Origin of the sequence: Pedobacter yulinensis (assembly GCF_003029735.1) — a bacterium.
Taxonomy (GTDB): domain Bacteria; phylum Bacteroidota; class Bacteroidia; order Sphingobacteriales; family Sphingobacteriaceae; genus Pedobacter; species Pedobacter yulinensis.
This window is the reverse complement of record NZ_KZ686272.1, coordinates 57,672-173,014: the sequence shown is the minus strand read 5'-3', so window position 1 is coordinate 173,014 and position 115,343 is coordinate 57,672. Positions and strand designations below refer to the sequence as shown.

Below are 115,343 nucleotides of genomic sequence, written 5' to 3'. Positions count from 1 at the left end.
GTCACTGTATAGGTGGTACCCGAGCCGCTGACACCTGCAATAATACCGTTGGCGCCCCCGGTCACAGCAAGTGAAAAATCACCTGCGTCTACCCCGGTCACCGGTTCAGAAAAGGTGACGGTATAGGCCAATGAAGCAGCGTTTGTTGGAGTGGCTCCGACGCGAACGATTGAGGTGACAGTTGGCGCGACTGCATCGACCAGCACGCCACTTGTCGAGCCGACGCTGTTCAGCGCCAGGGCGGCGTCAACATTTCCGGCCCCGATGGTGCCTCCGTTGAGTGAGATCGATGATCCAATAGTAATCCCATTTGCATCGACATCACCGGTTGCAACAGTATACCGGAAAACCAGCGCCGAACTGCCGCTTCCCGCAACATAGGCCGCGGCTTTCGTTGTACTGCCAATAACAAGCGGAATGGCAGGCGTACCTGTTACTGTGACGGCTGCCGAATAGTTAACTGTAAAGTCGAGGGACTGTCCGGCGCCATAAACGGCACTGGCAGGCACTGCGACACTGGTCACCACGGGTGCAGGCGCAGCGTTGATGGTTAAGCTGAATGGCAGTACCGCAGAAACGCAGCCTGTAGTTGAATTGCGCACCGTCAAATTGAAATTGTAAGTGCCGGGTACAGGGTTTGCGGGCAAGAGCACGACAATCGGCGATCCCGAAAGCGCAGCATTGGTAACCGCGGTAAAGCCTGGCAGGGCGGCGGCGCCGCTCGTTACAGAATATTGATCGGGCGTGCCCGTGGCCCCGCTGTAAGGTATGGAAAAAGAAGTAGCATTGAAATTAACTGCCTGTACAGCCCCGATAGTTAGCGAAGGCAACGGGTTGACAACGCCGCTTAAGGCCACGGTAGCCGTTGTCGCACCCGCAGAACTGATCTGGATGTTCCCTGCGGCCGGACTGCTCAGTGCGGCGGCCATGCGCACATAAACTGTTGCGCTGGCAGAACCACCGGACTGGGGGATGGTCAGGTTTGCGCCCGAATAGGGGCCTCCCGATACAAGTGAAAGCTGGAATCCGGCGGGCGGTGCAACCGTTACATTCCCTGACAGGTTGCTTCCCGAAACTGTAAAACTTTGTTCACCGGAAGCGGTAGCTGCACATGAGCTGAAAGGATTGACGGTTCCGGTAGTCGTGAGCGTTGCACTCGGCGCTGCCGTAATTGCCAGATCATCTAATCTTAGTCCCTGGGGTACGGTTGTGGTTACCTCAATGGCATCTATCGACGCGAAATCGGCATTTGAGCTGAGGTCAAAGCCGACTGGGGAAATGGGCGTTGTTGGCACATAGTTTCCCGCAACGATAGATCCGACCTGGACGCCATCGCGCATGGCGCGAAGGCTGAAAGTTTGCACTACATTGGCAACAGCTGCGACGTTGATCGCGCTCAATTTGAATTCGGATCCATCCGTACTCCTGATAACAGCCTTCGAAACCGTTCCCGGCGCAATCGCCTGAAACCCGACGTGGATGTCACCGCCAACCGCTATATTGATGATCCGGATCGAACCGCCCGCGCCGTTTCCCTCAACAACAGCAGTCAGCCCGCTTGGTGTGTTATCGGTACTGCTCACGGGAATGGCCCACGAAGCAGTATTTCCGGAGGCAGTCGCCTGCACCGTACCGGCAGCAAAACTGTCAAAATTATAGTTTGCACTCTTGACCTGGGCGAGAGCGGCCTGCGTGAAACACAGGACCACCAGCAGCAACCAGCCGATTTTTCGGTGTAGCGACCCGCCTGGCCTGTTATTTTGTGGATAAGGCCGGCTAAGCCAGCTAGCTATCCGCCTGGAAGATTCCCTGTTCATATGTTTGAGGCGATTTTAGAGAGCGAAAAAACAGATGCAGGTTGTACATGCAGAACATGTGGTGCCAGCATGGCCAGGAGTCGTGCCGTCCCGCCGCAGGCATAAACAGTACTGCTGGGGGCAAAACTTTGCAAGAAAAAGTGTAAGCAAGTCATCAAAGTAAAATTTGGTTCATATATATTGGTTATGTCGTTATACACACAGGTAAGGGTTCTGCCAGCCAGATGTATTCTGATAGGCTGCTTCCAGGATATCCGGCTGCTCCCAGCTCACAGCCGGGCGCTGGTCTACCACCCGGTTTTCCAGTTGCTGTGTTTTTTTCGAGACTTCTGAAATGCGGATGTAAACCGGATGCATGGTAGCGTAAGGCGTTGTTTTGAGCGAAAAATTGCCCCGGGGGCCAAGCGCTGAAACCCCACGCAGCGATTCCGCAAGCGATTCGCGGTTAACTGAACGCTGCCCGAGTGCGGTTGCAGATTGGCTCAGTGCCAGCCCGCATTCATAGGCGAGCATACTGTAAGCATTTGGCCGGTCTGCAAAAGCCGATTCATAACCTGACTTGAAAGCACTGTTTTCTGCCGTGTCAAGGTGGTATGTCCAGGTAGCCGCGCTGTAAAATCCCGCGGCCAGCGGATCTGCAGACTCGAGACACTCGTCTGTGACAAACGGATGTACTGTGAGGGCCGTTCTGGAAGAAATATTTTTCTGGTTGTAATGGTAAAGAAACTCTGTGGCTTCTTTGCCTGAAAGCATGGCATGGGTATGTCCGGGCCTGAGGATCTCCAGCTGGTTGATGAGCGGCAGGGTATCGGGCTGGGTGGTCATGTTGCTGATAAAATTGAGTTTGACGCTTGCGGCGCCTGCAGCATGCAAACCATACCGGTAACATTCATGCATGTTGTATCCCGCCTCGTAGTAAGAAAGGCTAACAGCCGGATCGGCGCCGAAGTGTACCTGCGCCCATTTTCCCATCACCCATTCGCTTTTCCAAAGCTCCAGGCTGGTGTGAAACAGGTAGTCCGAACGAAATTGATAGGTCGGAACAAAACCGCCAAGATTGACTGCGATTACCGGTGTTCGGTGTTTTTCAAAAATGTCGGCGCATTGCAAAATGACCTTCGTTCCTGCTACGCCGATCACGATATCTACGTTATCAAAAAGTAGCAGTTTATTAAGCGCCTGTTCCACAAAAGGCTTGCCGCCGGTTTGAATAAACTCTTCCGCAAACTCGATTTGGTAATTTGCCGGCAAGTTGCGCAGGCCGAGTTGCAGGCCTTGTCTGAAGTCAGCACGCAGGTTTCTGAAAATCCCCGAATACGGGATAAGCAAACCGATCCTTATTTTTCTCATATAGATAAAGCATGCGGGCCATGGCCCGCATGCCAGTTAAAGTGCTAGTTTCGTGAAGGGAAGACGCCTTCTAACGCAATGATGTAGTTAATTGCCAGATAAGGTTGCATGATCGGGAGCGGCATGCTTCCGCCAGCCACGCCGACTGTGATTGCAACGTTCCCGCTAAGCGAGCCGCCGGCCAAGGGCACCAGCGTACCGCCAGCGGCCTGACTGATGTACCCGTTTACGTCTGAAGCCGCATTGGGGTCGTAGGGCGAGGCAAGGACGTTGTTCGCTGTCGAGGGGGTATGCGATTGGGCCTGTGCAGCCGATGCAGCAAGAGAGACGTTCCCGTTCAGCGTGCCTGACGCGACATGGGTATGCATAGGCATCTGTGCCAACGTTATCGTTACGTTTTCTGTTCCCGAAACCTGCCCAAGTGTATAATTCGAAGTGCCGGGACTCTGACCCGCACCGACAGGTACGCGGCCACCAAAATTAGGAAGCATGAAGGTCGTTTGACCATTGCCGCCATAAGTGGTTCCTAAAAGCGAAAAGAGCGCTGTGTTTGAAGAGATCGCCAATGTTTGTCCGAGGCAATATGCCCAGCCACGTGGTGCAAAATTGGGTGCCCACAATACGATGCTTCCTAAATAAGGTTCTGTCATGTCATTAAGTTTTATAGTTTGATATTCGGTTGATTCTTTGCATGATCACCAAACTGCGCCGTTCTAAGCGTAGACAGGCGTTCGCCCGGCATAATGCCCATTGCGGCCAGCTTGAATCCCGAAATGACACCATCACGCGTCGCGATGATATTGATGCGCAGGTACGAGCCTTCCAGGCAGGCTACAAATACGCCCTGATCAGGATGAGACAATACGATTGTTCCGGGAAGGTGCTTGGCCTGACCAGCTGCCGTTGCGGGAGTAACCTCGAGTATCCTGATTTCCTGTCCTTTCAGCACAGTAACAGCCCCTTGATAGTCAGGATTGGCTGCGTTAACCAGGTTGATGATATCGGTAGCGGCATGTTCTTCCCAGTTTATTGCCAGGTCTGTTTCCTGCACCCGCCGCTGCGTACTGCCAGACTGCCCATCCTGGACCCGGGCCGCAACTGTGCCTGCATCAAGGGCTTTGAGCAGTTCATTGACCAAGGGCACCGTTTCGATCGCGAACCTTGCACTACACATCCCCCTGGTTTCGCCGGGAATAATCGCAAGCTCTTTCTGCAGCAGTATGGGGCCGGTATCAAAACTTTCGTCGACCTGGTGAAGCGTTATGCCGCTGCCAAGCCCGCCTGAACGCAACTGCCAGAACAGGGGGTCAGGGCCGCGAAAAGCCGGAAGTAAACTGAAATGAATATTGATGAAACCAAAACGCGGAATGCCAGCCAGCGCCGCGGGTATTTTCCAGCGAAAGCCGAAAACCAGCACAAGATCTGCCCCTGAAGCACTGATCCAGCCGGCCAGCTCGACCGCAAAATCAGGTCGCGCCATTCGCCTGAAGGGTACCCGCAGCGCATCTGCAGCCTGCTCAAGCGGCAGGTTATAGGGTGTAGTTTCGTCTATAGACGCAACACCGGTCAGTACACCCGCTGCACAAAGCTGGTGCAATACAGGTATACCACAAACATGGCTACTCAACAGAATAACTTTCATTGCTGACGTGATGGGAGCGACCGGAAATTACCGGAAGTTCAGTAAACTATCAGATTTGAAAGACGAAACGGGTGCCGGGTAAGCAGGAAAAAAGAAAAAGCAGCGCAGTGTAGCAACAGGGATTGACTTCATGGCGTTAGGTTTGATTTAAGAATAAAGATAATTCCCGGTACGCAAAAAAACAAGCGGAATTTTGGGGCCGGAAAAAAAGATTAACTTCAGATCAGGATTGAGTTCCAGCGGAATGAGCCAATGGCCATCATAAAGTCCTGTGCCTGCTCAGAAAGATGCCGCTGTTCATACGCCGACAAGATGGCTAAATTTTATTGTAACCAAAATACTACACAACCGCGATGATCGTCTCTGCCCGCTTAAACATCAAAGTGCCCATTAATGAGCTGCGCGAAGAAGTTGCCCGGACCCTGGACCAGGCCTGGCAAAATCATTACAAGCCCAGCGACTTTACAGGAAGCTGGACCGTAATTGCCCTTCGCGCTCCGGGCGGCAATGCGGCTATGCCTTATGCAGATGCCGGAAACCTGGGTAGCTTTCAGGATACTCCCCTGCTCGGTAAACTGCCAGCCATGCAGCGGTTTTTAGCGGGCCTGCCTGCCGGCCTGCGTGCCGTACGGCTGCTCAATCTTGCGCCCGGATCGGCAGTCAATACCCATCGCGACTATGAACTCGCTTTTGAGAGAGGCGAAATGCGGCTGCACATTCCGATTTTTACCAATGACCGGGTAAGGTTTACACTGAAAGGATCCCCACTTTTTATGAACACTGGCGAGTGCTGGTACATTAATGCGAATTTGCCGCACAGCGTAAGCAACGAAGGCGATTCAGACCGCGTGCACCTGGTTATCGACTGCGAGGTGAACGAATGGCTGGAGCATTGCATGCAAACAGCGGCTAGTGTCAGCACCGCCCCGGAGTACGACCAGCAAACCCTGGCACACATGATCCAAGCGCTCGACAACCAGGACACCCCAGCGGCCAGGCAGCTGGCTGCAGACCTTCGTTTGCAGCTTCATGACAAGCCCGATTCAGCAAGTCTACTGAAAGAATGGATTCCTTACAGGTTGCTTGGCGCCGGGCGGCCGTCCTGCCAGTGGCTTTATACGGCCAGCGTCCCTTTTACCGATCCATTTTTTTCAGAGACGGTCAGCAAGTGCCTGAAATACCAGCCAGGCACGGGCCTGAAAGTAGAAACGAGCCTTGACGTACTGACAGAATGGGCGCCTGAACTGGATTGCGTCCAGCCGGCTGGCGTCATTTTCCATGTGTCACGCTGTGGCTCAACCTTGTTATCGCAACTGTTGGGGCTCGACCCGGAGAACATTGTACTGGCGGAAGTGCCCTTCCTGGATGCCCTGCTGCGCGCCGGAAAAAGCATGCAGCGTGCTGAAGCGGTAGCCCTGTTGCAGGCTGCCGTGGCTTTTTACGGACAGCGACGTTCAGGCAGGGAAAAACGTGTATTTATAAAAACCGATAGCTGGCACATTCATTTTGCAGCTATCTTTCGCGAAGCCTTTCCCGATGTTCCGTTTTTCCTGGTCTACCGCAGACCTGACGAGGTGCTGCGTTCACACCAGAAACTGCGGGGTATGCAGGCCGTGCCGGGTGTAGTGCCTGACGAGTTGCTTGGCATCGATCCCGGAACGGACAGGACAAGTAACCTGGATCTGCACATGGCCACTGTGCTGGAAGCCTACCACCGGGCATTTCTATCGCTGGTGCACCTGGATAAAAAGGTGACCTTACTCAATTACCATGACGGGCCGGAACTCTTGCTCAATAGCCTCCTGTCTGTAACACGGGTATGCCCCCGAGCCGAATACCTGGAAAAGGTAAGGCAGCGAAGCCGGTACAATGCCAAATTTCCAGACCGTCCTTTTGCAGCAGAACAGCTTATGGAGACCGCATCAGGCCTGCTCGAAAAAGCCTTTAATGGATACCATGAACTGGAACGGCTGCGGGCTGCTGCCGTGCCGCAAGAATAAAAGCTGTGATCTGCTGTGCTGCTTCGGCAATGCTGCAATGGTCCGTGCGGATGTGCAGCGCCGCTTGCCGGGGGTTTTCGTAAAGATCGCCCGGCCCCAGCAGGTCGGCAATGTGCAGGGGGTCGGCCAACGGCAGCAATGCCCGGCGATAAAGCCCCTTTGTATCCCGCTTAATCAGCACAGGCAGGCTGCAGTCGATCCAGATGGTTAATGCGTTATACCTGGCCTCCAGGGCCTGTCTGCCCTGATCAAACGGGTTGATCGCACAGAGAATGGCTACCTGACCGGTCGCCGAAATTTGCGCTGCCAGCTGGCCCAATCGCCTGATGTTCTCTGCGCGGTCGGCAGCAGAAAAACCCAGGTCGTTACACAAGGTTTGCCGGTACACATCACCATCTATGACCTGACAGGCTATCTGCCTTCTTTCAAGCAGCGCACAGACTCGCATGGCCAGCGTTGTTTTTCCTGCACCCGAGCGCCCGGTGAATTGAAGAAACATAACAAGGGGATTTGATTGCACCAATATACTCATTCCCCGGTGCGGAGAAGAATGGGCGCCTGAAATTTAAGTCCTCGGGCACATTGCCCCTAGTTTCTGCGGCTTTCTACCGTGTACACAAAACTATCTGCCTTATAATAGCCCCAGTTCAACTCGATGGGCCGCTCGCCCTGGTCAAAAACAAAACGTTTGCGCACCAGCACGGGACTACCGGGCTCAACCCCGAGTTTTTTGGCGATGTTTTTTTCTGCTCCTCTGGCGCTGATCTCCTCTTTTGACAGGTTGGCAATTACCTTGTGATCTGCCAGGATATCGTACAACGGACGCTTGAAATCTTCTTCGCCGGTAAGGCCAATACGCGGGTGGAAATACGACACAAAATATACGAAAGGTTCTTCGGGCCGGCCGCGCAGCCGCTCCATTTTCAGGATTTTGCGGTCCTTCCCTACTTCAAAGAAATTGGCGATTTCTTCGGTAGGCGTTTCCCAGGTAAGATGCAATTCAAAATTCTTGATCGGTATGCCCCGGGCCTCCATTTCCTGCGAAAAACTAAGCCAGTTATTTGATTTTGAACTCACCGACATCCCCGTCACCTTCGTACCCACACCTTTTTTGCGCGTAACCAGTCCTTCAGAAACCAGCTTATTGATCGCGTAACGAATCGTGGTACGCGAAATGGCGAGTTCTTTGGCAAGGTCCACTTCATTGGGCAGCAGCTTACCTCCAGCATACTCGGGCTGTTTAATCAGCTCGCGCAGCAGCAACTCTGCCTGCACATGCAGGGGGACCGGACTCTTATGGTTCAAACTTAATTTCATAGACAGCTCGTTTCGGCACGATAAAAATATGAAAATAATTTTGGCCGGCTGCATTATGTTACTATGTTTGTACATATAAGATCTAACCGTTGCGCCTGCTGGTCTCCTGCCCGACCAGAAGGTTGATTTTTTTTTCCACCGGGCACAACTACCTTTTAATAATATGGATACCCAGCACACAACTTTACCAGCATTGCGCCGAAGCCGGCAGCCACTCATGCCCCCTCAACTCGACAGCCCCAGACCTGATGGTTATACCATTTATCCCACCCACCAGCTTGCAGGCGGGCTGATTCATACTGGATACGAAGACCTGGCTAACTGGGTCGCAGGGCATAAACTGGTAGCCATTGATGGTTTCCAGGGTGTATTTTTCGCTGAAGTGCGAGACAGCATTGATGCGCAGCTCCGGCAAGCCGGCATAAGCGCCACCTGGGTTGACACAGCCAGTTATCTGAAGCCTGAAGCTGAGGTTACAGCGCTCGTATCGCCTTACCTTGGTCGGCCGGGCTCACCCTGGGGCAAGCGGGCATCGCTGACACTGGCAGACTTTTTCAATATCCCACAGGTAAGTATCGATGCCGCCCGCAACGAGGTGACGATCATTATCGGCCCGGGCGCAGCACTCTTTGCGCCTTCGGCTGCAATTGTATACGTCGACCTGCCAAAAAACGAACTTCAATTGCGCATGCGGGCCGGCGCAGCCGCTAATCTCGGTGCTGCCGCAAACGCAGATTATGCCGAAACGTATAAACGTTTTTACTTTGTAGACTGGGTAGTCCTTAATGCTCACAAAAAGGAAGTGCTGCCCCATGCAGCCATTGTAGCCGATGGGCAGTGGCCGGGCAAGCTGAACTGGATAGGCGGAAATGACCTCAGCCATGCGCTTGCTGATTTAGGTTCATCTGCTTTTCGTGTACGTCCCTGGTTCGAACCCGGGGCCTGGGGCGGGCAGTGGATGAAGAACAACCTCGCCGGACTGAATGCAGAAGAGGTGAACTATGCCTGGTCGTTCGAACTGATCGTTCCTGAAAACGGGCTTGTCTTCGAAAGTTCGGGCCTGCTGCTGGAGGTCTCGTTCGACTGTCTTATGTTTAGTCAGCGAAATGCGGTGCTCGGCAATTTCGCAGAGCGGTTTGGCGACGAATTCCCGATCCGTTTCGACTTTCTTGACACCTGGAACGGCGGCAACCTCTCTATTCAGTGCCACCCTACTCTGCCTTATATCCAGGAGCACTTTGGCGAGCGCCTCACGCAAGACGAGACTTATTACATCATGGACAGTCAGCCCGGAGCCGAAGTCTACCTGGGGTTCCGGGAGGGCATCGATCCGCAACACTTCAGGAATGAACTCGAGGAAAGCCAGGCCACTGGAAAAACAGTAGACATTCCTCAATTTGTACAGACGTTTAAGGCGAACAAACACGATTTGTTCCTGATCCCGAATGGAACGGTGCACAGTGCCGGAAAAGGCAGCCTTGTGCTCGAAATCAGTGCCACGCCCTATATCTTTACTTTTAAAATGTATGACTGGTTGCGGCTTGACCTGAACGGAAAACCGCGGCCCATTAATATTGAGCATGCCTTTAACAACCTCGATTTCAGCCGTCAGGGAAAGCGGGTTACGCAGGAACTGGTCGCCGCGCCGCGACAGCTGGCTGCCGGGGATGACTGGCAGATCATTGATCTGCCTACGCACGAAGCACATTTTTATGGCGTACACCGGCTGGAGTTCAGCAACCGCCTGGAACAGCAGACGAATGGATCGCCGCACGTCTTCATGCTCGTCGAGGGTGAGCGTATCATTGTTGTTCTGCCGGGCGAACGTACGCAGACATACCACTATGCCGAGACCTTCGTCGTTCCGGCTGCCGCAGGAAACTATATCCTGATTAATACCGGCAGCTCGCCAGCAAAGGTTGTCCGGGCCTTTTTAAAGCCAAATTAAACAACGAGATATGAACACAGGTCTTAAACATGTTGTGCTGCGGGCGCTGCTGCTTGCAGGCGTGCTGCTGCAAGCGATTCCCTGGTCGTCTGCAGACGCCCGTGCCCAGGAAAAAGAACCCGCTGATTATGCAGACCCCCTGCTGGGAACCTCTGAATCGCGGTGGATGCTTAACCCCGGCGCGACCCTGCCCTTTGGCATGGTTCAGATCAGTCCCGACAACCAGGGGGGTGTATGGAAATCGGGTTACGAGTACAGCCTGAACAATGTTGGCGGCTTCAGCCACATCCACTCCTGGACCATGGCCGGCCTTTCGGTCATGCCAACAGTTGGCGTATTAAATGTAAGGCGTGGGCCGGCAGACGGCCCCACCACCGGCTGGACAACCGGGTACCGATCGCGGATCGACAAAAACACCGAAAGGGCCAGTCCGGGTTTCTATGGCGTGACGCTGATGAACGGGAATATCCGCACAGAGATTACCAGCACCACGCGCGCCGGGTTTTTCCGCTTCGTGTATCCGGAAGCTGGGGATGCACACATCCTGTTTGATATGGACATCCCTTTTGAAAACACGGCCGAGGTCCTGGAAGCACGCTTTACGCAGGTCAGTCCTTATGAAATAGAAGGATATTCAAAACAGCGCTGGAGCTGGAATGAATATACCGTTCATTTTGTCATCCGCTTTGACCGGCCCATGGAAACGTTTGGCGCCTGGCAGGAAGGCAACATCACCAGGGGTATAAAAACCTTCGCCGGAAAGGGCAAGACAGGGGCGTTCGCCGACTTTAAACCGGCTAAAGGCGATACCATCCGCATGCATACGGCCATTTCCCTGGTCAGCATTCCGCAGGCCAGGCTTAACCTGGAAACAGAGATGACGCCATTTGGCTGGAACTTCGACGCCGTACACAAATCGGCACGCAAGGTCTGGAACGGCTTGCTGGGTAAAATCAGGGTTGAAGGCGGAAGCGAAACCAACCGCCGCAAATTTTACACGAATCTTTACCGTTCTTACGTGGCCCGCACCACCTGGAGCGATGTGAACGGAAAATATATCGACGTCAACGAAAAAGAACGGCAGGTTGATCCCGGCTCGCCCGTATTGGGCTCTGACGCCTTCTGGAATACGTTCTGGAACCTGAACCAGTTATGGACCCTCGTAAATCCTGACATTGCAGGCAAGTGGAGCCGGTCGTTCCTGGAAATTTACAAGACGGGAGGCTGGCTGCCCAAGGGCCCGGCTGGTATCGAATACTCGGGCATCATGGAAGCCTCGCATGAGATCGCATTGCTGGTAAGCAGTTACCAGAAAGGTATCCGGGATTTTGATGTACCGCTCGCCTTTCAGGCCATGGTGCACCAGCAGACTACCCCGGGAGTAAAGACGCCTGAAAACGGCTTTGCGGGCAACAAATTTTTCGACTCGTACATGAAACTGGGGTATGTACCGAATGAGGAAGGCCAGGTTTCAAACACCCTGGAATACGCGTACGATGACTGGTGTGTGGCGCAGATGGCGCGTTCACTGGGGAAAAAGAAGGAATACAACCATTTCCTGAGCCGTGCCGGAAACTACCGCAATGTCTGGGATGCGCAGGTGGGATACGTCCGGATGAAAAACCGGGATGGAAGCTGGGTCAGTGACTGGAGCCCCTACTGCTGCACCAGTTTCAGTGGCCCGGGTTACCTGGAGGGCAATGCCTGGCAATACAGCTTTTTCAACCCGCACGATGTGCAGGGAATTCTGAACCTGATGGGTAAAGATGAGTTCAACAAACGCCTGAATGAGGGTTTCGAAAAATCGGTCCGCTACAATTTCAACGCTGAAGGCGACTTGTACGACCTTGTTCCCATTAACCATGGCAACCAGCCGAACATGCAGGCGGCCTGGCTGTTCAACTATTCCGGGCAACCCTGGCTTACCCAAAAATGGACAAAGGCCATTATGCGGCAATATTACGGCGCTACACCTTACCAGGGATGGCTGGGCGATGAAGATGAGGGGCAGATGGGCGCCTGGTTCGTCATGGCAGCACTTGGTTTATTCGAGACCGATGGCGGCACTTCGGCCAGGCCGTTTTACGAAATCGGGAGTCCCCTCTTTCCGAAGGCTACGATCTCGCTGGACCCGAAATATTACAAGGGAGGTTCTTTCAGTATCGAAGCCAGGAACGTTTCTGATCAGAACATCTACGTGCAGTCGGCCAAACTAAACGGGAAACCTTTAACAAAACCGTGGTTTTATCATGAGGATCTGGTCAAAGGCGGAAGCCTGGTCCTTGAAATGGGCGCTCAGCCCAACAAAAACTGGGGGAGCGCGCCCGCCGACGCACCGCCCTCGATGTCAAAACCCAAATACGCAAAGCGATGAATGCAAAAAAATACAGCATTGGCCTGATCACGCTGGTTGCCTCGCTGGGCGGCTTCCTGTTCGGCTTTGATATGGCCGTTGTATCAGGGGTATTGCCCCTGGTTAAGGCCCAGTACGGATTAAGTGCGGCCTCAGAGGGCTGGTTTGTTTCTTCTGCCCTGGTAGGATGCATTGCCGGTGTTGCACTTTCGGGCGAACTAAGTGACCGCTCGGGGCGGCGTTTTCCGATGCTCTTGTCTGCCGTACTTTTTGTTGGTTCGGCACTGGGCTGTGCCTTGCTGCCCGGATTGTCTGCTGTGATCGTTTCAAGAATACTGGGCGGCATTGGCATCGGTATCGCCTCAAACGTGGTTCCGCTCTATATCTCTGAGATCGCACCCGCAGCGAAACGCGGCCGCCTGGTGACCTATTACCAGCTCGCCCTGACCATGGGTATTCTATGTGCCTATTTGAGTAATGCGGCGCTGGTTGCGCTGGCGCCGGGCATGCATGGAAGGTTATTTCATGACGAACTTTGGCGCGGCATGTTCCTGATTGGGGCATTCCCGGCCGTCATCTTTTTTATCGGCTTGTTCCGCCTGCCCGAAAGTCCGCGCTGGCTGCTGGCCAGAGGCCGCCGGGTCGAAGCCCTGGCCATTCTTTCGCAGACGGGCGAAACAGTACAAGACTTGCCCGGCACCACGCGCCCTGCTTCCTACCAGGACCTCCTCTCGCCAAAGCTTCGCGGTGCACTGATCATTGGCTTGCTGCTTCCGCTGTTCTCCCAGTTCAGTGGAATCAACGCAATTATTTATTACGGGCCCCGCATTCTCAGCAATGCAGGTGTGTCACTGAGCAATTCCCTGCTCAGCCAGGTTATTTTCGGCATGGCCAACATGTTGTTCACGCTGGTGGCGATCTGGAAGGTAGATAGTTGGGGCCGCCGGCCACTATACCTCTATGGCACTGCTGGCGCCACTGTAACGCTGGCCCTGACCGGGCTGTGTTTTTATACGGGTGCAACCGGCAGCATCTGGCTGCTGCTGTGTGTGCTGGCTTTTCTTGCCTGCTTTGCATTTTCTATCGGTCCGCTGAAATTTGTGATCGCATCCGAGATCTTCCCCGGCACCATCCGTGGCCGGGCCATGGCACTCAGCGTCATGGTAATGTGGATAGCCGACACTGTTGTAGGCCAGCTAACGCCCCTGTTACTTAGCTGGATAGGCAGCAGCGGCACATTCTGGTTCTTCGGATCTTTCTGCCTGGTCGCCTTCTTCACTGTTTACCGGCTGCTGCCGGAAACCAAAGGACGCTCGCTCGAACACATTGAAAACAACCTGGAGGCTAAAAACGAAAGCCCCTTAATTATGCATTAATGAAAAAAAGACACCAACTTATTCTGCTGCCCCTGCTTTTTAGCCTTACAACTGCCGCGCAGCAATACACCAAACTGGTCGAACCGCGCATCGGTACAGCCCATTCCCGCTGGTTTTTCTTTACCCCGGGCGCTGCGCCCTTCGGTATGGCAAAACCCGGCCCCTCTACCAACGGAAGCGAGGGAAATGCCCAGGGCTGGGAGGCCGTTGGGTACGACTACCGGCATACTTCGATAGAAGGCTTTGCGAATTTTCATGAGTTCCAAATAGGTGGCGTAGTGTTCGCCCCAAGCACCGGTGAATTGAAAACCACGCCGGGCAAGCTTGATGACGTGGCTGGCGGCTATCGCTCTGATTTTGACCGGCGCGACGAACAGGCCTATGCCGGTTACTACAGCGTCCTGCTGAAAAAATACGGCATCAGGGCCGAGCTGACAGCTACGCCGCGGGTTGCTTTTCACCGCTATACATTTCCGGAAAGCCGGCAGGCGAACATCTTGTTTGACATCGGCAACAAACAAGGCGAAAGTGGTGAGGTAAAAGGTGCGCGGGTGGAAATCATGTCCGACGGCCGGATCGAGGGATATGTCGTGACCCGGCCGGTGTATGTGTCCAAGTATCAGCCCGGGGCCGAGGTCGCCATGTTTTTTTCTGCCGTGGCAGACAAACGCCCCCTGGCCGTGGGAAGCTTCAATGGCCGCGACCTGCACAAAGGCACCCGCAGCGCGAAAGGTAAAGGAGCCGGGGTGTACCTCACATTCAGCACGAAAGCTGGCGAAAAGATCACGATCAAAGCCGGTCTTTCTTACACCTCGATTGAAAACGCCCGTAAAAACCTTCAGGCTGAAGCACACGGGCTCACTTTTGACCAGGCGCTGAAACAGTCGCAGGCAAGCTGGAATGAAGCGCTTGGCCGCATAGCCGTTAAAGGAGGTAAGCAAGCAGACCAGGTTAAGTTCTACACGGCGCTTTACCATGCCCTACTGGGCCGCGGACTGGCCAGCGACGTGAATGGTGCGTATCCGAGGAACGACGGTTCGACCGGTCAGATCCCACTGGCCGCCAATGGAAAGCCCTTGCATAACCACTACAATACAGACGCGATCTGGGGAGGTTTCTGGAACCTTACACAGCTCTGGACCCTCGCCTACCCCGAATATTATTCAGACTTCATCAAAAGTCAGCTGCTCGTTTACAAAGACTCGGGCTGGCTGGCAGACGGCATTGCCAATAGCAGGTATGTTTCCGGTGTAGGCACCAACTTCGTGGGCCTCGTCATGGCGAGCGCATACTGTAACGGAATCCGGGACTTTGATACCGACCTGGCCTGGCAGGCGGCCTATAAAAATGAAGTCGACGGGAAAAACCGCCCCCGCGGCGCAGGTAAACTGGATGTAGCCCGTTTCGTAAAAAAAGGCTACGTAGGCCATATTGATAAGTCTGATGATTTCGCCGAAAGCTGGCAATTTTCGGCATCGCATACGCTCGAGTATGCTTACAGTGCATACGCCATGGCTGAATGGGCCCGGTTGCTCGGGAAAGCGACCGAAGAAAAACAATTTAACCGCCTCGCAGCAGGCTGGAAGGAGCTATTCGATGACAAGCTGAAACTTGTTCGGCCGAAGTACGACAACGGAAAATTTATAGACAACTTCAACCCCTCTGAAGTCTGGCGTGGCTTCCAGGAAGGAAATGCCTGGCAATACACCTTTTATGTACCTCAGGATCCCCAAGGATTGATTACAAGGATTGGCCGCAATGCTTTCAACAAAAGGCTGGACAGCATTTTCGCCGCCTCACAACAAAACGCATTTGGCGGTGGAAAGACTCTCGACGCCTTCTCGGGCCTGCAGGCGCCTTATAACCACGGCAACCAGCCAAACCTGCATATATCCTGGTTATTCAACTATTCAGGCAGGCCAAGCCTGACGCAGAAGTGGGTACGTGCCATTTGCGATGAATTTTATGGCAGCGACGGGATTCACGGGTATGGTTATGGCCAGGACGAAGACCAGGGACAGCTGGGGGCCTGGTATGTGCTTGCGGCAATGGGCCTGTTTGATGTGCAGGGTATGACCAATGCCCACGGAACCATGGGCATCAGCACTCCTTTGTTCAAGGAGGTGCAGATTAAATTGAATAAAAAGTACCACAGCGGCGAAGCCTTTAAAATCAACTGCGAGAATTTTGGTGAAGGGCAGCGCTACATTTCGCAGATTATTGCAAATGGCCGGAAGCTTGAGCAGCCGTTCGTTCCTGTTTCAGACATTCTGAGGGGCGGAACATTACAATTGAGGCTGTCGGCCGAACCCAGGGATCAGTTCTAATCAGGGCCCAACCGGCCGGAACACAGTTCGAGTCCTGCAAAGTTGGTAACTTTCGTAAAGTTACCAACTTTAAGTTAAAAAATTATCCAAAAATTAAATTTTCTTTTTATAATCAGGATTTTTCGCTGCAGGTAGCGGCGCCTGGGTCATTGTAAGCCAGTCGTTCAACTGCTTCAGCATTTTTTGCTTGATCTGCGGTTGCACCTGCGCCAGGTTCTTTCGCTCGGCAGGATCCCGCTCGAGGTCATACAGTTCAACCACCTGGTCTTCGTCATACCTGATCAGTTTCCACTTTCCGCTCCTGACCGCCGAGCCGGGCCTGGTTCGGAACAACGGATCATACCCATCGTCTTTCTGTGGGTCATAGGCCTGCAGGTAGATCGGGAAATGCCAGTACAGGGGCCGTCCGGCCAGCTTTCCGCCCTGCCAGAGCGGCACAAGCGATTGCCCGTCCAGTTCCAACGACTTTTTGAAGCCCGCCACCTCCATCAGGGTTGGATAAAAATCCATATTGGTAACAGGTGTTTCGGTGCGGCTTCCGGCTTTGATGGCGGCCGGCCAGCGAACGAGAAGCGGAACGCGGATGCCGCCCTCGTAATAGGATCCCTTACCCGCCCGAAGCGGCTCCTGAGAGGAAATGGACCGGATACCCCCGTTATCGGAGGTGAAAATTACTATTGTGTTTTCGCGCAGGCCCAGCTCGGCCAGTTTGTCCAGTACGCCGCCAACACTCTGGTCCAGCGCTTCGACCATGGCACCGTAGGTAACATGGTTTTGTGCGCCGGCAGCTTTTTTCGCCGCATACTTCTGTTTCAGACTATCCGGCGCCTGTAGCGGCGTGTGCACAGCATAGTAAGGAAGATACAGGAAAAAGGGCTTGTCTTTGTGTGCCGTAATGTATTTTTCTGCCTCCCGGCCAAGCCGGTAGGTCAGGTATTCGCCGCTTTGGCCGTCAGGTATATCCGGATTCTGATAAGGCACGAAATATTTATTAGACCCCCGGTGGTTTCCGCCAAAATTATAAGAAAAGCCCTGTGTTAGCGGGTCTTTTCCCAAGTGCCACTTTCCGATGATCCCCGTATCGTATCCCGCGTCGCGCAGCATTTCGGCCAGCGTGTAGAACCGGGGGGCCAGGTCATCCGTGTTTTTTACAGGAACAAGTTTACGGTCTGAAGCCGCTCCGCGGGCCGAGGTACCCACCGTATAAATGCCGTGGCGGGGTGTATTGAGTCCCGAAAGCATGCAGGCACGGCTGGGCGCGCAATTGGCGGCTGCGGCATAGGCCTGGTTAAAGACCATGCTTTCGGCTGCCAGCCCGTCCAGACGCGGTGTTTCAAACCAATTACTCCCGGTAAAACCCACATCTTTATAACCAAGATCGTCGGCAACAATCAGTACGATGTTTGGTTTTTGGGCAAAAGCGATCGCCGGCAACAGGGCGGCCATGACGGCGACTATCAGTTTACGCAATCTGTTGAATTTCATCTTTACTGGTTCTTGGCTCGTGCAACAAACGATCTGTCAGACCCGAACATACAAATTTTCGCAGCACAAACTTAATCCGGAGGAAAAAACCCCAAACAGAAAGCCGGCAAACTGTTGTCTGCCGGCCTGAGTAATGGAAAATCGCCGGTTATTTATTGATGAGCAGTTTGCCATTATTTTCACTGACTTTATAAACCACGGCCCGCTCGGTCTGGCTGTTGGGCGCATGGTACGAAATGGTCAGTTGCCCTGAAAAATCAGTGAACAGCATCGCATGGCCGCCATCATCATCATTCAGGGGAACAGCATCATGCTTCCACGGGCCCGCCAGGGTTCCGCTAGCTGAGCGCGACAAACCGATGGCATATTTTCCAGCTTTGGTAAAACTGGACCAGGTCATGAGCAGTTCACCATTTTTTGCCCGGTAAAGAAAAGGTGCGTCAGTTACATAACCCACAGTGCTGCCATGCGTGATGGTGCCGGTCCATGCGGCCTTGCTGGCACTGAACAAAACAATCGGTTCGCCAACTGCGTCTTTGAGGTCACTGCTCAGTCGCTGGGCAACGATCTGACCGTCGGTTACCTCGAGCCATTCGCGGCAGAAAACGATCCAGGGCTGCCCGGCATCATCCACGTACAGCGACCCGTCTAACGACATCCAGCTGCCCGGGGTAACAGCCCGGTTAACAAGCGGCTGGAACGGGCCGCCGGGCTTGTCGGCTACCAGTATCGACGTACCGCGCTTGCCGTTGCTCCCCGAGAACGTGGCGAACAGGTAATATTTGCCCTGATAAGCGTAGGTATCGGGAGCCCAGAAATCGCTCCTGCCCCAGAAGTCGGCTGGTGGCGCGAAAGATATCCCGTCATCCCGCCAGTTTGCAAGGTCCCTGCTCGAGTACGTTTTGAAGCCGCTGCCGGTGCTCACGTTCAGGTAATACGTTTTTGAAGCATCATCTTTAAGAATGTAGGGATCGCGCACCCGGAGATTTTGCACCGGGATGGGATAGTTTTGTCCCGCAGCGGGCGGCGGCGGGGCAGCTTGGGGGTCATGCTTGGTACACGCAACGTACAGCAACACGATCGCAAGCGCCGGAGCAACGAGATAAAGTGCGGCCATACATTTCTTTAAGCGGCCTGCTGTTGCAAATTCTGATAAAACTGACATATGTTTTGGATTAGGTAAGGGGGGTATGCTGATCATTGGATTAATTGTAGCCCGGGTTCTGGACAAGGTTTGGATTCTCGACAATCCGTGCGCGCGGAATCGGGAACAGAAGGTTTGTTTCGCTAAAGTTTGTGGCATTCCGCTTCCCGACTTCCAGGTATTTGCCCATTCTGATCAGATCTTCCCGACGCTTGCCTTCATACCAGAACTCCCAGCCGCGCTCTTTGAGCAGGTGGTCGCGCAGGCTTTCTTTCGATGGAAATCCCGCGAGCTGAAGTTCATTTGCTGATCCTGAGTAGTTGTCAAATGCGCGCCTGCGCACATCATTGATCAGTCCGATCGACGCTGCATTCGGACCATTCAGTTCATTTAAAGCTTCTGCCTTGAACAGCAGGACTTCTGCATAGCGGTCCAACACCTTATCATTGCCCGACCAGATGCCAAAAGCACGCGGATCAATGCCGTATTTAAGGGGAAGCGCGCCGATATCGCCGTTTGTACGCAGGTTAACGGTCTGGCCGGCCTTATTGGTGTACTCGGCCAGCGCCAGGCGGCGGCGCTTGTCTTGCGAATTAAAAGAATCATAAAACGCCCATGGCATGCGGTGGCCGTTCCACCCATCGAGTGCATTCCCCGATGGCGACCGGAAATCGCCGGGAAGGATGTTCACGAAACTGTGGCTGCCAAACCCTTCCAGCGGTTCGCTGACCACCACGAAGATAAGCTCCTTGTTCTTTTCGTTTTGCGCAGAAAAGACGCTCTCATAGGTGCTTTGCAAGCTATAATAGCCCAGGCCGATAATCTGGTTGGCCGTATTAAGCGCATTCTGCCAGTCTTTTTTGTGCATGTAAAACTTAAGCAGGTAATGCAGGGCAGCCCCTTTCGTTACCCGCCCGTATTCGGCCTGCTCCACAGGCAAATTGTCTGCGGCATTTTTCAGCTCGTTGACGATAAACGCTTCCACCTGTTGGCCGGAGGGTCGGGCAGGCTTATAGTCGGGGTCAGGATACAGCGCCTTTTCGCCTTCCACGATCAGCGGAAGCGGCCCGTACAGACGCCACATATCGTATACAAAAAAAGCCCGCAGCGCACGTACCTGTGCCATGTATCCGTTCCTGGCTGCCGGCTCAACCGGCGACTGCTCCATCCTGGCCAGCGCGTAAGTTGCACGCGTTACGGCAGGGTTCAGCCAGTTATAAAATTGAATAGCCATGGCATCGTTCACGTTCCAGTTGCCATTCAGAAAGTTGGTCCAGGCCCAGGTCGTGGTCCATTCACCGGTGGCCACCTCGTCCATCACGAATGAACTGCCATCGCTGAACATATAGGGAGCCCAACCACCAAGGCGAAGCTCATGATAAATGGTCGTCGTTGCCACTTCCAGGTCCTGCCTGGTCTTGTAAAAATTTTCGCTGTTGATGGTTCCCGGCAATTCCGGATCGAGCCCCTTTTCGCAGCTGGCGAGTGCCAGCATGCTAAACAGCAGTGTAGATTTTATGATCGTTTTCATGTGTTTCCTGTTAAAATTTGACATCGAGACCGACAGATAAGGTACGTTGCTGCGGATAGGTAGCCCGGTCATTCTCCGACTCGGGGTCCAGGCCTTTGTAGCCTGTTATGGTAAACAGGTTCTGGCCCCCGGCAAACAACCTGGCACCCTTGAGCCACTTGACGCGCAAGGCTGACGATGCAAAGTTGTAGCCGAGGGTCAGGCTCTTCAACCGCAGGTAAGAAGCTTTTTCCCAGTATGGCGAGCCATAACTGTCGTAGCTGTTCACCTCACCGCTGGGCATGTCGGTATTGGTATTGGTGGATGTCCACCGGTTTTGAACCTCCCGCAGAAAATTGTAGTTGGACCGGAAGAGCTGTGTGCCATAACTGCCGTATACGCTGTGCTCCATGCGCGTCGCGGCCCACTTCAAACCGCCTACGGCAGCATACACAAACACGTTCAGGTCAAACCCTTTATAGGAAAAAGCATTGTTCATGCCCATAGAAAACCTTGGTGCCCGTGTACCGAGAAAAACAACGTCTGCCTGGTTGATCTTTCCATCAGGTACGCCCGTCAGCTTTCCATCCGGCCCCAGACCGTTTACATCGCGGTATTTCTGCTGCCCGGGAAGCAAGCCCGGCATGGCAGGTGTATTTTCGCCCGCCTGTTTAATGCCATCGGCCACCAGGCCAAAAACAGCGGTAAGGGGATCACGATCGCCCTGGTAAGCCTGCAGGATCACCTTGGGGTCGCGTTCTTTCCATCGGTCGGAAAACGAAGTGAAAGTGACGAGCGTGTTCCACTGGAAGCGCCCGGTTAAGTTGGCAGCATTGAGGCTAACTTCGAGGCCCCGGCCGCGCGTAGAGCCGATGTTCCATGGAATGTTGCCAACCACCGAACTTTGCGGAAGCGCCCGGTAACTCAGCAGGTCTGATACATTTTTGTAATACACCTCTACCGTACCACTCAGCCGGTTTCTGAACAGGCCAAAGTCAAGTCCGAGGTTGTAGGCTGTTGTGCTTTCCCATTTCAGGTTCGGATTTCCCAGTTTCGACAAACTCACACCATTACTCAGGTTGCCGTTGAAATAATAATTCATGCCATTAAAGCCATAGAACTCTGAAGCAGCGCTGTTTGAGATATTCTCGTTCCCCACCTTGCCCACACTTATGCGCAGTTTAAGGTCAGACAATGTCTTTGAACTGCGGATAAAGGGCTCTTCGATCAGCCGCCAGGCGAAAGCCCCGGAAGGGAAAAATGCGTACCGGTTGTTCCTGCCAAAACGGTCGCTGCCGTCTACCCGTGCTGAGAAGGTAAAAAGATACCTGCTCTTGAAACCATACTGCAGGCGTGTAAAGTAAGACGCTAAAATGTGCCTGTCGCGGTAGGAACTAACCACAGGCCGCTGCGCACCGGCACCAAGGGCATCATACAGCAGGGCGTCTGAAGCGAAGTTCTGGGCCCGTGCGGCAGAGCCGCTGCCATGATAGGCTTGGTAAGAATAGCCGATCACGCCCTGAAGATTGTGTACACCAGCCAGATCCTTTCTAAAATTCAGCGTCAGATCAGTGACATAGTCGTTTCGCTCTGCGCGGTTAATGTCTGCCTCGCCATTGACCTGGCTGCCGTAGCGGCTGGTCTTGGGATAGTAACTTTGCCGCAGGCTGCTGCGGATATCGCCACCAACATTCAGTTTAAGCCAGATCGCCGGACTGAAATAGACGTTGGTGAATACATTCGCGAGCATCCGTTTAATGTCGGTGTTGTCGGTGATTTCCAGGTATGAGAGGGGATGTCCCAGCAGGGGTTGATTGGGATCTTCGATCCATTTGTTGCTGGCGGGGTCACGCGCCGGCCCAATGGTTGGACTGTAATTCAGTGCAGCCTCGATAATCCCGGCATCTGCGTCGCGGCCATCGCCAAGCTGGGAGTTTTGCGACTTGGTCAGGGCACCCGTTAGTGAGGTCCCGTAATCCCACCACTTCGTAATTTTCTGGTCCAGGTTCAGCCTGAAAGAATACCGGTCCATGCCCGAACCTTTGATGATGCCATCCTGACCAAAATAGTTTGCCGAGAAAAGTGCTTTGGTGGTTTCGTTTCCGCGACTGATCTGCAGGTTGTGCTGATTTATTTTGCCGGTCTGGGTAATCATGTCAAACCAATTGGTGCCCTGGCCTGCGGCCTGGATCACAGCCGGCGAGTTGCGTGCAATAAATCCCGGTATTGCCGATGGGTCTGTGTTGCCATACGGCCTCACCTTGTTTTGGATCAGGTAGAGTTCATAGAGGTATTTGTTCTGCTCAACCATAAACTCAGTTGCATTCAGCAGTTCGGGTGCCCGCGTAATTTCCTGCACCGAGGTATTCAGGTTATATTCGATACTGGATCCCTGCCTGCCACGTTTGGTGGTGATCAGGATCACGCCATTGCTGCCGCGCGCGCCGTAAATTGCTGTTGCCGACGCGTCTTTGAGGATCTCGATCGAAGCAATGTCGTTGGGATTGATATCGTTCAGTGCACCCCGGCTGCCATTGTTGTATTTGTTGCCGCTCCCCGGCTCTACCGGGTCATAAATCACAGGGAAACCATCTATAACGACAAGCGGGCCATTGCCTGCACCGGTCGACGTGGCCCCGCGAATGTTAACGACCGTGCCGCCGCCGGGCTGTGAACTGTTTACGACAGTCAGGCCGGCGGCCTGCCCCTGCAGCATCTGGTCAATGGAAGGCTGTGCTGTTTTGTCGATTATTTCGGGTTTGATGCTCACGATCGACGCATTCACGTCGCTGCGTTTTTGCGTACCATAACCCAGCACCACCACTTCTTCCATGGATTGTGCCTGCGGCTGAAGCGTAACGAGCAGGTTCCCGCTGGCCGGGACGGTTATTTCCTGTGACTGGTAACCGACGAAACTAAATACGAGTGCGCCGCCGGCTGCCGGTATTTCGATGCTGAACGTGCCGTTCTCACCGCTGGTCACCGCACGTTTGCTTTCGCGGTGCAGCACGTTCACGCCGCTCATCGGTTCACCGCGCTCATTTGATACGCGGCCCGTTACACGCAGCTGGCGCGCGGGTTGCGGCGCACGCCTGATTACGATGACCCGGTCTTTAATGGTGTAGCTGAGCTGCTGACCAGCCAGTACCTGCTGCAAGACCGTTTCTAAGTTTTCCTGCCTGAAGTTAACCTGGACCGGTTTGGCACCCTGCAAAAGGGCGGCATCGCAGACCACATCAAATCCGCACTGTTTGTGTATTTCCCTGAACAAACGTTCGAGGGTGACTTCTTTCTGCAGCGTAAGTGTCTGGCTGTAACTCTTTGCACTGACGTGCAGAAAGCTTGCGATCAATAAAACAAAGACAAGTTTCATTATCAGCAACAATTTGAGGAGCGCACGCAGCCTTGCGGCCGGCAAGCCCGGTAAAGAAAATTTCATACATTTGAAATGTTTGGGTTTATATCTGTCTTGGTTAGAAAAGCTTTGGCAAGGGTACCCGAATGTTACCGGGAGTGTTGCAACCACTTCCGGTTTTTTTGTACCCCGTATGCAGGTGTAATTTTATGGCATAACGGTTACCCTCCTTCCTTCTATTTCAAACCGGACGAGCCCCGACATTTCGAGTTTATGAAGCACTTCTGAAATATTGGCCGAACGGGAAACCGTTGCCCAGATTGCACGGTGGGATACGTCACCGCGATAAATGACTTCCACATCGTACCAGCGGCTGATCTGTTCCATGATCTGCCGTATATCCTGGTTTGCGAACAGAAAATAACCGTTTTTCCAGGCAGTGGCCTGTTCTGTATCGGCAGCACCGGTTTCCAGCCTACCGTGTTTACGGTTAAAACTTGCCTGCTCGCCTGGCTTGAGCATTGCCTGGCCTCCAGCCAATACACGCACAGCGCCTTCTACGAGAACCGCAGCCGAGTGGTCTTCATTTTCATAAGCGCTGAGGTTGAACTGTGTACCGAGCACTTCGACCTGCATGTCCCTGGCATTGACGCGGAAAGGCTTGTGTTTGTCTTTACTGACCTCGAAATAAGCTTCGCCGCTAAGTGTGACCTCCCGCCGATTGCCCGAGAAGGCCGTCGGAAAGCGCAAGGTCGAAGCTGAATTAAGCCAAACCTTGGTACCGTCTGCCAGGCTGACCTGGTATTGCCCGCCCCGGGGTGTTCGAATGGTGTTGTATGCAACCGTTTTCCCTGTACCGGCCGCAGACTCGTAGGCCAGCTGGCCACCTGCCACTTTGCGAACGCGCACGTTTCCCTCAGTAGCCAGATACCCATTGTGCTCCTTGTTCAGCACGACCTCTGTTCCATCTGCCAGCACAAGAATGGCCTGGCTGCCGCCCGAAGGAACATCATTTTTGTATCGCTCTGCTTTGATTTTACTGACCGGCAAGCCGGGTGTTGCAGGCTGCCGCAATAAAATAAACAGCGATAGCAAGAGTACTGCCGCCGCAGCGCCAGAAAGATACCAGGCCAGTCGCGGCCGGAAATGCTGACGATGCGCGGTTTTTGCCTGGATGGCACTGAACATGCGCTGCCTGACGGTCTCCGGTGCCTCATCGTCCGGCCATTCGGCCGGAAGGGCAGAGCGCCTCCGGTACCAGTCAAAAAGTTCCTGTTTTTCTGCTTCGGTTATCGAGCCGTCCAGGTAGCGCGCAGCTAGTTTTTCTGCATCGTGTTCAGACATCGTGCTTGTTGGTTTGGTGTATGTACCACAAGCCGGCCTTTTCCCTTAGTCTGGCGTATTTTTTTTATCAGTTAAAAAACGTGAGGAGCGTGAGCAGCCCCGACTGCTTCAGTTTCAGGCGAAGGGTCTTCAATCCTTTGCCCAGGTGGGCTTCGACCGTTTTTTCGGCGATCCCGATCTTCTCCGCAATCTCTTTTGTAGTGAGTCCCTCGTCGCGGCTTAACCGGAACACCAGCCTGCACTTGTCCGGAAGTTCTTCGACAGCATCGTTGATGTACGATTTCAGGAAAAGGGCAAATACCTCCTCTTCGCCCGGGCTATAGTGGTCGGCCGTTACCTGGGTGGTTTCAATCTCCCTGCGGCGCTTGCGTCGCTGTAGAAACCGGAACACCGAAAAACGAATGGCTGTAGCCAGGTAAGGTCCCAGTTCGCGGATCGCCACCTCATTCCGGCGGTTCCAGAGTGCGACAAATACGTCCTGTACGATCTCTTCGGCAGTTTCTTTTTCGCGGGTGTGGTTAAAGGCGATGGCAAGTAGCTGTTTCCAGTACCGCTCGTAAATGGCGGCGAATGCCTTGCGGTCGTTCAGCCGGAGCTGACCGAGCAGCGCAGCGTCGGAAATTGCAGAGGTGGAAGACATTGCTGTTCGCGATAAGATATTTGGCGCTTAAATGTAATAAAAAAACCTGCAACGCTCCCTCTCCCCTGCCAGGACCTGGAAAGAAGCGCCTGCGGGGCCACAGGCCGGAGCAAAACTGCGCTGCAGGCAAAAAACAAACGTTTGCGCATTGTTCAACCTTTTTTTTATACGCGCAAGCGGCTATTCTTGTCTTAACCAACCTAAAACACAAATGAAATTTAACCAGAAAATCACCTTATTTTTTTTGCTGCTGTTCCTGGCCGGCGTACCGGTCAGGGCGCAGCGAATAATCCCGCAGCCCGCCAGCATGACCACGGGCAACGGCAGTTATACCCTGCCTGCCACGGTGGCCATATCGGGCGCTGCAGACCTCGATAACGAGGTCCGGGATCTGAGCACCTACCTGAACAGGCAGTTTGGCCGCCGCAGCAACCGGGTTAAAACAAAGCCGGCAATCCGCCTTGTAAAAAATCCAGCATTAAAGAACCTGGGCAAAGAGGGCTACCGGCTGAACATCGGCAAGGAAGGTGTAAAGATCGAAGGACCTACTGCTGCTGGTATATTTTATGGCCTGCAATCGTTCAAGCAATTGCTGAAACGGGAGGACGGGAAACTAAGCGCCCCGTTTGTAACCATCAGCGATCAGCCCCGCTTCAGCTGGCGCAGTTACATGCTCGACGAGAGCCGGTATTTCCAGGGCAAGGAGGTGGTAAAAAAAGTATTGGACGAGATGGCCATGCTCAAACTGAACATCTTTCACTGGCACCTGACCGACGACCCGGGCTGGCGGATCGAGATTGACCAGTATCCGGAACTGACACGGGTCGGGTCTAAACGGGACTCTACGGTTACCGGTTCTGGAGCCAACCGCCGTGTTGGCAAAGCCCATGGCGGTTTTTACACCAAGGCAGAAATTCGTGATATCCTGGCCTATGCCGCCGCCAGGCATATCCAGGTGATTCCCGAAATAGAGATGCCGGGCCACTCCAGCGCAGCCATCGCTTCTTATCCCTGGCTGGGCGTCACAAAAAAACCGATCCGGGTGCCTACCAGGTTCGGCGTATTTGCAGATGTCTACGATGTGACCGATCCGCGGGTAACTGATTTCCTCCATAACGTGCTCAATGAAGTGATTGACCTTTTCCCTTCAGACATTATTCACATTGGGGGCGACGAGGTGCGGTTCGAGCAATGGGAACAGTCAGACGCAGTGGCGGCCTACAAGAAAAAACACAACCTGGCCTCATCTGCAGACCTGCAGATATTTTTTACCAACAAAATGTCTGATTACCTGGCCGGTAAAGGAAAACGGATGATGGGTTGGAACGAAATTCTGGGCAGCAAAGTGCATGACTACAGCGATACCAAACCCGTTACCGGGAAACTGGCATCAAATACGATCGTCCATTTCTGGAAAGGCGAACTTGATATGGTTACCGATGCAGTAAGCAAGGGTTATGACGTGGTCAACTCTTACCACCTGTTTACCTACCTGGATTACAGTTACCAATCGATTCCGCTTAAAAAGAGTTATGATTTTGATCCGGTTCCTGCCGGTCTGGACCCACGGTATACCTCGAAGATCCTGGGCAGCGGCTGCCAGATGTGGGGCGAAGGCACACCCGACTCAGTAGCCATATACCGCCAGACATTTCCCAGAATTGCAGCCTATGCAGAAGTAAACTGGACACCTGTAGCCAAAAAAGATTTTGAAGCTTTCAGCAAACAGCTTAACTTTTTCCGGGAACGGTGGAAAGCGAGGGGCATCAACCCCGGTATGTAACATACTCCTGGTCTGCATGTCTCCGGGAAGACGTACTCTCCGGAGCATGCAGGCGGCCTGGAACTGTTATTTAGTCAACGTCATCCGTGCCGGCGCTGAGATCGTCTTCCTCATTCTGGGTAGGGTCATCGCCAGAGCCAATACCCAGGGCATATTCTTCATCTTCTTCTGGCAGCGCCTCAGCATCCGAGCGCATGAACTCATCGCGTTCTGCAGCGTCAGCATTCGCCGGGCCGGTTTTGATGCGGCTGTCGTCTGTGCCAGCCAGGATTTCGCGATCGGCTTCTTCGGTTTCACGCCTGACCGGTTCGTCTCCCTCCCCGCTTGTTTTGCTGGCAACCGCCTTTGCCTGGTCAATGTTGCTGTTCAGTGGTGAGGACCCTGGGCTGTCTTCGTGATCGGCAGGGTTGTATGTGTTGTTCTCTATATTTTCCATGATATTTTCAATTAGCGGGCAATGCCTCGTCCAGTCTGTATAACGCAGGGACCCGCCGTTGGTTTGACCCGCCGAATATAAAAAAGCACCAGCTAGTGGTGCTTTCAAAGTCATAACTTCAGAAAAAGCAAAACCTGTTATCTGTAAATATTCTGGTCTGCCCGGTAGCCTGCCGCTGTGTTGATGTACCAGTCTGTGTACTGTGTGCCGCCGGAACGGGCCCAGTTCAAAAAGTACAGGTAGGCGCTGCTGATCGACTTGGTTTCGACCGGGTAACTGAAAGCGTCGGGGAAATTTAAAGCCCAGGGCGAATTATTGACATCGAGGTAATAGCGGCCGGAAGTTGGCAGGCTGTTATCCGCGCCTGTACGGAGCAAGGTCTTATTTGCCTTATCTGTTGGCGCGTAGTTGGGTAGGTGAACCTCATAGCCGCGCCGTCTGTTACTGATCAGAAAGGGATTAAAGGCGCTTGCCGCCAGGCTGCTTTGTGCGACCGGCGTGGCAAACTGGACAACGACTGTGGCCAAGCCTCCCGAGGCCCGCGGTTTAGCAAGATTGGTGTTGACCTGTGGTGAACCATCTGCATTTCTAAGCAGGTTCTCATGGCTGTCAAACGGAATGATCACGGCCCGGCTCTGGCCGGCTTCCACGCCGTTGGCCGCCAGGGCGATATAGCTGTTTTGAAGCAGCTGCCCCGTTACGCTGCTGACCGCCGCCGGGGCTACGGGCAATTGCACGCCAAAGCCGTTCCTGAAATCTGCCCCGGCCGCTACAGGCTGGTAATAACCGGTCAGTTCCACGACATTGTTGCCGGCATTGCTAACATAACGGTACCGGTAATTGACCACCAGGTCGTTGACATCATAATCGCCGGTATTTGGCCAGTTGTCTTCGAATGCCAATGTAGCCCAGCCAGTTGCAGACGGGTAATAGGTCGTATAGGCCCGGGTTGCATCGTCTGGAAACTCATCGACCGCATCATCTACCCCGTCTCCATCGCTGTCGACCCGGGTGTCTATGGCTGCCACATTTGCTTTAGACAGGCCGGTGACCGGGCCGGCAGAGGCATAAACTACCAGGTCATTAAAATCGTTATCTGACGCAGAAGTCCGGTTAATATCCTCAAAGCCAAAAACGAAGAGTTCATGTTCGGCATCGTACAGCTGTACGGAATGCCTGCGCAGCGCCGCTGTAGACTCGGGATTGAAGCGGGCATCTGTGTAGAACTTCGTACCGCCGGTTTCAACACCAGCGCTGGTATTCCAGGCATCCTGGAACAGCACGAAGGCGATGGTTGTGCCAGCACTGAACCTGCCCAGGCTCACTTTATTGCCTGGCTTCAGACCGCCTCCTGAGCCAAATGCCGAAGCATTGGGGAATACCATGGTGATGCGGTCGATCGCGCCCAGCAAACTTGATCCGGTTGCAGATGTAGGCGGCGTTGATGTGGGGTAACTGTACCACCCCAATGTATTTTTGTAATCTGCGCCTTCTGAAACAAAGGTCACGAACACTTCCGTATTGTTCTGGGTAACCACAATGTTCGGCTGGGCAGTGCTGAGCAGGTACTCCGGATGGGTTTCGGTAAGCGGCTGACCTTCAGGCAGGGAGGCGTTGATGTAAGACAGGAGACTTGCGTCGATCACATCGGAAGTGGCCAGCAGGTACCGCGGCCGCCCCAGCCTGAACGGGTATTCGCTGGTGTTGAGCACGGCATTCGAGGCACTGGTGTACGGAGACGGATACCCATAGTCGGTACCAAAGATGCCGCTGGTCGACATGTCATTCTTCCCCGCCGTTGCAGGGGCAGGCGTGCCGGGATCATCGGTATTGATGAGCACATCGCCGCTCAGGCCTTCGGTTCCGCCTATGGTGATATGAAGTGCTGACCGGCCGCCCACGACGGCCTTTACTTCGCTGAGCAGACCAGTATACTTTGGAAAAATAGTTAGGGAATCAAGATAGGATGGCATATCGATAACGCCTTTTACCTCGCCCTGGTCGTTGCTTACCGCCTTGAGCAGCACTTTTTGTGCATCGCTGCCCGCTATGACGGTAAGCAGAGCACCTGCGATCGGCTGGTTGTTGTTGCTCAGCATGCGAATATTCAGGCTAACCCGCTGTGTAGTCAGGTAGTTGAAGTTATAGGGTATCTTCGTGCCGGGCGGATCAACCTGCGGATCTTCCGTTTTTTTGCAACCGGCAAAAATGCCGAAGCCAAGAATAGCGGCCAGTAAGGCCATTTGTTTCAATTTGCCAACCATACGTCTGCACAACAGGGTAAAAGGACTGTGCCTTTTGCACAAGCCTGACTCAACTTACAAAAAAAGCGATTACGATGATCACGCAAAAATCGTGAAACTTTGCATACAAACCCGAAAATACTGGAAATCAGCTGCAAATTTTTACAGCCTCACTGTTTATTGCCTTTGGAACGGCCACCGTACGGGCCATCCAGGCTAGTCCTGCAAGGTCTACAAACTGGTTTTCCGCCTTGGTTCGGGCAACATCCTCGGTTTGACCGGCGTATCCGTCAGCAGTGCCGGCGACGACAGCAGCTTCAGCAACTGATCTTTTTCCAGGGCCTGCAGACCGCCGGCACCGGGCTGTAGCATTTTAGCAGCAATATCGCGCTTGGTATCCTGAAGCTCGAGGATCTTTTCTTCTACCGTATCGCTGCATACGAGCCGCACCGCGACCACATGTTTATTCTGGCCAATCCGGTGCGCGCGGTCTATTGCCTGATTTTCGACGGCAGGGTTCCACCAGGGGTCTACGAGGTAGACATAGTCAGCTTCGGTCAAATTCAGGCCGGTGCCGCCAGCCTTCAGGCTGATCAGGAACACACGGGTATCGGCATCCTGCCTGAAACGGTTTACAACCGCCTCCCGGTTGCGCGTATGGCCGGTCAGCATGCAGCAGCCGACCTGGTTGTGTTCAAGTTCTGCTGCCACGAGGTTCAGCATGCCCACAAATTGTGAAAAAACAAGAATCTTATGCGCCGGGGCCTTGCTGATAATTTGCTCTGTCAGCAGGTCAATCTTGGCAGACTGCGTGCCGGTGAGGGCCTCGGTGCCCAGCAGTTTGGGAGAATTGCATATCTGCCGAAGTTTGGTGAGTCCTTTGAGCACGTTCATCGGGCTGCGCCTTAGTTCTTCACCTGTTACCGCATCTACATATTCCCGGAACTCTTTTTCATACGCGTCATAAATGCGCCGCTGTTCCTCTTCCATGGTGCAGTAGAGTACCATTTCGGTTTTTTCGGGAAGTTCTGCAGCCACTTCCTGTTTGCTGCGCCTGAGCACAAACGGAGAAATGCGTTGCTGCAGTTCCGTCGCCCGCTTGCTTACCTTAAAGGTATCGATCGGCGTGGCATAAATGTCCCTGAAATATTGCTTGCTGCCAAGCAGTCCCGGACAGGCAAAAGAAAGCTGACTGTACAGATCGTAGGTGTTGTTTTCGATCGGGGTGCCGGTAATGGCAATGCGGTTCCTGGCCTGCAGCAACCTGGCAGCCTTATACCGCTGGCTGTCTGGGTTTTTGATGTTCTGTGACTCGTCGAGAAAAACGTAATTGAACCGGTATAATTTCAGGAAAGCGATATCAGACAGCAAGGACCCGTAAGTAGAGATGATCACCTCGTACTGGTCAAAGTTGCTGGTATCACGCCTCCGGTTGCTGCCATGCAGCACCAGCACGCGCAGCGAGGGAGCAAACCGGCTGATTTCCTGCTGCCAGTTAAAAATCAGCGTGGCCGGCACGACCAACAGATTGGTGTTTTGCTGTACCTTTTCGCGCTGCGCCAGAATGAAAGCCAGAACCTGGACCGTTTTGCCAAGGCCCATGTCGTCGGCCAGGCAACCGCCAAAGCCCAAAGCATCGAGCCTGTTCAGCCAGTCAAAACCCGCTTTCTGGTAACCGCGCAACACGCCTGAAAACGCCGCGGGCACCGGCGTCTTCACCGCAGCAGCATCGGGATCAAGCTGCCGGTGCATGTCCCGGATCTCAGCCTCCAGTTTCCGGTCCAGCTCTTCGGCTTCGGCCGCCTGGCTGAGCGCCGCGAAATTTACTTTGGGTATATCGATCTCCTGGTCATCACCAAGCTCGCCCAGGCTGAAAAAATTCTCGAAGCGTTTCAGCCAGTAGTCAGGGAGGATGCCCTGCGTGCCATCATCAAGCTGCACATAATGGTTGCGGTTGCGTACCGCCCGGTAAATGTTCTTTAAAGAAGCTTTTTTGCGGCCGTACCGCACATCGATAACGGCATTGAACCAATTGATCCCGCTCAGCACTTTGATGTCTACCGCAACCTTATTGGGGTTGAGTCTTGAGCCCTCCAGTTTATCAAACCCCAGCACCTCGATGCCGCCGGCCGTCCAGTCCTCAAATGCGCGGAGAAACCAGGCCTGGTCCATAAAGCGCAGGCGGTGCAGGTAGAAATGATCCATTCCGTTCTCCGCCTGTTCGATGAAATACGGATGCTGACGAATGATATCGCCAAGGAACTCCGCCTCTGCGACCTCATCACGTTTTACCTGGAAGCGTTTGCCTTTGTGGTCTGTTCCTTCCACAATGCGCTGGCTCCTGATGGGTATTTCCACATGCTGGTAAGACATGACCGGCACCAGGTCGACATAATTGCCGGAGTCTGAAAGATACAGGATACGCCGCCGCTCATGAAAACCCTGTTCCCTGATCTGCCCCGTTGTTGCCCTTGGAATGTAGCTGTGTTCCATGCTGATTTTTTCCCCGAGGGGATCCAGGAACTCAGTTCTAAAAAAATGGTAACGTGAGGCATGGATCCGTAATGTGCCCCCATGTTGCATCAGCAGGTCAACCAGTCCGAGCGATTCCAGGCGTTCGGGCAGGTACAGGGATCCGGCAAGTTCGATGAAGTAACCAAACTGCATGCTGCAGTCATGCAGTGCAGCCGAAGCCTCTTTGTGCTCGAACCGGCCGCTCACTTCGTAAAAATGTTCAGCACGCGAAATTTTCAGTAAGACTTTGCCCTGGCCCGGGCGGATGTGTAAGGGGCTGATCGATGTTGCAGTGACCTGGTCTGACGCCTCGGAGAGGTGCCGGTAAAAAGCATAACCAGCGGGGTTTGCAACAATTGCCCGCAGGGCGGCCAGATCTTCGGGCATTTTGTTGCCGCCACCCGGCTGCTGAAAACGGTGAATGGCAGTAAAAAAACGAATCCGTTCCTGACTGCCGGTATTCCAGACCATATCCAGCGGTTTAACGGCTGTGAAAGGATTTTTCGGCTTACCTGCCTTGGTCAGTTCGGCACGATACACTTCAGTAACCAAATGCCGGTAAAACCGATGCTGCCTGAAAACAACAAAATTCCGGCCTGATCTGAGCTCGCCCTTTTTGCGTTGAACCGTGCCGCCAACCGCATTTTTGAGCACAGCCATATCGTCGCCTGTTAAGCGGAGCAAGCCCGGCAGTCTGGGTTTGATCTTCAACGCTCCCTCAAAAAACAGGGTGAAAAACTGATCGAGCGCCTGTTCATGTTCCATACCATAAGCAGCAGCGGCCTGCTTTAACCGGCGGCGGCGCCGGTCACTATCGAAAAATACAAGCCAGTCTTCTGTTTGCTGCACAGCCAGCACAGCAGTTGCCATGTGGAGGCAAAGTTTTGCATGGCCGGCACCACAGGAACAGCTGAGTAGAAGTTTATCCGTTGACCGCAGCACCTGAAGCTCGACCGACACGCTGTCGGCAGCAGTCCCTTCAAAAATTCCATGGTCAATGACCAGGTAAGAAGGCCGCACCAACCTGGCTGTGAACACATCAAAAAAATACCTTTCTGCCGTGTGTTCAGCAAGTCGTCGCTGGGTAAAATCCGGCAGATCTGATCCGGGCAGTTCATAAGTATGTGTAGCCATGCAGTTGCAGCAAAGGTACGGCGTAAAGTTGTAAGTTGGGGCGTTAAGTTCTTGATCACGGGTTTCCGAAAGTGTTTCGCATCAGGATTCATTTACAACATTTGCATTTATGTAGTTAACTACGTAGTTTTGATATAAAGTTAATTTTATGCACTCTATCATTCACATCAGGGAATTGAGCGACAGCGATCAGGACGAGGTCATAGGGCTTATCCTTCCCATCCAGCAGCAGGAATTTGGCCTGCCCATTACGCTCCACGATCAGCCCGATCTGTGCAACATTTCGCAATTCTACCTGGAGCCTGGCGGCACCTTCCTGGGCGCTTTTTCGGGTCAAGACCTGGTTGGCAGCATTGCCCTGGTCAAGGCGGCCGGCGAAACCGGTGCCATCAGAAAAATGTTTGTTCATCGGGATTTTCGCGGCAAGCTCTTTGGCATAGCACAGACCCTGATCGAAAAACTTATCGCCCATGCGCAGCAATCGGGCATCAAAAATCTTTATCTTGGCACTGTAGAGCCAATGAAAGCAGCACATCGTTTTTATGAGCGCAACGGCTTCCGCCGGATCCAGGCATCGCAGTTGCCGCCTGAATTTCCACGCGCAAAGACCGATACGCTTTTCTTTCACCGCGGGCTTGATGTCCAGACATGAATATAATAAACGAAGCCGGCCTCCTGGCCCTGGCGACCCGCCTGCAGCGGCTCAGCGAACGCATCCGCAAAGATGGCGCACTGATTTACAAGGAATCGGGCATCGATTTTGAGCCCAAATGGTTCCCGGTTGTATACGCATTGCACGTCAAATCATCGTTGAGTGTGGTCGCTATCGCAGCAGAGATCGGGTACACCCACCCTTCTACCATCGGCCTGCTGAAAGAACTTGAGAAAAATAAGTTGATCGTATCACGCCGCGACAAGCAGGACGAGCGCAAGCGGCTCATTCAATTAAGTAAAAAAGGCAAAGACCTGGTTGACCGGATGCAGCCCGTCTGGAACCTCATTACCGAAGCGACCGCGCAGCTTACGCTGACCCAGCACAACATCATGCAGGCGATTGAAGAGGTGGAAGCCGAGCTGAACAGACAAAGTTTTTTACAGCGGGCACGGCAGCTGAAATCTGAGTGAGCGCATGACCACTTGCCTGTGGCAGCGGTTATTTCTGGCCCGGTTTGGGAAACACCTGATGGCGTTCGGCCCAGGCCTGCCATAATGCTTCCAGCTCATTTTTCTTCTGCGGGTACTGCGCTGACAGATCGGCCTGCTCTGCAGGATCCCGGGCTATGTTGTACAATTTCCAGTTTGCTCCCGGTTTTGCAACCAGTTTCCAGTCTCCCGACCGGGCGTACTTGGCACCAAAGTGCTCATTAAAAAGTGTTTTGTGTCCCGCCGCCTGCAGACCCCGTAATGCGGGAACCAGGCTATGACCAGTTTGGGCTGTGATGCTGCGGCCTTTGTATGCTTCAGGATAGGTTGCGCCCGACAACTCCACGAAGGTTTGCATAAAGTCCATGACATGCGCCCTTTGCGCGCTGAAACTGCCGCGCCTGGCTTTCAGGCCTTTTGGCCAGAAAGCGATCATTGGTGTACGGATCCCCCCTTCATATGATTCGGCCTTCCAGTACGCATAAGGTGTGTTGGCCACGCAGGCCCATTCAGGACCGATCGAGGTATACGTCGTCTGGGCTCCCGGCATGACTTCTTTTTTTGTTGCGTAGACAATTGGCAAGCCGCGGCGTGTGCTGCCCGGACGGTCAAAACCTGGACCATAGCGGGCAGCATTCTCCGGACTGGCGCCATTGTCTGACAAAAATACGATCAGGGTGTTGTCCAGCTTTCCTGTGCTGCGCAGTGCGGCGATGATCTTCCCGATACCCTGGTCCATCCGGTCTACCATTGCCGCGTGCACGGCCATTGCCCGCGCATCCCATTCCTTATCGGGGTTTTCCGGCCAGCCAGACGATCCCTGCCTGGGCATGGGTACGACCTTCGGATCAATCAATCCCAGGCGTACCATTTTTTTATAGCGTGCCTCGCGGATGATATCCCAGCCACCGCTGTACGTATCCTTGTATTTTTCAATGTCTTCAGGCCGGGCCTGGAGGGGCCAGTGTGGTGCGTTGTGTGCCACATATAAAAAGAAAGGCTGGTCGGAAGTTTTCCAACCGTTAATGTAGGCCACGGCAGTATCAGTAATTGCATCGGTATGGTAATAGTTTTCAGGAACGGCGGTGATGGGCCGGGTGCCGCTCACGAGGCTGAACGGATCAAAAAAATCGACCACGCCCCATATGGTACCGAAAAACTGATCAAATCCGCGGTTGGTAGGATATTGGGCTAGCGGCGAGAAATCGCCGAAATCTTTTTGGTGGTTCAGCCAGGCCAACTGGTCTTTCGGGTCCTTTTGAACGATCGTGTTCGAAACATGCCATTTGCCCGTCATCGCTGTATGGTAACCTGCTGTCTTGAGTACTTCGGCCAGGGTTACCGTATTTTCGCCCAGGTACCCGAGGTAACCTGGTGCGTTTTCGGCCTCGGTCATCTTTCCAACACCGGCCTGGTGGTTGTACAACCCCGTCAGCAACGAGGCCCTGGTAGGACAACAGCGGGAGGTATTGTAAAACTGCGTAAAACGGATCCCGTTGGCAGCCAGGTAATCCAAACTGGGCGTCGCGATTTCTCCCCCGTAGCAGCCTGCATCAGAATAACCCATGTCATCGGCCAGAATGAGCACAATATTAGGCCGCTCGGCTTTCCGAAAACGGGGCTGAAACCCCAGTACAGGTAAGCAGCAGAACAGAATAGCCGCCAGTAGGGCCGTAGCACAGAATGTTGAATGCTTCATGGTGTGTTGATCAGGAAACTTAAGTTAAGATTATTTTGGTCCCTGAACAAAGTTCAAATCGATTTAGCAGTAAACAGCGATCAGTCGGCGGGCGCATCGTCTTTGAGCAGGCGGTTCAGGCTTCGCAGGGTAATACCCAGGTAAGCCGCGACGTCTTCTTTTTGCAAGGTTATGTTTTGCCGTCGCTGTAAGTCGCGCAGCCTGGCTAAGCCGTGTTTAACGGTGTATAGCTGTTGAAAGGAAGCCCGGCTGCTGGTGTTCACCAGCCGCTCGGCCAGCTCGCCAAGAACCAGTTTACTGAATTCAGGCTCATCATGCAGCAAGGTATGAAATGCCGGAAGGCTGAGTTGATACACCGATGCAGTAGTGACCGCAGCGACGTTGCATAAACAGCTGGTATTCCGGATCGCTTCGATCTCGCCAAAGATCTCCCCCTCGCCCATAAATTCAAGGATGTAGTCTTTGCCATTTTCTTCGGTAAAAAAACATTTGCAGATGCCTGACTTCAGCACCAGAACTTTGCTGGCGGTGCTTCCCTGCGCCAGGAGCAGCTCGCCTGCACTGTAGGCTTTTAACATGATGTGGTCGCTCTTCGATTGTCCGGCATACAGACCATCTATGTACCTAAGCAGGGATGGATTGGTTCTAAGCATATTTCAGGTTGGGACAAATGTCCTTTGGCTGCGCAGCGATCTTATCGATCTTCGCACGAAATTAATAAATCAAACATGGAGACGCAACAGCACAGCAACAACCGGAAACAGGAGATCGACCTGGATCATTGGGTTCGTAAAGACCATTTTCAATTCTTTTCGCAGTTCTCAGAGCCTTTCTTTGGTGTAACTATCCGCGTGGACTGTACGGCGGCTTATCAGCTGGCAAAAGACCTGAAGCGGTCTTTTTTTGTACATTACCTTTACCAGGCACTGCGCGCCGCCAATGAAACGGAAGCTTTTCGTTACCGTATTTCAGACGGCAAAGTGTACCTGTTCGAAGCGGTCCACGCCTCGCCCACGATTAACCGACCTGACGGCACTTTCGGATTTGCTTATATGGACTACATGACCGATGAGGCCGCATTTCACGAACACGCAGCCAAGGTGATGGCTGAGGTTCGGGCCAGCAAAGGCCTGGTTCCCGCGCTTTCCGGGGCGAACGTGATCCATTGCTCGGCGCTTCCATGGCTCGATTTCACTGCCTTGTCACATGCACGCAGTTTCTCATTTCCCGATAGCTGTCCAAAAATTTCTTTTGGCAAAGTAACCGAAAACGCCGGCCGCAAATCGATGCCAGTTTCCGTTCATGTGCACCATGCACTTGCAGATGGCTTTCATGTAGGTCAGTTTGCCGAACGTTTTGCAGCGTTAATGGCCAGCTAACTCCCAATTGTTCATAAACTCATTTATGCCGAACGTTTAACCGGTTTCCCGCCTGAAGAACTAAGCCAACAACCACGCAGGTAACCGCCTCCCCGTCTGCAACACGCATTGCCGCGTCTGCGGTAATAACCTTTATTGTCAATAATTGGTAACCAGCTGGGCCCCCAATGGCTTGTCGAGGTCGCCTGCGGTATTGAGTCCCGTTACGATGAGCGTATAGGCCTTTCCTGCCCCAAGCGTTTGGTTCGGAACGGTCAGTTTCACAGCCTGCGTTCCTTGTTCTCTTACAACAAACGTATGTGTACCTGCGGCAACAAGTGTAAAACCGCTATGCTGTTTGTATGCCTTATTGGTGGCCAGGCTGGTTTGTCCTTCGCTTAACTGAAGATCGAGCGCAGGTGCATCAGGCGAAAGGTTGACCAACCTGATATACGCTTTTTCAGTGTTTTTTTCGGGATACTGGTCTTCAATCAGCAGAAGTTCACGCTGCTGATCTTTGCCGGTCAAAAACAGTGAGTAGACTTTGTTCATTTCCAGGTTCACGTCTTTCTGAAGAACAGGCGCGTCGGTCCCGCCATTGGTAATCTTCACCGTGCTTTGGCCGGCAGGAAAAGGCTGGTAATTAATAATACCGCCAAAGGGCACTGCACCGCTTGTTGCCCTGGTTCCATTGAGATAAATGTTGTAGGTAGCCAGTGTGGGCGAGACATTCATCACACTCATAAATGGGTTTACCTCGGGATTAGCCGGATCTTTGCTACAGCCGGTTAACAGGACGATTCCTGTAAAAAGAAACAGTTTGTTTAAAATTTTCATGGTTTAATTTTTTATTGACAGCTGGCAACCCCGGCAAACCGGTATCATGCAGGCATGCCAGAGAAACGTGTTATAAAACCCGAAATGCTACGCTCGTCTTAAAGTTTTTTGGCAGGAGATAAATATCTCTCAGTTGGCGCACACGGTCTGCGTGTGTCTGGTTAGAATCGACACGCGCGGGACGCGCGCTAACTAAGCTAACAGCTTAACAAAGTAAAAGCTAACAAGCTCAGCGCGCGCGTGACGCGCGAGCTGATAAAACAAGTCAGCCTCAGTTGGCGCACACGTTCTGCGTATGCGTGGTTAGGCTGATAAAACAAGAAGTTTATAAAAAATCAATATCGAGCAAGCCTTTCCCTCCGGCATAGTCGATCACACTGGAATACCGCTATTGCTCCGCCTCAAACACGAAACCTGCAGCGACGGGATTGTTGTGAATATAATTACCCTTCTTTAACTTTTTGTAGCAATTTGAATTTGCCGTGAAAATTCCGGATTAGGCCTTTTGGTCGGGCAACTCGCTTTCCTATCAAGCGCCTTAGCGCAGCCCGGATTCAATTTTTATCGATAGCGTGCAGCCCCCCCGGGCAAACGGGCATCATGCGGGCATGCGGGAAAAGCCTGACGTAAAACGGGAAATACCGGGCTCATCTTAAATTTTTTTTGCCAGGATGTAATTATCTCTTCAGCACGCGCGGGATGCGCGCTAGTCCAGTGGCTGATTCGCGCCTCGCGTTTGCTTTATCAGCAAGTTAACAGTGCCGCAAAGCCACGATGGCAAACCACTGGCCTAATGACCGTAGTTGTCTGTGTTCTCGCCTAACAATCGCTTCCCTTCCAGTTATTTGAATGCGATGAACATCAAACCGAAATTCAATGTCATTTTATCGAATTGCCTGATCACATCCTGGCCTATATTACCATAAAAATGGTCTTTGCTTTCATTCAGGCTTTCATCAAAAACATGCACGTCGGGCAGTTCAAGCTGCCTGCCGCTCACCAGCGGACGAAATATGATCTTATACCCCTTCTTTGTCAGCATGCCTCCCGCGCCGCCAAACTGCAGGTCTGTCTTTTCGTACGTACCAGTAATTTCTGCCTGGTGCCGGCGCAAGTATTTGCTGTACAACATTGTTCCGGTCGCGCCGGTATCGAATGTAAAATGTTCTCCGCCCAGGTTGATCACCGGCGTCAGGAAATCAAGGGCCATGTTCAGCGCAGCTCCCGCCGATTGTTCTTTGGGCACGATAAAATCATCGTTTCGTGTAAGCTGCACTTCTTTAAGTCCCTCAATAACGGGAAAACCGATAATGCCGTTGATCTGGTACTGGATCTGCGGAAACGCAAGCGATGAGTCAGGAAAAACGAGAAAGACAGCGTTTTTCACCATGATATTACCTATAGAAAAAGCCGGACAAACAGCCAGACCTGATTTCACCTTACCACCTGTTATGGCACCAACTTCGAGGGTTCCGTCAAGCATTTTCATGCCAAGCGCTTTGGCGGTGCTAGCCGAAACGGTAGAGAAGTTGGCTCCTGTATCGAAGATAAAATCGGCGGTTACACCAGCAGCTTTCACCTCCAGGTTGGCTAACTTTGCTTTATCGCGCTTCATCCGGATTGTGGTTGTTTCTTTTACAATCACTTCCTGCCCGGGCATGCCGCTTAGAGCCTTCCAGATCACAGCAGTGTTTCGGTAGTCGTCCAGATCTGCTGCTGATAACAACCTGCTGTACCTCAATTCCAGGACATTGCTTGCCCGCAAAGCGTCTGCATATTCAAAAAGCCTGACATGGTTGAGCATCTTTAAACGCTGCAGGTCCATTTTCAACGAATCTGAAGCGTTACCTGCATGCCGGTCCAGGAAAGCAGTGATGGCTTTGTTGGAAAGCGCAGGCTTGTTGAATGCATTGTGCAGGTAAGCTTCAACAACAAACTTTTCTCCTGCAGTCATCTGCTGCCGGTTTGCCTGAAAAAAATTCCGGGCCTGGAAAAAATCCTTTTCTTTTAAAAGGGCGTTGGTATGTTTATAGGTTGCAGATTGCTGTGCAGCAAGTACTGAGGGGACTGCCAGGGCAAGCAGCATCAGAAAGACATGTTTCATGGTTCATTTTGAAATTAGACGGTTGCAGCATGGATTGTTACAGGACCCGGTGTGTATGCGGCTACCCTTGCCGCGGTAAACGCAGGTTAGGTGGAAATTGTTACGCGGTGCAGCAGGTAAACCGGCAACACCCCGCGTGGCTACAAATCTTATGCTAGTAGAGAAATTCACAGCCTTGAAACAAAAATTAAATTAATTCGAATGAAATAAGTAAATTCAAAGAACTGCCACATCCCGGCATTTTTGCTATGAAAATCATCCTTTTATTGGGTTCAGGACTCGCGGGAAGCGCTTTTGCGCTGATCAATGCGCGTATCCTGGCCAAAGCCATCATTCCAAAACTTTTCTGCAGCATGTGTGCTTTTGTGGTGCTGCTTCTGTTTTTTCTGTTTTTCCTCAGGCAGGAAAAGATAACAGCATTAAGCGGTCTTGTTATTCTGAAAGACAGCTGTTTAGTCATGATCCATTTGTATTCAGGCTATTTCGTGGCCACCAGTCTAAAAGCGATACTGGCGCTGGACGGGTCTGTGGCACCACCTGTGCATGCGGCCGCCAGTTCCGGCCTGGCTGTGCTGGCTGCCGGGAATTTTTTGCTGTTTTCAGCCGGAAAGGCATTGCACCCGGCAGATATGGAGCTGTTTTTTACATCCTCCGGTCTGCCCTTCTGGTTCCATTATGTCGTTATGGCACTGGAGATCTGCGGTGCAGTTGGTTTGTTAGCAGACAAATGGCTGCATACAGGCCCGCCGGCCGCCGTCGGACTGCTGCTTATCATGATCGGCGCCATTGCCGTGCATAGCCGCAACGGTGATCCGCTGAGCGACTCGTACGATGCGATCGTCCAGCTGATCTATCTACTGATTCTGCTGCTCGCGTTTTTGGCGCGAAAGAAAACAGGAAGGCCCGCTTAGATGAAGATCAACCACCGCCCCACCCTGCAGGACTATAAAAATTTCTCCAGGCAACTGATAAATGCGCGCTTCATTTCGGGCGAAATGTCATGCTTGAGGTCCCGAAAGGTAAAAAGTTTTACCCGGTAACCGGCCGATTTCAGCAACCGGACATGGCCGTAAACCGCCTCAACCGGCACAATGGCGTCTGCCGTGCCGTGGTAGATATACATCTGCGCCGGCCGCTTACCAGCCGGCCCGATCAGCTGATGATCAATGGTTGCCAGCAAGGGTAAAGCTGCGCGAATCAACTGCGGGTAACGTATGGCCATCAGATAACTCAGATCCCCGCCCTGCGAAGCTCCGATTATGACGGGTTTCTTTGCCAGCGGATACTTTGCGGAAATAGCCCGGACGAACCTGCTTAATTTTTCCCCTTCGGCTAAAAAATGAGCAATCTTCTCCTGGCGCGCCAGCTGGTAATAATCATGCGGTTTTCTGCTGAAGAATGAGAATCCTGATTTATGCGGATAGGGCGCCCGGACAACAATTAACCGGGCAGCAACTTTTAAATCGTCCAGGTAGGCAGCAAAGGCTTCAGGCGTGGAGCCGCTCCAGTGCAAACCGATAATCAAGGGCAAATCAGCGGCCGGCTGCGGCGCATGGAGTATGCGCTCCTCGTACCTATAGCCGGAGAGGGTGTCAGTAACTTTTTGAGCACCAGCCCGCTGCAAAATGAACAGCAGCAGAATCAGAAAAATGGATTTGGCGGTAAAGCGGATCGACGACATAGATGAACGGGCAGGCTGTTGTTCAAGATACCATTAATCTGCCATTATCCTGCTGCCCTGCCCGGAATCAGGCATATGAAATCTTTGCAGGTCGTAAAAATACCAGGCGATTTGCGTAAATTAATAGACCAATTCTACCGCAATCATGGTTCGCACACGTTATTCATTCCTGTTGCTCCTGGTCCTGCTGTGTTCAGGATCCTGTAAATCTGTCGTTTCTGTCCCCGACGACGACACAAACCAGCCTCAAACAGAACCCGGGACATTTCTTTATGGTTCAAACATGGGCTATTATCCGGGCTGGTCAGATGAGCAGCTTGCCGAAATTCTGATCGGGAACCCGGCCAAAAACATTGCCGGCTCGGGCGTAAACAGCCTCCGGGCAGCCATGTACGACCATTTTGTGCAGCAATGGGGATACGACATCAGGCGAACTGCCTTTCAAACTTACGCACAGCTGGGCGGGCGGGACCACACCATCTTTTTGAACGGTCCTGCAGATCAGCACAGGGAACAAACCAGCTATTGTAAGGGTGTGCAATCTCAAACCTTTGCCAACCTGTATGAGCCGATATGGACATCGCCGGGAAATATCAATACCAAAAACTACTACGCAAACTACGTTTATAATGTGGTGAAAACCTATGGCCCATACGTGAAATATTGGGAAGTCTGGAATGAGCCCGACTATACGACAAACTGGGCGGCCAGCCAGACCTGGGACCGCTCAGATCCGAACCCCTGCGATCTTTCAAATTTTTCGGCGCCGGTTCAGTCGTACGTGCGGATGCTCAGGATTACAAGCGAGATCGTCAGTCAACTGGATAAAGACGCACTTGTTTGTGTCGGCGGGCTTGGCTACCCGGGGTTCCTTGATGCCATTCTGCGAAACACTGATAACCCCGATGGCGGACGCGTAACCGCCGATTACCCAAAGAAGGGTGGCGACTGGTTTCGGTGCCTGAGCTACCATGTTTACCCCATGTACGACCTGGGCAGCAACCGCAATTCAGATGCCGCGGCAAGGGCGATCGTGAACCATAAAACTGAATTCGAAGCGGTTCTGAATAAGTACGGTTATGGCGCATCGCCTGGCAGGAAAACGTTTATTGTCACAGAAACGAATATCCCGCGGAAAGCGGTCGGTAACTACGTTGGTGGTGAGGAGGTACAACGTAACTTTATGATCAAAGCTGCCGTTGCGGCGCAAAAAGCAGGCATCAACAGCCTTTACATTTATGGCGCAGCCGAAAGTGAGCTTTCAGAAGAGGTTACGGAACCTTTCCAGGCAATGGGGCTTTATAAAAAGATAACGGAGGGACCCTATACCACGGGCATAACACCCGGAGGAACCGCCTGGCGCACGGTGAGCCGGCTGCTGGGTGGCCGAAAATACGATGCTGCGGCGACAGCGGCGCTCCAGCTGCCAGACAATGCAGACGGTGCGGCATTTTACTCGGCTACACAACAAAACCACCTGTATGTGCTGTGGGCACGGACGAGCGGCAGTTCAGAGCATGCAACGGTCAGCTACAGATTTCCTGCCGCAATGAACGTCAGATCAGCCAAACAGATAAATTGGGAGCAGGCAAAGACAGAGTTTACCGGTACATTGACGCTGACCGGTGCACCTGTTTTTATTCAGCCCTGAGCAAGCCGGGCAAGCTTTTAAACGGTCTTCTGCTTTGATCACCACAGGCATATTGCGTACTTTGCGTAACCATAAATAAAATGGTAACATGTCATGGAGAAGCTGCATCAATTTAAGGAATCGCTAAAGCATGAAGTCCCCGAAGCAGGACTGCCCGTGCAACTGAAGGCACTCTGGTATGACGGCAAGGGCGACTGGAACCGCGCCCATGAGCAGGTCGATCACCTGGACGATCGCGATTCGGCACATGTGCATGCCTATCTGCACAGGAAAGAAGGCGATCTCTGGAATGCCGATTACTGGTACCGTAAAGCACAGCACCTCAGGCCTGATGTGCCCCTGCAGGAGGAATGGGAAGATCTGGTTTTGCGTTTTTTATAGTTTTAGAGGTCGGCTCATCAGCCTTGGGCTCCGCATCGGCTTTCCCGGTTGCGCACGATTTCGATATAAAAGTTATTCTGGCATAACAAATTATGCGGCAAAAAACCGGATATTGATAGCACCATGTATTTTAAGCTTGTACAGCCTCCGCCCCATCTTGCTGATTATGTGCGTTTTTTCTGGTTCGCCGAAGGCGATGTTGGTGCTGAGCGGCCCTATGTACACCATGCATTTGCGTACACTTGTCCGGAATTCAGTTTTTGTTATAAAGGGCAGTTCCAGTACCGTGCCGGTAGCGGTCAGGAAAAGCTCCTGGCTCCGGGTGTTTATGGCCAAACCCAGCATTTCAGTACGGTAGCTACCACGGGGACGTTCGGGATTTTTGCTTTTTACCTCTACCCTCACGCCTTGCCGCAACTTTTCAACCTACCTGCTACCCTGCTGACCGACTGTTCGGCAGATATGAAGACCCTTTTTGGCAGGGAGGGAGAAATCCTCGAAGAGCAAATGATGCTGGCCCGGGACAACGACGAAAGGATCAGACATGCATGCACCTTTCTGGAGCAACGGCTTGGATATGCGAAACCTGAAAATCTGCGGCTCATCTCGTTCATCAGGGCAATGGGTGACCAACCGGTTCACTTCAACCGCCTGTCTGCAGCGGAGTACTTATCTGTGCGACAGTTTGAAAGGCGGTTTAAACACCTTACCGGCTTTCGTCCGAAATTATTTTTCCGCATCAGCAGGTTTAATGCGCTGCTGAACAGGCCCGCTCAGGGAAAACTGCTCACGCAGCTGGCGCACGAACATGGTTATTACGACCAGGCGCATTTTATTCATGACTTTAAAATTTTCTCCGGCCATAGCCCAAAAGCCTATTTTAATCCCGATACGATGGCTGCAACAGACCGCGGTACGGTTACCTATTAGATGCCGCTTTTTTACAATTTCCGGCTTTCCAAGCGCCTTAACTTGCCTGAAAAAACTCATTAGAAAATATATGGCTATTTCCCCTCGTCTGTTTTTCGCCGCCGTACTGCTGTTGTCTGTATGGCTGACGTTTTCCACAGCTGCAAATGCAGCGCTGACCGGTCAGGCTTCTGACAGCCAGCTCCCGAAGCCAGAAAATGCCCCGGTAACAGGCCTTACTGCCGGACGGTCAAAATCGATCGCGGCCGGGTTACTTGCCGTGGTTAGTGTAGTTGGAGGCGGCATGGCAAAAATAAGGCGCAGGCGCACCCTGGCTAAAATTGGCCTGACAACGGGCCTTGTAGCTGTTCTGATCAGCCTTATCCATCTCAGCACAAGTGCCGGCGCAGCATTGGGCTCGGGCAGCGGAAAGGCCGGTGCATTCATTGCGCTCGTACTGGGCCTAATTGGCAGCTCCCTGAGTGGCCTGGTCTTGCGGCAAAAGGCAGGGTCCTGAATGCCTGCACAGACAACCTGACTGGTCAATCTGACCGGCTACCTGGTATAATGCAGCGCCACACAACCCGACTTGAATTTCACCACTTCGTTAAGCTTCAGTTTAAGTTTGTCCTGCAATGTGGCGGCGTCGAGCAGGCGCCGGCCTTTGCCCACCATTACCGGATGGACCACCAGGTTGAATTCATCTATAAGGTCTGCTGCGACCAATTCGGGCAGCATGCTTACACTATCGACCGAAATAAGGCCTCCAGGCTGGTGTTTCAGTTTCAAAAGTGCTTCTGCAGGATTGCTCCGCACCAGGACGATATCCGCAGTTTTTTCACTTAGCGTTGTCGAGACAACGACCTTTTTTGCGGCGGTTAAAGCAACTGCAAAACGGTTTTCAGCAGCAGTACCCGATTGTTCCCGGGCCACATCAGCCCAATACGGAAACATCAGCTGATACATGATACGGCCAAAGAAAAACACATCCACGCCCCGCACCTGTTCGGCGAAGTAGCTCATCACCTCTTCATCGGGCTCGCCAATCGTGTGGTCGCAATAGCCATCCAGGCTGATGTTCATAGTGAAGGTTACCTTTCTCATATGTTCACGGTATTTACAGACAGCCAAAGTTAACGGATGGTTCGAAGCTGCATGGGGGCAATTGGGGACAAAAAAGGGGTCGTTTAGGCCAGGTTGCGGTAACCTGATCAGCATGGCCATGTCAAAAGGGCGCCAGTTGTTTCCTGAGCTCTCTGTACACTTTGCGCGGAAGCGTCTTTTTGAGCTGAATGATGACGACACCATGTGCGGCCCTGGAACCATAAATGGCTGTCGCCTCTGGCCCTGTCTCGAGCCTGACTTTCTCAATCCTTTCCTGCATGGCCAGGCTGTCTACCTGCGATTTTTTAAGTGTAAATGTTTTTTTTCCGATATGGACCAACCATAACAGCTCAGGCTTTGTAACGGTAGAAAAACTGGGACGAAGTCCGGTCTTTTCCTGCGCAAACAGCTGGTTTGAAAAAACGGGCAACAAACAGAACAGGAGCAAAAATTGAAGTGGTTTCATGGGGTTTTTCTTGATGATGCATAGGCCGCCTCAATTCCACAGGGTAAAGCCAAAATACTTTATAGGCCATAAGGCCGTCTAAATTGATTCACTCGCTCGCAACGATAGCTATCGTCCCTTGCCATCAACGGCCTTGCCGGCAAACAGCGCTTGCAGAGCGGGCAGCACAATCCGGTCCCAGCCGGCAGCGATGTGCGCTGTGCGCTGCTCATTGCCGTTGAAGTTCTCAATTTGCGTAACAAGCATCGTTTCCTCGCCTTCGGAATGAAGGGTATAGGTAATATGCAGGTGGTTTTCGGGTACATCAGGAAAGCCAAAGTTCGGGTCGAAAGACGAATACCGCAGCAACCTGCCCGGTTCGCAGGCAAGGATCACACCACGCTCGCCGCTTTCATAACCTTCATAATTCCCGCTCCAGCGAATGGGATGACCGACCTCCCAGTCGGACGCGACGGAACAGTTAAACATAAACAACCTTGTTTTTTCGGGATTTGTTAAAGCGTCCCATACCTGGCTGGGGGTAGCTGACAACCGCAGCGTTCTGACAATGGTTTGTGGTTCGAACATGGTCTATCAATTAAAGATTTTTTTAACATAGAGCGATTTTTTAGCCCCTTGCTGCATCAAAAGTACATCGGCGGCCCCTTAAAAAATTGAATAAAACCGTCATTCCCTGGTAGAACAAACAGCGCTTCCCTTAACTTGCCCGGATGTTGAAGGCATATGTACAGTTTCAGCGAACCGGGTTGCTGGGATTGATCCGTTCACAAGCCACATGCCATTGAGCTGCTATTTCTTAATCCAGGTCAATTGATCAAGCCTCAGCGACAAGACCTTTCCCCCGGCTGCTAAAAACTGGTAAGTAACATCATGACCGTTATGCCCTCTTGCCTTGAGGGCGTTGCTGCCCGAAAACACCAGGGGTTCTTGCGGCAGCAGATCTTCGAGGTAAGTCGAGAACAGCCTGCCGTCCTGTTTGTATATCCTGAGCGTTTCATTGCTGCCCTCCAGGTAGTAGGTCCCGGCATAAGCATCAATGTTTGTTACGGGTTGCTCGGCAAACAGGGGCAAAAGCAATCCGGCAATATATTCATTGAGCCTGCCAAACTCGAAATCGGTCGCGTTTGTTAACACCACCCAACCCAATTTTGCTTTGGGATGAATAACTATTTCGGTTCTGGCGCCCAGCATTGCGCCTTCGTGTTTTACAAAGGGATAGGACCGCTGCCAGCCTATCCCAAGCGCATGCATCATCCGGATCGTCTTTGGCGATAACACTGCTTTGTCTTCTGAGAATTGTGCACTGATAAACCTGGCCATATCCCTGCCGGTAGAAAACATGCCGCCGGCCGGCGCACTCGCATTGACCTTAAATCCGGGTGTCCGGACAAACGATTGCGTTTCCTCCCGGTAAGAATAACCTGTAGCGATCGTATTCATAGCATGGCTCATGGTCCCGAAACCGGTAGCCGGCATGCCAAGCGGCTGGCAGATCCCCTTTATAACGGCAGCCTCAAATGTGGTTTTTGCTGCTCGGCCAAGCCCGATGCCGAGTAAGGTATAACCCATATTCGAATATTGCCTGCTGTCTGGCGGCAGCAAGTCAAATTCCGGATGTTCCCTGGAAGCTGTACCCAGCGACTTCAGGAACGCAGCCAAAGTAGCTGCCTGTACGGGGCCGTTCAATTTCCCGTTGAGCTGCCATTGCTGAATTTGCCGGGCAAAAGTCACATCGGCAGCCGCATTTCTGGGCAAGCCCGACGAATGTGTCAGCAATTCGATCATCATTGTTCCGCTGGCTGGCCGGCCGCGGTTTTGCCCTCTGAACTCCGGCACCAGTTTCCGGATGTCGGTATCCAGGCCTATCACACCTCGCTCCCAGAGTTTCATGGCCAGCGTCGCGGTAAAAAGCTTGCTCAACGACTGAAGCTGGAATTTTGAATCAATGGTTGCAGGGGTTTTACTTTCCAGGTCGGTATAACCCGAAGCGCCAGCGAACAAGACGTTGTCTTTATAAACAATCACCAGAACCAAACCGGGTGCATGGTAACGGTTTTGAAATCCTGCTACAGCCTCGTTTAATTTTGCAGTGGTTGAATCGGCCAGAACGGTCTGGGCAGAGGCGGTTGTACCGCAAAGCAGGAAACCGAGGAGTACCGCTATCAAATATTTACCTGACATATTTTTTTTCGGTAAAACTACAGCAACCGCCTTCTTTCCGCTGCAGCAAGGAGGGCGTCAATTATATGACAATGTTATGCCAGGTCGGCCTGTCCTGCTCAAAAAAAGTTAGGAAAGGCTTTACTCACCGCCTTTTTCTGATTCAGTTTCCAAGCAAGGTATAGCGTCGAAAAAATGTGCCCGATCAGCAGGATGAGGTAAAGCCACAGAAATAAAGGAACGTCCAGGATTTCACCGATATTCCAGATCAGATGGTCGAGCAAGGGTGTCATAACCAGACAAACCGCGGTAACGAGACTCCAGATGATCTGGAAGCTGATGATCCGCAGTGCATCTTCCCGGGCGGCCGGGGCATTGATCTTCCGGTGAAAGACCCCGTATAGGACGGGCACGACGACCAGATTCAAAAAGGGAAAAAGAAGTACCGAAAGCGCGCCTAAATTAATGATCTTGACGTGCCTGTTCTTTGCCAATGAGACAGGAGTCCGGGCATCGGTCGCCGCCGCGTTCTCCGCCCATTCCGCCTGGTGATCGACAGGTTCGGCTGCTTTCGGGGTAAACAGTTCATGAGGCGAGATCTGAAGTGCTGTACAAAGGCTTCGGATGACATATGGGCTGCCTGACGACTGGTTCTTTTCCATGCGTTGTATGGTTCGAAGAGAGATACCCGAGAGGCCTGCAAGCTCCTGCTGAGATAATTGTTTTGCCAGTCTGAGCTGTTTCAGCGTCTTCATCTGCTTTGTGCACCAATAGCTGGTTAAAGCTACTACTTTCCGGTAAAAGATGTGATCCGAATTTCACTGGCAGTGAAATTTTGACAATTAACCATGGCAGATATTGTCGCGCGGGCAACAACTATTGCCCCAGATCCGTGTTTAATTCAGGAAGCATTTCTCTTCCTGACGCCGACGGTGAGCCGGTCGTGCAGCCGAAGAATAGAACAATGCGCAAGAAACCATATGCCTGAAGGACCATCCATTGTTATATTGCAGGAAGCCGTCGAAGAACTTCACCTGGAAGGAAAAAAGATTCTTGCCGTTGAAGGCAACAGTAAAGTAGACCAAAGTTTGCTGGAAGGCCAGCAGGTAGAAAGCTTCCGGTCATGGGGAAAACACTTCCTGGTATGTTTCAAAAACTTAACCCTCCGCATTCATTTCCTGTTGTTCGGAACATACCGCATCAATGAACGAAAGGAATCGCCTGTACGGTTAAGCCTGCAATTCGAAAAGGACGAACTCAATTTTTATGCATGTTCGGTCAAAATCTTCGACAGCCATGTAGACACACTATATGACTGGTCGGGCGATGTCATGGCCGATGAATGGAAAGCTTCAAAAGCGATCAGGAAGTTGAAAGGACTGCCAGAAATGCTTGCCTGCGATGCGCTGCTGAACCAGGATATTTTTGCTGGCAGCGGCAACATCATCAAGAACGAGGTCCTGTTCCGCATCAAAGTGCATCCTTTGTCTGCAGTCGGCGCACTTCCAGAGGCCAAATTAAAGGAAATGGTCAGGGAAACGAGAATGTATGCCTTTCAGTTCCTGGAATGGAAAAAAGAATTTACACTGAAAAAGCATTGGCTGGCGCATACCAAAAAAACTTGCCCGCGCTGCAAGATCCCGTTTACAAAAGCCCATACCGGCAAAACCAACCGCAGAAGTTTCTACTGTGAAAATTGCCAGGTGCTTTATGGCTAATGAGTGTTTGATAAAGAAGGTGGCCGGATCAGGCGCGTGAAGATTGAGGATGCTGATTTCACAAAAGATTGAATCGTATCATGCCCCCCTTCTGTCTGATTCAGCCCTTCAAACTGGAGTTGCGATCCGTCGCGATGAGTTGTGCCTGGGTTAAACTTTAAGCGTTTAAAAAAAGTTGCGTCTGCCAAGGATTGTCAAAAGCCCTTTGCGGACCGGTTGCTCAATTCCTATCTTTCGTCAACAAACCGCTTTACATGAAATTTCTTTTTGTATTACTCAGTACTTGCTGGTTGGCGATTTGTTTGCTCAATCGACCTTACAGCAGGTTAGGGCTGTAGACAGCATCTTCAGCCGGTACAATGCCCCTGAGACCAGCGGGATCAGTGTCATGATTATCCGGGATGGCCGGAAACTTTACAGGCGATCATTCGGGTATGCTGATATCGCCAGAAAAATGAGGGCTACGAACAAAACCAATTACCGGATCGCTTCAGTAACCAAACCTTTTACCGCAATGGCGATCCTCATGCTCCGCGACCAGGGTAAGCTTGGCCTCGATGACCGGCTGGCTCGTTTCTTTCCCGGGCTGCCACCATCAACCAGAGAAATTACGGTCAACAAATGATCAACCATACGTCGGGGCTGCAGAGCTATGGCAGCGTTCCGACGACCCGCCCGTTAAAAGATATCGATGTGCTGCGCATCGTGGCCAGACAGGACAGCACAAATTTTAAACCCGGCACAAAGTTCTCGTACAGCAATACAGCATATGTGCTGTTGGGATTGATCGTGGAAAAAGCATCCGGCTTACGTTTTGACGAATTTGTTCGCCGCCATATATTCAAACCTTTGAGAATGTACAACTCGACGTTCAACAACCTGGAGGGCCGGATATCGAACCGTGCCTATGGCTACAATCCGAAAAATGGCAAGCTTGTGGTGGACGATCAGAGTTCCGCCCGTTACCTGCAGGGCGATGGCGGGATCTATTCGTCAATTGACGATTTCTATCATTGGGACCAGGCGCTTTATGCGGAAAAGCTGTCAGAAAGCAAACCCTGAACGAAATATTCAGCCCGAGTTCAAACGAAACGCCCGACGTTGCCTACGGTTATGGCTGGTACATTAAACACCGCTATCATACCACACGGATCTCGCATAGTGGCGGAACAACAGGGTTCTCATCTTATTATGTACGTTATCCCGAGAAAAAATTCTCTATTGTTGTGTTCGGAAACCAGGATGAGGGGCTGGCACTTGACCCAATCATCAGGGCAATAGAACGGATTTATTTGGAACGCTGACGGGCAGGCCTGCTCATTTGGGGATAGCCCCTAAGATCGGACATGCGTCTGATAGGTACCGGGTACGGGAAATTCTGTCGAACACTTGTCCGATTTCTCAACGTAATATCGGACGTTCCCGAACCGGCGGATATACGATTGCCCCGGCATGGCACATCTTTAATGCAAACTGCAAGGAAAATTGTGAAAAAACAAAAGCCTTGTAACTTAGCAGTTAACAAGGCTTTATCATGTTTGAATGTACCCAGCGCCGGAGTCGAACCGGCACGGTTTCCCACTGGTGTTTGAGACCAGCGCGTCTACCAATTCCGCCAGCTGGGCAGATCCGTTCATTGCTGAACGGGCTGCAAACATAGATATTCGTTCGCTTATTCGCAAATATATATTTAAGTTCTAAGTACAAATGGTAAGTGCTAACGACCATGTACCAAGTACAACTGAGTGTTATTCGTCTTTCAGCTTCTTATCCACCCAGAACGGTGCAAAGGGCAATAACGATGACACAAAAAACAACGCCGCTTTGCCAAACGACCACCGCTTCTCGCTCCAGGCCATGACCAGCAAGGCTGCATACAACACAAACAGCAGCCCGTGTGCCCAGCCGGTATATTTTACTGCTGCGGGCAGGTCTGCAAAGTATTTCAGCGGCATGGCTACAAACAGCAGCAGCAAATAAGAGATGCCTTCCAAAACGGCTACCCTGCGAAAAAGGTTGATCGTACTTCCCATGAATCGTGATTTTGCCGCAAATTAGGGCAAATAAGCCATTCGCTCAAATCGATCTGGGCTTATGACTTTGGGCCGACCGACCGCTATGGCAATTCTGACCACGCATGGCCTCAAGGCAGGATCAGGCCGCCACAAGTCCATTCCACACAATGGGGAACCACGCACGCCACACCCGCTCCACAAAATTTACCCATTGGGGAACGGTTTACACAGCTCCGGGACCACTTTGTCCGGGTCTGGCAACATCTTGCCGGGACATCCCAGCGGTTTACCGATACCCTGCCTGGTGCACGGCCACAGGGCACCATTCTTTCATAAGGATTACCAAAAGCAGCTCACTGCGGCCTTCTGTGACACATGTTTGCGTTCAGCTACAACCGAACATCCCTATTGAATGGCACCGCGACAGCTGGACACAAAAAATTATTTATAACCATGAAAAAAAACTTACAAAAAACAGCATTTGCCTTTTTACTCGTTTGCGGTGTCATCTCCGGCTGCAAGAAAACTGACAGCGCCATTGCGCCAGAAGCAGGAACGCCCGCCAGCGGGATCCCTTCAACCTTTGCCTACCAGACATCGCGCCCGGTTCAGTTCGACATTCAATTGCTTAGCAACAACAACCAGCCTATTAAAGGCGTGGTGTTAACTGTTACAGCAACCGACAATGCAGAGAAAATTTTCCTGAAAGGCGTGAGCGATGCATCAGGCTATGTACGCGCTACCGTCGATATTCCTTACTACCTTGACTCTGTAGCCGTTATGCCAAAGTATACCGGTTTACTGAATAAAGTAAAATCAGTCATCAAAAACAAATCATCTGTAAAGATGGTCATCGGCGGTGTAGATGGTTTGAGCGGCGACGTGGTCATCACCAGCGAAACGCCTTCGGCGACAGGCTCCACCATGACGGGCAAACAAGGTTCTATTGTAGCTGGTATTCTCGGTACCGATTACAGCTACCCTGCTCCGTATACCAGTTCTGCAGGTGCCATCGTTAACACGTCTGAGTATCCTTTCTCCCTTGGCCGGCCCAAATACCTGCTTGGCACATCTGATGAGATCGATGCCAGCCTGCTTTCCTACATCAACGCTTCACTGCCTGAAGGACAGCCGGTCACGCAAACACACCCCGAGTACCTGACCAGCACTGCCCAGTCAAACATCGTGGTTACGCAAAATAACACCGAGGTATTCGTCACGTTCGTTTCAGAAGGTGCTGATTATAAAAACACGCTTGGCTGGTACAGCTACCCAACCAACAACCCTCCCACACAGGCTTCAGGATCTACCCTGCAAAATGCAATTGACGAAGTGACCATGGTTTTCCCGAACGCATCTGCTTACGGTTCGGGCGGCGGATTGAAAGCCGGCAACAAGGTAAGCCTGGGCAAATTCAGCGCCGGAACTACCATTGCGTTTGTCCTGATTCAGAATGCCTGGAGCAGCAACGGTATTCAGACCGGAAACACAAAGTTTTATACCGATTCACGCTTCAACCCCGAGTCTACAGCTGCCTTGCGTAAACACTCTGTTATGCTTTACGACAGTCAGCACGAACTCTTCGTGTTTGGTTTCGAAGATATAAACCGCAGCGCGACTGCCGGCTCTGACAATGATTTCAATGACCTGGTGGTTTATGCGACAGCCAACCCGCCTGCAGCTATCTCAAAAACAAACGTATCTGCCATTGACACCCGCGTAGACAGTGATAACGATGGTGTTGATGACTCAATCGACGAATTCCCGAACGATGCAAGCCGTGCTTACACCAGCTATTACCCCTCTGCAACAGGCTGGGCAACTCTTGCCTTCGAAGACAATTGGCCAAACACCGGCGACTTTGATGTGAATGACCTGGTGGTGAATTACCGTTATGCCTATGTGAGCAATGCGGCCAACAACGTGGTTGAAATGACCGGTTATTACCTGCCTGTAGCCGCCGGCGCCGACTTTAAGAACGGCTTTGGTGTACAGCTTCCCGTTGCTGCCAGTTCAGTGGCCAGCGTAAGCGGACAAAGCCTGCAAAACGGCTATATCAGCCTGGCTGCAAATGGTACAGAAGCCGGACAAGCTAAAGCGGTCATCATTCCATTCGACAACCACGAAAACCTGCTGAAAAACGCTGATGGCTCCAGCCAGATCAACACCGTTCCCGGCAAACCCAAAGCAACAGCGGCACAGGCCACGGTAAAAGTTACTTTCACCTCGCCAATTGCCCAGGGCACCCTCGTAAACAATGCACTTAACCCATTCTCGATCAGCAACAAGCGCAGGGGTTACGAAATACACCTGTCTAACTATGCACCGACAGACAAAGCAGACAAAACCCTGTTCCGTACAGGTGCAGACAACAGTTTGCCAGCCAGCAACCGGTACTACATGGACGCCAACAATGCACCGTGGGCGCTGAATTTCCCCGATGCCTTTGCTTATCCTGCCGAAGCCAAGTCGATTAAATCGGCTTATCTTAACTTCGATGCCTGGGCCAAGTCGGGCGGCACACAATACACCGACTGGTACATTTCTACCGCTGCTGGCTACCGCAGCGAGGGTAACATCTTCAAGTAACTGCATCCGTTCAGAATTCATAAAAAAACCGGGTCGATTAAATCGACCCGGTTTTTTAGTATTCAATATATCGTTGCTATATCACCTTGCGGTGCTGAAAAAGTACCCTAGTTAAGCTTTGCCAGGTTCTCCTGCATACGCACCAGGTATTTTAAGCGGTAATGCAGGTCTTTGATTGCCTGCAGCAGCCCGGACTGAACGGCGCCATCGTCTGTTTCATCGTATTGCCGGGTCAATGCGGCGAGCTCTTCCTGCATCTCTTTCTCGATCGCGGCAACCTGCCCGCGTATCACGCCGGCCTTTTGCTGGTCGGGATCAAACTGCAGATCCATGATGGCTTCGTTCACCTCCATCATGTCCATCAAGAAAGCCTGGGGTAATACATAATTTTCATTGGCCGCCAGCACGCCTTTTAATTCCAGCAGGTAGGCCATGCGCCTGGCCGGATCGCTCAGCGTTTTGTAAGCATTGGTGTTCAGAGTACTTAACTGCAGCACCTCGTCCTGTTTTTCGGGGCTTTCGTTCGCAAAAAAGTCTGGGTGGTATTTGCGGCTCAGCTCAAAGAACCTGGCTTTTACAGCAGCTGCATCCAGGTTGAAGGCTGGTTGAAACCCGTAAAACCTAAAGTAATCTTCCATGTTATTTACCCATAATGGCTTTGAAAATATCGTTCCCGAGTACAAAGACCATGAGCGAAAGTAAAATAACAAACCCCGCTATCTGGGCGCGTTCCAGGAACTTATCGCTGACCGGCTTGCCTTTTACCATTTCAATCAGGAGAAAAACGACATGCCCGCCATCCAACGCCGGAATCGGCAGCAGGTTCATAAAGGCCAGAGCGATAGAGATGAATCCTGTCGATGCCCAGAACCGGGCCCAGATCCATTCGCCTCCATAAATCTTGCGTGCAATTTCAACTGGTCCGGAAAATGCTTTTTGAGCCTGCACTTTACCTGTTATCACTTTCCAGATGCCCTTTGCATTGTCGCTGAAGGTTTTCCAGGCCTTATCTGCACCAATTGGCAGCGACTCGAAAAATCCATAATTAAGGGTCTGCATTTTGATTTCGTCGAGCTGGAAGGCCACACCGAAGGTGCCGGAATTATCCAGTTTGGCGTTCAGTGTAACCTGTTTCCCGGCGCGGTCTACAACAAGCGGAACACTTTTATTTTTTGCGAGCTGTACCTGATCGGTCAGTTGGTCCCTGAACAACGCAGGTTTCCCGTTAAAGGAAAGCAGCCGGTCGCCCGCTTTTATACCCGCTTTAGCGGCAGGGGTTCCGGGGGCTACCTCGCGAATCCGCGTACTGATACGCGGGTCAGGACTGATGAACTCTGCCAACCCAAGGTCTGATACCTGGTTAAGCATGTTATCAGGCACGCGGATGTTGATGGCCTTGCCATCGCGCATCACCGTCAGGGTGGTGTTGCCCATCAGCACTTTCGGACTGATGACCTCTTCAAAACGAATAACTTTTTTGCCGTTGATGGCAATAACCTTGTCGCCGTCTTTCAGACCTACCTCGCGGCCAATGCTGCCCGGGTGAATACCGTGCTGCACAGAACTGTTCGGAATAAAGGTTTCGCCGTATTTAAAGGTCAGCATCCAGAAGATCACGATACCCACAACGATGTTTACAATGATCCCACCCAGCATCACGATTAATCGCTGCCAGGCAGGTTTGGAACGGAATTCCCAGGGCTGGGGCGGCAGTTTCATCTGCTCGGTATCCATCGACTCGTCGATCATGCCGGCTATTTTTACATAACCGCCAAGTGGCAGCCAGCCGATACCGTACTCCACATCCCCTTTTTTAAAACTGAACAGTTTCACACCCCAGGCGTCAAAGAACAGGTAAAACTTCTCTACTTTGATACCGAAGGCGCGTGCTGCAAGAAAGTGTCCAAGCTCATGCAGGATAACCAATATTGATAATCCAAGCAGCAACTGCCCCGCCATAACCAATCCATTCATAAATTTCTTTTGTTTTTTGTTTTAAATTAGATGTACCCTTTGTTGCTTTGTTACCAGATCAGCGGCAAAGATACGGGTATGTTCATCAGTTTCTAAATAATTCGATAGCGAGGGCTGCCCGATAAACGGCAGGTCGTCCATGCACCTTTCCACCACATCGCTCATTTCCAGGAAACCGATCTTCTTTTCAAGGAATGCCGCCACCACAACCTCGTTCGCCGCGTTCAGCACACAGGGCTGGTTTCCTCCTTTGCCGAGTGCCGTGTAAGCCAGGCCAAGGTTACGAAATGTATGCATATCGGGTTTGCTGAAAGTGAGTTCCGGGTATTCAAAGAAACTGAAACGCGGAAAATCGTTTTTTATTCTCTGCGGGTAAGCGAGCGCGTATTGAATGGGCAGTTTCATATCGGGCAGGCCCAGCTGTGCTTTAAGCGAGCCGTCGGTGAACTGCACCAGCGAATGCACGATCGACTGCGGGTGTACGACCACCTCGATCTGGTTGGCCGGCAGGCCAAAAAGCCAGCTGGCTTCAATGACCTCAAGTCCTTTGTTCATCAGCGAGGCCGAATCGATGGTTATTTTTGCACCCATGACCCAGTTTGGATGCCGCAGGGCCTCATCACGTGTAACGCTGGCCAGAAATTCCCGGTTCTTGCCGCGAAACGGTCCGCCGGATGCGGTCAGAATAATCTTTTCGAGTTCATTGCCGCTTTCGCCGGCCAGGCACTGGAAAATGGCAGAATGTTCAGAGTCTACCGGCAAAATGCGCACCTGATGTTCGGCAGCAAGCGCGGTAACGAGCTCGCCGGCAACCACCAGTGTTTCCTTATTGGCCAGGGCAATGTCTTTCCCCGCTTCTATGGCGGCAATGGTGGGCCTCAGGCCTGCCGCACCAACCAGGGCAGTCAGCACGGTGTCGGCTTCCGGCCAGGCGGCCGCTTCGGCAAGCGCAGCTTCGCCACATAACACCTCGATTCCGGTACCTGCAAGGCCGTCTTTCAATGCCGCATAATGCGGTTCATAACCGATCACCACCACATCAGGCCGAAACTCGAGCGCCTGCGCAATCAGTAACGTTACACTGTTTTGTGCGGTCAGCACCCGGACCTTAAACCGGTCCGGATTGCCGCGTACCACTTCAAGTGCCTGTTTTCCAACCGAGCCCGTGGCACCTAATATTGCAATGTTTTTCAAATTCAAATTTTTTATAGCGCTCACAGGACCCAATTGACAAGCGCATCGGCGATCTTCCTGTCGTTACTCAGTCTTGGCACTTTGTTCTGCCCGCCAAGTTTCCCCTCCTGCTTCATGTAACTGACAAAGGCATCTTTTGAAAGACTGCGCATCACCAGCGGACGAAGGATCTTTCCCTCAATCAGGTCAAAATAGTAAATATTTTTCTTTTGCAAAGCCAGGTCTACCTTTTTGGAAAAGGCCTCCAGGTCTGCAGGTGCATTGGCAAATTCCACGAACCATTCGTGGTACGGCAGCTCGCCTGCCGGCGGATTAACCTGCGGCGCCACCGTAAATTCGGTAATGCCGACCTGTTCCTCAGCTGCAACGGCCAGCAGGGCCTGTTCCACCTCCTCGCCGATCACGTGCTCCCCAAATGCCGAGATAAAATGTTTGATACGGCCTGTTACAACGATGCGGTATGGCGACTTTGACACAAACTTAACCGTATCGCCAATGCTGTAACCCCACAACCCGGCCGAAGTATTCAAAATGAGGGCATAGTTTACATCGAGTTCCACATCGGCCAGGCTCAGGCGTAGCGGGTTTTCATCGTAAAAATTTGCAGCGGGAATAAATTCATAATACATGCCGGCATCGGCCAGCAGCAGCAACCCTTTCTCAAACTGCGAGTCCTGGTAGGCAATAAAACCTTCAGATGCAGGATAGGTTTCAATTGCGTCTACACGCCTGCCAATACTGGCTTCGATCTTTGCACGGTAAGGTTCAAAATTCACACCACCGTATACAAACAGGCCGAAATTCGGAAATATATCCTTTATCTGTTTTCCGCCCGAGGCGGCGGTCAGTTTATCAAAATACATCTGTACCCAGGGGGGTATACCTGATATCAGGGTCATGTCTTCTTTCAGCGTCTCTCTCACAATGGCATCTACCTTCTCTTCCCAGTCGTCAATGCAGTTGGTCTGGTAAGAGGGCAGGCGGTTTTTTTGCAGGTAACCCGGTACATGGTGGGCAACGATTCCCGAAAGCCGCCCCACCGAAATGCCGTTTTTCTCTGTCATCTCCGGACTTCCCTGCAAAAAGATCATTTTACCGTTCACAAAGCCAGCCTTACCGGTTTCATTGATATAGGTAAGCAGGGCGTTGCGCGCCGCACGAATGTGCTCGGGCATGGACTCTTTTGAGATGGGAATATATTTTACACCAGAGGTCGTGCCAGAGGTCTTTGCAAAATACAGCGGTTTGCCGGGCCACATGACGTCGCGCTCGCCGGCCACCACGCGGTCAACGTAAGGCCGCAGCTGTTCATAATCGCGAACCGGCACCCGAACACGAAAGTCAGCATGGTTCCTGATCGAGGCAAAATCATGATCCCGCCCAAAGGCGGTATTTTTTGCCTGGGCAACCAGTTTTTTTAGTGTTTTTTCCTGGGCTGCAACCGCGTTGTTTTTCCACCTGTTGATCCGGCTCACCACGAAGGCGGCCAGCGGTTTGCTCAGACTTGCTTTTAGTCCCATGTTTAAAATGTAAGTTGAGGCGCGGCAATTCCGCTGTTATGTAAACAGAGTGCGTTAAACAATGTTATGAAGGATGTCGGGGCGTGCATCGCCCCTGTACTCCTGCATCATTTTGCGGTAGGCCACCGTCAGGGATACGGCAGACAGCGGCACAATGATAAATGAGCTCAGCACATTGATGATGAATGATACAATGGGCCAATGCAGGTAACTGAAGGCCAGGTACAGCAACTGGAAACCGCCCAGCACCAGCAACAGCAGCAGGATCTTTGTAAAATTACCTTTGGTCGTAGCCAGGCTCAGCTTGATCGATTCGAAAGGTTGTGCTCCCTTATCCAGGATGAAAAAAGGAAAAAAGGAAATGCGCAGCCAGGTAATAAATATAGCCAGGATACCGATCGAAATAAAGATGCCCGAGATCAGGTGAATGGTCTTCTGGGTCGTAATGACATGCGTCTTGATGAGCAGCAGAATGATCGGGAACGGCACGAGCGTAACCAAAAGGTATACACCGATAATGCACATCATGAAATACAACGTGGCGATCAGGAACCGTACGATCTGCACCTTGGTCGGGATGGTACCCACTATCGTTACATCATTCTCCTCATTGTCGAGCAGGTGAAAAATATACCGCAGCAGCGACAGGTTGATCGTGAAATACATCAGGATAAACAGGAACACCATCAGCACACTGAGGGGCCGGCTCACTTCGTTCAGGAAAAAAGCCATCAGGCTGCTCGCGCTCGAGGTGAGAAACATCAGGAAACACAGTGTGGCAATAGACAGGTAATGCTTCCTGGTAATGCCCCAGGCGCGCTGAATCACTTCGTTAACAGCAAATGTGCTTTCCTTTAAAAACTCTATCATGTTTATTTAAACACAACTCTTTTGAAAAAGTCTTGAATAAAACCAAAACCATAAGCGACCAGCTGTGTGAAAGCCGCAATTACGCTCAAAAATGCAACTTTCAGCGATTTATTTTGCAGCAGCGCATGAAAAAATATCAACAAAAAGTAAATACTGAAAAGCGCATCGCCCAGATAAGCAAGAGGCAGATAAATAGCATGCATGAGCAGCACCGTCGCCAGCCCGAGCGTAAAAATGGCCGGAAAAAAGTGAACTGCCTTCAGCTCAGCCGGAAAGTGTTTGTAAATGTTGATCCGTGCACGGCCAAAGAAGTGCAGCTGTTTATAAAACTGGCCGAAACTGGTGCGCCGCTTGTGGTAAACGTGCGCCTCAGGGATCAACCCGATCTTGAAGCCGCTCTGATGGATCCTGATGCTGTATTCAATATCTTCGCCCAGCCTAGTCAGGATAAAACCACCTGTTTTTTCCCAGACCTCCCTGCTCAGCCCCATGTTAAAGCTGCGCGGATGGAACTGCCCGATGTGTTCTTTATTGCCCCTGATGCCGCCTGTAGTAAACGGCGAGGTCATGGCGTAACTGATGGCCTTCTGGACCGGTGTAAAACTTTTGTGTGCGGCATCGGGGCCGCCGTAAGCGTCTAGTTCATGTTCAAAAAGGTAATTCCGCACCTTTTCGAGGTACTGCTTCGGGATGAGGCAGTCAGAGTCGAACACGATAAAGTAGTCGCCCCGGGCATGCGTAAAGCCAAAGTTCCTGGTAAAGCCCTGTCCTTCGTTTTCCTTATAAAAATAACGGATGTCCAGCTTCCCTGCATAAGACTCGACGATCTGCCGGGCATCAAGGGTTGAACCATCTTCAATAACCAACACCTCAAACTGCATATACGTTTGCCGGGTCAGCGTGTACAGCAGTTCGTTAATTTCCTGCGGACGATTGTAAAGCGGAATAATAATCGAAAAAAACACGGTTTGCTGATTAATCTGTCAGTTAATCAATGGTGGTCTCGATCAGGTATTCATTCCTTTCCGGTGCATTTCTGGACACCAGCTCAGCAATAAAGCCGGTCAGGAACAGCTGCGAGCCCACGATGATGGCCACCAGCGCAATGTAGAAAAGCGGCTGATCGGTAATGTCACGCTTGTAACTGATGTGTGCAGACAAGTGGTACAGCTTTTCGCCAATGATCCACAAGGCCATAATCAGGCCGATAAAAAAACTCAGTACGCCCAGCGTTCCGAAAAAGTGCATCGGTCTTTTACTGAACTTGCCCACAAAAAAAATGGACAGCAGGTCAAGAAAACCGTTAATAAACCGGCTGAAACCAAATTTGGTCGTCCCGTATTTTCGGGCCCGGTGTTCAACCACCTGCTCGCCGATCCGGTTGAAACCTGCCCACTTGGCAATAACGGGGATATAGCGGTGCATCTCTCCATACACTTCGATTGTCTTGACCACATCGCTCCGGTAGGCTTTGAGGCCGCAATTGAAATCGTTCAGTTTAATGCCGCTCATGCTCCGCGTAGCGGCGTTGAAAAGTTTAGTCGGTATGGTTTTGGTAACCGGATCGTACCGTTTCTTCTTCCAGCCCGAAATGATGTCGAATTTCTCTTCGCGAATGCGGCGGTACAGTTCTGGTATCTCATCTGGGCTATCCTGCAGGTCTGCATCCATGGTAATAACCACATTGCCCCGGCAAGCCGCAAAACCAACGTTTAACGCAGCAGACTTGCCATAATTGCGTCTGAACTTGATCCCTTTAACTGCCGGATACTGTTCTTTGAGCTCAGCGATCACCTCCCAGCTCCGGTCGGTACTGCCGTCGTCTATGAGCAATACCTCATAACTGAACCGGTTGGCCTGCATAACCTGGTCTATCCAGGCGACGAGTTCAGGCAATGACTCATCTTCGTTGTAGAGCGGTATGACGACAGATATATCCATTTTTAATATAAAAACTGTTTACAGGAACACTCCCGTAAACAGTATATTTCTTTTGCCGCGAAGATCGCGAAAATTTTTGACTCCGTATAAATCCCGTACTGGTTAGCCCTCTACGATGCGGTTGTTCTCAGTATCGATATACACAGGTCGCTCTTTCTTGAAAATGGCTGCGCCGATCAGGCTAACGATGGTTCCGAAAAAAGCCAGGAACAGGATCACGCCAAATACGATCATCCAAATCATGTACTTGCTCATCATGTCTATAGCCTGTTCTTCCTGCTCAGTCTTTGCATTTGCTTTGGCCGTATCCATAATCTGGTCAAGTGCGCCCGGGTCGAGCACCAGGTAATATAACAGCATCAGCAATGCACCGAAAAGACCTGCAAGCAGCGCCACACGGAAGCCGGTCGAAAAACCGCGTCCGAAACTCATGAAGCCGCCAAGTTCGCTTTTGTGTTTCCACTGGGCATAAAAAATGGCCAGGATAAACGGCACATAGGTCAGTACGGTACTCAGAACTTTATAACCGATCGAAAGATTCTTGTCCTGTGTGTCGATGCCTATCGCTTTAAAAATGTACAGCAGGATCAGCGAGTAAATCGCGTAGATCACAGCTACCTGAAGCGCCAGCTGTGTCGGTTTTTTTTCAGATTCGATAATCTTTTGTTGCATGGTATGTCTGGTTTAGAGGTTAACGGTTATAGGTGGTCAGCAAAGCATACACGGCGGTCTCGAAACCTTTATTGCCGCTGTGCGCGGCCAGCTCGCCCAGCGTTTCCTCGCCGCCGCGGGGGTTATGGAAGAAAGCAAGAAAGGGCACGAACAGGTCTTCGAGTTCTTCGCCTTTATCTACCCGCGCAGAGGCCTCGCAGATCTGCCTGATGTTCGTTTCTGCCAGCTCCTGATTGCTGATCAGGCTTTCATAAATGGCAAATTCATCCTGGAACTCGTCGTCCTCGACCAGCAGAAATTCTTTTAAAAAGTCGTCAAGTTCTGGATCAATTCCCTCATCCTGGCATTCCCTGATGTAAAGCAACAGGTTCAGGAGCTCAGTTCCACGGTCAATGGTTTCTTCTTCAATGGCAGCCCATTCGTCGCTTTCCAGGTAGTCGTCTTCCAGTTTCTGTACATCGCTGGCAAAAAAGTTTACCATCAGCAGGTCGAAAAAAACCTCCCGCAACGCTTCGAACCGCGGGTATTCGTCCATCACGGCATCGAACTTTGCTGTTTTCTCGAGAAATCCCTCTTCGCCGGAGAATGCGGCAGTCAACTCGTTTTCAAGGTTCCCCGGTGCAAGGCCCTCTGCTGTGGCAAACCTGTTGAGGCTGGCAGCCAGCGTCGTTTTAATTTTGTTATCCATTGGTATAAAGCTGGTTGTTGTTAAAGATTAGTTGTACACGGCCGGTCAGTTCCTGACCAAGCAGCGGTGAGTTTGCCGATAGCGAATAATTGTTATCTTCATCGTACCGCCATTTCTCAGTTGTATTGAACAGGGTCAGGCAGGCATTTGTTCCCACCGAAACAGCAGGTACCGGAATGCCGAGCACTTTACGCGGACCTGCCGCGAGCTTTTCTGCAATCTGCACTGCACCCAGCCCCGCCCGTACCAGGAGCGGAAGAACGGTCTGCAGGCCGATAATGCCATAGTGCGCAATTTCGAACTCGACATTCTTAAACTCGATTTCTTCGGGCCGGTGCTGCGAACAAACGGCATCGATCGTGCCGTCTTTCAAGCCTTCGAGCAGGGCCGCTACATCAGCAGCGCCACGCAGGGGCGGTTTCACCTTGTAGTTACTGTCAAAATCTGCAAGCAGCTCTTCAGTCATGCTCAGGTGGTGGGCTGCAACATCGCAGGTGATGTTCACCCCTTCCTGTTTCGCCTTCCTGATCAGGGCGACCGAACCTGCCGCAGATACCGTACTGATGTGCACCCGTGCCTCATTGTAGGCCGCAAGAAAAATATCGCGGGAGATCTGCATTTCTTCGGCCAGTGCCGGAAGCCCCTTCATACCGAGCAGCACGCTGTTGGCACTTTCATTGATTTTGGCCTTACCGGCTATGGAACCGTTTTCAGGATATACCATAAGCAGGCCATCGAAACCCTTCAGGTACTGCAGGGCGCGACTCATGAAACCATCATCTTTCACAGGCCTGTCGCCATCTGAGAAGGCGATGGCACCCGCCTGGCGCATGTCATACAATTCGGCCAGTTCCTTGCCTTCCCGCTCCAGGCTCAATGCCCCTACCGGGTGAATGTCTGTAACCCCGCCCCGGGCCTTGTTGCAGATGTATTGAACCTGCGACTTGGACTGAACAACGGGTGCCGTATGCGGCATGACCGCTACACCTGTAAATCCGCCGGCGCGGGCGGCAGCGATCAGGCTGTCTATATCTTCACGCGTTTCGAAACCCGGATCGCCGGCGGCGGCGTTCAGGTCAAAGAAACCGGCTGACAAAAATCCGCCTTTCCCGTCAATCTCCTGTTCGCCGTCGGTCTTTGTCAGCTCCCCGATTGCTGTAATCTGGCCGTTTTCAATGCGCAGATCTGCTTTTTGGCCATTGTAAGTGTTTCCGGGGTCGGTGATGATGACGTTTTTTAAAAGAAGGTTCATGAAGCTTTCTTGTTTCCTGAGTGGTTTAAAAATCTGATTAAAACGATTTCTGCAGCGATAAAGGCCAGGGCCAAAATTAGGCAAAGTTTCCATAATTCGACCCGGTTATTTTGCCCGGCCACGCCGGCCGCAAGCGAGTCGATGCCCATATCGATGAGTCTGATCTGTTGTTTGCTTCCGAGACTGCGCAGCAAAGCATTGTCTGCATAGTGCATGTCAGATTCGCCGCGGCCGGTGTTGAAGGCATATTCAGCAAGCCGTCCCGCCGCCGTACGCAGGCTGTAAAAATCCTGCTCGCGGGCCTGGTCGGCAATGTGCAAGACAGTTTGCCCCGCCTCCTGCCGCAGTTCCGGAATCAGTTCGCCGCTGCCCGAAACCAGGCGCGGCATCATTTTCTCTGACAGCCCAGCCTGCGGAGCCTGCAGGGAAGCATCGCGGCCCACCACATGATACAGCGCCGGCTGCCTGCCCGAAGCCAGGGCAATATTCAGGAGGAGTGGTACAACAACCGGGTGCCGGGAAAAATCACCATCTGCAGCACCGAAGCCTGCTGTACTCAGGTAAATGCTTCCTCGGCCACGCGAAAAGACAGCGAAGGCAGGCTGGTTGCCAGGCAGGGATAGAATGTCTTGCCTGGATGCGCCGCTACCCTCCAGTCGGACATGCCGCCTTACCTCAGGCAGTGAGAGTTTTCCGGGTACATCGTCAAACACGTTCCGGTACAGCGGATGCCGCAGATCAATGCTGCTTACCCGGGTGGCCGTTGTGTCGAGCGCTAAAATTCCCGGCAGGCCGAGTGCGCGCAAAAAATCGGTGTATACCTGCGGTTTTGCGCTGAGGTCAGGAATGACCAGTACCGCTCCGCCGCGGTCGGCATAGCCTCTCACAGCCTGGCCCAGACCGTCAGAAGGTTGCTCCAGGGCGTTCAGTATAACCAGGCTGTACTGGTCCAGTGCTGAGGCGTTTATTGCACCTTCAGCTGCTGGCGTAGTTTTGAAAAACGGCTCTGAAGCCAGCAGCGCGGCCATCTGCGGCCCCGCTTGGGGCCCTTTTATGTGCAAAATGGGCTGCCCCGACCTGACTTCGAACGCAAAAAGGAAACGGTCGTCAAAAGTCACCGGGAAATCTTTGATCTGCAGCTCGCCCTGCTGCCAGCCTGCCCTGAGACCACTGAAAGCCAGGGTATCTGTGGCACTCTTCCCTGCGGCAATGCTAACGCTGCTCACCGCCTTCTGCGCACCGTTTATAGTTAAACGCAGCGGAACATTGCGTGCCGGCGCATTGCCATAATTGCGCAACCTGACAATCAGTTTTTCAGCAGCGTCCGGGCGGTGAACCGGGAATGCGGTCCACACGCTGTCTACAGCCACATTAGGCTGGGCATTTGCGCGCAGTTTCACAAAGGCGACACGCACGGTCGAATCAACTCGCAGTGGCCCCCCATCTGCAAAACCGCGCTGGAAATCAGACACCACGTATAGCTGGCGGTTCCCGCTGCCTGTAAAGACCGCTTGTTGCCGCTCTGTAACCTGCCTGAGCGTGCGGGTGGCCGGGCTGATCTTTACCTCGTCTAATGCGGAAATAAATGCTTCGCGGCTCAACAGTCGCTGGTGGCGGCCTTCGAAATCGTTTGTCAGCAACTGAAAACGGTCGTTCAGCGCATAACCGGCCGCAATTTCCCTGGCGCGGCGCTTCGCCTCGTCGAGCAGGTTGCCATCTTTGTTAACGGCATCCATGCTGTACGAATTATCGATATAAATACTCACGGTGGTTTCTACAGCCGCCCCGGTCGTTTGCTCGCCGGCAAGGAAAGGCTGTGCGAAAGCCAGCACCAGGAAAACCAGGGCCAGCATGCGTGCCGCCATAACCAACAGGTTCTTTAGCTTTTCGCGTGAGGCATTCCGCTCCTCGATTTCCTTAATAAAAGCAACATTGCTGAAATTGACTTTCCTGAATTTTCTGAAATTAAACAGGTGAATGATGACCGGAATGGCTGCCGCAAAGAGTGCAAAAAGAAAACCCGGATAGAGGAAATTCATCAAAAAACAAAGGTAGGATTTTTAGGCTAAAATCACCGGCCTGCAGAAACTTTGCTGCCCGGGCAAAAACCCGCCGCACTCCGGCAGCTCTCGCCCCTGCGCCGCGCCCAAAGTGCCGCAGCGGGCGGTAGCTGTTCACCGGGTGTTAAGCTGCGTATTTTTTGAGCGACCGCCACAAAATCTCATCATGCCCGTATACATCTGTTCTAAACTCGATGCGCCCGTTCTGTGGCCAGGCTGTCTGGTAGCTTATGAGCAGGTAAACCGGTTTTTTGGTGCCAAACCATTTGGGCCGCAGCTGGTAGCTGTTTACTGTATCGCGCTTGCGTTCCTGTTTTCTCCTGAAGATCGGCATTTTAGTGGTATCCAGCGGCGGCAGGTCCACTTCCATGCGCAGCAGGTCATACTGTGATTTGCTTCTAACCAGCAGTTCGGCAAATTCCAGCGGCTTTTCAATGCGTACGCAGCCGTGGCTAATGGCCCGGTTGCGCAGTTTGAACCCATATTTGTTGTTCGTATCGTGCAGGTAAATGCTGGAGCCGTTGTTAAAAATAAACTTGAATTTGCCCAACGCATTGCCCTCTCCAGAGCCCTGCTTGAACTGATAAGGCAGCTTGTTTCTCGGGTACCGGCTCCACTGAATGGTATCTGGTTCGCCGATCTCCACACCTTTGCGGTACACTTTGATGTTGCTGTTCGACAGGTAGTAGGGATCTTTTAATGCCTGGTAATAGATCTCGCTCTGTGCGATACTGACCGGGATATTCCAGATGGGATTAGCCTGAATGGAGTTGATGCGGCTAGCGAGCAAAGGCGTCTCATGGTTTCTTGGTTTGTCATCAAGGCTGCCGGTCTGCAGGTAACGCTTCATCTTTTCTTCGTATGCCTTTTCGCGTGGTCCGCCAACGCAAACTTTCATAAAAGCAAGCGTATCGGTTTTATCGAACCAGGTCAGCGAGAAATCAGGAATGTTGACAAGCACCATTTCATCATCTTCGTTTGCCGGCATTTGCCAGCGCATCCGCTCCATGTTGATCTTCAGCGTGCGGAGAGTTTGCTGATCGGCACCCGACCGGCGGTAAGCGGCCAGGGCAGCCTGCATCTGTTTATAGGCCTCGCTGGCCGGCTGCACAGATTCCAGCGTTTTCAGCAAATCGTCGGTCTGCAGTACCTGCTTCATAAACGTACTGTCTGGCCTGCCAATGCGGATATAAAAACGGCTCAGCAGCTTGCGCGGGTTTACTGCTCCGAATTTCAGAAAGTTGCTGTACTTGAGCAATCCTTCGGCAGCATTCAGTTCAAGCGCAGCCACAACGGGGTACACCTCTTCGATTGACGAAAAGCGATTGGCATTCAGCTGGGCAAGCAGGGCTTCAATTTGTTTGAGCCTGAAGATCTTTGGATCCAGTCCGTGCAGATCGGCTCTTTTCAGGTAATCGCGCAAGGAATCCAGGCCGCCGGTAGCATAAAACGACTGGACAAGATGTGGCTCATACTCTTGTGCTGCATACAGCGAACGAATGGTTTGCGGATTTGAAAAATGACTGGCCAAACTGTCGGCAACCCGTCTGAATACGGGGATGTAAGCAGCCGTATCAAATTTTTTGTACAGTTTGTTATCCAGGTGCTCTGCCAGGACCGAGCCAACCTCAGGAACCGGTTTAAACCAACCGCAGGCACTGAGACACAGGAAAAAAGGAATGATTAAGCGTAAATTTCTCTTCAAAACAGGCAAAGATAAGATTCTCGGGGCCCGTTACCGACCCTCCCAAGCCCCGATACTCAAATAAAATGCCATATTTTTTTGATTTCTACCGCGTTTGGTTATATTTGCCGCAGCTAGACATTGATAGAGACAGCAGGAATTTATGAACTTTGTTTTGAACCACCACTTACATTTCCACCATCGCCGCCAGGCGATGTAATGTGTTATGTTTTGTACGTCAAAACTGTTTTTAAAAATATTTTCTTGTATACATCTTTAATCAACACTTAGTGAAGACACTCAAAATTGCCATACAAAAATCTGGCAGACTTAATGAAAAATCAGTAGAGATCTTAAAAACCTGCGGTCTTTCATTCGAAAACTACAAAAGCTCACTCATTTCTTCAGTTACCAATTTCCCGCTGGAAATCCTGTTCCTGCGTGATGATGATATCCCTGAGTATGTTCAGGACGGCATTGCCGATCTCGGTATTGTAGGCGAAAATGTGATTGAGGAAACCGGCGCTGACGTACACTACCTGCAGAAACTCGGCTTCGGTAAATGCACGCTGAAGATTGCAGTACCCGCTACCGAAAGCTACACCAGTATTGAAGAACTGAACGGCAAAGCGATTGCCACGTCCTATCCTGTTATTCTTGACAATTTTCTTAAATCTAAAGGCGTGGAAGCGCAGATCAGGGTCATCAGCGGTTCGGTCGAGATTGGCCCGGGCCTGGGCTTAAGTGACGCCATCTGCGATATCGTCTCGACTGGGGGAACCTTGAAAAACAACGGGCTAAAACCCTTCGCAGACGTGATGCGTTCGGAAGCTGTGCTGATCGCCAATAAGACCATCTACGATGCGCCCGAAGTAGCCGAACTGCTTCAGCGCATCCGTTCGGTGCTGAAAGCAAAATCGAACAAATACGTGGTGCTGAATGTCGAAAGATATAACCTGGAAAAGGTTGTGGCCTTACTGCCCGGCGTGAAAAGCCCGACCATTGTCCCCTTATTTGAGGAAAATTGGGTGGCCGTACATTCGGTGATCGCCGAAGAAGATTTCTGGGAAAAGATCAATAGCCTGAAAGCCGCCGGCGCCGAAGGTATCCTTGTCCTGCCGATCGAAAAAATCATAGTTTAAGCGTCTGAACATCGCTGCAACCGCATTAACCAAAAGTTAATACAAAACTTTAAAACATTGAAAATCTACGATTTTAATAAATTATCTGATGTAGAAATTGACCAGCTGTGTTCACGCAGCCTGGAAGATGATCAGCAGGTCGTTAGCACCGTGAGGGACATTCTCGATGGTGTGAAATCACAGGGTGACGCGCTTTTGCGTCAGTTGGCTGAGCGCTTTGACGGGGTGAAACTTGACCTTCTCTATCTGGGCGCGACTGAGCTCGCTGCTCTTGCAGCAGACATTCCTGAAGCAGCCCGCAAAGCCATTGACACTGCCGCTGCGAACATCCGCCGTTTTCATGAAACCCAGCTGCGCCAGGAAGACCGGGTAGAAACCATGCCGGGCGTAACCTGCTGGCGGGAAAGCCGCCCCATCGAGTCTGTCGGACTTTACGTTCCGGGTGGTTCGGCCGTTCTGCCAAGCACCTTTCTCATGCTGGCCATCCCTGCTGCGCTTGCCGGCTGCAAACAGATTGTGGTTTGTTCGCCTCCGCAGACCGATGGCAAGACGAACTGCTACCTGGCCTACTGTGCCACGCTGCTCGGCATTGACCGGCTTTACCTGGCAGGCGGTGCGCAAGCCATTGCCGCGATGGCTTACGGAACCGAAACGATTCCTGCAGTCAGCAAAATTTTCGGGCCGGGCAACCGGTATGTAACTGCGGCCAAACAGCTTGTTCAAAACCGGGTAGCAATCGATATGCCGGCAGGCCCATCTGAGGTTCTGATCGTCGCAGATGAGACTGCCAATTCGGCATACCTGGCTGCTGATCTCCTTGCACAGGCAGAACACGGACCTGATTCCCAGGCAGTACTGGTTGCTACTTCAAGAGATATTTTAGAACAAACGATCGCAGAACTGGACCGCCAAGTGATATCGCTGCCCCGCCGCGATATTGCGGCGAAAGCCTTAAATAACTCTTACATGATTTATGCGGATACGCTGCAAAGCGCCATGCAGTTCTCCAACAGATACGCCCCCGAACACCTGATCCTCGCTACCGAGCACTTTGAATCTTTGCTTACGCAGATCAGCAATGCGGGGTCTGTATTTTTGGGTAACCTGACACCTGAAAGCGCCGGCGACTATGCTTCAGGAACAAACCACACGCTGCCTACGAGCGGCTTCGCCAAAGGTTATTCGGGTGTGTCGGTCGACTCTTTTCTGAAGAAAGTCACCTTCCAGCACATCAGTCCCCGGGGACTACAAAACCTTGGTCCGACGGTCGAGATCCTCGCATCGGCCGAAGGCCTGGACGCACACCGCAATGCTGTGAGTATCCGCCTCGAGGAACTTCAGAGAACAGATCAGAACTCCTAATTTTGCACAACAAATGAACATCAACGATCTCGTCAGAGAAAACATACAGAAACTCAGCCCCTACTCTACCGCCAGGGACGAGTTTAAAGGGCAGGCATCGGTTTTTCTTGATGCGAACGAAAACAGCTTCGGCTCGCCGCTGCCGGCCGACTACAACCGGTATCCTGACCCGCTGCAGCTTGATCTTAAAGAGGCCATCAGCCGCATTAAAGGTGTTCCCATCGAAAACACGTTTCTGGGGAATGGTTCGGACGAAGCCATCGACCTGTTGTACCGTGCCTTCTGCAACCCTGGAAAAGACAATGTGATCCTGGTGCCGCCAACTTATGGCATGTACGAGGTCTCGGCGAACATTAACGATGTGGAGACCAGGAAGATCAGCCTCCTGCCAGGTTTTCAGCTTGACCTGAATGGCATGGCCGAAGCGATCGATGCCCGGACCAAACTCATCTTTGTCTGCTCACCCAACAACCCCACCGGTAACTCCCTTAACCGGCACGATATCGAGACGCTCCTTACCAACTTTAACGGCCTGGTGGTTGTGGACGAAGCGTACATCAACTTTTCCAAACAGCACACCTTTATCCGCGAACTGACAGAGTATCCCAACCTGGTTGTGCTGCAAACATTTTCTAAAGCCTGGGGGCTTGCAGCGCTGAGACTCGGTATGGCTTTCGCATCCTCGCAGATCATCGATGTGCTGAACAAAATCAAACCACCCTACAACATTAACCAGGCCACCCAAGACCTCGCGCTTGAAGCCTTAAAAAACATAGACCAGGTAAATGCCTGGATTAAGACAACTGTAAACGAACGTGACAGGCTGGCAAGTGCGCTTGCTGACCTCCCTGCAGTCAGACAGGTATATCCTTCAGACGCAAACTTTATCCTGGTTGAAGTAACACAACCCGAACAGATCTATAACCAGCTTGTAGATGATGGCATCATTGTACGTGACCGTTCAAAGGTGGTACTTTGCGAGGGATGCCTGCGCATTACAGTCGGCACACCAAAAGAAAACGCCCGGCTCCTGGAGCGGATGAAAGCCTTTGCTTAAGCGACCAGGAAGCTGTACGCCGGGCCGGAACGCAGGACGCAGGCGGGCCGGGCCAAAACAAAAACAAGACAATGAAAAAAACATTATTTATAGACCGCGATGGCACGCTGATCCTGGAACCAGAAGATGAGCAGATTGACAGTTTCGCGAAATTGAAATTTTACCCGAAATCATTGCACTACCTGAGCAAAATTGCCCGGGAGCTTGATTTCGACCTGGTTATGGTGACCAACCAGGACGGCTTGGGCACAGATTCCCATCCCGAAGAGAACTTCTGGCCTGTACATAACTTTATCCTTGATACATTCGCCGGCGAAGGGGTCGAATTTAAAGAGGTGATCATTGACCGGACCTTTGCACACGAGAATGCTCCGACACGGAAGCCCCAAACCGGCCTGCTGCTGCACTACCTGGCCGAGGGCTATGATCTGGCCAACTCCTTTGTGATCGGCGACCGGCTCAATGATGTGATCCTGGCGCGCAATCTGGGCGCGAAAGCCATCTACCTGCGCCAGAACGACCACTTGGGCCAGCATGAGGCGCTCGACAAATATGAAACGCTGTCAGACATCATCGCATTAGAGACCAGAGACTGGGCAGATGTTTACACATTTCTTCGTGCCGGCAGCCGCTGCATTGACCATACCCGCAATACAAATGAAACCAAGATCAGTGTGCAACTGGACCTTGACGGTACCGGCAAAGCAACGGTGGCAACAGGCCTTCACTTTTTTGACCACATGCTGGACCAGATTGCGCGCCACGGTGGCATTGACCTGAAGATAGAAACCGACGGCGATCTGCACATCGACGAGCACCACACCATTGAAGACACCGGCATTGCCCTTGGTGAGGCTTTTGGTAAAGCCCTCGGCAACAAACTTGGCATTGAACGCTATGGCTTTTGCCTGCCTATGGACGACTGCCTGGCACAGGTAGCCATTGACTTTGGCGGCCGCAACTGGATTGTGTGGGACGCGGAGTTCAAACGTGAAAAAGTGGGCGATATGCCAACCGAAATGTTCTTCCATTTCTTTAAGTCGTTCAGTGATGCTGCAAAATGCAACCTGAACATCAAGGCAGAGGGAGAAAACGAACACCATAAAATCGAAGCCGTTTTTAAAGCATTTGCAAAAGCGATCAAAATGGCCGTTAAACGGGATCCGGAAAAAATGGTCTTACCGAGCACCAAAGGGTTGCTCTAAGCACAAACTGTTATGATAGGAATCATCAACTATGGCGCGGGGAATATCTTTTCCCTGACCGCAGCCCTCGACCGGCTCGGCCTACAGTATGGCATGGTCAATACCGAAGCTGAACTGCAGGCCTACAGCCACATCATCATACCGGGTGTAGGGCATGCCGGCGCCGCCATGCAGAAGCTCCGGGCTACCGGACTGGTCGAACCGATCTGTAAACTAACCAAGCCGGTGCTGGGTATCTGTGTCGGCATGCAACTGCTTACTGCCCACTCAGAAGAAGGCGACAGCGAACTGCTGGGCATTGTTCCGCTCAACACCCGTTTGTTCGATAAGTCGCTGGGAATCAAAATACCACACATGGGCTGGAACACCGTTCAGCACCAAAACAATTTGCTGTTTGATGGTGTTGATGAATTTGCACAATTCTATTTTGTGCATTCGTATTTTATTGAATATAAGCCTATTTTTGACATCGCATCAGTTACCTATGGCAACCGGTTCTCTGCGGCAATTAACAGGGATAATTTTTACGGCGTTCAGTTCCACCCCGAAAAGTCGGGCGCAGCCGGCGAACAACTATTGAAAAACTTCAGCAACATAAATTAAGAAAATGTATATAATTCCCGCCATTGATATTCTAGACGGAAAGGTCGTGCGCCTGCGCGAAGGTGATTACAACCAGAAAACCGAGTACGACGTTTCGATTGCCGAAATGATCGAGAAATACCAGTCGAATGGCACCGATTTTATCCATATCATTGACCTGAATGGCGCCAAAGGCGATTTCAGCAACCAGAAAGCCCTGTTCGATGTGATCAAAAAAACAGAAATGCGGGTGCAGTATGGTGGCGGTATCCGCACGATCAGCCAGGTTACCGAGTTGCTTGATTCGGGTATTCACCGCGTTATAGTCGGCACGCAGGCCATTACCAACCCCTCGTTTCTTGATGAACTTAGCAGGGAAGTTGGAAAAAAAGATGATTATGCAAACCGGATTGTCATTGCGATCGACGTACTTGACGAAGTCATCAAGTATTCAGGGTGGATGGAAAGTTCGCCCATTAAACTCATGGACTATGTTGACCGCTGCCTGCAGCTGGGCTTTTTCCGCTTTCTCTGCACCGACATCAATAAAGATGGCAAACTGGGTGGCGCCGCGGTCGATCTGTATGAGAAATTACTGAACCACTCGCCCTTCATCAAATTGATCGCCTCGGGCGGAATCAGCTCAATGAAAGACATCGAAGAACTGGCCAAACTCAACATCCGGAGCTGCGTGGTTGGTAAAGCCATTTACGAAAATCGCATCAGCATCGAAGAAATCAAAGCCTGGAACTTAAAGGCCATGACATCGCTGTAATGCTTAGTAAAAGAATCATTCCCTGTCTCGATGTGAAAGACGGGCGGACTGTTAAAGGCATCAATTTCGTGGACCTGCGCGATGCGGGCGACCCCGTCGAGCTGGCTGCGCAGTATGCGCAGCAGGGTGCAGATGAGCTGGTCTTTTTAGACATCACTGCCACGCACGAAAAACGCAAGACGACCATCGAGATGGTCAAATCGGTTGCCCGGCAGTTGAATATTCCCTTTACCATTGGTGGTGGCATCAGCTCTGTAGCAGATGCCGAAGCGCTGCTGAGCGCCGGCGCCGACAAGATCAGCATCAATTCTGCAGCGGTGCGAAATCCTGTGCTGATCGAAGATCTGGCCAGGGCTTTTGGGGTACAGTTCGTGGTACTGGCCGTAGACACCAAACTGGTGAACGGCAGAAACCTGGTGCACCTGAACGGTGGCCGGCTGGTTACCGCTATAGAAACCGAGAGCTGGATTAAAGATGCCGAGACACGCGGCGCGGGCGAGATCCTGCTGACATCGATGGATCACGACGGCACCAAACAGGGTTTTGACTGTTCCCTGCTGCGCAAGATAAATGACCGCATCAACATCCCGATCATTGCCTCGGGCGGTGCTGGCAAAACGGCTCATTTTACCGAAGTTTTCGTGCAGGCCGATGTAGATGCAGCCCTTGCGGCCTCGGTATTTCACTATGGCGAAATACTGATCCCCGAACTGAAACAAGAACTCAACGCACACCACATTCCGGTCAGGCTGCAGTCCTGATCGCATAAAGCTATTATCATGAATACATTTTCCGCAATCGGCGAGCCGGATTGGAGCAAAGGCGAAGGCATGCTGCCGGTCGTTGTACAGGACGTACAGACCCTCGAAGTGCTGATGCTGGGGTACATGAACAATGAGGCCTTGCAGCAGACGCTCAGGGAAAGTAAAGTGACCTTTTTTTCACGTTCCAAGAACCGGCTTTGGACGAAGGGCGAGAGCAGCGGAAATTTTCTTCTGCTGAAAGACCTGCGCCTGGATTGCGACCGGGACACGATCCTCATCAAAGCCCAGCCGATTGGACCCACTTGTCATACAGGCAACCGCAGCTGTTTCGACACCCCCTATAACCAGAATTTTATTTTTGAACTGGAACGCATCGTCGCAGACCGGTATGAGCATCCATCAGAAAGTTCGTATGTGAACAAGCTGCGCCAGAAAGGTCTGAACAAAATAGCGCAGAAAGTTGGCGAGGAAGGTGTGGAAACGGTTATTGCGGCACTGGCCGAAACCGACGAAGACTTCCTGAACGAAGCGTCTGACCTGGTGTTTCACCTGTCTGTTCTGCTGCGCGAAAAAGGTCGCAGTTGGAATGACCTGGCGCTGAACCTGGAAAAAAGACACCGGTAGCCTGTCATGCTCAGCCTGAACAAAACACTCCCCGGGCACCAGAATCCGGTCTACGCATTAGCGGTACACCCTGAACAGCCTAAGTTTTATACGGCTGGAAATGATAAAGGGGTAGTTGAGTGGTCTGCAGTAGATTTTAGCTTTACCAAGGTGCTCACGCCCGTATCAAGCTCAGTATATGCCCTTCATTTTTTTGCAGGCAAGCTGTTTGCTGCACAGAAAAGCGGGCTTATTGAGGCAATAGACCCCGAAACCGGCGGGCGGTCACGTATGGATGCGCATGGCGGGGCGGTATTTGGCCTTCAGGGCATTGCCGGTAAACAGGAACTGCTGTCGAGCGGAGAAAACGGACAGCTCACAGTATGGGATGCCCGCTCGCTCGAAAAGGTGTACCAGTTCAGCGCCGGCAGTGATACGGCAAGATGCATGGCTCTTTCGCCAAACGGCGCTGAAATTGCCGTGGGCTGTAAAGATCACATTATTCGCGTTTACGACACCTCAGACTACAGTTTGCTGGCTGAACTGAGCGGCCACAAAGGCGCAATCACCTCACTGGCGTTTTCACCGGATGGCAGTTACCTGCTTTCAGGCAGCCGCGATGCCCAGGTAAAAAAATGGGCAGCTGGCAGCTTCGTAGAATCGGCCAGTCTGGCGGCTCACCTGTTCGCGGTTTATGGAATTGTCTTTCATCCTGACCGAGCCTGTTTTGCAACCTGCAGCCAGGATAAAAGTATCAAGATCTGGAACAGCGAAGATTTCCGCCTGCTCAGGATCTTAAGCCTGGAGAAGAGCAAAAGCGGTCACAGCCATTCTGTAAATAAAATAGCCTGGCTGCCGGATGGCGCACACCTGGTCTCGACCGGCGATGACAGGCTGGTACAGGTCTGGAGCTGGGATTAATGTTTGCACAAGCCAAGCGGCTGTGTACAAGCGGTGGCTGCAGGCGCCCGGACCCTTGCACAGGCCCCGGGCCTGCCGGCCTTGAGGAATAAAAAATATCCTGAACGCACCCCGTTAGTTTATGGCTACATTTTTCAGTGCCTCGCGTCCATAAAATACCGGGAAGTACATCATCTCGGCGCGGGCGGGGTTCAGCACATACCTGCCCTGGTAACGCGGCATAAGGCGAATTTCGAAGATATAGCTGCCCTGCTTCAATTTATTGCAAAAGATCGCCGTCTTTTCCTTAAAATACTCACGGTGTGTCTCGAGCCTGTAATTGACGGCTTTGTCATCATACGAGCAGGAAGCTGGCACGGGTACCTCGATCATCACATAGTCTGCATCTGCGCGGACTTTCACCTCTACCCGAAGTACCGCAGGTATTCCTGCCTTCAGTTGCGCTGCCTCTGCCCCTTGTTGCAACAATACGGTCTTCACCTCAAAATCTTTTTTGACAGCGACCGGCCTGGGGTTCAGGAACTGCTGGTAAGCGGTTATGTAAACCGGCAGCGTGCCCGTCTTGGAGAAAGATAGCGTTTGTCCGCCAGGCAGTGTACCGTTTGCCGGAAACCGGCTGAGCAGCGTACCGTTGAGCCGCAAGGCTGAGGGTTTTCCGGCGTCCGGCTGCTCAAGCAGGTCGGGCAGGATCGCCTCGAGGATCAGTGCCGCCTCATAGGTGTTTCGCCATTGCCCGTCTTTTCGTTGTTCCAGGAAATATTGCCTGATCCGGGCCAGCTCTGCGGCATGCCCTCCCGCTGTTTTCAGCAGCTTGTAGACAAGCAGGGTATTCTGCACACTGTTGTCAAAAAATGCGTGTCCCTCCTCGCCCCAGTAACTGCCGCCAAACATGGTCTGTTTCTTTATGGCCACCAATGCTGCTGCCTGTATTGGTTCTCCCTGCAGCTGTTTCAGCCGGAGCAGCCTGAGCCTGGTGTACAGTCCCGGCTGTTTAACCAGGCGCGTAGCTTGTTCTTCGCGCCGCAGCCAATCGCTGAGCGGATATGCCGGGTCGAGCAGGTGCAGCAACTCAAGCGCATGGCTGCGTTCGCCTGCCGCGAGGTCTGACAGACCGGCCTGCACAGACCTGAACAGCGTTGTTTTGTCCAGACTTGTATGGTAGTGCTGCGAGCCGGCTTTAAGGAGGGCATCTGCAACGTGTATCGTGATCCACATCTCAGCCCGGCCATCAGGCCACCAGGACCAAAGTCCGTTCGGCAGCCTGTTCTTTTCTAGCAGCCTGATTATTTTACCGATGTCGCTGTCAAAACTGAAAGGTTGCTTCAGCATTTTCCGCAACTGTTTCTCAAGCAGCAAGGCCTTAAGTTTGGAGGCTAGTTGTTCATTACACTGGTAAGGATAGTCTCTGACCCGTCTCAGTTCATCAAGCAAAACTGGAAATACCGAAGCTTCAGCGTACCATTTGACCGATCCGCGGGCCGCATCAAAGTTCCAGGCCACAGACGTGTCGGCGGCCAGGACAGCGAACTTACCCTCGGTTTCCAGCACCCCGGGATCGTACACCGGCACCTTTCGTTCTTCTCCATCGGTGTATCCTCCTGGCTGGTCAAGCGTATACCTGAACTGAAGCGTATCGGTACTCGTTACATTGAACATGAGGCTGTCCAGATGTGCATGCTTTACCTGCCTTTGCCCTGCAAGCCGCTCAGTTCCATTAACCAGCAGGCGGCGCATGACGGTTTCGGTGACCGGCGTATAGTTCATCAATTTGCCCATGACCTGCAGGCTGTCTCCTTTGATGGCAAACTGCGGCGAGACGAGATTTGCACTGAGCGACTTGAATGACCGGATGGAGGTCTGGATCTGTCCGCTCTGGCGCCGGCCGGTCATGGCAAATACCTCCGTATTCCAGCTTGTGATATCGTCCGGAAAGGTTACGGTAAACCGGGCTTCGCCGTTTGCATCCGTGAACAGCTCCGGTTTCCAGAACCCGACATCAGAAAAATTGCGCCGCAGGCCAGATTCCGCAGAAAATCCCGTAGCGGCAATGCCGCCGACCGCTTTGCGCTTAATGATAACCACGCCGTTTGCGGCCTGGCTGCCATAAATGGCTGTCGCTGCCGCATCCTTCAGTATACTCACATCGGCAATGTCATCAGACGAAATATCTTCAAGCCTGCCATTGTACGGAAGGCCATCAACGATGAGCATCGGCTGCCCGGCTGCTGAATTTTTACCCCTGATCTGCAAGCCGGGTGTGGCGCCCTGCACGGTGGCAACAGAAGCGGTTAGATTCCTTCTTTTAGCGGCGCCATAGCCAACCACAACGACCTCCTGAAGCGCCATGCTTTGTGGTTTCAGGCTTAGCTGGACATGTGCCCCGGCTTTGATGGGTACTTCTTCGTTCTCAAATCCCAGAAAGCTAAAAGTCAGGTGTCCGCCGGCCGGCACGGGAATACTGAAGGTACCGTCTGCACCTGTGCTGACACCGGCAGAAAATCCCTTTACCTTCACGGCAACACCCGGCATGGCCGAGCCGTCTTCCTGACTCGTCACCCGCCCGGTCATCCTGAACCCGAAATCGGCGCGGTTCAGATGGCTGTCATTAAATTGTTCCGTAACCGAGAGCGCTAGCTGCTGGCGCTGGGCAGCACTGCCCCAGCCCGGGCCCGAACCGGCAGATTTGAGCAGAGAATCGATACGCATACTCATTTTATTGGCTGCATGCAGTCTTAGCTTATTGATCTTAAGATAATTGCTGCCACCGGTTTTCACCGACACCTGCTCGGCCATATAATAACGGTTGTCTTTCAGGAGCAGCAGGACGCGGTATGCACCAGGGGCCAGGCGGCCAAAAAACTGGGTGTTGCCCGGCAAAATGCGAACGAAATCAGGCGCATCGTAGCGGTACAAAACGATCGTCTTGAGGTACGGCTGGCTGATTGTCAGACTTGTATCGAGTGCCAGCACCAAAGTACCGCCCTTTGCCACAGGGGGCTCATGTACCGGAAACAGGTTGGTGGTCCTGCTTCGCATGTCGAGGAAATCATTCCATATGCTGTCAATCGTCCGGGCATCCAGTGCCTGTTGGCGGTAATCTGTATTGCCCGCTTCTGGCACAGCGCGCAGCTGCCACCCTGGGTTGTCAAAAATTGAGGCAGACTTTTGCCTGATCAGGCCCGGCGCAAACGTATAACTGAAATCAGGCTCCTTCAGAAAAGATAAGGTAAGCGAAGGCCGGGAAAAGGTCAGGTAATTGGCAGCAATCGGGCCAATGAGCCGTTCAGACTTGTCGGAACCGGGCGGATTCAGCAGCCAGGTGTTTGCCTGGCCATCACGTATAACCGTTTTTTCAAACTGGAAGTTATCCTGAACGCGGAACATATAGTTCGACAACACAGATTCGTCAGCCGGACTGAGTTTCGACCCCATAGCCACTACCCGGGCCGAAGCGTTTTTTGGATCGGCCTGAACACTGATTACATGGCGGTGGCCAAAGCGGATATCGGCTTCGAAGTCGGCCTCATAGCGGCTGCTGCGCAATATAATCCGGTGCCTGCCCGGATCTACCTTAAAGGCATAACGCTGCAGTTGGTCTGCCTGCGAGAAATAAACCGGCACACCGTCTATGTAGATAATACTGACCGGGTCTATGGCGCCATTGCTGACCAGGAAAGGCACAACCGATGTTGTGGTGTCCCTGCTCGCTTCTGACAGTTCATACTTTCCCTTAGGATACAAGAACCTGTAATACTCAACGGTGTCGAGAGCCAAACGCTTCCCGAACGCCTGCCAGTCGAGCGGAATCCGGCCCATGGTCATGTCGAGGCTCTCTCCTTCAAAAGTGGCATGGGCCTTTTGTTCCTTGTCCCGGCGATCGGCAAAATAGGGCAGGAAAACCCCGGCGCTGCCGAACTTACCCGTATAGGCCTGCGCTGTGAGGTCAGCGCCCGTCACCGGGCGCTTGTCTGCATCCCGGACACTGACTTTCATCGCCACAGTCTGACCCGGGTAAACGGCTGCAGGTGCATCGAGCTGCACGGCCAGCAGGTTTTTGTTTAGATGGACCGTTTGCCTGACACTGCGCTCGGCCTCGCCCCAGCGAAAATTTACCTGCACCGCAACCGGCTGCGAGCCCCGGTACTGAAACGCGGTATCAAGCCGGGTACCATATCCGCTGGCCAGCACCTTATTTCCGCCGCTCAGCATATACCAAACCCGAATGCCCCGGGGGTTACTCATTTTAATATATAGCGAATCAGCATGCCGCAGCCCCGACACGGCGACCTGCGGATCAAAATCTGACACGGTAACATCTGCCCGCAATGGCCCCGCCTGCAGCTCATAGGCACCAAACCGCGGATCAAATTTTGTGCAGTAAGGCAGCTGAACCACAAGGCTGTCCAATTCAGTTTCGTCTGGCCGTAAACGGTACAACATTCCTGATCGTGGTTGCGGGCGGCCGTTCAGGAGATAATCGAAACGTATGGAATCACCTTCAAATTTTCGCGTAAGCTGTTCCCGGGCATCGGTGTAGCTGAAACTGCGGTATTCAGACCGGCTTTCGTTGCTGCTGTTCCGGAATTGAAAAGACAGGTTGAAAGCCAGGTCTGCCCTCGGAAAAATGCTGTCGGGAAGGAGCAGCCTTGTCTCCCCGACAGGCTCCAGTTTAATGGAATGCTGCCACAGCGTATCGGGCACAAAAACACCATCAGATCTATATTGCCTGACTGGTCCGCTCGTTGCAATAAGTTCGACGCGTCCGTCGGGAACGGCCAGATCATTCTCATCGCTGGCTTTTATATACAGCGCGATCGGATTGCCTGGTGCGTGTTCCGTTTTATCCGTTCGCACCGCAAAGCGCAGTGCCTTAAGCTCATAATCTTCGTAGCCGAATGTGCCTGAAACCATCACTGCTCCCCCGCCGGCGGCGCGCAGCTCAAGCGTATACTGCCGGTCCAGGTCTAGTTTAAGCGCCGCGAGCGCCACTGTTCCTGAAAAACTACCGGGCCGTGTGGAAGAACATGTGTCCAATATCTGTTCGGGCTTGCCATAACGCTTCAGCACAAGTTCTGCTGCCTGTGGCCTGATGCTTCTGCCCTGCCGGCTTACAACAAAAGCTTTCCAGCGCAGGGTATCGCCGGGCTTAAACTTAGGTTTATTGAAAGTCATGTATCCTGAAAACTTCCGGAGGCCTGTGCGCTTAGCGTCAGAAATTGGGGAATGCCGGTTACTCAGCAGGTTTTTGACGGGCATCCAGGTATAGATCAGCGGCTTGCTGAAAAGAAATTTCCGGAATGTCTGTGCCGGCCGGTAGTTCTGCTGATGCCGCTCAACCACGAAAAAGTTAGTCTGACCGGCATGCACAGCCCTGATCACCTTCGTTCCCGGCGAAGGGCCTGTTACATAGAGCTGCCTGGCCCGGTCAAAACGGACCACCCGGCCACTTCCTGTGCGTACAACTGCGTCAGTTACCGCCCTGCCCTGGCGGTCGGTCAGGGTGAACCCTAGCTTCCTGGACTGGTTAACAAAAAATATATCCAGGTTCTGGACGGCATGCAGTCGGTACGCCAGTTCTGCCTGGCGTGCGGTTACGAAAAGATAGTGCCCCGGGGCCAGTTCTTTGCGGTAAACAGCCGCCCGGTCAAAGGAATCCACCTGGGTATGCAGCATGGAGCTGTTGCGCCTGCCGGCAGCAAACAAAAAGGTTTCAGTCTCTGTAAGGCGGTAAATCCGGGTTAGCCTGGAGCCCTGTAAACTGTTCGACAGCTTCTGGGCCTGCGTAAAGGCGGGCTGCAGGCACATGGCCAGTGCGGTTAAGACGATAAACGGAATGGATCGCGAAAGCGCAGATGAGTAGCGTTGCACCATAAGATTTCAGGTTTGCTCTATGATGCTGCAGCCCCGGCTATTCCATAAACCTCTTTAAAATACGCAGCCGGTGGCTGTACCGGCCCAGTTCAGCATTGAAGATGCCCTGGTCATCGATCCGGTCAATCCGCACTTTTCCAGAAGCATGAATAATGGTATCGTTCCCGATCATCATCCCCACATGGGTGATACGGCCCTGCTCATTGTCAAAAAAGGCCAGGTCCCCGTCGCGCGCCTCAGCGAGGAAAGCAACAAGGCTGCCCTGTTCAGCCTGCTGCGAGGCGTCACGCCTGAGGCGGATGCCCCCCAACCGGAAAATGGTCTGGCAGAAACCCGAGCAATCGATCCCTGACAAATTACGCCCGCCCCACAAATAAGGTGTGTTCCTGAAAAACCGGGCCATGCCGATCAGGTCTTCCTGCCCGGGAAGATATGGCTCAAAATTAAGGGTAAAAGTGTGGCCGCCCAGCCGGCACGTTCCATTATCGTAAAAGGGCAAAGGACTTGCCGGGCTCAGGAAAGTACGCCCCCATTCGGGATGATGTACGGCCAGGCCTGCCTGCAAGGGAACGAGATGCCCCGGCGCCTCGAGCCGGACAAAGGTTTCCTGGTCAATGGCCGTAAGCTGCCTGAAGTCTATCCAGCCTTCATAGCCGTCATAAGCGTTCTGTATCAGCCACCACTTGTCCGTCTTTTCAATGACTGTAACATGTTCGCCAAAGAGAACCTGCGAGACCATTTCTGCCCGGTCTGAGCCTTCGGCGCGCAGCGGGGCTACCGCTACCACGCAAATGCCAAACCCTTTGTTCGGTGTTTCCATCATGGCGTCTAAACTAACAAATAAACCGCTGAGGCGAACATAACCCTGAAAAAATTGTTGTGATATAAAGGTAAATCTAAACAGCAAAGTCATGGAATTCAAAAAAATCCTGGTCGCCGTAGACAACAGTACGTGCTCAGAAAAAGCGGCGCGAGCCGGATACGAAATGGCCCGCAGATTTGGCGCCGAAACCGCTCTGGTCAACATCATCGAACCGGTGCCCGCTAACGTAAATCCTGACCTCACGCTCGCGCCTGTATTTCTTGAAACGTATGACAACAGCGAAGAAAACAGCCATCTGTTATTGAAAGAAATTGAAAGCCGCTATGCTGAAGGCGTGCCAACCACATACCTGAGTACGGTAGACAGCCCGGCACATGGGATCATCCAGCAGGCCGATGACTGGGGGGCAGACCTCATTGTCATTGGAACATACGGCCGTACCGGCATTTACCATTTCCTGATGGGAAGTGTTGCCGAGCACGTAGCCCGGAAATCTGCCTGTCCGGTGTTGATCGTTCCGAACAAATGTGATGTTTAGCGCACTAAAAAAGGAAAGCCGGTTTGCTGATGCAGACCGGCTTTTTATGAGATAAACCTGACCAGGCCTTAACCTTCCTGGTGCAGCCAGGCTTTTTTGGCAAGTAATTCTTCTTCTGTTTCGCGCACATCCTCGTCATCCACGCAGCAATCAACGGGGCAAACGGCAGCACACTGCGGCTCGTCGTGGAAGCCTTTACATTCTGTACACTTGTCTGAAACGATATAATAGACTTCGTCTGATACCGCTTCCTGGGCAGCTTCTGCATCCACTTCCTGTCCGCCAAAATCAATGATCCCGTTTAATGCGGTACCGTCTGAAAAGCGCCATGCTGTACCGGCATCATAAATGGCGTTGTTCGGGCATTCGGGTTCGCAGGCCCCGCAGTTGATACATTCGTCAGTTATTTTAATTGCCATTGTTTTCGTTCTAATCTATTGCTAAAGTTTACCTTTGCGGCTGCAAATATAACACATAAATAGGAAAAATGATTGCGCTAAACCACGAAAAAGTCATTTCTGCACTGACCAGTCTCGGCGATTTTTTCAGGCAGCCCGACGCCGGCTGGCAGGAGCTGTCGGTACGCGTTCAAAACCGCAATCCCTGGTTTACCCCTGAACAGGTGAACCGTGCCACTGCAGGCTTGGCCGCCATGCTGCGCGGGCCGGATATCAGGACCTGGGTGGAAGGCATCCGGATTACTGATAAACCCCGTCAGGTTGGAATGATCCTAGCCGGCAACATTCCCATGGTTGGCCTGCATGATCTGTTGTGTGTACTCGCTACCGGCCACCACGCGCAGGTTAAACTCTCCTCTTCAGATGATCTGCTGTTGCCTTACGTCGTAAATCAACTCATCAGCGCCGAGCCGGCTTTTGCCGGCCGCGTTCAATATGTGGAACGCCTGCAGGGCTTTGACGCCGTCATTGCTACAGGAAGCAACAATTCATCCAGGTATTTTGATTATTATTTCGGCAAAGTGCCAAATATCATCCGCAAGAACCGCAACAGCGTAGCCCTGCTTACGGGACATGAAAGCGATGCTGAGCTGGCCGCACTCGGCGATGACATTTTTGCTTATTTCGGGCTCGGCTGCCGGAGTGTTTCAAAGCTGCTGGTACCCGAAGGGTACGACTTTGGCGCATTTTTCAGGGCGATCGAAATACACCAGCCTATTATCAACCATTTCAAATACAACAACAATTACGATTACAACAAGTCCATTTACCTGGTTAACCTGGTTCCGCATTTGGACAATGGATTCTTGCTCGTTAAAGAAGATGAAGCCCTGGCTTCGCCTCTTGCTGTGCTGTACTACAGCCACTATCAGCAGGCCGACGACGCGGTCAGTCAGCTTCAGCAGGCCCAGGAAAACATTCAGTGCATCGTTACGGCAGAACAACAAGGCGCCTTACCGGTTATACCCTTTGGCCGGAGCCAGCAGCCGCGTTTATGGGACTATGCCGACAACATCGACACCACGGCTTTCCTGGCAGGACTGTAAGCCGATATATTGCTGCTTTTAGGCAGAAATTCATTTTGAAATCCTATTTTTGAGCAAATGTATGTAATCAAGGTAAAGGGGATCGCTAAAATTCCGGATTATGTCCAGCTAAGAGACGAGAAGTTCACCTTACTGGCTTATTTCCGTGTTGACCGTCCCGATAAGTCGCTTGAAAAGCTTGGCCTTGCTGCCAAACAGGATTACATCATGGAACTGATCAGGGAACTTCCCTTCGGACAAATCCAGAAATTAGAGATTTAACATGGCAGAACACGCAGTAATTCATTTAAAGAACGTAGATATATTTCAGCAGAAACACCTGGTTCTCTCGAACGTAAACCTGCATATCGACAAAGGCGAATTTGCCTTCCTGATCGGCCAGACCGGTTCGGGCAAGAGCAGCCTGCTGAAAATCATTTACGGCGATCTGCATATTGGCAACGGCGAGGGCATGGTAGCCGATTTCGACCTGAAAACCCTGGCAGAAAAAGATGTGCCTTACCTGCGCCGCAAACTGGGCATTGTTTTCCAGGACTTTCAGTTGCTTACCGACCGTACCATTGAAAAAAACCTGGAGTTTGTACTCCGGGCAACCGGCTGGTCTGATAAAGCGCTGATCGCAGAGCGCATTAAAGATGTACTTGACAAGGTAGGTCTGCGTTCCAAGATCAAAAAAATGCCGCATGAGATTTCGGGCGGAGAACAGCAGCGTGTGGTGATTGCAAGGGCACTGCTCAATGATCCGGAAATTATTCTAGCAGACGAGCCAACCGGAAATCTGGACCCTGATACATCAGAAGAGATCGTCATCCTGCTCAGGCAGATCAGCCAGAATGGAACGGCGGTGCTGATGGCTACCCACGATTACCACATCATCCGCACCTTCCCTTCGCGCATCATCAAGTGCGAAAACGGGGTCATTACCGACAATGTCCAACTGGTCTAAACTGACAGTCCGCACTGCGGGCTTCGGTCAGAAAGTACAATGCCACCAGCTGATGCGTCAGAAAACTGACAGCATGGCGGCTTTTTGCCCTTGGCAGAAAAATTGAAGTCCCCCCGAAAACCGAAGCAACCGCACAGAACCTATGTTTGGCAAGAAAAAAAATCAAGAAGCTAAAGAAAGAGAGATGGATACCAATAAAGAAACTACAGACGAGGCATTAAATGAAACCCAGCAGACAGAACTAACCGGCGAGCATGCCGAGCAGGCGCAAGCAACAGCTCAACCAACCGAGGAGCCGGCTGCAGAAGAAAAGCTGAAACAGGAAAACGCGGCATTGAACGATAAGTACCTGCGTTTATATGCAGAATTTGACAATTATAAACGGCGCACCCAGAAAGAACGCGTTGAGCTGCTGCAGACTGCAGGCAAGGATGTGATCGTGTCCCTGCTAACCGTGCTGGACGATTTTGACCGCGCACTGAAAGCGACTGAGACCAGTGATGACATCAAATCGCTGCGTGAGGGCATTATACTCGTTCACCAGAAATTGAAAACTGCGTTGTCGCAAAAAGGGCTGAAAGAAATGGAAAGCATCAATAAAGAATTTGATACCGATTTTCACGAGGCCATAACAAACATTCCGGCGCCTTCGCCAGAACTGAAGGGCAAGGTTATAGATGAGGTTGAAAAAGGATACACGTTGAATGACAATGTGATCCGCTTCGCGAAAGTGGTGGTAGGAGCATAAAGAAATTGGGACCGGCAACCTGAAAATTGCGTGCTGCATCGTCAGCGCGCGGCTGCAGGCAACCGATCCGATCAGTAGAATAAGATGAGTAAAAGAGATTATTACGACGTGTTGGGCGTTGGCCGTAGCGCATCTGCGGAGGAAATTAAAAAAGCCTACCGCAAGCTGGCTATCAAGTACCACCCGGATAAAAACCCGGGCGATAAGGTTGCTGAAGACAATTTTAAGGAGGCCGCAGAGGCCTACGAGGTGCTGAGCAATCCTGAGAAGAAACAGCGTTACGACCAATACGGCCATGCCGGTGTGGGCAGCAGTGCGGCTGGCGGCGGTTACGGCGGTGGCATGAATATGGACGACATTTTCAGCCAGTTCGGCGACATCTTTGGCGGACACAACCCGTTCGAAAGCTTTTTCGGCGGCGGTGGCGGCGGGCAGCGTCAGGGCGGCCGCAGGGTTGCAAAAGGCTCAAACCTGCGCATCAAGGTCAAGCTCAATCTTGAAGAAATTGCACATGGTGCTGAAAAAAAGATCAAGGTCAATAAGCAGGTTCCCTGCAAAACATGCGACGGTACAGGCGCCAAAGACCGGTCTTCGGTCAGTACCTGTCAAACCTGCGGCGGAGCCGGCCAGGTACGGCGGGTAACCAATACCATTCTCGGCCAGATGCAGACCACATCAACCTGTCCAAACTGTAACGGAAGCGGACAGCAGATCACCTCAAAGTGTACCGCCTGTCATGGCGACGGCGTGGTGCGTGGGGAGGAAACCATTACCATCAATATCCCTGCAGGAGTAAGCGATGGCATGCAGTTAAGCATGAGCGGCAAAGGCAACGCGGCCCCCAACGGCGGCATTCCCGGCGATCTGATCATTCTGATCGAAGAGCTGCCCCACGAAACACTGAAGCGCGAAGGGAACAATGTGGTCTATGACCTGCACCTGAACTTTATAGATGCAGCCTTGGGTGTAACCGCAGAAGTACCGACAATAGATGGCCGGGCCAAGATCAAAATTGATCCGGGTACGCAAAGCGGCAAGCTGCTGCGCCTGAAAGGCAAGGGCCTTCCCGAAGTCAATTCATACCACCGCGGAGACGAGATTATCCACATCAACATCTGGACGCCAAAGGCGCTGAGCAGCGAAGAGAAGATCATCCTCGAACGCCTCCGTGAGTCTCCTAATTTTAAGCCGCAGCCCGGCAAAAATGAGAAGAGTTTCTTTGACCGAATGAAAGAATACTTTGAATAAAAACAAACCCCGGCAAAACCGGGGTTTGTTTTTAAAGACTAATTCATGACGTACTTTAATGAACAGTCGACAAGTCGATCTTCTTATAAACGTGCCAGACGAGCTTATCAAGCGTGTAGCGGAAAACGGAGATCTGACCGGCTCCTGATCTCGTAATATTTATGTTACCATGAAAATCAAACTGTCAGGACAATTACATTAGCATAATAATTTCATCCCATGAATCATTCCTTATTCTCCAAATGGCCCTTGTCGGCGCTTTTGATCTTCTGCGCTGTCTTTTTAGCTTGCAAAAAACCTGTTGATCCTGCCAACGACACACACCTTTCCAAGAACAAAACACCCCTTCCGAATTTAGCAGGAATACCGGCTTACCCATTGGATTGGGAGCACATTGACTTTATGCCTAGCCCGGCAGGTACCCCCCCTATACCTGTGCCGTGGAGCTCGGGCCTAGGTGGCCGGAAGATGGATGAAGATATCGTCTTTGACTATAAGAAAGCGGATGGGTGGGAACTTGTCTATAACACATTCAACAACAATGTAGTTTATAACCCGGCATACTTCATGTTGTATAACAAATACCGTGGCCTGTTGCGCACATATTTTTATTTTTCGACACCTGCTAATTATCCATCGAGTAACTTAAACTATCAGCTTAAATTACTGGGTACCGCCGCTGCTAATTCGCCCATTCTGAACTTTTCATCAAAAGATGTTATAAAAATTAACGACAACGCAGGCGCTGTCTCACAGTTGCAACAACATATGGTATCCAGTACCGGTTCTTGGTACGCAGCAGAGTTTGAGATTGCATACGATCACACAATTGGTTCTACAGACTATCAGAACCTTCAGTTCGAGTGGTCAATTAATCCCAATTCGATAACTCAAATCAGTCTGAACGGTAAAGAAACAGGAACAATATCAGGCACAATAGAACATCAACAGCCTGCCCCCAATTTCTTTGCCAACCTTCCGAATGGCGTAATAGACGCCGGAATGAAAATAGGCTCGAAGAAGGCAGCGGAAAATTTGAAATTTCCCAAGTCGGAGCAATTGAAAAATGCGATTATCGATGCTGCATCTAATGGCGTTTCCGGCTTGATCAAGGGCTTTCTGAGTGGACTTCTCGGAGGTGGCGGATCTACAACAGTAGCTCAGCAAGTAAATTTAAAAATTAATTCTACCATCGAAACATCCGGCACGGCAACGGTTTCCAGTCAGCTATTCACAAACACCTTTTCGATTCCCGGCACACTTAACAATCAAAATTCGCCTGGCTTCTACCCCAGCTATAACCAACCATTAGGACTTTTTTACTTGTCCGCAGAACCGATCATAAAGGTAAAACGGACTACCTATAACCTTGACAGCCCTCCCTCCCTCGAAGGTGCGAGGGTACGTTTTGACTTTTCAATTGACGAACCTTCTCACCAGATCCTCTTTAATCCGGCTTTGCTGGCAGTTGCCGACATATCGAATTTACGAAAGCAGATTATCCTAACCAAGACTTTCGGATCAGATGTACTTGATAGAGACGCTTCGATACTTAGCAGCGAGATCATTGCTGAGCGCGAAATTTATGAGGTAGAGCGTCTGACATTAGTTGGTAGCTTGCCTACGTCGATATTGACATCCAACATCTTGATGAGAATATCATTTGATGTTACCCCGAAAGACGGGTCGCCAAAAATAACAGTTGTAAAAACGTTTAAATCGACCGGACAGCCAATATAGGCGATTTTTTCAATCACCTGCAATTCAATGGAGGCCCTGAAAACGGGCCTTTTTTTGTGCCTAGCTGCCCGCACCTTCGGTCTACCCGAGCATCGCCGCCAGCACGCCCATCTTCAAATCAAATGTAGACAGCCGCAGCCGGCCGGGGTTCAATTGGTCCAGCATGTAATCGGTGAGCAACGCCGCAACAACGATCATATCCACCCGAAGCGGAATCATGCCTTTCATGGAAGCCCGCTCGGCATGAGTGGCCTGCTGAAGGCTCAATGACAACACACGGTACGCTTCAATATCGATATCGGCGGCAGCGACCTGCGACAGGTCGAGCGCTGCCCCCTGCTGGGCAGCGAGCAGTTGAATAAAGGTTTCAAACGCACCGGCAGACCCGATCAGCGTTTGGGGTTGCTGCGCGCGGCAAACAGCTACAAGGTCTTCAAGCAAGGGTACAAAATGAGCGCGCATGGCTTCCCGTTCTCCGGCTGTTAACGGATCGGAATGGAAAAACTGCTGCATCAGCCGCGCCGCCCCGATGTCATAACTCTTTTTCCAGATCACCTCATCGGCCGTGCAAAGAATAAACTCCACACTTCCGCCGCCAATGTCCATGATCAGGCTCGTGCCTTCGATCGCGCCCGTAAGGCGTACGCCCTGATAAATCAACTGGGCTTCGGTATCGCCGCTGATCACCTTCACCTCAATACCGGTTTCATTTTTCACCAATGCTACGAACTCCCGGCCGTTGCGGGCGCTGCGTACGGCCGATGTCGCGGTAGCGCGTATTTCAGTTGCTCCGTATTCTTCGATCGTTGCCGCAAAAGTTTTTAAGGCTGCTATGCCGCGTTGCATGGCTTCGGGAATAAGGATGTTTTCGTTGATGCGGCCTTGGCCCAGTTTAACAGGCAGGCTTGTGCGGTAAAGTATTTCGTAGCCGGCACCGACCACATTGGCCACCAGAAGGTGGAAGGTGTTGGTGCCCATGTCTATAATTGCTGCGCGCATGGTGTATAAAAGTTTTACGTATTAAGCACGATAGGTAAACCACCTGATCATTTCCCTGAAACTCGCTTTTTTGCCATACATCAGGATGCCCACCCTGTAAATTCGCGCGGCAAACCAAACCGTGCCGATAAAACCGAGTACGAGGATACCCATGCTCAAAGCAAGCTCCCAGGCCGGAACGCCATATGGCATGCGCACAACCATCGCTATGGGCGAGGTGAACGGAACCATCGACAACCAGAAAGCTACCTGCCCGTAAGGATCATTGGTCACCACGCTGAGCGACAGGGCGTAGCCGAACAGCAAAGGCATCATAACAGGCATCATAAACTGCTGCGTTTCTGTTTCGCTGTCTACCGCCGAACCGATCGCTGCGTAAAGGGAACTATAGAACAGGTATCCACCGAGAAAAAAAAACACGAATACACCAAGAATTTTGCCGACTTCCAGGTGGGCCAGGCTTTTCTGAATACCCTCTACAGGACTTTTCTGCGCAGCATCCTGACCGGGGAGTGCGTTTCCTGGTGTGTTAACGCCGGTCTGCGCCATTTTTTTTGCTTCATCTTTGCCAACAAACAAACCAACGGCCACGGTCGAGATGGCCATGGTCAGCACGATCCACAGCATAAATTGAGTCAGGCCGACCAGCGCAATACCGATAATCTTACCCATCATGAGTTGGAAGGGCTTTACTGAAGAGATCATGACCTCAATGATCCGGTTCGTTTTTTCTTCGATGACACCCCGCATTACCTGCACTCCGTACAGCATGATAAACATGAACATCAGCACGCCGGCTACAAAAGCAATGATGGTACTGGCACCGGCGCTAGAATCCTCTTCTTTGCCGGCGTCGCCCAGCTTTTTTGTATCGATCGTTACCGGACTGCTTAATTTGTCAAGCTGCTGCTGTGTAATACCCGACTGCCTGAGTTTGTAATTCCTGATCTGGGCCTCGACATCGTCAGCAACGCGGTTGTTCAGCGACAGACCGGCCTGCTTGCTGCCAAAAAGCTGAATGCCCCGGGGGGCGCTGATATCGAAGTCTGGGAGGTAAAGAATGTAATCGAAGCCGGCCTTATCAATTTTCTTTTTAAGTGTCGCAAGCGGTTCTTGTGAATACGTATATTGAATGTTTTTGTCTGAAGCGAGCGGTTCGGTCAGTGTCGTGTTTTCGTTCACAACAACGATCCGGTCATGGCTGTCTTTGATCTCCTTGTACGAAAAGTAAAAGATAAGGCCGTAAAAAAACGCGATAATGACCGGTGTCAGGAAGGTCATAATGATAAAAGACTTTTTCCTTACACGGGAAAAATACTCGCGCCTGATGATAAGTGAAATTTTGCTCATGATTCCTGGTCGGTTTTCCGCACGTGTTCAATAAATATTTCGTTCATAGATGGCACCACCTCATTCAGGCTGTACACCTGAACGTGGTTCAGTAAAAGCGCAAGCACATCATTGGCGGTGCGGCCTTCACTGATCTTTATGTTCATGGTTGTTGCCGATCTGGCCGGTTCCGTTTGCAGGACCTCGAAAATTCCCGATGCGAGTGCCTGATCAAAAGCGCCGCTGTACGACACGGCGTAGGTATTGCTTTTGTAGCGGTCGCGAATGGCTTCAACAGAGCCATCCAGCACCTTTTTCGACCTGTGGATCAGCGCAATATCATCGCACAATTCTTCGACACTTTCCATGCGGTGCGTGGAAAAGATAAACGTAGTTCCCTGTTCATTCAGCTCCAGAATCTCATTTTTGATCAGATCAGCATTAACCGGGTCGAAACCCGAAAACGGTTCATCAAGAATGACCAGTTCAGGGCTGTGCAGCACTGTGGCCACAAACTGTACCTTCTGCTGCATGCCTTTGCTCAGGTCTTCGACTTTTTTGTCCCACCAGTTAACCATATCCAGTTTTTCAAACCAGAACCGGATGCGGCGGGTTGCTTCGGCCGTGTTCAGCCCTTTTAATTTCGATAGGTACAGGATCTGTTCGCCAATCTGCATTTTTTTGTAAAGCCCCCGCTCTTCGGGCAGGTAACCGATATTCCCAATGTGGCTTGTGTTCAGCCGCTCCCCTTTCAGCAGCACCTGCCCGCTATCGGGCGCGGTGATCTGGGTTATGATCCGGATCAGCGAGGTTTTGCCTGCACCGTTCGGGCCGAGCAAGCCAAAAATCTTGCCTTTTTGCACCTCCAGGCTCACATCGTCAAGTGCGCGGTGCGCAACGTATTGCTTTACAATATTCTGTACGCTTAACATAAAAGTAGTTTAGTTCGTGTTTGATGGGATGCGGTGGCAAAAGTTACAGTTTTTCCTGCCGCTGGCGTGCACGGCCAGCAAATTCTTTGAGTTCAAGGTATAACCTCTCAGTTGGCAGGCCCATCACATTGGTATACGAGCCGTTAATGCGCTCAACAACGACCAGGCCCCACCAGTCCTGCACGCCGTAAGCGCCAGCCTTGTCAAACGGCTGCCCCACGGTAAGGTAATGATCAATTTCGGCCTGGGTAACGGACCTGAAAAACACTTCAGAACAATCAAAAAAGCTTACTTTATGTTGCTGGTAAAAGAGGGTGACCCCCGTATAAACCTCATGCGCTCGTCCGGCCAGCCGGTTCAGCATGTCGCTTGCGTGCGCGGCATCTGCGGGCTTACCCAGAATTTCGCCGTCCAGAGCTACAATCGTATCAGATGTGATGACCAGGTGGGTGCCGCTGTGTTCTGCAAAGGCAGCGGCCTTTTGTTCTGAGATGTAAACAGCGACCTCCTCTGGCTTCAGACCCGGAGGGAATTGTTCATCGACCTCTTTGAGCAAACTTTCGTAAGTGATGCCCATGGCGGCGAGCAATTGCTGACGGCGCGGCGATTTCGAAGCGAGGATAACAGGGGGAAGGTTTTGGATCATGGCCAAAAATAAAAAGACCTGACGGCTTTCGAAACTCGTCAGGTCTTTTTTTACGGCTGGGTTTACTGGTTGCCGCCCCCGCCTTGCTGACGGTTGGTCATATTGGCGCGCTGTTCTTCTTTCCAGGCAGCATACGCCTTTTTCTGTTCGTCGTTCAGCAATGCATTGACCTTATCGTCGGTTTCTTTGCGTTGCTTCATCATGGTTTCGCGCATCTTGCTGCGGTCATCGCCTGCCTCTTCGCGTGCTTTTTGCATGGCCTTCCATTGATCTGCATAAATGGCACTTACTTTGGTTTTCTGGTCTTCAGTCAGTTTCAGCTTGTCGCCAAGTGCAGCGACCATTCTCTTGGTACGTTCCTCAGCGTTTCCGCCGCCGCCTTGCTGCTGTGCATTTGCGAAAGCTGTTACGCCCAGTAACAGCGCAAAGATCATTACTAATTTTTTCATGTTTAATGTTGTTTATGTTGACGGATTAGAGCGCCCGGTCACTTCAAAAGTTTAACGCGCCTCCGTAACATACCTGTTGCAATACAGGCTTATTTACCGGAATCGGCAGCATCGGGCTGCCTGTCGAACCATTGACCCTGTACGCGCAGCACTTTTTCAATGATGTCGCGCACGGCCGTGCGCCCGCCGGTAAAGGGGGAAATATACATAGAAACGGCTTTGATCTCGGGAACAGCATCCGCCGGACAGGCCGCAATGCCTGCCAGCTTCATGACTGCCAGGTCGGGAATGTCATCGCCCATATACAGCACCTGTGCCTGACTAACCGACCTGGCGGCCAGGTACTCATGAAAGAGCAGCGTCTTGTCGCCTGCTCCCAGGTAAACATCGGTAATGCCGAGGCTCTCGAAACGCCGCTCCATAGCCTTGCCTTTACCGCCTGAAATGATGCAAACGTTGTAGCCTTTTTTAACTGCAAGCTGCAGGGCATAACCATCTTTGATGTTGAACTGCCGCAGCGCTTCGCCCGTTTCGCTGACCAGGATGCTGCCATCTGTAAGCACGCCATCAACGTCGAACACGAACGTAGTAATGTCTTTGAGTTTTTGCAGGAACACGAACTTACTGGTTGTCACGCCACTCATACACCCAGGCAGATTGGATCTGCTCAAGGTGACCCTCATTGCATTCTTCCTTTGTACCCTTGAAATTGGGCAGCTCGAGTACCCATTGCATCAGTTCAGTAAACCGGATGCGGTAGATCTTGGCCTCGTTAAAATCATCGCCGTACTTTTCGTAAAGCTCCTGTGCAATATCTTCATGATCCTGCCAATAAATAGGCAGCGCAAATTTGTCCTGCATGGTCGTATGTATGGTTGGTTTAATGTAGATTAATGGCCCATAAAGCCAGACTGATCGGGAATCGTTACTTCAATATCGCCGTCTATGACGACGCATTGGCAGCCCAGGCGCGAGTTGATGCGCGGACTTTCGGCCCGGTCAATAAAGTCTTCTTCCTTGTCAGATATCTCCTGAATGTTGTCCATGCCTTTGTTAACATAAACATGGCAGGTACTGCAGCCGCATACGCCTCCGCAATTGTGCTGAAGTTCGATCCCGTTGTCGAGCACCACATCGAGCACAGACTCGCCGGCTGCAATGGGTAGTTCCACTGGCTCATGTCCGGCCTCCTGGAAATTTATCTTAAGTTTATAAATGCTCATAATTCTGTGCAAAAATAAGAACCTGCACCGGCAATTGCATCATTTGCCGGTCTTTTTAATGCTCTCGCTCAGGTCGAGGTAGAGCCGCGCCCATTCGGGCTTATACTGCAGCATGCCGAGGTGGCGGTCAATGGTCTGCTGATCGCCCCTGATGGCCGGCCCGGTCTGCATTTCTGCGGGCATACCATCCTGTACTTTGGCTGCAGTTTCACGAATTAACGGCCGCAGCAGGTCAAAAGGCAAATTACTGTCGTTCAGTACGCCTGCCGCTATGCTAAACAGGTGGTTACTAAAATTATTGGCAAAGACAGCAGCCACATGAAGCGACCTGCGCTGCGCTGAAGACACCTCGTATACCCGTGAACTTAACCGGCCCGCCAAAGTTCTGAGGCCTTCCAGCACCGCTGTACTTCCCGCTTCCAGGCAAAGGGGAACATCTGAAAAATCAATCTCGCGAAACCTGGAAAATGTTTGCAACGGGTAAAAGACGCCGTGAGCGGGCAGCTTACTGAGCACATGCATGGGCGTGGTACCAGAAGTATGTACCACCATACCCGGCACACCGGCCAGGCCGGCTGCTACTGCTGGTATCGCGTCGTCTTTTACAGCCAGCACATACAGGTCTGCGTCCCGGTCCAGCCCCCCGGCCTCAGCTACCGCAGCCGCACCGAGGCGCGCCGCAAGCTCTGCAGCATTCGCATAAGTAGGGCTCCAGACCTGGGCAACCGGGAAACCTGCCCCCAGGAGCGCGCGGCCCAGCTGAGTGGCCACATTTCCCGATCCGGCTATAACGATTTTCATCAGACAGTTCTGGCGGCCTCTTTTCTGCGACGCAGGATCGACATGACAAAACCGACCACCATCACGACGGTTCCAGACCAGTACAGGTTAATGTAAGGAAATACTTTAGCAGTAAAAACGATCCAGTCTTTCGATTGCTGTGGCTTTTCATACACCATCAATTCTACCTTTTTTTCTTCAGGAAGCACCCTTGAAAACCGCACTTTGATGCCGAGCTCGTCAATTTTTCTTGCAAAGTCAAATACATTATTGCCTTTCATAAGGAAAATCGGCTCAGCCTTGTAACTTTTATCCGCAACAGTGACCTCGACCGGCAGGCCAAGCGCCAGGTCGTCCTTAGCGATGGTCAGGTTCTTTGCCGTAGGCTGTTTATTAAGTTCACCGACTTTCAGTATCCCGCTGCTGGTATGCAGGGTATCGCCGGCGGCAACTTTAACAATACGCGGCGCTTTGTAGTTTTCGTCATCGCTGTGCCCTTCGTGGTCCTGATGTTCCTCTTTAATGGCTGCGCTGGTGATGTGGGTATAAATATCTTTGGTAAGAAAATGTTTCGTGTCTGGCGAAGCGATCAGCCCCATGGTCTCGTTTACCTGGACCTGCGGATGAAGCGTAAAGCTTTCTTTCACCTCACCGGTTTTATCATCAATTTCCCTGAAGCTTAATTCGTAGAAAGTATTTGGCGCAATCGTGGTATCGCCGGTATAAGTTACGGTATACTTGCCCATTTTCTTAGGCTCGTTGAGCACAAGCATGATGTTCTCGCCCGGCTTAGCCGTTTTTTCGAAATCCTTCACAGGGATAAAATTGCTCGCGTTGATCGAGATCGATTCGCTGGTTGCTGCGGCAATCAGCGCTCCTACCAGTAGCATGGCAAAACCAATGTGCGCAACGGCCGAACCAGCCAGTTTCTTTCTGCTGCCAAGTGCCTGCGTCAGGATCTGTGCATTGGCAAGAATAGCAAAGATACAGCTGAAAGCAAGCACAATATACATGGTATTGGTATACACCTTTGTGATGTACACAACGGCCGCAGTGATCACAACCGAAAAGATCAGCGCAGAAACCAGTTTGCTGTAGAACAGCCTGGCATCTGTACGCCGGTATTTCAGGTATTGCGCAAAACCAGACACCAGTGTTACGATGACGGCGAATGGAGCTTGCCATTGGTTATAGTACTTGATCTTATCGATCGGCGGGGTAAAGTTTGTTCCGAAAGCCTTGTTGAAGACCGGCACTGACGTGGAGAATATAACCTGGATACAGGCCACGGTCAGCACCAGCGATCCGATAAATAACCAGAACTCACGTGAATACGTTTCCTCATCCTTGGTAGTTATCGGCAACTCTTTCCACCTCAAAACCAGCAGCACAACGGGTATAGCCAGGAAAACCACATTATAAAGCACCAGGTGCCCAAACATGCCCAGGTCAGTAAACGAGTGAACAGAAGTCTCGCCCAGTACACCGCTTCTGGTCAGGAAAGACGCATACAGAACCAATACAAAACTAATGAACACCAGGGCAATGGCTGTAAAATACGCATGACCTGAATTTTTATAGGCGATCATAACGTGCACCGCCGCAATCAGCGTAAGCCAGGGGATCATTGACGCGTTCTCAACGGGGTCCCATGCCCAGAAGCCGTTAAAGTTCAGCGCCTCGTAGGCCCAGAAAGAACCCATGATGATACCTGTTCCGAGGATCATTACGGCAAAAAGCGTCCAGGGCAGCGCCGGTTTGATCCAGTCTTTATAACGTTTTTGCCAGAGGGCGGCAATGCCGTAGGCAAAAGGAACGATCATGGCGGCGAAACCTAGGAATAAGGTTGGCGGGTGAATCACCATCCAGTAATTCTGGAGCAGCGGGTTCAGACCCTTGCCGTCTACGATAAATTTCAGGTAATTTTTTACGTTCTCGGGGTCAGCAAAGATGACCGGAGCCGATTCTTTGAGATTTGTCGCCTCGCGGAGCAGGATAAAGGGCGAACTGCCGATTCTGCTCCCAAGCACTTCCACACCAAGCAGCATAGAGGTAAGAAAAGCCTGCGAAAAGGCCACGACAGCCATGACGGGGTTTTCCCAGCTTTTGGCCTTCCAGATCAGCAGGGCGCCGAGCAGCGCCTGCCAGAACGCCCATAACCAGAAGCTTCCCTCCTGACCTTCCCAGAAAGACGATATAATGTAATATACCGGCAAGGACTTGCTGGAGTGAGACCAGACATAATAATATTCATAGTAGTGATTCAGGATGAGATAAAACAGGATGACGCCAATGCCGATAATGGCAAACCAGTTGCTTAGAAAGGCAATTCTGCCAATGCGTTGCCAGGAACGCTCCCCTTCTTTGCTGTTGCTGGCAAAAAAATAGGCAATTGCCGATAAAAGCGATGCACCGAAGGCGAGTACAATAAAAAATTGCCCGATCTGACCCGGTAAAAGTGTTTCTCCTGCGTACTGAATATCCATTAATAGTGATTGTTAGCTTTTAACTGTACCGTCCTGATTGATCTCTACCAGTTCATTGTTGTATTTCGAAGGACACTTCATGAGGATCTTTGAAGCGTAAAAGACATTGTTTTCCATTTTGCCGATCAGGACCAGTTTCTCAGATTTCTCAAAATCCTGCGGTTTGGTCCCGTTATAAATAACCTTGTTCACTTTACCGGTCTGGTCTTTCATATAAAATCCGAAACTGTTGGCATCAACATGCGGGTCATACTGCGTTCCTTTGCTTTTTTCCCAGTAGCCCATTACATGTTCTTCCCGGTCAGAGCTGGCTGCCTCGGTAAAATTTGCGTAGGTATTCGTGTCAGCGTTCAGGCTTACCAGGAAGCCAACGCAAATGGCGATGGTGATCAATCCGATGATGGCACTTTTCTTCATTTTACTTTGAAATTTCGGCTACAAAGATAGAAAAACATACCCACCGCGGCGATTTAACGCTGTTCAATGAAACTTAATTGATAGTTCTCTGACAAAGAAGCTTTGGGCAAGCAAGATCAGGGTTTCATGAGTTGCGGAAACTTGCTTCGAAGCTTCTCAACCTTGGGTTTAGACACCCGGCGAATATACGGTTCGTAAGTATGTGACCGGTAATAGTCCTGGTGTTCGGCTTCGGCGGGGAAAAACCGGTCAAGCGGCATCAGCTCGGTTGCTACGGGACCGGTAAATACGCCAGCCAGGTCGAGGCTGTCGCGAAGGGCGCGAAGTAGCTGAGCTTCGTCCTGCGTCTTAAAAAAAGCTGCTGATCGGTAGTTGGGCCCAACATCAGGTCCCTGCCGGTCAACCTGTGTGGGATCATGCGCAAAGAAAAAAGCCCTGGCCAGGTCGTGATAACTGAGCTGCTCCGGGTCGTAATAAACCAGTACACTCTCCGCATGCGGGTCCCTGTGACTGGTGATCGATTCATAATCAGGCCGCTTATCACCCCCTCCGGCATAACCGCTAATGACCAGGTTTACCCCTTTCAGCTGCAGCATACACTCTTGGGTAGCCCAAAAACAGCCAGCAGCAAATACGGCCGTGCGCTCGCCGGGCCGGGCATTCCTGGCTACAGCAAAGCCGTCTTGCACAGGAATATCCTGGCCGCGCTGACACGCGCCAAACAAAAGGCAAGCAACCATACAGGCAAACAGGTACAGGTCCGATTTTTTCATCAATATATAAAGATACGTAAAGCTGTCGCATGCAGGTTTGCAGCAAAAGCCAGGCTTTTGTCTTTTTTTCTTACTTTTGAACGCCAATAAGTTAAACCGCCTGCCTTGAAAAAACTTCTGCTCTCGCTTTGCCTTTGTTCAGCTCTGCTGCTGACGGGCTGTTTTCAGATCATTGAAGAGATCAACCTGCGTGCAGATGGCTCGGGCACAGCTACACTGACCATTAACCTGAGTCAGAGCAGATCAAAAGTGGCATCGCTCATGCTGCTTGACAGCGTAAACGGCTACAAGGTGCCCAGTCAGCAAAAGATCAGGCAGGAAATGGCGGAAGCGGCGGCGTTTTTAAAACAATCGCCCGGCATCAGCAACGTGAAAAGCAGTACCGACTTCAATAATTACATTGCAACAATCAGTTTCGGTTTCAGGAATGTTGCCAACATCAGCAACCTGAGCAAAACGATTCTCAACAGGATGAAGATTCGGTCCTCAGATCAGTCTTCATACAGTTTTAATACATCTTTGCTGCAATTTAAACGCAATTATCAGCACATAACAAGCGCCCGCACTGAATACGCGAAACTGAAAAGCGAAGATAAAGCCATATTTAAAGACGCCACCTACACTGCCATATACAGGTTCGAGCAGCAGGTAGCTTCGGTAAGCAACCGGCAGGCCGCCATTTCGCGATCAGGAAAGGCGGTTATGCTGCGCAGCAATATCCTTGCACTGATAGACGGTAAAACAAACATCTCGAATACCGTGCAACTCAAAAAGTAACTACGCTACATGAAAAAAACATTCCTTTTAACCGCTCTTCTTCTTGGTACCGGTCTTGCCTATGCACAGGAATTAATGACCCGGATTCCTGCCCAGGCAAATGCAGTCGCTACCTTCCGTACAGGTCATTTTTTTGACCTGATCAGCGTTGATGAGTTCAATGGTTCAGTTCTCGGCAAGGCTGCTTTCAGCAAATCGGCGAACGACCCCTCAAAGCCAAAAACTGTCTCTGACCTTGGTGTTGACCTGGCTGCAGACGCTTTTTATTTTTACACCACAACAGACAGTGTAGGTTACCACTGCGTGTGGCTGCCATTGAAAGACCAGGCGAAATTTGAAAGCCTGCTCGGAAAAGGAAACATACAGCGGCAAGCAAGTTCCAGCCGGCTGACCGCTGCAGACAGCAGTACGGTCATTACCTGGAATGAAAAACAGGCACTTGTTGTTTCGCCCGGCCTGCGTGATGATTTTTTCGCCATCAAAGCAAACGCGGCACGTCACGGCCTAAAAATCCTTGATTACCAGCCTCCCGTTATCGTCGATTCTGTTTCCGTAACAGATGTTGCCGCAACACCGCCCGACTCGGCTGATCTCGTGATTACAGTCCCTCCGCCGATTGCTGCAGATGCCGCGAAGGCAGCGACCGAAGCAGACAAAGCGCAACAAAAAGCAGATGACTTATACAACAATTACACAAAATCTTACGCAGAACAGGAGAACCTCAAAAAGGGCCTGGCATTGAAATGGGCTGAAACGGAAGCTTCACGACTGTTTACAGCCAATGGCCCGGGAATTACCGGCGATCCTTCTTTTTCACGCAGCCTGGACCGCGACGCGGTAGCCAGTGTATGGGTAAGGAATTTGAGCCACGTTCTTGCCCCTGCATTCTCCATGCTCGGCTTTCGTAATCCGGCTGCTTCGCGCAGCTCCCTTTCCGGCTTTAAAACCGTGACCGGACAACTGTATTTTGATAACGATCAGATTCGCCTCGTTACAGCCATGGAACTGGACAAGACTTTGGCCGACGACTACAAACGGATCTACAGCCGGAAGCTGAATAAAAAATTTCTGAACTACGTAGACAGCGACAAAGCGCTCGGGTTTTTCAGCTATGCAGTCAACACGGAAGCTTACCTCGATGTATTTCCCGGATTGATGAAACGCACCGTTCCGCTTTATCTGTTCGGTGAAGAGGCAGAAGTAGCAGACCTGGCGGCAGATATCTTCTCGACTGTTGTTGACGAAAAATCAATTGGCAAGGTCATCAAAGGCGATGCCTTGTTTGTCGTAAACGACATCAGGCAGCGAGAAGTAAAGTACAAATCGTACGAATATGAGGGTGACGACTTCGACGCCGAACCGGTTGAGAAGACCAAGACCGAACCCTCGCCCGATTTCCTGTTTATGTTCAGTTCAGATGACCACCGGATATTCGACAGGTTGCTGGCTATGGGCGAGAAAAAAGGCGTACTGCAAAGAGAGGGCGAATTGTTTAAAGTGATCAAAGGAAGCGACGCGGTCGATCTGTACCTAACCATTCGCAATAACATTGTTTTTGTAGGCAGTTCCCAGGCACAGATGCAGGACGTGGCCAAAGGCACAATACGCCTGAAGACATCGGCCAGGCACCGGTCGTTGCTGTCAAGAAACGCAATGAGTTTTTATTTTGGTCCGAAAACGCTGAGCCAGAAACTGGCAACTGATGCATGGCTTAGAGACGAAACCGTCTTGCGTTTCAACGAAGTACTCAAAGGTATGGGAAATGTGTACCTGCGCTCGGGCGGGGTGCGTAAAAATACCGTAACGGCAGAGTTGGTGGCAGAAAACGGCGGCAGCGAAAAAAACGCGTTGGCATACCTGTTCAGGTTAATTTCAGCAGCAGCAAAATAGATGCTGAAGAAAGTAGTGTCGGCCATACTCATCCTGGCGGGAGCGGCATTGCTGGGGATATTCCTGCTCTGCTGCATGCGAAATATCGCCGCCAGGAAAACCCTGGTGCCGCCAGAGGCCACTGCTTTCCTGGCTGTGCATACCGATGGCCTTTACCAGAAACTGGCCATTGACCGTCTGTTTTCGCAAAGAAACGGTTCCCGCCGCACCTGGCGAAAGTCAGGCCTTCAAATCCCTGCAAGAATCTATTTCTACAGGCTTGGCAGCAATTGGTTTACCCTGCTGCATTGCACAGATACGCTGACCTTTGATAAAGAAATAAAGCAACCGGCTACGTGGAAAGGCTGGGCGGACAACAAGGCAGGCGCCCGCACCTTCAGATGGGTTAGGCACGGCAGCCGCGTTGCCCTTGTCTTGTGGCCTGACGCCAACGCAGAACGCCAGGCTTTGGGCTTGTTACAGCGAGGCAATCTGAAACCGATTTCGGGCAGCATGCTCGGCCGGCTGGATGGTGCAGACCTCGCTTATGCCGATCAGGCAGCAACCGTAAAAATAAATACCGCCGATGGCCTTATTACCGCAGACGCATGGTTCTCCGGTAAAAACATGGCGCCTAAAAAAAGCAGCCGCCACCGCAAGTTCAGCGCGGGTTCGGCATTGCGGTTTTGGCTTGAAGCCGATCTTTCCGGCCACATACCTGAAACGCTCAGGCTGGCCAACCGCTCGTTTGACATGCGGCCGCTCAGGCAGGCCATGCCAACTAACATTGATGCAGAATGGTCTGGCGTTGTGCTGCAGCGTCAGGCGGAAATCCGGTACACGTTTAACGACAACTTTGAAAAAGTTGCCGAAACCCTTGCCGTCAATAAAAACGTGCCGGCCTTCTGGATCACCACTGCGGCAGCACCCGGAAAAACCAATGGTTTGGGTGCCCTGCTCAAAATGAACCAGTTGGTCGAAAAAAACGGCAGCATACATGAACAGCTCTTTCCGCTTTTCAGCCTGCGGTTTTTAGAAAAAGGCCCCATTGCCGGTGCTGGTACAGCGCCCGAACTGTTTGCCCGCCCCCGAACGCAGGCCTCAGCTGCGTTTGCAGGTCTCGACATTGACTTTACCCGGTTGCAAGGCCTGGATGCTTCATGGAGGCAATCCCTGGCGGCCCTGAAAACGCTCCGCGTTCGTGCTTTTGCCCACCGCGACACCTGGCGGGTGCACGCGGTGCTGCGCTTCACCGAGCCATCTACTAACCCGCTGAGCCGGTTTTTTTGACAACGGTGAACGACCCTGCCGCTGTGGCGCAAAATGTGAAGAAATAAACCCGCTGAAAATCAGCCGCCTGGCTAAAACAGGCCAAATGCATCAAACAAAGCCGTTTCAAAAAGGCTTTGTAGCTAAAACCAAATCTTCATGCAAAATTCGAATATCCAGATCAGCGCCGACCTCCAGAAATTCATCAGCAAATTTGAGCCCTCAAAGTTTAAACTGCTTGCCAAAGGCATCGAAATCAGGGGTGCGAATAACCTGCACCGGGCTGTGGCACATGCCAACGACCTGATTGAAAAACTCAAACTCAACCTTCGTGTAAACCACAATGCAGAAATGGCCATTTATGGCAGTTTCGAAGTGGTAGACCTGGCCCCCGTCGAAGCCTGATCCCGAAACCTTACAGCTCCGCAACCGCTCTGCAGCCTGCTGACCACCCCGGCTAAGCTGTGTACGCGATATGCGGCAAAAGAAAGACCCGGACCACAAGGCCCGGGTCTTCATAAAAAGCGAGTGGCTTAGTTTAAGGCCAAACGCCCAGGTTCATATAAGAAACCGCGATCTTATCGATCGAATTAACAAAGGCTGCTGTACGCAAAGTCTCTGTTGCAGGTTTAATTTTCAGCGTTTCCCGGATTTCATGGTAAGAATGGATCATCGTATCTTCCAGTCCGGAGTTTACAAGCTCCATTTCTGAAGCACCTTTAACAATCATAAGCCGGTGTTCTGACGGAATCGTTTTGCCTGTAAGTGACTCAAGCGTATTGATCAGGTTTGCGTTTGAATTTTCCGCGTAGCGGTTCTCCATGCGGCCAAAGGCCACGTGCGACAGGTTTTTCAACCACTCAAAATATGAAACCGTTACACCGCCGGCGTTGCAGTACATATCGGGAATGATGATGCCGCCCATTTCTGTAAAGATAGCCTCGGCCTCTGGTGTCGTCGGACCATTCGCACCTTCAGCAATAATTTTAGCCTTGATGTTGCGGATATTGACTTCGGTAAACTGGTTTTCCAGCGCCGCCGGCACGAGGATATCGCATTCCTGTTCCAGCCCCTCCATAGAATTTTTAAATTCTGTAGCACCGGGAAAGCCGAGAATGGAGCCTGTATTTTTGCGGTGCGCGAACACTTCATCGACGTTCAGCCCGTTCGCATTATAGATAGCACCTTCAAATTCACAAAGACCAACGATCGTGGCGCCGAATTCAGAAAGGAACTTAGCAGAGTGGTAACCAACGTTACCCAGTCCTTGTACAATGACGCGTTTGTCGCCCAAACCAGTCGTAAGACCAAGTTTCTGCATATCTTCAGGAACGTTTACACATTCGCGGACCGCATAGGCTACGCCTCTTCCGGTCGCTTCTTTACGCCCGCGGATGCCATGCAGCGCAATCGGCTTGCCGGTTACACAACCCAGTGCGTCAAGCTGACCAGGATTCATGGTCATATAGGTATCGGCAATCCAGCTCATTTCGCGTTCGCCCGATCCGTAGTCGGGAGCGGGTACATCCACTGCGGGGCCGATAAAGTTCTTTTTAATGAGTTCAGTGGTATAACGGCGTGTGATTGTTTCCAGCTCACCAATGGTGTAATTTTTCGTATTGATCTTGATACCGCCCTTTGCACCGCCGAATGGTACGTTAACAATGGCACATTTATACGTCATCAGTGCAGCCAAAGCCATCACTTCGTCTTCGTTAACCATGTCACTATAACGAATACCCCCTTTGGTCGGGTTCATGTGGTGTGAATGTTCAACCCGCCATGCATCGATCACTTCAAAACCATTTCCTCTCCTGATCGGAAACTGGAAACGGTAAACACTGTTACATGCTTTAATTTGACTCAGTAAACCTTCCGGATGGGAGGTAAACCGGGCCGCGCTGTCAAAATTTTTACAGACGTCTGCAAAAAAATGAGTCTCTTCTGCTAAAGTAGCCATTACAAGTTTTTATGATGAATAGATAAGTTTTGTGTTAATGCGTGCAAAATTGCATTAAAAAGAATGAATAATGCAAACAGCATACCACTTAGTGTATCAACAACACATAAGGTGTGCACCGGCAAAAAATGGCCTCTAAAGCTTTAAATTTAGATTTTTCCGGAAGAATTTTTTTCCATTTTTTTTAAACGCCGGTCAAGCGAGAACAAAAAAGCCAGCAGGCCGAAAAGAACAACGAGTACGCAGATGACCACGACATAAATTTTACCAGATGCCCGCAGGCCGTCTGCCATCTCTATGCCCGCCTCCTGTGCCAGTACAGGATAGGCGAGCAGGAGCATTAAAAATGAAACGATTAACTTCTTCATCGGTTGGTCTTAATTTATTTTTAATGAATGTCTTTATTTTCAAGGCTGCGCAGGCGAAAACAGATGCTGTATACCCAGTACCCCACCAGAATCCAGCCCAGGCAGGCGGGGTAGAAAACCAGGCGCATGCGGCTGTCCAGGTCGTAACTGTTAAACCCGGGATTGCCTCCGTTACCGGGATGCAATGAATCCTGAAGCCGTGGCAGCACGAACAGGAGCACAACCATCATCGGAAATGCGAAAATATTGTAGATGGCTGATATCTTTCCGCGTTTCTGCTCTTCGTCGACCGCATTTCTGAGAACGAAATAGGCAAAATAAAGCAATACGGCGATGGCCGCAAAGTTTTGTTTCGGATCGAAGCTCCAGAACTCGCCCCATGTATAGCCTGCCCACAAGGCACCGGTAACCAGACCGAGCAAACCGAATATAATGCCTGTATTGGCACTCTCTACAGCCCGCAGGTCATCAGACTCTTTGCCCGAAGCCAGGAACCTGACACTGTACCAGACTGAAATGCTGAACAAAACGATCATGGCAAACCACATGGGTACATGAAAGTACAGGTTGCGGATGGTCTCGTTGAGGATGGCCATACGTGGAACAGGCATCAGGAAACCGGCTACCGTTGCGTAAATAACCAGGGATGCTGCAAGAATTTTCCACCAGGATCTGTACATATTTTGTTGAGAAATTAGTCGCGGTAAAGGTAGGGAAATAACAATAAAGAGACGCTAACGGCCAATACATTTATGACGAGCAGGATACCAGCTTCGTCCATGCTGACGCTTCTGTCAAGCCCGTCTATGGCGTTTTTGGAAAGCTTGATCAGCATAATCAGTACCGGGACGATGACCGGAAAGCTGAGAATCGCCATGAGCATTCCCCCGTTACCGGCCTTTGCGGCAATCGCCGAAACCATGGTGAAAATGGTCGAGAAACTCAGGCTTCCCAGCAGCACCGCAGCCAGGAACATGGGCATATCGGCCGGCACATAATGAAAAACGAGTGTATAAAATCCAAGGGCCACCAGCGTCAGAAACATCATGAGGGCCACATTGTAAATCATTTTGGAAAGCAGGATGGCGGCCGGGCTTGCCAGGAAATAGCCGTACAACTGCTGCCCCCGGGTTTCCTGGAGAAATCCTTTCGAGACCCCATTTATAGAGCCGAAAAGCATGATGATCCAGAAAAGCGCATTCCAGGTAATTTTATCAGGAATACTTACAAAGGATAAAAAGCAGACGAACACCGTCGAAACGACGTAAAGGAGAATGCCGTTCAGCGCATATTTCGAACGCCATTCAAGAACCATTTCTTTTCGAACCAACTCTTTTACCTGTGTTGCCAGCTGCATAGCCCGCAAAGATAATTGTTCGGCAGTACTTTCGGCCCTGAAAGGTTTTTTTGCGTATCATTACTTCAGAATATTGTATTCTGATGATAAATACATACGCATCCCTCATCGAAACGCCTATCGGGCCGCTCCACATCTTTGCCACCGAAACGCACGTCTGCAGGGCCAGCTTCGAACCGCACAACCTCGACGGTTTTGTATCCAATTCCTTATCCGAACTGGCTGCGAAAGAGTTTAATGCCTATTTCGACGGCACACTGCGCAGTTTCAGTTTCCCGGTCGACCAGCCGGGTACAGGTTTCCAGAAAGAGGTCTGGAAACAGTTGCTGGCTATTCCGTATGCCCAAACCCTGTCATACGCCAGCTTTGCTGCAGAACGGCCGCTGGCCATCCGGGCTATGGCCGCTGCTAACGGAAAGAACAATGTCATCATTGCAGTACCCTGCCACCGGGTTATTGGAAGTGATGGAAAACTCGTTGGCTTTGCGGCAGGGCTATGGCGCAAAAAATGGCTGCTGCAGCACGAACGGGATACGGCTCAAACCGGTCAGGCCGCGTTAAAATTTTAAACACGTACCCGGCGGCTATACCCTGGGCATTTCAGGCGGTACTTTATTGCCAAGGTTCCTGCCGCGTTGCACACTCATAATCAGGAACAACACCCCAACCAGCCAGACGATCCAGCCCCATTGGTAATGAATGGTTTTGGCAAGCAACCGGTCTGCAATACCGAAATTGAAGTAGTTGTTCGATTTAAACCAGACGGCTGCCGCCGCCAGAACAAACCAGATCAGGTGAACCCAGGCTGTGAACTTGAAAAAGCCTGCTTTCCTGACAAAGAGCGCGATCACGCCAAGGGCTATAATCGTGTACGTGATCAGGAAAAGCCTGGGGTCGGATTGGTACAGGTTCCAGTTTCCCTTGATCGGGACTTTCAGGAAAGGGCAAAATCCGGCAATCAGACATAGGATCAGGCCCATAAAAGCGCGAAATTTATTTAAGGTCAGCATAGGCTTATTTTTGCTCAATATTCATTTTATCGGCAAAGTGCGCACAATAATCGCGCAAGTCTTCAACAATATTTTTTTCGCCGGTGGCCTTCAGAAAGCTGTCACCAAGGGTTTGCAGCGTTTCGTAGAAAAAACGCTTCATTTCATCGACCGGCATGTCTTTCGTCCACAGGTCAAGACGCATGGAATTTTTATAATTATGATCCCACAGGGCCATGAACATGGCCTTAACCGGCACTTTATCATTTGTTTTGGCGTCTGTGCTCTCCCAGGTAATCGTTTCCGGAAGGTTCTGCGCGTCAAGTTCGACGGTTACCTTTACTTCTGCTGTTTTCATTGCGTTGAGCCGGCTACCAGCCGGCGTTAAATATGAGAATAAATATGACCGCCAAAATTATCAATGTAATTTCAATAATCCACAATCTTTTTGACGAGCGGAGCCGCTGCCTGAAGACCAGGTCGACGACAAAAAAAATGAAAAGCAGCACAATCAGCAGCAGGGCCCGCCAGATGCTGAATTCGACGCCGCCGCCCGAAAACAAGCTCCAGCCGGCAAACACAACGACCGCAGCGGCCAGCACATTGAAAGGACTTATCCTCATTTATTTTTTGGTTTGTCGAAACGTTTGTTTTTATGTTTGGGCTTTGACTGACTGGTATTTGCCGGCTTTTTCTGCTGGGCTTTTACGTGTTTTTTCTCGTGGAAAGCGCCTTTGAAATCCGGGTTTTCTTTGCGTTTCTGGGCGTCAATTTCGCGGGCCATGGCCTGTCTTTCATCAAACGGCGTTTCTTCAATAAACACGCCTTCGGGAAGAGGCTCAACCGGTATCTGCTGGCGTATCAGCTGCTCGATCTTTTTAATGTAATATTTTTCGGCATCGGTACAGAACGTCAGTGCATCACCTTTCGCGAATGCCCGTCCGGTGCGCCCGATCCGGTGTACATAGTCCTCAATAATGATCGGCACATCGAAGTTGATCACATGGCTTACATCGGTCACATCGATACCGCGGGCAGCCACATCGGTTGCCACAAGCACCCGGATATTTCCTTCCCTGAAATCGTTAATGGAATTAATCCGGGTATTCTGCCCTTTATTGGCATGGATTACACGCACAGCGTCTGAGCCGAACCGGCGCTCGATAAAGCTAAAGATGTTATCGGCAACCGTTTTGGTTTTGCAAAAAATAATCAACCGGGAAAAATCGATGTCATTTTTCAGCAGCTGTTGCAGCAGGTTGATCTTGGTTTTAAAATTCGGAACAAAATAAAGCTTCTGGCTTACGTTCGATGCCGGCGTTGCCTGCGGCGCTGCCTCAACGTAGGTCGGGAACTTCAGGAAATCGCCGGCAATTTTCTGCACCAGGTCACTCATCGTTGCAGAGAACAGCAGATTCTGGCGTTTCCGCGGCACCACTTCCAGAATGCGGTGAATAGAGCCGATAAAACCCATGTCCATCATCTTGTCGGCCTCGTCCAGCACCAGGAATTTAAGGCTTTTGGTATCGACTTTTCCGTCCAGGTAAATATCCAAGAAGCGTCCCGGCGTGGCAACCAGGATGTCGACACCGCGGGCAATGGCTTCGGTTTGTACTTTCGGACCAATCCCCCCATAGATGACCAGGCTGCGCAGGTCTGTATATTTTGCAAATAACCGTACCTGTTCCTCGATCTGCATGGCCAGTTCACGTGTCGGCGCCAGGATCAGGGCACGGGGGGCCAGGTCTTGTGCATATTTAAGTTTCATCAGAATGGGTAGAACATATGCGGCCGTTTTGCCGGTACCGGTTTCGGCCACCCCGAAAAGGTCCTGCCCGGACAAGACCGGGCCTATGGCCTTTTCCTGTATGGGCGTAGCAACCTCGTAACCCGCATCGGCGACCGCATTCAGGATCTGGCGGTTCAGTTTAAATTCATCGAAACTCTTAGACATGCGGGCAAAGATACATATTTGAGTTTGAAGCTGTCTTCACGCCCGATGGCACCCAGCCCTACTCCGGGATGCGACAATTGTGTAAATCTGCATTTAATCCTAGTTTTGTAACATGAACACGACCCTGATCAAAGGTGCTACCCTGGTAAACGAAGGCCGGCAGTATGTTGCCGATGTATTGATAAAAAATGGATTCATAGAAAAGATAGGCCAGAACATCGCTGCCGCCGGCGCTGCAGAAATCAATGCCGAAGGCCTGCACCTATTACCGGGCATGATCGATGACCAGGTCCATTTCCGGGAGCCGGGGCTGACACACAAGGCAGATATCTTTACCGAGAGCATGGCTGCCGTGGCTGGAGGCATCACTTCCTTTATGGAAATGCCGAATACCGTTCCGAATACGCTTACCCAGGAACTCCTGAATGAGAAGTACAGCATAGCGGCAGAGACGTCGCTCGCCAACTACTCCTTTTATATGGGTGCTTCGAACGACAACCTGGACGAAGTGCTGCGTACCGACCCCAAAATGGTTTGTGGGATCAAGGTATTCATGGGCTCTTCGACTGGAAATATGCTGGTCGATAATGAAAAAACGCTCGAGCACATTTTCAGCCAGGCGCCCATGCTGGTGGCTACGCATTGTGAAGATGAGTTAACCATCCGGAAAAACCTTGCTGCCTTCAGCGCGCAGTATGGTGAAGCGCTGACCATTGACATGCACCCCCTCATTCGCAGCGCCGAGGCCTGCTACAGGTCGTCGTCGCTCGCTGTTGGCCTGGCCAGGCAGTATGGCACCCGCCTGCACATTCTGCACATTTCTACCGCCCGGGAGGTGGCCCTGTTCGATGCCGGCATACCGCTGCATGAAAAACGCATCACGGCCGAGGCCTGCGTGCACCACCTTTGGTTCAGCGATGCAGACTATGCAGAAAAGGGAAATTTCATTAAATGGAATCCCGCTGTGAAAACGGCTGCAGACCGCTCCGGGATCCTGCAGGGCCTGCTCGATGGTCACATCGACGTTGTTGCTACAGACCATGCACCCCACACCCTGGACGAAAAAAACCAGCCCTATTTACAGGCGCCCTCTGGCGGCCCGCTTGTTCAGCATGCCCTTTCCGCGCTGCTTGAGTTGTACCACCAGAACAAAATGACCCTTGAACAGGTTGTTGAAAAAAGTGCGCACAACGTGGCCACCTGCTTCAACCTGGACCGCCGGGGATTTATCCGCGAAGGCTATTGGGCAGACCTTGTCCTCGCAGACCTGAACGATCCGATTCGCGTTACCCGGGCAAATACTCTTTACAAATGCGGCTGGTCACCGTTCGAGGGCCAGACTTTTCAGTCTGCCATCATCTACACATTCGTATCCGGCAACATGGCTTACCATAAAGGCAAATTTACAACCAGCGAGACGGGCATGCGGCTGCAGTTTAACCGGTAAAAGGCATGACACGTTCAACAGCACGGCGTACTGGCCTGCGGCAGCTTATCGTATTGATCATCCTGGCTGCGCTGGTCTACTGCTGGGGCCTTTCGGCATCGGCCGTAGACCGCTGGTATGTGGGGGGCATTTATCCCGGAATTGCGCTTGCGCTGCGCACCATCTCGGCACCAGTCCCCTTTTCCCTGGGCGATCTGCTGTATGCAGGACTCATCGCCTGGCTAATCTTTTCCCTGGTCCGTGCGGCATTGAAGCTGGTGCGAAATCGCAGCCGTGAAACATTCGAAAAATTTGGCCTGGCACTGCTGCGCACCCTGCTTATCCTGTACCTCGCATTCAAGCTGTTATGGGGCCTGAACTACAACCGCCAGCCTGCATACCGCGCACTCGGCTTAAACGATGCAGCCTACAGCCGCGAACAACTGTTTCTTCTTGGCCAGTTCATTTTGCAGAAGACCAACGATACAAAACAAGCGGCCGTAAGCATGCCACAGCTTTCAAAAACCGAATTACTGACAGGGGCGGTTTCGGCCTACCGGCAGATGGAAGAACGCAACGCCCTGTTCCGCTATGAACGTCCTTCCGTCAAAGCGGTAACGAGCAGCTGGCTTACAAGTATGGCAGGTATCGAAGGATACTACATTCCGCTCACCGGCGAAGCCAATATCAATACCGGCATTCCCGGGTTTGCATTGCCTTTCGTGACCTGCCATGAAATTGCACACCAAACGGGCATAGCTTATGAAGACGAGGCCAATCTGCTTGGCTACCTGACAGCAGTAAACAGCGCTGATGCGCGGTTCAGGTATGCAGCGTATTACCAGGCACTCCGGTATATCCTGCTCGAAATGGCGCTCCGTTCAGACCCCGCTTACCTGAAACTGAAAGCTAGGATTAGTCCGGCGGTACGTGCCGACTTTACCCTGGAGCGCAACTTCTGGCAGCAATATGACAGCAGCGTTTCTTCTTACATGTCGGCAACGTTCGACCGCTTCCTGAAACTGAATGACCAGGAAAAAGGAATCAAAAGTTACCAGGATATTGTTGTCTGGCTTTGGAACATATATGGCCCGCTGCTGCAAAAAGAACACCGTAAATCCATTAAGCCTCGGGCATAACGGGTACTGCCGCTGCCAGTTCGCTTTTTTGCCGGACTACCCGGCTAACCCTGTAAATCAGGTAAATGGATAAAAGTGAAAAAGCCACGACAATATACCCTACCCAATCGTAGTGCTGTAAAGGACTGCCCGGGTGCTCCTGTCTGATGATCAGGCCGGCGAAAACAGCCGATATACCGCCAGCAACCTGTTGCAGAGAAGCGTTTACGCTCATGAAGGCGCCCCGATCTTTCATTTCTGGCACGGCGCTGGTCAATGCGGTACCGGGAACCATCCTGCTCATAATGCCGACCATCATCAGCACATTAAAGACCATAACCAGCCAGAGCGGTGTAACCGAAAGATTTGTATAAACTAACACCACGATCATCAGCCAGACCGAAGCTGCAGAGAAGAGCAGAAATTTATCTACCTGGTCACTTAACTTCCCGATCAGCGGCATGACCACAAGGGCGGCCACACCCGATACCATAAACAGCATGGGCAGCTGGTGTTCGGTAATGTGCAGGTTGTTGATCGCGAAGGCGCTGCTGAACGGCATCATCATAAACCCGCCGACAGACAAAAGGGCCGTAGCCGTAAAGCCAACACGGTGCCTCTTGCTCAGTACCGTCTGCAGCAGGTGGCTGAACGCCGAACCGCTACGCTGCAGAAGCAGGTGCTCTGTAAGTGGTCTCATTCGCGTCAGAATTAAAACGGCAATAAGCGCTCCCAGTCCCGCAATCATGATAAAGGTTGTTTGCCAGCCCCAGGCAGTTGCCAGGTACAGCCCGATGGGAATACCAAGAACCTGGCTGGCTCCAAAACCCATTTGCACGAAGCCCATAACCCGCCCCCGCTGCTCAAGGCTGAAGATATCGGCAACAATGGCCAGCGTAATGGATCCGATTACGCCGCCGAAAAGCCCGGTAATGATGCGTGCAGCGATCAGCAGGTGGTAGTTAACCGCCAGGCCGCAGAACACCGTACCGGCTATGAAGCCCG

General features: G+C 51.7%; 104 protein-coding genes and 1 tRNA gene (2 of these 105 cut by a window edge). 42 read left to right on the top strand and 63 right to left on the bottom strand.

What is annotated here, in order from left to right; translation table 11 throughout:
• The 4 genes from C7T94_RS18445 to C7T94_RS18430 all read right to left on the bottom strand — a co-directional run.
• Positions 1 to 1,817: part of a beta strand repeat-containing protein coding region (locus C7T94_RS18445; RefSeq protein WP_162618761.1), annotated on the bottom strand (this coding region is incomplete at its 3' end). 1,603 nt of the annotated region lie to the left of the window's left edge; the window shows 1,817 of its 3,420 annotated nt.
• 192 nt (positions 1,818 to 2,009) lie between these two features.
• Positions 2,010 to 3,167 carry an ABC transporter substrate-binding protein gene (locus tag C7T94_RS18440; RefSeq protein WP_107217430.1) on the bottom strand — a complete coding sequence of 386 codons (1,158 nt, stop codon included), beginning with the start codon at positions 3,165 to 3,167 and terminating at the stop codon, positions 2,010 to 2,012.
• A 44-nt stretch (positions 3,168 to 3,211) separates the two neighbouring features.
• Positions 3,212 to 3,817: a phage tail protein gene (locus C7T94_RS18435; RefSeq protein WP_107217428.1), complete on the bottom strand. Its 606-nt coding sequence runs from the start codon at positions 3,815 to 3,817 to the stop codon at positions 3,212 to 3,214.
• An 11-nt stretch (positions 3,818 to 3,828) separates the two neighbouring features.
• On the bottom strand, positions 3,829 to 4,809 hold the full coding sequence (locus C7T94_RS18430; protein ID WP_107217426.1) for a methionyl-tRNA formyltransferase: 981 nt from the start codon (positions 4,807 to 4,809) through the stop codon (positions 3,829 to 3,831).
• Positions 4,810 to 5,162: 353 nt separating this feature from the next.
• Here C7T94_RS18430 and C7T94_RS18425 point away from each other — a divergent pair, with 353 nt between their 5' ends.
• Positions 5,163 to 6,809 carry an aspartyl/asparaginyl beta-hydroxylase domain-containing protein gene (locus tag C7T94_RS18425; protein WP_107217424.1) on the top strand — a complete coding sequence of 549 codons (1,647 nt, stop codon included), beginning with the start codon at positions 5,163 to 5,165 and terminating at the stop codon, positions 6,807 to 6,809.
• Here C7T94_RS18425 and C7T94_RS18420 read toward each other — a convergent pair.
• Both C7T94_RS18420 and C7T94_RS18415 read right to left on the bottom strand, forming a co-directional pair.
• The gene (locus tag C7T94_RS18420; protein ID WP_162618760.1) at positions 6,754 to 7,308 is read right to left on the bottom strand and encodes an adenylyl-sulfate kinase; all 555 of its coding nucleotides are present in this window, start codon (positions 7,306 to 7,308) and stop codon (positions 6,754 to 6,756) included. The two genes, C7T94_RS18425 and C7T94_RS18420, sit on opposite strands and share 56 nt — an antisense overlap.
• Before the next feature lie 89 nt (positions 7,309 to 7,397).
• On the bottom strand, positions 7,398 to 8,126 hold the full coding sequence (locus C7T94_RS18415; protein WP_107217421.1) for a GntR family transcriptional regulator: 729 nt from the start codon (positions 8,124 to 8,126) through the stop codon (positions 7,398 to 7,400).
• A 163-nt stretch (positions 8,127 to 8,289) separates the two neighbouring features.
• On the opposite strand from C7T94_RS18415, the gene C7T94_RS18410 reads away from it, so the two are divergent.
• The 4 genes from C7T94_RS18410 to C7T94_RS18395 are packed head-to-tail and all read left to right on the top strand — an operon-like array spanning position 8,290 to position 16,130.
• Positions 8,290 to 10,074: a class I mannose-6-phosphate isomerase gene (locus tag C7T94_RS18410; RefSeq protein ID WP_107217419.1), complete on the top strand. Its 1,785-nt coding sequence runs from the start codon at positions 8,290 to 8,292 to the stop codon at positions 10,072 to 10,074.
• 10 nt (positions 10,075 to 10,084) lie between these two features.
• Positions 10,085 to 12,448, top strand: coding sequence for a GH92 family glycosyl hydrolase (locus C7T94_RS18405; protein ID WP_107217417.1), 2,364 nt, complete (start codon positions 10,085 to 10,087; stop codon positions 12,446 to 12,448).
• Positions 12,445 to 13,803: a sugar porter family MFS transporter gene (locus tag C7T94_RS18400; RefSeq protein WP_107217415.1), complete on the top strand. Its 1,359-nt coding sequence runs from the start codon at positions 12,445 to 12,447 to the stop codon at positions 13,801 to 13,803. Before C7T94_RS18405 ends, C7T94_RS18400 begins: the two co-directional genes overlap by 4 nt.
• Entirely contained in the window at positions 13,803 to 16,130 is a 2,328-nt protein-coding gene (locus tag C7T94_RS18395) for a GH92 family glycosyl hydrolase (protein WP_107217414.1), read from the top strand. The genes C7T94_RS18400 and C7T94_RS18395 overlap by 1 nt, the downstream gene beginning before the upstream one ends.
• Positions 16,131 to 16,223: 93 nt before the next feature.
• Here C7T94_RS18395 and C7T94_RS18390 read toward each other — a convergent pair whose 3' ends face one another.
• The 6 genes from C7T94_RS18390 to C7T94_RS18365 form a co-directional block, all read right to left on the bottom strand.
• Positions 16,224 to 17,615 (bottom strand): sulfatase, encoded by a 1,392-nt coding sequence (locus C7T94_RS18390; protein WP_204353322.1) that lies wholly within the window; start codon positions 17,613 to 17,615, stop codon positions 16,224 to 16,226.
• A gap of 148 nt (positions 17,616 to 17,763) precedes the next feature.
• Positions 17,764 to 18,780 carry a glycoside hydrolase family 43 protein gene (locus tag C7T94_RS18385; RefSeq protein ID WP_204353321.1) on the bottom strand — a complete coding sequence of 339 codons (1,017 nt, stop codon included), beginning with the start codon at positions 18,778 to 18,780 and terminating at the stop codon, positions 17,764 to 17,766.
• A 40-nt stretch (positions 18,781 to 18,820) separates the two neighbouring features.
• Positions 18,821 to 20,290 (bottom strand): RagB/SusD family nutrient uptake outer membrane protein, encoded by a 1,470-nt coding sequence (locus tag C7T94_RS18380; protein WP_107217452.1) that lies wholly within the window; start codon positions 20,288 to 20,290, stop codon positions 18,821 to 18,823.
• A gap of 10 nt (positions 20,291 to 20,300) precedes the next feature.
• On the bottom strand, positions 20,301 to 23,708 hold the full coding sequence (locus C7T94_RS18375) for a TonB-dependent receptor (protein ID WP_107217410.1): 3,408 nt from the start codon (positions 23,706 to 23,708) through the stop codon (positions 20,301 to 20,303).
• A gap of 123 nt (positions 23,709 to 23,831) precedes the next feature.
• Positions 23,832 to 24,968, bottom strand: a complete 1,137-nt coding sequence (locus tag C7T94_RS18370) for a FecR family protein (RefSeq protein ID WP_107217408.1) — start codon at positions 24,966 to 24,968, stop codon at positions 23,832 to 23,834.
• A 67-nt stretch (positions 24,969 to 25,035) separates the two neighbouring features.
• Positions 25,036 to 25,608 (bottom strand): RNA polymerase sigma-70 factor, encoded by a 573-nt coding sequence (locus C7T94_RS18365; RefSeq protein ID WP_107217406.1) that lies wholly within the window; start codon positions 25,606 to 25,608, stop codon positions 25,036 to 25,038.
• Between the two features lie 211 nt (positions 25,609 to 25,819).
• On the opposite strand from C7T94_RS18365, the gene C7T94_RS18360 reads away from it, so the two are divergent.
• Positions 25,820 to 27,391, top strand: coding sequence for a beta-N-acetylhexosaminidase (locus C7T94_RS18360; RefSeq protein ID WP_107217404.1), 1,572 nt, complete (start codon positions 25,820 to 25,822; stop codon positions 27,389 to 27,391).
• A gap of 70 nt (positions 27,392 to 27,461) precedes the next feature.
• Here the strand turns inward: C7T94_RS18360 and C7T94_RS18355 are convergent, their stop codons facing one another.
• From C7T94_RS18355 to C7T94_RS18345, 3 genes are all read right to left on the bottom strand, one after another.
• The gene (locus tag C7T94_RS18355; protein ID WP_162618759.1) at positions 27,462 to 27,827 is read right to left on the bottom strand and encodes a hypothetical protein; all 366 of its coding nucleotides are present in this window, start codon (positions 27,825 to 27,827) and stop codon (positions 27,462 to 27,464) included.
• 137 nt (positions 27,828 to 27,964) lie between these two features.
• On the bottom strand, positions 27,965 to 30,070 hold the full coding sequence (locus C7T94_RS18350) for an LruC domain-containing protein (protein WP_162618758.1): 2,106 nt from the start codon (positions 30,068 to 30,070) through the stop codon (positions 27,965 to 27,967).
• A 231-nt stretch (positions 30,071 to 30,301) separates the two neighbouring features.
• Positions 30,302 to 33,718: a DEAD/DEAH box helicase gene (locus C7T94_RS18345; RefSeq protein WP_107217398.1), complete on the bottom strand. Its 3,417-nt coding sequence runs from the start codon at positions 33,716 to 33,718 to the stop codon at positions 30,302 to 30,304.
• A 148-nt stretch (positions 33,719 to 33,866) separates the two neighbouring features.
• Here C7T94_RS18345 and C7T94_RS18340 point away from each other — a divergent pair, with 148 nt between their 5' ends.
• Both C7T94_RS18340 and C7T94_RS18335 read left to right on the top strand, forming a co-directional pair.
• Positions 33,867 to 34,370, top strand: a complete 504-nt coding sequence (locus tag C7T94_RS18340; RefSeq protein WP_107217396.1) for a GNAT family N-acetyltransferase — start codon at positions 33,867 to 33,869, stop codon at positions 34,368 to 34,370.
• On the top strand, positions 34,367 to 34,843 hold the full coding sequence (locus C7T94_RS18335; protein WP_107217394.1) for a MarR family winged helix-turn-helix transcriptional regulator: 477 nt from the start codon (positions 34,367 to 34,369) through the stop codon (positions 34,841 to 34,843). Before C7T94_RS18340 ends, C7T94_RS18335 begins: the two co-directional genes overlap by 4 nt.
• A 28-nt stretch (positions 34,844 to 34,871) precedes the next feature.
• Here C7T94_RS18335 and C7T94_RS18330 read toward each other — a convergent pair whose 3' ends face one another.
• Positions 34,872 to 36,560 (bottom strand): arylsulfatase, encoded by a 1,689-nt coding sequence (locus C7T94_RS18330; protein ID WP_107217392.1) that lies wholly within the window; start codon positions 36,558 to 36,560, stop codon positions 34,872 to 34,874.
• Positions 36,561 to 36,640: 80 nt separating this feature from the next.
• Entirely contained in the window at positions 36,641 to 37,213 is a 573-nt protein-coding gene (locus tag C7T94_RS18325) for a Crp/Fnr family transcriptional regulator (RefSeq protein WP_107217390.1), read from the bottom strand.
• Positions 37,214 to 37,288: 75 nt separating this feature from the next.
• Between C7T94_RS18325 and C7T94_RS18320 the strand changes: the two genes are divergently transcribed.
• The gene (locus C7T94_RS18320) at positions 37,289 to 37,939 is read left to right on the top strand and encodes a chloramphenicol acetyltransferase (RefSeq protein ID WP_107217388.1); all 651 of its coding nucleotides are present in this window, start codon (positions 37,289 to 37,291) and stop codon (positions 37,937 to 37,939) included.
• A 138-nt stretch (positions 37,940 to 38,077) separates the two neighbouring features.
• On the opposite strand, the gene C7T94_RS18315 is transcribed toward C7T94_RS18320, so the two are convergent.
• Together C7T94_RS18315 and C7T94_RS18310 are read right to left on the bottom strand one after the other, a co-directional pair.
• Positions 38,078 to 38,755 (bottom strand): DUF4397 domain-containing protein, encoded by a 678-nt coding sequence (locus tag C7T94_RS18315; RefSeq protein WP_107217387.1) that lies wholly within the window; start codon positions 38,753 to 38,755, stop codon positions 38,078 to 38,080.
• An 841-nt stretch (positions 38,756 to 39,596) separates the two neighbouring features.
• Positions 39,597 to 40,859, bottom strand: a complete 1,263-nt coding sequence (locus C7T94_RS18310; protein WP_107217385.1) for a retropepsin-like aspartic protease — start codon at positions 40,857 to 40,859, stop codon at positions 39,597 to 39,599.
• A gap of 248 nt (positions 40,860 to 41,107) precedes the next feature.
• Here C7T94_RS18310 and C7T94_RS18305 point away from each other — a divergent pair, with 248 nt between their 5' ends.
• On the top strand, positions 41,108 to 41,770 hold the full coding sequence (locus C7T94_RS18305) for a DoxX family protein (RefSeq protein ID WP_107217383.1): 663 nt from the start codon (positions 41,108 to 41,110) through the stop codon (positions 41,768 to 41,770).
• 32 nt (positions 41,771 to 41,802) lie between these two features.
• Here C7T94_RS18305 and C7T94_RS18300 read toward each other — a convergent pair whose 3' ends face one another.
• Positions 41,803 to 42,540: an alpha/beta hydrolase gene (locus C7T94_RS18300; protein ID WP_107217381.1), complete on the bottom strand. Its 738-nt coding sequence runs from the start codon at positions 42,538 to 42,540 to the stop codon at positions 41,803 to 41,805.
• Positions 42,541 to 42,685: 145 nt separating this feature from the next.
• Between C7T94_RS18300 and C7T94_RS18295 the strand changes: the two genes are divergently transcribed.
• The 4 genes from C7T94_RS18295 to C7T94_RS18280 all read left to right on the top strand — a co-directional run bounded on the left by C7T94_RS18295 (position 42,686) and on the right by C7T94_RS18280 (position 45,998).
• Positions 42,686 to 44,191 (top strand): glycoside hydrolase 5 family protein, encoded by a 1,506-nt coding sequence (locus C7T94_RS18295; RefSeq protein WP_107217379.1) that lies wholly within the window; start codon positions 42,686 to 42,688, stop codon positions 44,189 to 44,191.
• A gap of 93 nt (positions 44,192 to 44,284) precedes the next feature.
• Positions 44,285 to 44,572: a hypothetical protein gene (locus C7T94_RS18290; protein ID WP_107217377.1), complete on the top strand. Its 288-nt coding sequence runs from the start codon at positions 44,285 to 44,287 to the stop codon at positions 44,570 to 44,572.
• Between the two features lie 123 nt (positions 44,573 to 44,695).
• Complete coding sequence (locus tag C7T94_RS18285) at positions 44,696 to 45,502, top strand: helix-turn-helix domain-containing protein (RefSeq protein WP_107217376.1); 807 nt, start codon at positions 44,696 to 44,698, stop codon at positions 45,500 to 45,502.
• Positions 45,503 to 45,572: 70 nt separating this feature from the next.
• On the top strand, positions 45,573 to 45,998 hold the full coding sequence (locus C7T94_RS18280) for a DUF6223 family protein (protein ID WP_107217374.1): 426 nt from the start codon (positions 45,573 to 45,575) through the stop codon (positions 45,996 to 45,998).
• Between the two features lie 38 nt (positions 45,999 to 46,036).
• Here C7T94_RS18280 and C7T94_RS18275 read toward each other — a convergent pair whose 3' ends face one another.
• The 5 genes from C7T94_RS18275 to C7T94_RS18255 form a co-directional block, all read right to left on the bottom strand.
• A complete protein-coding gene (locus tag C7T94_RS18275; protein ID WP_107217449.1) occupies positions 46,037 to 46,585 on the bottom strand; it encodes a dihydrofolate reductase family protein in 549 nt (182 codons plus the stop codon).
• Positions 46,586 to 46,706: 121 nt separating this feature from the next.
• The gene (locus tag C7T94_RS18270) at positions 46,707 to 47,051 is read right to left on the bottom strand and encodes a hypothetical protein (protein WP_107217372.1); all 345 of its coding nucleotides are present in this window, start codon (positions 47,049 to 47,051) and stop codon (positions 46,707 to 46,709) included.
• A 108-nt stretch (positions 47,052 to 47,159) separates the two neighbouring features.
• Positions 47,160 to 47,618: an SRPBCC family protein gene (locus tag C7T94_RS18265; RefSeq protein WP_107217371.1), complete on the bottom strand. Its 459-nt coding sequence runs from the start codon at positions 47,616 to 47,618 to the stop codon at positions 47,160 to 47,162.
• A 222-nt stretch (positions 47,619 to 47,840) separates the two neighbouring features.
• Complete coding sequence (locus C7T94_RS18260) at positions 47,841 to 49,232, bottom strand: serine hydrolase domain-containing protein (RefSeq protein ID WP_107217369.1); 1,392 nt, start codon at positions 49,230 to 49,232, stop codon at positions 47,841 to 47,843.
• Between the two features lie 98 nt (positions 49,233 to 49,330).
• Positions 49,331 to 49,966 carry a helix-turn-helix domain-containing protein gene (locus tag C7T94_RS18255; RefSeq protein WP_107217366.1) on the bottom strand — a complete coding sequence of 212 codons (636 nt, stop codon included), beginning with the start codon at positions 49,964 to 49,966 and terminating at the stop codon, positions 49,331 to 49,333.
• Positions 49,967 to 50,191: 225 nt separating this feature from the next.
• On the opposite strand from C7T94_RS18255, the gene C7T94_RS18250 reads away from it, so the two are divergent.
• From C7T94_RS18250 to C7T94_RS18235, 4 genes are all read left to right on the top strand, one after another.
• Positions 50,192 to 50,929, top strand: coding sequence for a DNA-formamidopyrimidine glycosylase family protein (locus C7T94_RS18250; RefSeq protein ID WP_107217364.1), 738 nt, complete (start codon positions 50,192 to 50,194; stop codon positions 50,927 to 50,929).
• 283 nt (positions 50,930 to 51,212) lie between these two features.
• The gene (locus C7T94_RS18245; RefSeq protein ID WP_162618757.1) at positions 51,213 to 51,554 is read left to right on the top strand and encodes a serine hydrolase domain-containing protein; all 342 of its coding nucleotides are present in this window, start codon (positions 51,213 to 51,215) and stop codon (positions 51,552 to 51,554) included.
• The gene (locus C7T94_RS18240) at positions 51,551 to 51,991 is read left to right on the top strand and encodes a serine hydrolase domain-containing protein (RefSeq protein WP_107217360.1); all 441 of its coding nucleotides are present in this window, start codon (positions 51,551 to 51,553) and stop codon (positions 51,989 to 51,991) included. Before C7T94_RS18245 ends, C7T94_RS18240 begins: the two co-directional genes overlap by 4 nt.
• Positions 51,943 to 52,233, top strand: coding sequence for a serine hydrolase (locus C7T94_RS18235; RefSeq protein ID WP_107217358.1), 291 nt, complete (start codon positions 51,943 to 51,945; stop codon positions 52,231 to 52,233). Before C7T94_RS18240 ends, C7T94_RS18235 begins: the two co-directional genes overlap by 49 nt.
• Before the next feature lie 241 nt (positions 52,234 to 52,474).
• Here C7T94_RS18235 and C7T94_RS18230 read toward each other — a convergent pair.
• Positions 52,475 to 52,554 (bottom strand) — tRNA-Leu (locus tag C7T94_RS18230).
• Positions 52,555 to 52,677: 123 nt separating this feature from the next.
• Positions 52,678 to 52,962, bottom strand: coding sequence for a DUF3817 domain-containing protein (locus C7T94_RS18225; protein WP_107217356.1), 285 nt, complete (start codon positions 52,960 to 52,962; stop codon positions 52,678 to 52,680).
• Between the two features lie 435 nt (positions 52,963 to 53,397).
• Here C7T94_RS18225 and C7T94_RS18220 point away from each other — a divergent pair, with 435 nt between their 5' ends.
• Positions 53,398 to 55,533, top strand: coding sequence for an LruC domain-containing protein (locus tag C7T94_RS18220; RefSeq protein WP_162618756.1), 2,136 nt, complete (start codon positions 53,398 to 53,400; stop codon positions 55,531 to 55,533).
• A gap of 107 nt (positions 55,534 to 55,640) precedes the next feature.
• Here the strand turns inward: C7T94_RS18220 and hscB are convergent, their stop codons facing one another.
• From hscB to C7T94_RS18160, 12 genes are all read right to left on the bottom strand, one after another.
• On the bottom strand, positions 55,641 to 56,171 hold the full coding sequence (gene hscB / locus C7T94_RS18215) for a Fe-S protein assembly co-chaperone HscB (RefSeq protein WP_107217352.1): 531 nt from the start codon (positions 56,169 to 56,171) through the stop codon (positions 55,641 to 55,643).
• A 1-nt stretch (position 56,172) separates the two neighbouring features.
• Complete coding sequence (rseP, locus tag C7T94_RS18210; RefSeq protein WP_107217350.1) at positions 56,173 to 57,507, bottom strand: RIP metalloprotease RseP; 1,335 nt, start codon at positions 57,505 to 57,507, stop codon at positions 56,173 to 56,175.
• 21 nt (positions 57,508 to 57,528) lie between these two features.
• Positions 57,529 to 58,701 (bottom strand): 1-deoxy-D-xylulose-5-phosphate reductoisomerase, encoded by a 1,173-nt coding sequence (locus tag C7T94_RS18205; RefSeq protein ID WP_107217348.1) that lies wholly within the window; start codon positions 58,699 to 58,701, stop codon positions 57,529 to 57,531.
• A 20-nt stretch (positions 58,702 to 58,721) separates the two neighbouring features.
• The gene (locus C7T94_RS18200; RefSeq protein WP_107217346.1) at positions 58,722 to 60,221 is read right to left on the bottom strand and encodes a GH3 auxin-responsive promoter family protein; all 1,500 of its coding nucleotides are present in this window, start codon (positions 60,219 to 60,221) and stop codon (positions 58,722 to 58,724) included.
• Between the two features lie 54 nt (positions 60,222 to 60,275).
• Positions 60,276 to 61,091, bottom strand: a complete 816-nt coding sequence (locus C7T94_RS18195; protein ID WP_107217344.1) for a hypothetical protein — start codon at positions 61,089 to 61,091, stop codon at positions 60,276 to 60,278.
• A 2-nt stretch (positions 61,092 to 61,093) separates the two neighbouring features.
• Positions 61,094 to 62,056 carry a glycosyltransferase gene (locus C7T94_RS18190; protein ID WP_107217342.1) on the bottom strand — a complete coding sequence of 321 codons (963 nt, stop codon included), beginning with the start codon at positions 62,054 to 62,056 and terminating at the stop codon, positions 61,094 to 61,096.
• Between the two features lie 22 nt (positions 62,057 to 62,078).
• Positions 62,079 to 63,032, bottom strand: a complete 954-nt coding sequence (locus C7T94_RS18185) for a glycosyltransferase family 2 protein (RefSeq protein ID WP_107217339.1) — start codon at positions 63,030 to 63,032, stop codon at positions 62,079 to 62,081.
• Positions 63,033 to 63,134: 102 nt separating this feature from the next.
• Positions 63,135 to 63,704: a DUF4199 domain-containing protein gene (locus C7T94_RS18180; protein WP_107217337.1), complete on the bottom strand. Its 570-nt coding sequence runs from the start codon at positions 63,702 to 63,704 to the stop codon at positions 63,135 to 63,137.
• Positions 63,705 to 63,723: 19 nt separating this feature from the next.
• A complete protein-coding gene (locus C7T94_RS18175) occupies positions 63,724 to 64,392 on the bottom strand; it encodes a hypothetical protein (protein WP_107217335.1) in 669 nt (222 codons plus the stop codon).
• The gene (locus tag C7T94_RS18170) at positions 64,385 to 65,644 is read right to left on the bottom strand and encodes a dihydroorotase (protein WP_107217333.1); all 1,260 of its coding nucleotides are present in this window, start codon (positions 65,642 to 65,644) and stop codon (positions 64,385 to 64,387) included. Before C7T94_RS18170 ends, C7T94_RS18175 begins: the two co-directional genes overlap by 8 nt.
• The gene (locus C7T94_RS18165; RefSeq protein WP_107217332.1) at positions 65,641 to 67,683 is read right to left on the bottom strand and encodes a BatA domain-containing protein; all 2,043 of its coding nucleotides are present in this window, start codon (positions 67,681 to 67,683) and stop codon (positions 65,641 to 65,643) included. The genes C7T94_RS18170 and C7T94_RS18165 overlap by 4 nt, the downstream gene beginning before the upstream one ends.
• A gap of 145 nt (positions 67,684 to 67,828) precedes the next feature.
• Positions 67,829 to 69,409 (bottom strand): L,D-transpeptidase family protein, encoded by a 1,581-nt coding sequence (locus tag C7T94_RS18160; RefSeq protein WP_107217330.1) that lies wholly within the window; start codon positions 69,407 to 69,409, stop codon positions 67,829 to 67,831.
• Between the two features lie 269 nt (positions 69,410 to 69,678).
• On the opposite strand from C7T94_RS18160, the gene hisG reads away from it, so the two are divergent.
• The 9 genes from hisG (at position 69,679) to C7T94_RS18115 (ending at position 77,799) form a co-directional block, all read left to right on the top strand.
• Positions 69,679 to 70,530: an ATP phosphoribosyltransferase gene (gene hisG / locus C7T94_RS18155; protein WP_107217328.1), complete on the top strand. Its 852-nt coding sequence runs from the start codon at positions 69,679 to 69,681 to the stop codon at positions 70,528 to 70,530.
• A gap of 57 nt (positions 70,531 to 70,587) precedes the next feature.
• Positions 70,588 to 71,892: a histidinol dehydrogenase gene (hisD, locus tag C7T94_RS18150; RefSeq protein ID WP_107217326.1), complete on the top strand. Its 1,305-nt coding sequence runs from the start codon at positions 70,588 to 70,590 to the stop codon at positions 71,890 to 71,892.
• Positions 71,893 to 71,905: 13 nt separating this feature from the next.
• Positions 71,906 to 72,949: a histidinol-phosphate transaminase gene (gene hisC, locus C7T94_RS18145; protein ID WP_107217324.1), complete on the top strand. Its 1,044-nt coding sequence runs from the start codon at positions 71,906 to 71,908 to the stop codon at positions 72,947 to 72,949.
• 71 nt (positions 72,950 to 73,020) lie between these two features.
• Positions 73,021 to 74,154, top strand: coding sequence for a bifunctional histidinol-phosphatase/imidazoleglycerol-phosphate dehydratase HisB (hisB, locus tag C7T94_RS18140; RefSeq protein ID WP_107217447.1), 1,134 nt, complete (start codon positions 73,021 to 73,023; stop codon positions 74,152 to 74,154).
• A 12-nt stretch (positions 74,155 to 74,166) separates the two neighbouring features.
• A complete protein-coding gene (hisH, locus tag C7T94_RS18135; protein ID WP_107217322.1) occupies positions 74,167 to 74,757 on the top strand; it encodes an imidazole glycerol phosphate synthase subunit HisH in 591 nt (196 codons plus the stop codon).
• A gap of 4 nt (positions 74,758 to 74,761) precedes the next feature.
• Complete coding sequence (gene hisA / locus C7T94_RS18130) at positions 74,762 to 75,511, top strand: 1-(5-phosphoribosyl)-5-[(5-phosphoribosylamino)methylideneamino]imidazole-4-carboxamide isomerase (protein ID WP_107217320.1); 750 nt, start codon at positions 74,762 to 74,764, stop codon at positions 75,509 to 75,511.
• A complete protein-coding gene (gene hisF / locus C7T94_RS18125) occupies positions 75,511 to 76,272 on the top strand; it encodes an imidazole glycerol phosphate synthase subunit HisF (protein WP_107217318.1) in 762 nt (253 codons plus the stop codon). Before hisA ends, hisF begins: the two co-directional genes overlap by 1 nt.
• Before the next feature lie 18 nt (positions 76,273 to 76,290).
• Positions 76,291 to 76,899, top strand: coding sequence for a bifunctional phosphoribosyl-AMP cyclohydrolase/phosphoribosyl-ATP diphosphatase HisIE (hisIE, locus tag C7T94_RS18120; protein ID WP_107217316.1), 609 nt, complete (start codon positions 76,291 to 76,293; stop codon positions 76,897 to 76,899).
• 6 nt (positions 76,900 to 76,905) lie between these two features.
• Complete coding sequence (locus C7T94_RS18115) at positions 76,906 to 77,799, top strand: WD40 repeat domain-containing protein (RefSeq protein WP_107217314.1); 894 nt, start codon at positions 76,906 to 76,908, stop codon at positions 77,797 to 77,799.
• A gap of 114 nt (positions 77,800 to 77,913) precedes the next feature.
• Here the strand turns inward: C7T94_RS18115 and C7T94_RS18110 are convergent, their stop codons facing one another.
• On the bottom strand, positions 77,914 to 83,670 hold the full coding sequence (locus C7T94_RS18110) for an alpha-2-macroglobulin family protein (RefSeq protein ID WP_107217312.1): 5,757 nt from the start codon (positions 83,668 to 83,670) through the stop codon (positions 77,914 to 77,916).
• Between the two features lie 37 nt (positions 83,671 to 83,707).
• The gene (locus C7T94_RS18105) at positions 83,708 to 84,493 is read right to left on the bottom strand and encodes a C40 family peptidase (RefSeq protein WP_239495064.1); all 786 of its coding nucleotides are present in this window, start codon (positions 84,491 to 84,493) and stop codon (positions 83,708 to 83,710) included.
• 88 nt (positions 84,494 to 84,581) lie between these two features.
• Between C7T94_RS18105 and C7T94_RS18100 the strand changes: the two genes are divergently transcribed.
• On the top strand, positions 84,582 to 85,031 hold the full coding sequence (locus tag C7T94_RS18100) for a universal stress protein (RefSeq protein WP_107217310.1): 450 nt from the start codon (positions 84,582 to 84,584) through the stop codon (positions 85,029 to 85,031).
• Positions 85,032 to 85,099: 68 nt separating this feature from the next.
• Here the strand turns inward: C7T94_RS18100 and C7T94_RS18095 are convergent, their stop codons facing one another.
• Entirely contained in the window at positions 85,100 to 85,450 is a 351-nt protein-coding gene (locus C7T94_RS18095; protein WP_107217308.1) for a 4Fe-4S dicluster domain-containing protein, read from the bottom strand.
• Positions 85,451 to 85,518: 68 nt separating this feature from the next.
• Between C7T94_RS18095 and C7T94_RS18090 the strand changes: the two genes are divergently transcribed.
• From C7T94_RS18090 to C7T94_RS18065, 6 genes are all read left to right on the top strand, one after another.
• Positions 85,519 to 86,535, top strand: coding sequence for an acyl-CoA reductase (locus C7T94_RS18090; protein ID WP_107217306.1), 1,017 nt, complete (start codon positions 85,519 to 85,521; stop codon positions 86,533 to 86,535).
• 57 nt (positions 86,536 to 86,592) lie between these two features.
• On the top strand, positions 86,593 to 86,796 hold the full coding sequence (locus tag C7T94_RS18085; protein ID WP_107217304.1) for a fructose-6-phosphate aldolase: 204 nt from the start codon (positions 86,593 to 86,595) through the stop codon (positions 86,794 to 86,796).
• 1 nt (position 86,797) lies between these two features.
• Positions 86,798 to 87,481: a cell division ATP-binding protein FtsE gene (locus C7T94_RS18080; protein WP_107217302.1), complete on the top strand. Its 684-nt coding sequence runs from the start codon at positions 86,798 to 86,800 to the stop codon at positions 87,479 to 87,481.
• Between the two features lie 184 nt (positions 87,482 to 87,665).
• Positions 87,666 to 88,229: a nucleotide exchange factor GrpE gene (locus C7T94_RS18075; protein WP_239495063.1), complete on the top strand. Its 564-nt coding sequence runs from the start codon at positions 87,666 to 87,668 to the stop codon at positions 88,227 to 88,229.
• 84 nt (positions 88,230 to 88,313) lie between these two features.
• Complete coding sequence (gene dnaJ, locus C7T94_RS18070; RefSeq protein ID WP_107217298.1) at positions 88,314 to 89,477, top strand: molecular chaperone DnaJ; 1,164 nt, start codon at positions 88,314 to 88,316, stop codon at positions 89,475 to 89,477.
• 219 nt (positions 89,478 to 89,696) lie between these two features.
• On the top strand, positions 89,697 to 91,217 hold the full coding sequence (locus C7T94_RS18065) for a hypothetical protein (RefSeq protein WP_107217296.1): 1,521 nt from the start codon (positions 89,697 to 89,699) through the stop codon (positions 91,215 to 91,217).
• 81 nt (positions 91,218 to 91,298) lie between these two features.
• Here C7T94_RS18065 and C7T94_RS18060 read toward each other — a convergent pair whose 3' ends face one another.
• The 12 genes from C7T94_RS18060 to msrA all read right to left on the bottom strand — a co-directional run bounded on the left by C7T94_RS18060 (position 91,299) and on the right by msrA (position 101,251).
• Positions 91,299 to 92,216, bottom strand: a complete 918-nt coding sequence (locus tag C7T94_RS18060; RefSeq protein WP_107217294.1) for a Ppx/GppA phosphatase family protein — start codon at positions 92,214 to 92,216, stop codon at positions 91,299 to 91,301.
• Positions 92,217 to 92,237: 21 nt separating this feature from the next.
• Entirely contained in the window at positions 92,238 to 93,566 is a 1,329-nt protein-coding gene (locus tag C7T94_RS18055; protein ID WP_107217292.1) for an ABC transporter permease, read from the bottom strand.
• Positions 93,563 to 94,477, bottom strand: coding sequence for an ABC transporter ATP-binding protein (locus C7T94_RS18050; RefSeq protein WP_107217290.1), 915 nt, complete (start codon positions 94,475 to 94,477; stop codon positions 93,563 to 93,565). Before C7T94_RS18050 ends, C7T94_RS18055 begins: the two co-directional genes overlap by 4 nt.
• A gap of 43 nt (positions 94,478 to 94,520) precedes the next feature.
• Positions 94,521 to 95,123 carry a Maf family protein gene (locus C7T94_RS18045; RefSeq protein WP_107217289.1) on the bottom strand — a complete coding sequence of 201 codons (603 nt, stop codon included), beginning with the start codon at positions 95,121 to 95,123 and terminating at the stop codon, positions 94,521 to 94,523.
• A 62-nt stretch (positions 95,124 to 95,185) separates the two neighbouring features.
• Positions 95,186 to 95,572, bottom strand: a complete 387-nt coding sequence (locus C7T94_RS18040; protein ID WP_107217287.1) for a periplasmic heavy metal sensor — start codon at positions 95,570 to 95,572, stop codon at positions 95,186 to 95,188.
• An 89-nt stretch (positions 95,573 to 95,661) separates the two neighbouring features.
• Positions 95,662 to 96,216, bottom strand: coding sequence for a KdsC family phosphatase (locus C7T94_RS18035; RefSeq protein ID WP_107217285.1), 555 nt, complete (start codon positions 96,214 to 96,216; stop codon positions 95,662 to 95,664).
• Positions 96,194 to 96,433 (bottom strand): Fe-S cluster assembly protein IscX, encoded by a 240-nt coding sequence (gene iscX / locus C7T94_RS18030; protein ID WP_107217283.1) that lies wholly within the window; start codon positions 96,431 to 96,433, stop codon positions 96,194 to 96,196. Before iscX ends, C7T94_RS18035 begins: the two co-directional genes overlap by 23 nt.
• Positions 96,434 to 96,462: 29 nt before the next feature.
• Positions 96,463 to 96,795: a 2Fe-2S iron-sulfur cluster-binding protein gene (locus tag C7T94_RS18025; protein ID WP_107217281.1), complete on the bottom strand. Its 333-nt coding sequence runs from the start codon at positions 96,793 to 96,795 to the stop codon at positions 96,463 to 96,465.
• A 39-nt stretch (positions 96,796 to 96,834) separates the two neighbouring features.
• Entirely contained in the window at positions 96,835 to 97,596 is a 762-nt protein-coding gene (locus C7T94_RS18020; protein WP_107217279.1) for a Rossmann-like and DUF2520 domain-containing protein, read from the bottom strand.
• A complete protein-coding gene (locus tag C7T94_RS18015) occupies positions 97,596 to 100,061 on the bottom strand; it encodes a heme lyase CcmF/NrfE family subunit (RefSeq protein ID WP_107217277.1) in 2,466 nt (821 codons plus the stop codon). Before C7T94_RS18015 ends, C7T94_RS18020 begins: the two co-directional genes overlap by 1 nt.
• A gap of 12 nt (positions 100,062 to 100,073) precedes the next feature.
• Entirely contained in the window at positions 100,074 to 100,478 is a 405-nt protein-coding gene (locus C7T94_RS18010; protein WP_107217275.1) for a cytochrome c maturation protein CcmE domain-containing protein, read from the bottom strand.
• A gap of 116 nt (positions 100,479 to 100,594) precedes the next feature.
• Positions 100,595 to 101,251 carry a peptide-methionine (S)-S-oxide reductase MsrA gene (gene msrA / locus C7T94_RS18005; RefSeq protein WP_162618755.1) on the bottom strand — a complete coding sequence of 219 codons (657 nt, stop codon included), beginning with the start codon at positions 101,249 to 101,251 and terminating at the stop codon, positions 100,595 to 100,597.
• 105 nt (positions 101,252 to 101,356) lie between these two features.
• Between msrA and C7T94_RS18000 the strand changes: the two genes are divergently transcribed.
• The 4 genes from C7T94_RS18000 to C7T94_RS17985 all read left to right on the top strand — a co-directional run bounded on the left by C7T94_RS18000 (position 101,357) and on the right by C7T94_RS17985 (position 105,571).
• Positions 101,357 to 102,028, top strand: coding sequence for a hypothetical protein (locus tag C7T94_RS18000; protein WP_107217272.1), 672 nt, complete (start codon positions 101,357 to 101,359; stop codon positions 102,026 to 102,028).
• A 9-nt stretch (positions 102,029 to 102,037) separates the two neighbouring features.
• On the top strand, positions 102,038 to 103,918 hold the full coding sequence (locus tag C7T94_RS17995) for a hypothetical protein (protein ID WP_162618754.1): 1,881 nt from the start codon (positions 102,038 to 102,040) through the stop codon (positions 103,916 to 103,918).
• The gene (locus C7T94_RS17990) at positions 103,919 to 105,187 is read left to right on the top strand and encodes a hypothetical protein (protein WP_107217268.1); all 1,269 of its coding nucleotides are present in this window, start codon (positions 103,919 to 103,921) and stop codon (positions 105,185 to 105,187) included.
• A gap of 138 nt (positions 105,188 to 105,325) precedes the next feature.
• Positions 105,326 to 105,571, top strand: a complete 246-nt coding sequence (locus C7T94_RS17985) for a hypothetical protein (protein ID WP_107217266.1) — start codon at positions 105,326 to 105,328, stop codon at positions 105,569 to 105,571.
• A gap of 133 nt (positions 105,572 to 105,704) precedes the next feature.
• Here the strand turns inward: C7T94_RS17985 and C7T94_RS17980 are convergent, their stop codons facing one another.
• The 4 genes from C7T94_RS17980 to C7T94_RS17965 form a co-directional block, all read right to left on the bottom strand.
• A complete protein-coding gene (locus tag C7T94_RS17980) occupies positions 105,705 to 107,126 on the bottom strand; it encodes a Glu/Leu/Phe/Val family dehydrogenase (protein WP_107217264.1) in 1,422 nt (473 codons plus the stop codon).
• Positions 107,127 to 107,275: 149 nt separating this feature from the next.
• A complete protein-coding gene (locus C7T94_RS17975) occupies positions 107,276 to 107,494 on the bottom strand; it encodes a CcmD family protein (RefSeq protein ID WP_107217262.1) in 219 nt (72 codons plus the stop codon).
• Positions 107,495 to 107,514: 20 nt separating this feature from the next.
• On the bottom strand, positions 107,515 to 108,174 hold the full coding sequence (gene ccsA / locus C7T94_RS17970) for a cytochrome c biogenesis protein CcsA (protein WP_107217260.1): 660 nt from the start codon (positions 108,172 to 108,174) through the stop codon (positions 107,515 to 107,517).
• Positions 108,175 to 108,188: 14 nt separating this feature from the next.
• Positions 108,189 to 108,851 carry a heme exporter protein CcmB gene (locus C7T94_RS17965; protein ID WP_107217258.1) on the bottom strand — a complete coding sequence of 221 codons (663 nt, stop codon included), beginning with the start codon at positions 108,849 to 108,851 and terminating at the stop codon, positions 108,189 to 108,191.
• Between the two features lie 83 nt (positions 108,852 to 108,934).
• Here C7T94_RS17965 and C7T94_RS17960 point away from each other — a divergent pair, with 83 nt between their 5' ends.
• Entirely contained in the window at positions 108,935 to 109,420 is a 486-nt protein-coding gene (locus C7T94_RS17960) for a methylated-DNA--[protein]-cysteine S-methyltransferase (RefSeq protein WP_107217256.1), read from the top strand.
• A 15-nt stretch (positions 109,421 to 109,435) separates the two neighbouring features.
• Here the strand turns inward: C7T94_RS17960 and C7T94_RS17955 are convergent, their stop codons facing one another.
• Genes C7T94_RS17955 through C7T94_RS17940 form a run of 4 tightly spaced genes read right to left on the bottom strand, consistent with a single transcriptional unit; the run spans position 109,436 to position 111,794 of the window.
• Complete coding sequence (locus tag C7T94_RS17955) at positions 109,436 to 109,861, bottom strand: hypothetical protein (RefSeq protein ID WP_107217253.1); 426 nt, start codon at positions 109,859 to 109,861, stop codon at positions 109,436 to 109,438.
• 4 nt (positions 109,862 to 109,865) lie between these two features.
• Positions 109,866 to 110,198: a gliding motility protein GldC gene (gene gldC / locus C7T94_RS17950; RefSeq protein ID WP_107217251.1), complete on the bottom strand. Its 333-nt coding sequence runs from the start codon at positions 110,196 to 110,198 to the stop codon at positions 109,866 to 109,868.
• Positions 110,199 to 110,211: 13 nt separating this feature from the next.
• Positions 110,212 to 110,463, bottom strand: coding sequence for a hypothetical protein (locus C7T94_RS17945; protein ID WP_107217250.1), 252 nt, complete (start codon positions 110,461 to 110,463; stop codon positions 110,212 to 110,214).
• On the bottom strand, positions 110,460 to 111,794 hold the full coding sequence (locus C7T94_RS17940) for a DEAD/DEAH box helicase (RefSeq protein ID WP_107217248.1): 1,335 nt from the start codon (positions 111,792 to 111,794) through the stop codon (positions 110,460 to 110,462). The genes C7T94_RS17945 and C7T94_RS17940 overlap by 4 nt, the downstream gene beginning before the upstream one ends.
• A 112-nt stretch (positions 111,795 to 111,906) precedes the next feature.
• On the opposite strand from C7T94_RS17940, the gene C7T94_RS17935 reads away from it, so the two are divergent.
• Positions 111,907 to 113,241 (top strand): dihydroorotase, encoded by a 1,335-nt coding sequence (locus tag C7T94_RS17935; protein WP_107217246.1) that lies wholly within the window; start codon positions 111,907 to 111,909, stop codon positions 113,239 to 113,241.
• Positions 113,242 to 113,246: 5 nt separating this feature from the next.
• Positions 113,247 to 114,359 carry a DUF3810 domain-containing protein gene (locus tag C7T94_RS17930; RefSeq protein WP_107217245.1) on the top strand — a complete coding sequence of 371 codons (1,113 nt, stop codon included), beginning with the start codon at positions 113,247 to 113,249 and terminating at the stop codon, positions 114,357 to 114,359.
• Here C7T94_RS17930 and C7T94_RS17925 read toward each other — a convergent pair.
• Positions 114,343 to 115,343: the 3' portion of an MFS transporter gene (locus C7T94_RS17925; protein ID WP_107217243.1), read on the bottom strand. The gene runs 265 nt beyond the window's last position; only the last 1,001 of its 1,266 coding nucleotides appear in the window; the start codon falls outside the window, past its right edge; it ends in the stop codon at positions 114,343 to 114,345. The genes C7T94_RS17930 and C7T94_RS17925 overlap by 17 nt on opposite strands.

Excerpts from the sequence above, each read along its gene's own strand:
- C7T94_RS18105 (WP_239495064.1), bottom strand. The coding sequence starts at position 84,493 with ATGATGGAAACACCGAACAAAGGGTTTGGCATTTGCGTGGTAGCGGTA.
- ccsA (WP_107217260.1), bottom strand. The coding sequence starts at position 108,174 with ATGTACAGATCCTGGTGGAAAATTCTTGCAGCATCCCTGGTTATTTAC.
- C7T94_RS17980 (WP_107217264.1), bottom strand. The coding sequence starts at position 107,126 with ATGGCTACTTTAGCAGAAGAGACTCATTTTTTTGCAGACGTCTGTAAA.
- C7T94_RS18115 (WP_107217314.1), top strand. The coding sequence starts at position 76,906 with ATGCTCAGCCTGAACAAAACACTCCCCGGGCACCAGAATCCGGTCTAC.
- C7T94_RS18335 (WP_107217394.1), top strand. The coding sequence starts at position 34,367 with ATGAATATAATAAACGAAGCCGGCCTCCTGGCCCTGGCGACCCGCCTG.
- C7T94_RS18400 (WP_107217415.1), top strand. The coding sequence starts at position 12,445 with ATGAATGCAAAAAAATACAGCATTGGCCTGATCACGCTGGTTGCCTCG.
- C7T94_RS18195 (WP_107217344.1), bottom strand. The coding sequence starts at position 61,091 with ATGATAGAGTTTTTAAAGGAAAGCACATTTGCTGTTAACGAAGTGATT.
- C7T94_RS17960 (WP_107217256.1), top strand. The coding sequence starts at position 108,935 with ATGATAAATACATACGCATCCCTCATCGAAACGCCTATCGGGCCGCTC.
- C7T94_RS18260 (WP_107217369.1), bottom strand. The coding sequence starts at position 49,232 with ATGTCAGGTAAATATTTGATAGCGGTACTCCTCGGTTTCCTGCTTTGC.
- C7T94_RS18090 (WP_107217306.1), top strand. The coding sequence starts at position 85,519 with ATGATTGCGCTAAACCACGAAAAAGTCATTTCTGCACTGACCAGTCTC.
- C7T94_RS18290 (WP_107217377.1), top strand. The coding sequence starts at position 44,285 with ATGGAGAAGCTGCATCAATTTAAGGAATCGCTAAAGCATGAAGTCCCC.
- C7T94_RS18275 (WP_107217449.1), bottom strand. The coding sequence starts at position 46,585 with ATGAGAAAGGTAACCTTCACTATGAACATCAGCCTGGATGGCTATTGC.
- dnaJ (WP_107217298.1), top strand. The coding sequence starts at position 88,314 with ATGAGTAAAAGAGATTATTACGACGTGTTGGGCGTTGGCCGTAGCGCA.
- C7T94_RS17985 (WP_107217266.1), top strand. The coding sequence starts at position 105,326 with ATGCAAAATTCGAATATCCAGATCAGCGCCGACCTCCAGAAATTCATC.
- hscB (WP_107217352.1), bottom strand. The coding sequence starts at position 56,171 with ATGGAAGATTACTTTAGGTTTTACGGGTTTCAACCAGCCTTCAACCTG.
- iscX (WP_107217283.1), bottom strand. The coding sequence starts at position 96,433 with ATGCAGGACAAATTTGCGCTGCCTATTTATTGGCAGGATCATGAAGAT.
- C7T94_RS18080 (WP_107217302.1), top strand. The coding sequence starts at position 86,798 with ATGGCAGAACACGCAGTAATTCATTTAAAGAACGTAGATATATTTCAG.
- C7T94_RS18300 (WP_107217381.1), bottom strand. The coding sequence starts at position 42,540 with ATGTCGTCGATCCGCTTTACCGCCAAATCCATTTTTCTGATTCTGCTG.
- C7T94_RS18200 (WP_107217346.1), bottom strand. The coding sequence starts at position 60,221 with ATGGGACTAAAAGCAAGTCTGAGCAAACCGCTGGCCGCCTTCGTGGTG.
- C7T94_RS18350 (WP_162618758.1), bottom strand. The coding sequence starts at position 30,070 with ATGGCCTTACTGGCCGCTATTCTTGGCTTCGGCATTTTTGCCGGTTGC.
- C7T94_RS18395 (WP_107217414.1), top strand. The coding sequence starts at position 13,803 with ATGAAAAAAAGACACCAACTTATTCTGCTGCCCCTGCTTTTTAGCCTT.
- C7T94_RS18010 (WP_107217275.1), bottom strand. The coding sequence starts at position 100,478 with ATGAAGAAAAGTGCCATCATCGGATTGATCACCATCGCCATTTGCGTT.
- C7T94_RS18430 (WP_107217426.1), bottom strand. The coding sequence starts at position 4,809 with ATGAAAGTTATTCTGTTGAGTAGCCATGTTTGTGGTATACCTGTATTG.
- gldC (WP_107217251.1), bottom strand. The coding sequence starts at position 110,198 with ATGAAAACAGCAGAAGTAAAGGTAACCGTCGAACTTGACGCGCAGAAC.
- C7T94_RS18170 (WP_107217333.1), bottom strand. The coding sequence starts at position 65,644 with ATGAACCTTCTTTTAAAAAACGTCATCATCACCGACCCCGGAAACACT.
- C7T94_RS18225 (WP_107217356.1), bottom strand. The coding sequence starts at position 52,962 with ATGGGAAGTACGATCAACCTTTTTCGCAGGGTAGCCGTTTTGGAAGGC.
- C7T94_RS18255 (WP_107217366.1), bottom strand. The coding sequence starts at position 49,966 with ATGAAGACGCTGAAACAGCTCAGACTGGCAAAACAATTATCTCAGCAG.
- C7T94_RS18355 (WP_162618759.1), bottom strand. The coding sequence starts at position 27,827 with ATGGAAAATATAGAGAACAACACATACAACCCTGCCGATCACGAAGAC.
- C7T94_RS18180 (WP_107217337.1), bottom strand. The coding sequence starts at position 63,704 with ATGCAACAAAAGATTATCGAATCTGAAAAAAAACCGACACAGCTGGCG.
- hisC (WP_107217324.1), top strand. The coding sequence starts at position 71,906 with ATGAACATCAACGATCTCGTCAGAGAAAACATACAGAAACTCAGCCCC.
- C7T94_RS18040 (WP_107217287.1), bottom strand. The coding sequence starts at position 95,572 with ATGAAAAAATTAGTAATGATCTTTGCGCTGTTACTGGGCGTAACAGCT.
- C7T94_RS18365 (WP_107217406.1), bottom strand. The coding sequence starts at position 25,608 with ATGTCTTCCACCTCTGCAATTTCCGACGCTGCGCTGCTCGGTCAGCTC.
- C7T94_RS18375 (WP_107217410.1), bottom strand. The coding sequence starts at position 23,708 with ATGAAATTTTCTTTACCGGGCTTGCCGGCCGCAAGGCTGCGTGCGCTC.
- C7T94_RS18320 (WP_107217388.1), top strand. The coding sequence starts at position 37,289 with ATGGAGACGCAACAGCACAGCAACAACCGGAAACAGGAGATCGACCTG.
- C7T94_RS17935 (WP_107217246.1), top strand. The coding sequence starts at position 111,907 with ATGAACACGACCCTGATCAAAGGTGCTACCCTGGTAAACGAAGGCCGG.
- C7T94_RS18265 (WP_107217371.1), bottom strand. The coding sequence starts at position 47,618 with ATGTTCGAACCACAAACCATTGTCAGAACGCTGCGGTTGTCAGCTACC.
- C7T94_RS18055 (WP_107217292.1), bottom strand. The coding sequence starts at position 93,566 with ATGAGCAAAATTTCACTTATCATCAGGCGCGAGTATTTTTCCCGTGTA.
- C7T94_RS18370 (WP_107217408.1), bottom strand. The coding sequence starts at position 24,968 with ATGTCTGAACACGATGCAGAAAAACTAGCTGCGCGCTACCTGGACGGC.
- hisA (WP_107217320.1), top strand. The coding sequence starts at position 74,762 with ATGTATATAATTCCCGCCATTGATATTCTAGACGGAAAGGTCGTGCGC.
- C7T94_RS18045 (WP_107217289.1), bottom strand. The coding sequence starts at position 95,123 with ATGATCCAAAACCTTCCCCCTGTTATCCTCGCTTCGAAATCGCCGCGC.
- C7T94_RS17990 (WP_107217268.1), top strand. The coding sequence starts at position 103,919 with ATGCTGAAGAAAGTAGTGTCGGCCATACTCATCCTGGCGGGAGCGGCA.
- C7T94_RS18435 (WP_107217428.1), bottom strand. The coding sequence starts at position 3,817 with ATGACAGAACCTTATTTAGGAAGCATCGTATTGTGGGCACCCAATTTT.
- C7T94_RS18060 (WP_107217294.1), bottom strand. The coding sequence starts at position 92,216 with ATGCGCGCAGCAATTATAGACATGGGCACCAACACCTTCCACCTTCTG.
- C7T94_RS18340 (WP_107217396.1), top strand. The coding sequence starts at position 33,867 with ATGCACTCTATCATTCACATCAGGGAATTGAGCGACAGCGATCAGGAC.
- C7T94_RS18025 (WP_107217281.1), bottom strand. The coding sequence starts at position 96,795 with ATGAGCATTTATAAACTTAAGATAAATTTCCAGGAGGCCGGACATGAG.
- C7T94_RS18390 (WP_204353322.1), bottom strand. The coding sequence starts at position 17,615 with ATGAAATTCAACAGATTGCGTAAACTGATAGTCGCCGTCATGGCCGCC.
- C7T94_RS17945 (WP_107217250.1), bottom strand. The coding sequence starts at position 110,463 with ATGAGGATAAGTCCTTTCAATGTGCTGGCCGCTGCGGTCGTTGTGTTT.
- C7T94_RS18380 (WP_107217452.1), bottom strand. The coding sequence starts at position 20,290 with ATGAAAACGATCATAAAATCTACACTGCTGTTTAGCATGCTGGCACTC.
- hisB (WP_107217447.1), top strand. The coding sequence starts at position 73,021 with ATGAAAAAAACATTATTTATAGACCGCGATGGCACGCTGATCCTGGAA.
- C7T94_RS18250 (WP_107217364.1), top strand. The coding sequence starts at position 50,192 with ATGCCTGAAGGACCATCCATTGTTATATTGCAGGAAGCCGTCGAAGAA.
- C7T94_RS18175 (WP_107217335.1), bottom strand. The coding sequence starts at position 64,392 with ATGGATAACAAAATTAAAACGACGCTGGCTGCCAGCCTCAACAGGTTT.
- rseP (WP_107217350.1), bottom strand. The coding sequence starts at position 57,507 with ATGAATGGATTGGTTATGGCGGGGCAGTTGCTGCTTGGATTATCAATA.
- C7T94_RS18330 (WP_107217392.1), bottom strand. The coding sequence starts at position 36,560 with ATGAAGCATTCAACATTCTGTGCTACGGCCCTACTGGCGGCTATTCTG.
- C7T94_RS18095 (WP_107217308.1), bottom strand. The coding sequence starts at position 85,450 with ATGGCAATTAAAATAACTGACGAATGTATCAACTGCGGGGCCTGCGAA.
- C7T94_RS18405 (WP_107217417.1), top strand. The coding sequence starts at position 10,085 with ATGAACACAGGTCTTAAACATGTTGTGCTGCGGGCGCTGCTGCTTGCA.
- C7T94_RS18110 (WP_107217312.1), bottom strand. The coding sequence starts at position 83,670 with ATGGTGCAACGCTACTCATCTGCGCTTTCGCGATCCATTCCGTTTATC.
- C7T94_RS18075 (WP_239495063.1), top strand. The coding sequence starts at position 87,666 with ATGGATACCAATAAAGAAACTACAGACGAGGCATTAAATGAAACCCAG.
- C7T94_RS18240 (WP_107217360.1), top strand. The coding sequence starts at position 51,551 with ATGATCAACCATACGTCGGGGCTGCAGAGCTATGGCAGCGTTCCGACG.
- C7T94_RS18285 (WP_107217376.1), top strand. The coding sequence starts at position 44,696 with ATGTATTTTAAGCTTGTACAGCCTCCGCCCCATCTTGCTGATTATGTG.
- C7T94_RS18220 (WP_162618756.1), top strand. The coding sequence starts at position 53,398 with ATGAAAAAAAACTTACAAAAAACAGCATTTGCCTTTTTACTCGTTTGC.
- C7T94_RS18325 (WP_107217390.1), bottom strand. The coding sequence starts at position 37,213 with ATGCTTAGAACCAATCCATCCCTGCTTAGGTACATAGATGGTCTGTAT.
- C7T94_RS17940 (WP_107217248.1), bottom strand. The coding sequence starts at position 111,794 with ATGTCTAAGAGTTTCGATGAATTTAAACTGAACCGCCAGATCCTGAAT.
- C7T94_RS18410 (WP_107217419.1), top strand. The coding sequence starts at position 8,290 with ATGGATACCCAGCACACAACTTTACCAGCATTGCGCCGAAGCCGGCAG.
- C7T94_RS18185 (WP_107217339.1), bottom strand. The coding sequence starts at position 63,032 with ATGGATATATCTGTCGTCATACCGCTCTACAACGAAGATGAGTCATTG.
- C7T94_RS18050 (WP_107217290.1), bottom strand. The coding sequence starts at position 94,477 with ATGTTAAGCGTACAGAATATTGTAAAGCAATACGTTGCGCACCGCGCA.
- hisIE (WP_107217316.1), top strand. The coding sequence starts at position 76,291 with ATGAATACATTTTCCGCAATCGGCGAGCCGGATTGGAGCAAAGGCGAA.
- hisF (WP_107217318.1), top strand. The coding sequence starts at position 75,511 with ATGCTTAGTAAAAGAATCATTCCCTGTCTCGATGTGAAAGACGGGCGG.
- C7T94_RS18315 (WP_107217387.1), bottom strand. The coding sequence starts at position 38,755 with ATGAAAATTTTAAACAAACTGTTTCTTTTTACAGGAATCGTCCTGTTA.
- C7T94_RS18065 (WP_107217296.1), top strand. The coding sequence starts at position 89,697 with ATGAATCATTCCTTATTCTCCAAATGGCCCTTGTCGGCGCTTTTGATC.
- C7T94_RS18305 (WP_107217383.1), top strand. The coding sequence starts at position 41,108 with ATGAAAATCATCCTTTTATTGGGTTCAGGACTCGCGGGAAGCGCTTTT.
- C7T94_RS18085 (WP_107217304.1), top strand. The coding sequence starts at position 86,593 with ATGTATGTAATCAAGGTAAAGGGGATCGCTAAAATTCCGGATTATGTC.
- C7T94_RS18360 (WP_107217404.1), top strand. The coding sequence starts at position 25,820 with ATGAAATTTAACCAGAAAATCACCTTATTTTTTTTGCTGCTGTTCCTG.
- C7T94_RS18415 (WP_107217421.1), bottom strand. The coding sequence starts at position 8,126 with ATGAAATTAAGTTTGAACCATAAGAGTCCGGTCCCCCTGCATGTGCAG.
- C7T94_RS18020 (WP_107217279.1), bottom strand. The coding sequence starts at position 97,596 with ATGAAAATCGTTATAGCCGGATCGGGAAATGTGGCCACTCAGCTGGGC.
- C7T94_RS18310 (WP_107217385.1), bottom strand. The coding sequence starts at position 40,859 with ATGAAACATGTCTTTCTGATGCTGCTTGCCCTGGCAGTCCCCTCAGTA.
- C7T94_RS18035 (WP_107217285.1), bottom strand. The coding sequence starts at position 96,216 with ATGAGTGGCGTGACAACCAGTAAGTTCGTGTTCCTGCAAAAACTCAAA.
- C7T94_RS18295 (WP_107217379.1), top strand. The coding sequence starts at position 42,686 with ATGGTTCGCACACGTTATTCATTCCTGTTGCTCCTGGTCCTGCTGTGT.
- C7T94_RS18280 (WP_107217374.1), top strand. The coding sequence starts at position 45,573 with ATGGCTATTTCCCCTCGTCTGTTTTTCGCCGCCGTACTGCTGTTGTCT.
- hisH (WP_107217322.1), top strand. The coding sequence starts at position 74,167 with ATGATAGGAATCATCAACTATGGCGCGGGGAATATCTTTTCCCTGACC.
- C7T94_RS17955 (WP_107217253.1), bottom strand. The coding sequence starts at position 109,861 with ATGCTGACCTTAAATAAATTTCGCGCTTTTATGGGCCTGATCCTATGT.
- C7T94_RS17995 (WP_162618754.1), top strand. The coding sequence starts at position 102,038 with ATGAAAAAAACATTCCTTTTAACCGCTCTTCTTCTTGGTACCGGTCTT.
- C7T94_RS18015 (WP_107217277.1), bottom strand. The coding sequence starts at position 100,061 with ATGGATATTCAGTACGCAGGAGAAACACTTTTACCGGGTCAGATCGGG.
- C7T94_RS18425 (WP_107217424.1), top strand. The coding sequence starts at position 5,163 with ATGATCGTCTCTGCCCGCTTAAACATCAAAGTGCCCATTAATGAGCTG.
- C7T94_RS18345 (WP_107217398.1), bottom strand. The coding sequence starts at position 33,718 with ATGGCTACACATACTTATGAACTGCCCGGATCAGATCTGCCGGATTTT.
- C7T94_RS18385 (WP_204353321.1), bottom strand. The coding sequence starts at position 18,780 with ATGTCAGTTTTATCAGAATTTGCAACAGCAGGCCGCTTAAAGAAATGT.
- C7T94_RS18270 (WP_107217372.1), bottom strand. The coding sequence starts at position 47,051 with ATGAAACCACTTCAATTTTTGCTCCTGTTCTGTTTGTTGCCCGTTTTT.
- C7T94_RS18440 (WP_107217430.1), bottom strand. The coding sequence starts at position 3,167 with ATGAGAAAAATAAGGATCGGTTTGCTTATCCCGTATTCGGGGATTTTC.
- C7T94_RS18420 (WP_162618760.1), bottom strand. The coding sequence starts at position 7,308 with ATGTTTCTTCAATTCACCGGGCGCTCGGGTGCAGGAAAAACAACGCTG.
- C7T94_RS18165 (WP_107217332.1), bottom strand. The coding sequence starts at position 67,683 with ATGAATTTCCTCTATCCGGGTTTTCTTTTTGCACTCTTTGCGGCAGCC.
- C7T94_RS18100 (WP_107217310.1), top strand. The coding sequence starts at position 84,582 with ATGGAATTCAAAAAAATCCTGGTCGCCGTAGACAACAGTACGTGCTCA.
- C7T94_RS17965 (WP_107217258.1), bottom strand. The coding sequence starts at position 108,851 with ATGCAGCTGGCAACACAGGTAAAAGAGTTGGTTCGAAAAGAAATGGTT.
- msrA (WP_162618755.1), bottom strand. The coding sequence starts at position 101,251 with ATGAAAAAATCGGACCTGTACCTGTTTGCCTGTATGGTTGCTTGCCTT.
- C7T94_RS17930 (WP_107217245.1), top strand. The coding sequence starts at position 113,247 with ATGACACGTTCAACAGCACGGCGTACTGGCCTGCGGCAGCTTATCGTA.
- C7T94_RS17975 (WP_107217262.1), bottom strand. The coding sequence starts at position 107,494 with ATGAAGAAGTTAATCGTTTCATTTTTAATGCTCCTGCTCGCCTATCCT.